This window comes from Pseudoalteromonas sp. OF5H-5 (assembly GCF_021530695.1).
Classification (GTDB): Bacteria; Pseudomonadota; Gammaproteobacteria; order Enterobacterales; family Alteromonadaceae; genus Pseudoalteromonas.
Genome location: NZ_JAKGBF010000006.1, coordinates 1 through 115,081, shown reverse-complemented (window position 1 = coordinate 115,081; position 115,081 = coordinate 1). Strand labels below are relative to the sequence as shown.

Here is a 115,081-nt window from a genome sequence, read left to right as displayed (position 1 = left end):
AGCGTAAACCGCTCTCTTGACCACCGCCAGCAATAAATGGCGTAAACGGCGCGGTTTCTCGAATATAAACAAAACCGATGCCTTTTGGTGCATAGAGCTTATGACCGCTAAAAGGTGCGTAGTCAATAGTTGTTCTCGCTAGGTTTAAATTGCGTTTACCCAGCGCCTGAACACAGTCAACCATCCAAAAAATATTTGAATTATGCTTTCTTATTACGTTTTCTAATTGGTTCAGGTCTTGATATACACCGGTTTCATTATTGACAGCCATAGTGCAAATCATTAGCGCATTAGGTACTTCATTTGCGATAAACGCTAAATCCAGATTACCTGCACCATCAACCGGAATGGCTTTGACATCGGCATTAATTTCTAAAATTTGATTCCAATGTTTAAGTGACTCTGGTACTGCTTTGTGTTCAGTTGCCCCGTAAAGTAGTGTATATTTTTTGTTTGGCTGTATCTTCTTTTTTGCTTCACAAAGGGCTGATAGTATGCCGGTTTGGATGCCCTCGGTTGCGCCACTGGTGAAAATCACTCGACCATGACCAGAACCCAGCACCGCACGTGCTTTTTGGCGAGTTTGTTCCATCAGTTGCTTAGCCTGTAGGCCTGTAATGTGGCTGCTGCTCGGGTTACCAAACATGGTTTTCATGGTAACCAATGCTGCGTCTGCTGCTTGCTCTAATACAGGGGTTGTTGCATTAGCATCTAGATATATTTGAGGTAACACCGATTCTACTGTCATGATTGTGCCTTTAGGTATAAGCAAATTACCGATATAACAAAAAGTAATAAGTAATTATTTATAGTTATAATAAGGGAGATAGGCGTGCGTTTCAACTATTGAGGATGTGTTTATTGCATTCAGGTGTATTCACTTTTAATGTAAATTTAATTTGAAAAAAGTGTATTCATCATGTTTAATTGCGTTCGCTCAAATACTAGATGAGTATGGTAACGGGTATTAATAAGGAAAGGCTCTTTGAGTAATGGATGAATAATGTTGCAACGAATAACAAAACCGACGATGTGGCCCTTATTTTTTACACTGGGTGTGTACGCTACGTTGATCTGGGTACAAGGCTTTTATCAAGCACTTGGTCAAATTATCAGTGAATCCCATATTGCGCTGACCATGGCGTTGGGATCGTTTGTGGCAGGTGGAACGGCATTAGGCGGTGGCGCCGTCGCCTTTCCTGTGATGACTAAATTATTAGACATAGACCCCGCTACGGCCAAGGTATTTTCTCTCGCGATACAAAGTTTTGGTATGACAGCGGCGACCATTACTATTTTCTGTCGCCGTATTCCGGTATATAAAAACGTTATTTTAATGGCGTTGCCAATGGCTGCGCTTGGTGTAACGCTCAGCCTATTGTATATCGCGCCTCTGGCACCAAGGCTCCTCGTTAAGTCTATTTTTAGTTTTTTGTTGCTCTGCTTTGCACTAACACTGATTTTGAGATGGTGGCGTAAGGCACATCATCAACCTAGCAGTGAGTTTATCCAACCTAAAATGCTACGCTTTATGGCCGTAGCGTTAATCGGAGGTATAGCTAGTGGATTAGTAGGGTCGGGTGCAGATATTGCACTCTTTGCCTTGTTGGTGATTGCTTATAATGCAGATGTGAAAAAGGCGACTGCAACCTCCGTCGTGGTGATGACGTTTACCTCATTGATTGGAAGTAGTATTAATGCGTGGCACCTCAATACGATCAGCAGTGAAATAAATGGCTATTTGCTAGCGGCAATACCGATTGTGGTCGTTGGTGCTCCATTAGGCGCTTATGTTTGTTCAAAAGTAAAAGTGGGGCATCTGGTCAGTTTTCTTTTAGTCTTGATTGGGCTTGAAGTGAGCTTTACCTGTTATGAGTTATATCCGACGCTGCTAGGATTGTTTTAATCTAACGCGGTTTACAAAATTGGGTAAGCCGCGAAGCGAGCAAATAACGAAGTTAGATTACGCTCGCTAAATAAAAATATCCATCTGTTACACTTTATTATCATCTTTTCGTGTATTGCAAAAAACATTACATTTTTAAAATGTAAATGATAGTTGTTATCATTACTATTGTTTTGCTAAACTTCGCCCCCTCTCTGATAAATTATTTTCTGAAATAGGTATTTGGCTTATTTCACCACTATCCAATTGCGTAGTTTGGAGTTAAAAATGCAATACTCTCGCTCTTCTGTTCTTTCCGCCTCATGCGTTGCGGTTAAGTTGGCTTTACTAGGTGCAAGCACAACGGCTTTTGCTTCTGAAGACATAGAAAAAATCAGTGTTTATGGCAAACATAATAAAATTATTTTGCAATCTGGAACTGCAACTAAGTCCAATATGGATCTTATGCAGACCCCCGCCGCGGTTGTTGTTGTTGACAAAGAGCTACTAGATTCGCAAAGCGCAGCGACTTTACAAGAAGCACTACGCAACGTAAGTGGTTTGTCTCAGGCCGGTAATAACTACGGCATTGGTGATTCACTAATGGTTCGTGGCCTAGGCGTAAACTATACCTACGATGGTATGTATGGTGGTGCTGACTTAGGGAACAGCTTTAACCCAACACGCTCCTTAACCAATATCGAAAGTATTGAAGTGTTAAAAGGTCCTGCTACAGGCCTTTATGGTATTGGTGCTGCAGGTGGTGTAGTTAACTTAGTTGAGAAAAAGCCACAGTTTGAACAAGCGCTCTCAATTAACGGTAAAGTGGGCGCATGGAATACTTATGGTTTGGGCGTTGATTTTACAGATGCAATTACTGACAAGCTTGCCTACCGTGTTGTTGCAAACCATGAGCGTAGCGACGGCTATCGAGATCTAGAATCTAATAGAGACGAAATCTATGCAAGCTTACGTTTCGACCCAAGCAGCGAGCACTCATTTTTACTTTCAGCGGCCTATATTGATGATTCGCAACAAGTAGATTCAATTGGCGATCCGGTACGGATTATTAACTGGGATAGCATTACTGGGCAACCAGGACTGGTTACAGCTGATCGCTTGCCAAATGACCCACAATATGATGCTGAGAAAGGTAAGTGGTTAGGTGTACAGCTGAATGATGAACAGCGCGCGCAACTTGCTGAGTCAATTCGTATTGGCGATGGCCTAAAGCCTTTTAATCTTGGCGATGGGAATCTGATTTCTCCTTTATCTCGTCCTAATGAAGGTGAAGAGTTACGGATAAAGCTTCGTCACGATTGGTACTTAAATCGCAACTCGAAGCTAACCCAGCAGGTATTATGGCGTAGCTATGATTCTGATTTTGTTCGCCAAACAGGTGCTTACAATTATGTTTATTGGGAGCGCAATGGTGTGATCAATGCAAACCCAAGAGCTCCGCTTGTGATTGATGATGTGCTATATCCTTATGCGGCTCGCCGTCAAGAGTATCGCCGTCAAGTTGCCAGCGAAAAAACTTGGCAGTACTTTGCTGATTTACAGTTAACTTGGGATATGGCTTCTTTGAGCGGTGAGCATTTAGTCAGCGTTAACTATGAAAATCGTGATATGCGCTTAAAAAGTTGGTCTGCATATGATGCCGATGGTAAAGGTTCAATTCCATATATCTTAGACATTCGCAGTCCAAACTGGCCAACAGGCGAATTCGAGGATTATGACCCATCGCTACGTAGTAACTACGATAAAACGCTTACGGCGTATGGCATTAGTGCACAAGAAGTGGTGTATATCACTGATGCACTAACTGCTCGTGCTGGTCTTGCATATACTAGCGTTGAACAAAAATATCAGCATTTAGGTACTGATCGTTCACCAGAAGAGAGTGAAGAGCTGGACACGGATGATGCAGGTATGACGTATAATATTGGCTTGAATTATCAAGTGACCTCTCAGCTTTCTGCTTTTGTAAATATGGCAAAAGGTCGTACTGCATACAGTGTACTGGGTAGTCTAGAAAATGAAGCTGATGCAAATCGTAAAAACAGACCTGACTCTGAATCTGAAACGTTAGATATTGGTGTGCGTTTTACTGCCTTTGATGAAGATTTATTGGGCTCATTAGTGTGGTTCGAAACTAAACGCACAAACCTAATGTATAACAATCCTGAGTATAACGAGCAGCCAGGTGACGACTACAATGTCAGCGTTCCACGCTATTTCTTCGATGATGAAGATGAGTCAAAAGGTGTAGAGCTTGACTTAAATTTAGCATTGAACGACCAAATCAGTGTGAATATGAACGCGACTTATCAAGATGCTGTTGAGATCCGTTCGAATGAACGCTCAGGTCAAATGAAAGGGGTACCGAAAAAGTTTGCCAGCACGTGGGTGAAGTATACCCAGCCAGCTAATTGGTTTGGAGGGACTCTAGAGTACAGTCTTGGAATTAACTATGAGAGTGAACGAACAATTAATTCTGTTTCTTTCGGCCTGCCTACGGCAACTATTGATGGTTATACTCGCTGGGATGCTGCAATTAAGTTCGATGCTGAGCAGTTCGATATTCAGCTAAACCTTGAAAACCTAACTGACGAGCGTTATTACAGTAAAGCATTGTTCTTAGGTGGCACGCCTGGCAACGAGCGAAATGCTAAATTGAGCTTTAACTATAGGTTCTAATTGGTTCGCAAATAAATAAGGAGGGAAGTCCCTCCTTATTCTTTCTAAGCAGTCGATGCTTAGTCGCGTTTAGATTAGTTAACCCCTGAACAGGATAAAAATCAGTTATTTAATGTAACAAGTGATACGAGTGAGAAGCTCGTGTGGTGGTGTATCTCTAACATCATTTAAGTATTCTTCGATAACAGGCACATCGGCAGGTTCGAACTCACTGTTAGGTAACCATTGTCCAAACAGGTACTCGTAAGGCGTTTCAAGAGAAGCATAGTCACCTTGGTAAAGTAGGCTAGCTGTTTTGCCCGATGGAATGGCGAATTCACAAAGCCCCTCTGGGAGAGATGCGGTTGTCTTTGGCACTAAAATTGTTGCCATTGATTTTAGTTTGCTTTCCTCGACGGTTTTTGGGTCGTCAAAATATACACCAAAGAAACGCGTATCCGCACCTAATAAGCCTTGTTGCTGCGCCAGTACGTTTAATTTTTCAAATGCTTGACCGATTTGCATGTAATCGCCATGGTGCTCAAGTCCGATTAACGTCATTTGCTCATTACTGCCTATTTCTACATTAAACATATTCGAATCCTCTTCTACCTTAATGATATAAAACTCGGCCGCACAGCCTTTTGCCTTGGCCTGTTCATGTTGGCGAAATAGGCTAGGTGGTTGCTTATATCGTTGAGAAAATGCTCGGCTAAACGCTTCAATACTTGCATAACCGGTCTGCTCAGCCACCTTTGCAATGGAGTCTTGGGTGCGAATTAACATACCTGCAGCAACATGTAGTCGCATTCTTCTTACGGTTGCATTGATGGTTTCCCCAGCGATTGAGCGATAAACACGGTGAAAGTGATAAGTCGACATATGGCATTGATCAGCAAGCGTGATCACATCAAGTTCGCGATTAATATTGTTATAGATGTAATCAATAACAATATTTAAGCGAGTAGTGTATTGGCTCAGGGTTGTTGCTTTTCTAGTCATCATTCACTTCATTGTTGGTTTATGCGGCCACTTTTACCAATTCGCCTCAAAATAGATCACTTAATTAGGCGAATTGGTATTACAACTCCGAAACTTACGTCAGAGTTGATATGGCTTATCATGGCAGAACTCGATTTGATAATGTTTGCTGATTTGTACTTTACGCAACTTATTGGTTTTCCGTAAGTGCTTTTTCCACAGCTTTTAAAATAGATGATTTGGTAGACGGTTTGGTGATGTACCCAGTGAGCCCCAAAGACGCCCACTTTCTGATTATATCTTTGTTTTTATTGCTGGTTAGCGCAATGATAGGAAGTTTTTTACAATGTGGAATATTGCGAATATTTTTGGTTGTATTGTAGCCATCAAGCTCTGGCATAAATAAGTCCATAAATACCATGGTGAATTTATGTTTTCTCAATGTTTTTATAGCACCTAACCCGCTGGTTTCACAGTCTACTTTATACCCCTCATCACGTAGGATCTTGGCTATCATCTCTCGATAAATTTCGTTGTCTTCCACCACCATTATTTTTACTTCTTCTTGCTTGGTTTCAAGCGCTTTTGGTTCGCTAACATCAACCTCACCGGTATCACCTACTGGCAATACATTTTGCGCTAATTGCGCGCACTTAGAGTTGTCTTTTTCGCTCAGCAATGCTGTAAGCTCAGCGATAGAGAATTGTTTATCTTTCAATCTTTTTGTTAATTCATGAACGCTATCTGCCAATTGGTGTTCTAGTTCATCCAGCAGTGGCGATAAGTGTTTTTGTTTTAATTCATTTAGCAAGTCATCTTGAACTTTATTAATCCCTTTTTCATTGTCGAGATTACGTCTTACCGTTTGTAGCGTCTCATCCGCTTTTTGATGATACAAAGCTGCATCATCAATCAATTGCTTTAGCTTGTCATCTATGCGACCAAAATGCTCCTCTCTGATTTTAGCAACCTCAGACGTGCCTTCCGTACGAACCAAAGCATTATGTAAGATCATACGAAATCGGTAGTTCTCATACATCGGTTTGTAGACAAAATAATCGGTAAAAATACCTTTCATACAACATCGAAAGGCCACGCCTGACTCTTTGTTTTCACACAGTAAAATATTTTCATGAGCATAGTTAAGTAAGCCATGCTTGGCGAGCAAACTATAGATTTCGACGCTTTTTGCGACTGTCTTTCGAGCAATAACAATGACATCTGGTGGAGACTCAGTTAGCACTTCAGCTACTTCTTTATGACTAGTGAGAGTACGGTATTCATTGACTTGAGAAGCAACAATATCAACAACGCCAGTCATTTCTGCAGGATCGTCGCAAATAATAATCACTTTTGGATGTCGTTGTGCGTGTTCAACGTCTTTTTTATGCATAGATTCCCTCTAACTATGAGAGTATATCAAAGCCTATTAAATTTAATTATTTACTAGAATGAGACTTTTGCAATGCGGATTCAGAGACAGTTTGCAAAAACTCCGACGGGGTACAAGGTGGGTAGTAATAATAGCCTTGAACCGATTCTACTTCGTAACTTTGTACAACGACTAGGTCCTCAATCTCTTCGACACCCTCAGCGACGACCTCTAGTCCAAGTTGGTGAGCCATCTCACAGGTGCTCGCGATAATGACGCGTTTGTTTGGTTGCGTTGAACAGCCATCAACAAAGCATCTATCGATTTTGAGTTCATCAAACGGTAACTCGTTGAGCTGCTTAATAGAAGAATACCCTGTACCAAAGTCGTCAATAGACAGCTTAAAGCCTTTAAGTTTTAAACGCAGCAACACATCAAGCGCACGCTTGATGTTATCTAACAAGTGACTCTCAGTTAACTCTAGAGTGATTTGAGAGGTGGGGGTGCAATACTCTTCGCAAATAGACTCGAGTTTTTCTGGGAGTTTTATGTCTTCTAGCTCTTTCACGCTCAAATTAATGCTGAATTGAAGCGCTTTAAGAATATCTCGATTATAGCTAAGCAAGGACAAGGTTTGTTTCAACAGGCTATAGGATAGCAGGTGAATTAATTCGTTCTCTTCCATTGTCGCGATAAACTGTGAAGGAGGCACAGTGCCATCGGTACTATGATGCCATCTTGCAAGCACTTCTGCGCCAATGATTGCACCGGATGAACTTGCGACTTTAGGTTGAAAATACGCACAAAACTCTTCTCGCAATAATCCCTCATAGATCTCATCTTTACTATAGTTTTGTAGAGCGTGTTGGGACTTTGTGGATGTATTTTGAGACTGAAGCTGACTGTAAAGTTCTTTTAGCTTAGTTGCAGAAAGTGGCTTTTCTAAACTAGATATAATGGTGAGGCCATGAAGCTCTGCCAGTGCAGCGGTATTTTTGATAAATAGACCTTTTTCACCACTTAGCAAAGCGATAGGTGCTTGGATACTTAGTTCGGCAAATTTCCGTAATATCTCTACGCCATCCATTTGCGGCATGTTGATATCAAGTAAAATAAGGGAAGCTTGATGGAGTTCTTGACTTTCTAATGCAGACAGCCCGCTGTTAAACCCTTTAAAGGCGCACGGTGTCTGGTTAGAAATCAACAATTGCAATTGTGTGAGAATAAGCTCGCTATCATCAATCGCAATAATAAGGTGCTTTTTATTTATCATACATACTAGACCTGAATTTTTAGCACGTGTTACGTGAGATCTTCCACATTAAGTATAGAAGCGATTTCAGCTTGTGCATTATCAAAAAGCATCAAACATTGATTCAATAAATTTTCAATTTTTATCTGCTTACCTTCACCTGCTGCATGTTCAAGTTCTGCCATTTTTTCAGAGAGTTGTGTTGCGCCGACAGCCTTCGCCGAGGTTTTCCCTTGATGTGCAATATTCTTGACACTTTCAGGATGTTCTAGGTCTACCCCTTGTAACAGTTTTTTCGTGTCGTCGACAAAGCTTCTTAAGAAAATACTCTGTAACTCTTTATCTGTACCTACATATTCACTGAGTATCACCAAGTCGATATGTCTGGTTGGCGCATCTAGTTCCTCCATCAATGAGGAAGCATTCTCCGCTCCTTGGCTGTTTGTTGGAATGTTGCTCGAAAACCATTTTTTTAGCTTTTTGTTTAATTTCTGCAAGACAATGGGCTTTGCAATGTAATCGTCCATCCCAGCGTTAAAGCAAATATCTTTCTCACCGTCTAACGCATTAGCCGTTGCCGCAATGATAGGAATGTGCTCTAGATTGCGTTCACGTTCATGCTCGCGACGTTGTTTTGCGAATTCATAGCCATCCATCACAGGCATATGGCAGTCCGAAATAATAAGCGAAAAGTGATACTGTTCGAGTAGCTGCAAGGCAACTTTACCATTGTCGGCAATAATGCATTGATAGCCTAGCAGAGCTAGCTGTCTTTTGAATAAATCCTGATTATAAACATTGTCCTCGACGACTAAGATAAGCTTGTTAAGTGCTTGGGCATCATTAATTGTGGGTAGTGCCTTAGATTTAGTCTCGCTGTCGTCACTTGTTGATTCACTGTCAATTAGCCCTTCTAAGGTGGCGATGTGTGAAACGACTTTATAAGCGTAATAAGGATATAGCGCGAGGTTTGAGACGTTGATATTGTTTGCATGCGGAAGCTTGTCCTGATTATTGTCTAGTAAAATATACTTGCACTCGCTTTCCGCGATGAAAACTTCTTTTCCTTCTGTAGTGAGTTGTTGGAAGGCTTCTGCAGTGATAACGAGATAATCAAATTGTTGACTATCAATCAGTTGTGCGTTAAACAGTTCTCGAGGGAATATTTCACATTGGGCTTCATAGATGCGCAGTTGATTTTGCAGGTCTTTTTCAAATTTGTCCTCGTCGCCCACCACAGCAATTTTTAGTCTGTCTAAGGTTAAGCTAATATCACGGGTTTGTTTTGGCACTTCACAGTATGGCAGAGTAACAATAAAGTTACTGCCAAAACCCTCGAGGCTTCTACAGTCAATTTCCCCTTCCATCATGGCTACAAGTTTGTGGGTAATGGAAAGGCCCAGTCCGGTGCCGCCATATTGGCGTTGAATACTGCTATCTGCTTGAACAAATGGTTTAAAAAGGTTTTCTACTTGTTCTTCGGACATACCTTTACCATTGTCTTTCACGCTAATTTCCATATAACCATCATCGGGAGAGCGCCCAATAGTCACTTCTACAAAGCCAGCGGCGGTTGCAGTAGTTTTGGTGAATTTTAACGCGTTACCGATTAGGTTTAATAAAATTTGGCGCAGTCTAACTGGATCTCCTAATTGCCAGTTAGGTAACTGTGGCGAAAGATAAAAGGCAAGCTTGAGCTTTTTAGAGTCCGCTTGATATGCAAGGAGCTCCGCGAGTTCTCTAATAATTTCTTGCCAGCTAAATGGCGTAGATTCAAGTTGCATTTTCCCCGCTTCGATTTTTGAAAAGTCTAATATGTCGTTAATTATTCGAAGTAGTACTAATGCTGAGCTTTTTGCGACTTTGGTGAGGTGAGATTGCTCGTGATCAAGGTTAGACTGGGCGAGAATGTCCAGCATGCCCACCACGCCATTCATCGGCGTTCTTATCTCGTGACTCATTGTTGCGAGGAAGCGAGACTTTGCTTCACTTGCTTGCTCTGCTTTTATGCGAGCTTGCTCAAGCTCTGCAGAAAAGTTAATGCTTTTAGTAATATCATTCTGATAGATGAGGGTGTATTTCCCAGAATCTGTGGTGATATTTTTCACTAACACGTTGAACCAGTACAGGGTATCTTCACTAACATACTGGCACGTCGTTAGTGCTTGATACTGCTCTTTGTCTTTTGCCTCTTCTAACATGGACAGTAATTCGCTGTTGTCTGTCATTGGCAGTTGGGTAATAAATGCTATAACGTCAGAACCTTTGTTGAGAGAGCTTCCCATGAATTGGTATTCGTTGTGATTAGTTCTTTTAATGTGTTCGTTAAACTGATTTAGCATAGCTATATGCTGGTTTTCATCAATTAGCAGGATAAATGCTGGAAATGAATCAATGGCTTCTTGAAGCAGCTTTTCTGTAGATTTTTGGACTTTGAGTAAATGCTGAGCTGACATTCTTTCCACATCCGCTTCATGCATTTTTTCTAGGGCCGCTTTTCTCGCGGCAACGAGTTCTTTTTGTATTCTCTTTTGGCGATTGTTTTCATTAACTTGATTCGTTACATCTTTTACAACCCCGACAACAAACTGCGAATTTTCACTTGAGTAGTATTTTAAATTGAGAATGACATTTAGGTATCTAGTTGAAGATTCGTCTCTTATTGTCAATTGAAGTTCACTAGATTGATCGTGAGTTATGGAACGTAAGTTTGATTGCAACTTCTTCCTATTGTCACTATCGAGTAATTTTATAATTGGTTTTAAATTATGGTACTCAAGTTCGGGAGTTAAGTTAAACAGCGTCCTAAAGCCTTCAGAGGTATGTGCTACGTGTTGTCCAACAGGCACCTCAAAACTACCGATAGCGGCAAGCTTCTCAGATGAGTTCAATAAAGTTTGACGCTTTTGAATCGCGTCTTTTGCAGCTTGCTTGTCTAATTTTGCTTTTTGTTGGGCGCGATAGCTAATTGCTAAACCAAATAAGCAAAATGCAACTAATGACAACACCTGCCAGATAAACTTAATTTCTATGGTGTAGAAGAGATCTTGATTAAACGCTTCACGTGAATAAGCATAAGCACCCACTTGAAGTTCTTGATCCCAGATTTTTGCACTTAGAAAGTCGGTTTGGTCAATATTATTAGTAAGCAGTAATTGACTTAGTGGAGTATGCGTGCCGCTAATTTTAATCGCCTCGACTTCCTGCATAGTGTAGTAACCCGATGCGTTTTCTAGGCGGGTATCAAGGCTGAGTTCTAGGCTGCCAAGTAAGACATCCAGCTGAACTTCGTACCAATACAGTGTTTCCGTCAGCCCCTTATCGGACAGCCCAAGACCCGCCATAATCAATATTCGATGGCCATCATTACCCTTTATAATTTGTGTAACTACCCCTCCACGGTGCAAACTTTCTTGATATTGAGAATAAAACGACGCGATCTGGCTTTTGTCTACATACTGAGTGTTATTAAGATTATTAACGGCTAGCGTTTGCAACTGAGACGGTTTAGCGAGATCGGCATTGGTGCTAATACTGGCATACCTAAGGCTTTCAACATGTGGCTTGTACCATAGCGTTTTAAGGTGGTTTATACGCTCCAATGAGTGGTTGTTCAGCTGCCTAAGAGTTTGTACTTCAGAGAGGTATAATAGCTGCTTTTGACTTGCAAAATGTTCCACAAATAGCACGGCAAGTACTGACGAAAATATCACAATGAGCTGTGCGGTTTGTGTTCTAAGTGGTGCCGTTTTATATATTTTTAATTCGGTAAACGCTCTAATCAATAGGCAAATTAAAATGATATAAAGCAGCGCAATGATCAAAGAGATAATGAGTGAGGTTTGAGCTCGCTCTTGTGAATTTTGCATAGATGCGGCAGCAGAGTCCTTCATATATTCAAGTAAATTCAGGCTGCCACTAGCGAGCAAGTTCAAATAGGCAGTACTGTTATCCCACCACACATAGTGTGGTAAGTTGATTTCAGCTCCACGGCTAAAGCGGTTTAGGGCTGAGGTGACATAGTCATACTCTCTAGACGCCGTAGCGGCATTGTATAGCTGTACGGTATTTTGATTATCTTTGAGGCTGTCCATCAGTGTGACATGAGTGGCGTAGTATTGTAGCGCGCTTCTCATTGCACTTAATCTAGTGGCCTCTTCATCTGCCGTTAAGTATCGGCTGATCTTAGCTCTGAGTCTGCCCCCTAACTCAATTGCTCTGATAAGTGTGTGAATATTCTGGTACTGTGTTTTATCCTCATTGCTACCAAAATTATGGATGAAGGACTGCTCAGTTTGTATGGTTCGGACTGTATCGATTAAGTGATTAATCAAAATTGTGTAGCGAAGAAATAGTTGCTCGTGGTTGATATTTGCCTGTCTATTGAGCTTTCTCAGTGTTTGTATATCGTCTTTTATGGTCAATTGAAACTGATCGAAGTTATTAATGCTCGTGAGTTTTTCAGCAGTGAGTCTTATTATTTTTTCGTCCGTTTCCTGATAATATGCAAGTAGTCGCGCGTCGTGTTCTTCTTCGGACTTAAACCCCGTGGACATGCCGCGTTCACGTTGCAGACTAAAGATCACTTCAATCGCTTTATCTAGGGCGGAAAGGTTGTTGTAGTATAAAGTCAGACTCTAGTGAACCACACGATTTTTATTAAACTCGTTAATTTCGAGGTAAAAACCACTTAAGCAGACTAGGGAAAAAAGGGTTAGGGAGATTATTTTAAAATACTTGCTCACATTTGCCACCTGCGTTATCTCACAAAACAAACTATAGTAGAAATATAAACACTGTCTAATTAAGTAAGTAGATTATGAAAACCCCTGAGGTACCTAAAAACGAACCAGCTAGGTTACATGCGCTTAGGGAGCTTGCGATACTCGATACAAAACCAACACTTGAATTGGACCGAATTACTCAATTTACTGCCCATGTTTTTGATGCTCCAATTGCATTGGTAAGTCTTGTTGACAAGGACAGACAATGGTTTAAATCTCGCTTTGGATTGGATGCTGAGCAAACGTCTCGCGATGTTTCATTTTGTGGTCATGCAATATTAGAAGACACGGTATTTGTGGTTCATGATACGCTCGAAGATCCTCGCTTTATGGATAACCCTTTGGTGTTAAATGCCCCTCATATCCGATTTTATGCTGGTGCTCCTATCATATTGTCCAGCGGTTTTCGCGTTGGGACCGTATGTGTTATCGATATAGAACCCCGAGAGTTGAGTGAAGCTGATTGTGAAATATTAAAGCAAATCGCAACCGACGTTGTAACTCAGTTAGAAAAAATCTAATTGTACTTTACCGCAAGTAAAAGCGATGGGTGTCAAAATTTTCTATAAAGTCGGCCGTTACAGCCGCAAATGTTAGTGCATTTAGCTCGTGGAAACGTTACAATTGAGACTGTATATCATTGCCATTTAGGGCAATGTTTAAACGATAACTAACCTGAGGTTTGGATAAGGAATGAGGTAACTCATTGTTTCTAAAGTAACATTAAATTACTACCTTATCTAGCCAGAGAGTTTTGATGATAACTAGGCGAATTTGCGCACCAATAGCTGGCTATTGGAAGTGAATTCAACGTAGTTAGCGCTAAAATTGGCTGCTAGAAAGGCATTAATTATCCTAAGCTCAGGTTAACTACGTATATTTCTAAATTTATTTCTGTATTTTTGAATCACGGCTTTTTCCTACACGGTATAAAAGATAAGGTGAGGTGCATTTAGTCAAATGGCTCCATCTTATGCTGTGGTTGTACGTAGCATCTTATATTAAATTAGGTACACGACTCATTTCATGACAGATATCACTACGCATCAAGCTTCTCGCCGAAGATTATTGATTGCGCTTGCAATCACTTGCTCTTTTATGATCATTCAAGTTATTGGTGCTTATTACGCTAATTCTCTCGCTGTGTTAGCTGATGCTGGACACTTGTTTGTGCACAATAGTTCTTTATTTATCGCGTTGATAGCGTCAAGTGTGGCAGTTTATCTTGCTAAAACATATAACGATGGTTACAAGCGTGCTGAATATACCGGTGGACTTATCAATGGCATTCTCTACCTTTCAATTGCGGTAATTATCTTGCTCGAAGGGAGTGAGCGATTGTCTCATCATGCGGGCGGTCATGACCTAGAGGTGAATAGCTATTTAATGTCTATGATTGCTGCAATTGGGTTTTTGTTTCATGGGGCCTCCGCTTGGGTGCTGTACAAAGGCCGTAAAGACAGTATTAACGTCTATGCTGTTTTCTTGCACTCATTTTTTGATTTACTGTCCACCATATCGACATTTATCGCAGGTGTGATTATACACCTCACAGGCTGGGAGGTGGTTGATATTCTCTCGAGCATGCTGATTTCTGTCTTTGTATTGTTCACAGGAATTAAGGTGATAATTGCTTGTCTTAAAGGACTTGCTACACCCCCAGAAGTTTTGCCCACGGTTCAAGAAGTTGAGAGAACGATTGTGTCTACGGAGCATGTTGAAAGCGCCCATAATATTACGGTTAGCAAAATTGATGGGGCGGTTGTCGTTGGTGCACATGTGGTATTAAAGCATCACTGTACTATCGAATCTCATGATTCAGCGTGTCGCGTGGAAGTGGAAGAAGCGTTGAAAAAGTCCTTTAATGTGCTGAGTAGTGTGCTACAAATAGAGAGCCATGACTGCCCTCATCATTAGGGAAAATAAACCCAATGTGTGATATATTTTTTAGTTATTTGTTGCACTACCTTGGCAGGTTTTAAAATATTTTTTATTGTTATACATAGGCAGTATCAAAAACCGGTGGTGTAACATTTGAATCAAAATCAAGCGCTCATCATAACTTTAGTCTTAGGTGTACTTGGCGGGCTGGCCAATCTGTTGCCAATTTGGTTTTTGGATAGTTCTGAATTCCTTTTTGGCCAGCTGTTTGTATTATTTATCCTGCTGCTATGCGGATGGCGCTATGCCATCATCGCTGTGATTATAGGTGCCGGTTTTATTTGGTATCGATGGGAGCATGCTTGGCCTTCTGTGGTTTTTTTCTTCGAAGTGTTGTGGCTTCACTTTGTCTGCGTCCGTTTCGCCAAGCCATTTTTTGTTCGGGGTATCGTTTATTGGATTTTGTTGGGGTTACCTGCATTATTTATTTTTGGCTATTTTGCCCTCGAACTGCCGTTACTCGTTATATTCACTGCACTGGCTAAGTACCTAATCAACGCTGGTATTTGCCTCGCTGTGGTCGACTTGCTGAGCTTTTTCTTTACTCGCAGCAAGTGGCAAGGGATGCCGCTCAATCAAATTCTGAATTCTACCGTCAACCTTGTTATCGTTTTAGTTGTATTAATGACAACCGTCGTGCTGACAAACAATTACTATAAAAGAATTGAAGCAGAGATAAAAACACAGCTTGAAGAAGCCTCCGGTTCTATAGTCGCTCAAATTGATGACTACCTTGATGCATACCGTCGCGCGATGGTGATATCCGCAACGGATGTATCCTTAGGGATTGATGCTGATTATGTTATTGAGCGGTTGCTAAAAACTCATGCTAATTTTAGAACCGCAATTGTTGCGGACAAAGATGCTAATGTTACCCACCTTTATCCGCAGCATTTTGCTGAGACGATGAAGGGAACAAACGCCAATGTGTCAGATAGAGACTATTTTATTAAAGCACCTGAACACCCTGAAGGATTTGTGTCGGGCATATTCCAAGGGCGTGGCTTTGATGAAGCGCCAATCGTGGCAATTTCAGCGCCAATCTTTATCGCTGAAGAGTTTAAAGGAATAGTGGAAGGGTCTTTAATATTTGGCTCATTTGAACGCTTTATTCCAAAAATTCTTGCTGAAGATGCTAACTTGATTGTGCTGGATAAACACAAAAGGGTCGTCTACAGCTCGTTAAAAACCGAATTTAAAACCTTGGATATGCCAAGTGATGTAGTGTTACAAGCCTTATTTGATAAGGAATCCTCAACTTTTGAAGACTCGACTGAGCAGATTTTATTTAAACAAACTGCGGTATCTAAGCAATATGAATGGTCAGTTATCACTATGCTCGATCGTAAATATCTTAACCTAGTTGCTGCAGAAGCTTGGTCAGATGCATTGGGACTTGCGCTTGCGATTATTATATTGAGTTCTATTTTTGTCCGTCAGCTCACTCGATTGTTGGTGCGTCCAATTGTGGCGCTCAGTCATGATATTCGTGCTTACGAACCTTCAACTTTAATCGAAAATTCGGCGAATGCAGATAGCAGCTTTTTAGAAATAATTGAGTTGCAGCAGCAGTTCAATCAGCTGGCTTTTAAGCTAACACTGAGTTTTACAAAACAAAACCAAGCCAGCCTAGAAAACGAAAGACTTAACCGTAAGCTTACCGACTTCAATCGTGAGTTAGAGCAACAAGTTGCTGAGAAAACGGAAGAGCTAACCAAAGCCGTAGAAGCCGCTAACGCTGCTAATCATTCCAAGAGCCGGTTCCTCGCCAATATGAGTCATGAAATTAGAACGCCGTTAAATGGAATTATCGGTATGTCGGATAGCTTGATCAGAGAGCAAAGTCTTAGCAATGAGATGGCAGACCAAATAACAATTATACGGCAGTCGGCAAAGAACCTGATGCTTATCCTCAATGATATTTTGGATTATTCTAAAATTGAGGCGGGGGCTTTGAAAATAGAACGCCGGGCAGTGAATTTACAAGAAATGCTCGACAGTCTGGTCAGCATTTTCAAAATTTCTAACGTCAGATATGGTGTTGAGTTTAAGTACGAGAAGGGGGCTGAACTCCCTACATACCTTGAGTTAGATGAACTACGCGTGTCACAAGTGGTAAATAATTTACTCAGCAATGCTGGAAAGTTTACCAACAAAGGCCACATAACACTTTCCGTCCATTATGAGAGTGGGATGTTAAAGTTTACTGTTGCTGACACTGGAATTGGCATTTCAAAAGCGCAACAGGAAACGTTGTTCCATGAGTTTACTCAGGCAGACCTTTCAACCACAAGAAAGTTTGGTGGTACCGGACTTGGCTTAGCTATTTCTAAAAAACTAGTCGAAGCGATGCATGGCGAGATAAGCATTCACAGTGAACTTGGGCTCGGTAGTAAATTCTATGTAGATATTCCAGCTTCAAAAGGGCAGGGGGTTAAGAGAGAGCAACAAGAAGTAGGGGCTCCTGATTTTAATGGCCTCGATGTTCTATTGGTAGAAGACAATAAAATTAACCAAGTGGTTGTTGGTAAGTTGCTAGAGAAAACGCACTGCTTGTTAGATAAAGTGGACGACGGAGTCGAAGCTTTAGTTGCAATGAAGGCGAAAAACTATGCCTTGGTTTTAATGGATTGCCAAATGCCGAATATGGACGGCTTTGCTTGTACCAAAGCAATCAGAAACGAGCCAAATATATACGGCAATCCACATATTATTGCGATAACAGCGAACGCCTACGAAGAAGATAAACAAAAATGTATCCAGGCAGGCATGGATGATTTTATTGCTAAACCCATTGATATTAACGAACTTTATCAAAAGCTTAGTGAATGGCAGCGCTCAGAACTGCCTGATAGTGAAACGCAAGATAAGGGCTAACGCTTAGGCTAGCCCACTCAATCCGCGATCAAGCTCGTGAGCGTTCATGCTGTTCGTAAAATGCGAGCAAATCGTCAATCGCCATAGGCTTTGCGAAGTGGTAGCCTTGCATATATTCACAGCCTACGTCTCTTAGATAATTAAGCTGAGATTCTGTCTCGACACCTTCTGCAATACACTTCATGTTTAAGCTTTGCGCCAATAAATAAATGGTTCTAATGATAGATTTATTCGCGGGTTTTGCGCTCATATTGCGTACAAACCCTTGGTCAATCTTTATAATATCAAGAGGGAACTCATTCAGATACGTGAGTGAAGAAAAGCCAGTGCCGAAGTCGTCGAGTAGCAATATAAAATCAGCCCGCTTCATTTCGTTGATAGTTGCTCGTGCCTTAACCATATCAGACATAAAAATTGACTCGGTGATTTCAAGTCTTAAGCAACGATTAGTAAGACCATGCGCTTTTAAAATCTCAGTGAACTGGTGTGCGATATCTGAGCGTAAAATATGTACCGCGCTTAAATTAAGAGATAAATAAAAGTCTGGTTCTTGTGTAAACAATGGACGCAATTCTATTAAGGCTCTGATAAGCGCTTGCTCAGTCAAGGTTTCGATCAAGCCGCTTTCTTCAGCGATTGGAATAAAATCGCATGGAGGAATTAGCATGTCATTATTGCGCCAACGCATGAGTAACTCAACGCCTGCAAGCTGACCCGTTGTGGTATTGATGATAGGCTGATAGTGATTGAAAAACTCACCGTCTTTAACTGCCGTTTTCATTGCGGTTTCTAACCGAAGCTTTTTACTGATCTCTTCATTCATTGTCTCAGTAAAGAACTTGAATGCATTTCTTCCCGATTGCTTTGCATGGATCATGGCGATATCCGCGTTACGGATTAAGGATTCTGAGTCCGGTGCATCAAACGGGTAAACTGCAACGCCAATACTGGCAGATACACTCATGGTGATCCCATCAATTTCGATACGTTCGGGTATGTGCTTCACTAAGCGGGAGACTACCTCGCTCACATATTCGATGCTAGGGAAGGACTTAATTAGCACAAGAAACTCATCGCCACTCTGCCTTGCTAAGATACAATTATTGTTAATTTGCTCTTTGATCCGCTTAGTTATCGCGACCAGTAGTTTATCGCCAATATGATGTCCATAGGCATCATTAATTGGTTTAAATTTATCTAAGTCAATAAAGAGTAGGGCACAGCTTTGCTGTGTGTTGTTTGCGTTAAACAGCGCAAATTCAATGTGCTGTAGCATTAAGCTGCGATTCGGCAGCTCCGTCAAAGCGTCGAAATTGGCGAGATATCTAAGTTCATTCTCGGCTTTTTTCTGCTCAGTCAAATCGGTAACAACGACCACGAAGTATTGGAGATTCACATTGTCCTTGGAAACCGCGCTAATGCTTAGTTGAACTGGATGCACTTTATCCCAGCCGTCTGTAACTTGAACTTCCTGTCTTAGATATTGATTTGGTCCAAGAGATTTTAAATTTGCAATTAAACCGTGGAACTTCTTTTGCCCGATGGCATTAACAAAACGCTCAGTCGTTAAGTCGTTTAACGCTTCGTTTTCCTGCAGTTGAAATGCTCTACAGAAGCTACTATTGACCGAAATGGGCTGTAAGTTAGGGTCTAAGATCACAATCCAATCGTTCACTTGGCTGAAGGCCTCACCCAGCATATTTGCGCGCATCTGGTTCGCTTTTTGCGTGGTTACATTGGTATAAATACCGTGTAGTTCAGTGGCTTTGCCTTGTGCGTCAAACTCTGCGACTTGGCCAAAGTCGTGAAACCAGTGCCAATTATTATCAGTGCAGCGCAGTCGATAAGATAGAGAAAGCTGCTCTTTGGTCGGGTTAGAAATAAATTTCTTCCAAGCACGCTCGACAACTTCTCTATCATCTGGATGAATGGCGTTATAGTGTTCTTGCAACGTCATAGTATCACTCTCAAAGCCAAGCGCTTCGGCGCGCTGCTGTGTGATTTGGCGTGCAACGACATCTGCTGACCAAACGCCGCTTTTGGTTGATTTCAACGCCAGCTTCGTTTGCCTTCCTGCATGCGTAACGGCTTTAAGTGCGGTTTCAAGCTGACGTTGTTTCTGTTTGTGCTTAATAACGACGAGCGATATTAGCGCGAATGCACTTAGACTGTATAAGATTAATGCAACAGGCGAGCGCCATGGAGAGTGAGCAACATGAAAGCGCAAGTTGAGTGCATTGCTCAGGTCATCACCGTCAAGCGAATGCGGTGCAACGATTAACTGATAATCACCAGGGAGTAATTGATTTAGAAATACTTTGTTTCGTTTTAAGTTTGAAAACGTAAGTGCACTTGGACCATGCAAAGAAGCTTGGTATTGAATATGATGATTGGCATTGAAGTCAAAATCAGAAAACAGTAGCTCAATGCCCATGTCATCAAACTTAAAATCAAATGCTTGCAATATTGCATCAGGTGCTAAGTAGGTTTGATCCCTGCTTAAAATATCCATTTGAGTGACCAGTAGTGGGCGGCGCTTAACCGCGCCATCTGAAAACTGTTCCGGATCGAAAGTGATAGAGCCGTTGACTGTACCGAACATCAGCTTGCCAGATTCAAGTGCTGCTGCTGCCCCTCCGTTAAACTCAAGCGTCGGCAGGCCTTGATTCGTTCCAAAGGTTTCCAATACTTTATTTATTGGATCGAATTTAAACATGCCGCGTTGACTGCTGGCCCAAATCATTCCATCTCTATCTAACTGGAGATTGTAGATAGCATTACTCATCAAACCTTGTTCAGTCGTTAGCTTGTATTCTTCGGCGTAAGTATCTTTATTGATCCCGACTAGACCTTCGGTTGAGGTCGCCAACCATAGTGTTCCAGATCTATCTACTACCCAACTATTAACGGCGGAGACCAAGTGCTTATCCGATTTGTTGTAAATTGTTGTTAGGGTATCTGTTGACTCATTATATTTGACCAAACTGATGTCCGTACTTATCCAATATTCATCGTTAGTCGTATCCAAAGGCGGTAGGATCAAAAAGCTCTGTGCCGCTGCCAGCTGCTTTGACAGTCCTTCTAATGCCCGCACTGTACTAGTGGCAGCATCATATTCATAAAACCCGTTGCTATTGATAAATGGAAACTTACTTTCTGAGTACTTAGCAATACCCCAGCTATATGGTTCAAGTTTGTCACCATTTTCAAGCGTAATTGGGTTTAGCTGTTTGGTGTCGGTGTTAAATAGTGCGGTCTCTTGAGTTGTTTGTATAAGAAATGTATTTTTGTCGAAATATGAAGAATTAAAAATAGAGAATACAGCATCTGCTCCGTACAGCGCTTTTGGGTCTCTATTTTGCAGGTAACTGGATTTCAATTGCTGGGTGCTCAAATCAAACTCATTAATGCCGTTATCCGTACCGAGGAGTACCGTGTTATTGTTGGTAGGGTGAATCGACCAGATATTGTTATTGGCAAACCTGTCTTGGGTGTTTATAAATGTTGTAAAGCGCAGCGAGCTTGAAGGCCATAAATATGCACCATCATTATACGTGCCCATCCATAGGTTATTGTTTCTATCTGCGTAAAGGTTAGTGATACTGGGGTTGGTGAGACGATATTGCCCTTCGGTTAAGGAAAGCACCTTTGAACTGGTTTTTTTTCTTCTATCAATAAGCAACAATCCATGTTCGGTAGCAATAAACTCGCCATAGGGAGTGATTTGATGTCCCCAAATATTTTTCTCAGGAACGAGCTCATAGCTTTTTGAAGCAACAAGTGTTTGATTACTGACTGGAATTACAAATAAGCCTTCTACAGTACCAACGAGTAACCCCAACGATGGGTCGCGTTTGAGTAATTTAACATCATGACTGAGTTCTGACTTTGAATCTGTGTAATTTATTTGCTCTACATTGCCGGTCGCAAGAGAATAGGTGAATAGACCTTCCGTTGTACCAATAATCACAAAATTACCGATAACGTTTATGGCGCGAATGTAGCTACTTGGTGCGAAGTGAGTGAGTAATTCTGACTTTAACGTATCGCGATCTAATGTGTAGAGGTCACTTTCAATGGAGAAGATGATATTTTCTCGATGAGCAATGGCTGTAGCGATGGGTTTTGGAGCTGCGTTGTTGTCTTGACGTTTACCGTCGTAGATTTGTTGAACTGTGTAGTCATTAACATTCAGTAAAAACGCACCGCTGATACCAGTAGAGATCAGTAACTCGTCATTCGAGATATTGAATAACCCAACTATTTCTTGCTCATCAAGACCCTGAGAGGCTGCAATACTAACGATTTGATTGCCGTCATAGCGGTTTAAGCCTTGAAGAGTACCGATCCAAATAAAGCCATGTTTATCTTGTGTGATGGCGGTGATTGCTGATTGACTTAACCCCTCCTCAACAGAGAAACGAGAAGTATATTGACCGAAGTTATGGGCGTGGCTAGGCGCGACTATGCAACACAAAGATAATAATATAAAAAAACACAATAGCGCTTGCTTCATTAAAAGACCTTTCTCTATCCAATCTCATTTAGTCCTTTAACAACATGTTACCAAATCAAACTAAGCTGATCCGCGCTAATAAAACTGTTAGCGGTGACGCGAAGTCTAGCGGAAATGCTAGATTGAAATCAACTTAAACCTTGGTTTTTATGCAATATATTTAACAATTTATACATGTTTAAGGTTTGTCATTTGTAGCAAACAAAACAATCTTCTTGGGTGAAAGTGCACCCAAACTCTCATGTTTAAAGTGAAACTCATCTGGTTAAATTAAGCGTAGCAGTTTTACTGGATTTTTCTTAATTTTATAGAAATAAACGTCGGCTTGAGTACGACGTTTTACGAAGTGTGAATAACGAAGTCTTTGCTGCAGCTTACAAAGAAAAATAATTCGCATTTATAGCTAAGGTATGTGTTGATAATTGTTATCGTTTAGATTAGACTTGTTTTCAGTTAATGAGTTTGAGATTGGTTTTCATTTATGTACGTGTGCATTTGCCATGGTGTTACAGATAAAAAGATTGCAGAGACGATAGACGATGGTGCTCGTTCAATGCGTGATCTTAGCCAGACATTATCTGTTGGTAAGCAGTGTGGAAAGTGCTGTAACTGTGCGAAGAAAATTCTAAATGAAAAGCTGATTGCGATTGTTGATGTCACTGATCAGGTTGCGTAACAGTACATTATCACGCAACCTCAATTAAATACTTATAGTTGAGACTGTAAGTAGTTTTCTATTCCCATCACCTTAATTAGATGTTGCTGAGTTTCAAGCCAGTCAATTTGCTCTTCTTGCTCGTTTTGGATTTTATCTAACGCTTCACGGCTGATGTAATCTTGCTTTTCTTCACACAATTTAATTGCTGCTTGGAGGTCGACCAAAGACGCTTGCTCAAATGCCATATTGCAATCAATCATCTCAGCGCTGTTTTCACCAATTTTTAAACGACCTAAATCTTGTAAGTTAGGAAGGCCTTCCAAGAACAAAATTCGCTCGATAAGGCGGTCAGCGTTTTTCATTTTTTGTATTGAGACTTTATAATCCGCTTTGTCTAACTGGCTAAAACCGAAGTCTTTAAACATACGTGCGTGCAAAAAGTATTGGTTGATACCTACCAACTCATTGGCCAAAACTTTATTAAGCGCTCCGATTACTTCTCTATCACCTTTCATTTGTCGAGTCCTTAATATTAAAGCTGAGATTGGATATAATTCGGAGCACCGATAAGATCAATCAGGCGAATTTGCTGCTCTAGCCAGTAAACATGATCTTCTTCTGTATCAAACAACAGCTTTTCAAGCGTTTCTCGAGATTGGTAATCTTGCTCTTCTTCACAGATTTTGATTGCTTCTTTAACGCATTCGACAACTTCAAGCTCTAGTTTTAGGTCGTTTTCCATCATGGACTTAACATCTTGGCCGATGAGTAGATCACGACGTTTTGTCATGTTAGGTACCCCTTCCAAGAAAAGAATGCGTTTGATCAACCAATCTGCATGCGTGGTTTCTTCTTCACGTTCGTGCTCAAGGCGTTGGTATAGTTTGCTCAACCCCCAATCTTCGTACATACGTGAATGGATGAAATATTGATCGATAGCTGCAAGCTCATTGGCTAATAGCTTATTGAATGCGTCGATGACTTTTTGTTTACCTTGCATGCTGTTACCTCAAACTGTGAATATGCGGCTAGTCTAACGGATTTATGTGATGTGTCAATGAAAAATCTTTATAAAACATAGTGTTATATATTGATTATAATTCGCATTTAAGTTGATGTTTTGGCCTAACAATGCAAATTATTGTTATTTCATTTTGAGTAGGATCAGTAATGACAGCAAAAAATAAGACTTAAAGCTTAGCGCTACTATTGACAGAACAAGTGCAGGTGGTAAATTGACAACGATCTTTTGTTTTAAAGAGAAATGTAGATTTGAATAAGCTAGTTTTGATTTTTGTGATGCTTCTACTTGCGGTGCAATCTGTGAGTGTATTCGCGTCTGAATCTAGCTTCCATCAAATCGAAGTGTCTCACCTCCAACATACTCACGATCATGCTGAAGATGTGCAAGCAGACCCCAGCGACCATCATACAAAAGACTGCCACCACTGTGGCCATTGCAGTGGGACGCATTTGAATTTAGTGATTTTAAAATCTTTTATCCCCTTTGAAATGCGACCAAATAGCGAAATTTATCCTCAATCAGATACTAAAGTGCGTGCTTTTGTAGAGCAAGCACATCGTCCACCGATCGCTTAAGTCGCGGTTATCATTGAAGGCGTGAACTCAATTTAACTTCACTAACCTGTGTTTAGGTTAATGCGTAAATTGATAAACCCAACTTAGCGCAAATTCGTGTTAGTGAGCAAACAACTAGACCTGTTTTCTATGCTTATGTGTTTTGCTTTCAGTGATATTGCCCACTCCGTTTATACCAATTGTATTAAGTAAATGAGCTACTTTAACACCGGTTGGTATTACTCCTTCTTAGCTGATGACGTTGATTACAGATAAATCACGTCTGCTTGAGAAGCGCATTCTTGTTTACGAATTGGCACTGTAAAAGCAATGCTTGGTGCAATTCGCTACACAAGCTAACGGTTTTGAACGTCAACTTACGTTCTTGAGTAAAAGAGTATCGAATGACAAACTTTAAAATTTTCTCCATCTATTTCGCGGTGAACGCGCTTTTTAGCTCGCTGGCATATGCCGGCGACGGTCATGAAGAACATGAAGAGGAAGAAAATGCCATCGTACTAACGCAACAGCAGATGCGTTTTGCTGGAATTCAGACCAAAGAAGTCAAGCTGGAAAGCCATGAGCGTTTTTATTTTGCACCTGGGGAAGTAAAAGCCAATGGCTATACCAGCTATTTAGTATCGCCAAGAGCCGATTCAATCGTGTTAAAGCGACACACTACGCTTGGCTCTATGGTTAATGTTAACGACCCACTTATCACCTTATTCTCGGAGGCAATGGCGCAGGCCCAAGCGCAGTATTTGGTCGCTTCAACAGAATGGGATAGAGTTAAACGGTTAAGTAAAGAAACCATCAGTGAGCGTGAACGCGTTCAAGCAAGTGCCGATTTTAGTTCGGCTTATTCAAAGTTGTTAGCACTTGGAGTAACAGAAAAAGAGATTAAAGAAATAGCCACTAAGCCCGCCAGTGAACTTGGCCAATATACGCTCGTTGCTGAGCGCGAGGGGGTGGTGACTCAAGATGCCTTTACTCAGGGCCAGCATGTTGCTTCTGGCACAACTTTAATGGCAATCACTGATGAAAGCGAGCTATGGGTGGAAGCCCGTTTACAACCGAACTCTCAACTTTCGTTAGCGGTTAACTCTAAAGCATTGATTGGCATAGAAGATCAGCAATATGCGGCTCGAGTTATCCAAGAAGCGCATACAATCGACCCCATTACTCGAACCAGACAGATCCGCCTATTGGTTGAAAATAGTGACGACAAGCTACACGCAGGGATGTTTGTTAACGTCAACTTTATCATACCGTCAAAAGAGCCAACCATTGCGTTACCTGCAGACGCGCTAAGTCGTGGGCCTGACGGCGATTGGGTGGTGTACATCGAAGAAGCACCCGGCGAGTTCCATCCCAAAGAAGTGACTTTAGGTGAAGACTTTGGCGCTCAGGTTGAAGTTATCGGTTTGGCTGTGGGTGAGCGCGTGGCCGTAACCGGGGCGTTCTTTATTGCCTCAGAGCAAGCCAAATCAGGCTTCGATCCGCATAACCATTAAGGGGAGCCTCATCATGTTTAATCGAATTATCGATTGGTCTGTAAACAATCGGCTTCTAATTATTCTTTTTTTACTCGTTATCACGGCAACTGCTAGCGTGACTATTCCAAAACTCAACTTAGATGCGTTTCCCGATGTAACGAATGTGCAGGTTGCGGTGAATACTGAGGCGCCGGGACTGGCAGCGGAAGAAGTTGAGCAGTTAATCACCTATCCCATTGAGGCTGTGATGTATGCCTTGCCTGATGTGCAGCAAGTGCGTTCAATTTCTAAAACTGGTCTATCTGGCGTTACGGTAGTATTTAAGGAAGGCACCGATATCTATTTTGCCAGACAGTTGGTATTTGAGCGCCTCCAAGCTGCAAAGGAGTTGATCCCAAGTGGTGTGGGTACGCCGGAAATGGGGCCAAATACCTCAGGGCTTGGTCAAGTATTTCAATATATGCTGATGAGCGAGCCGAACTCTGAATATGATGCAATGGCCTTACGTAGTCTCAATGACTGGGTGGTCAAGCTGCTAATAATGCCAATTGACGGAGTAACTGATGTATTGGCCTTTGGCGGCGATGTGCGCCAGTATCAAGTCAATATCGACCCAAATAAGCTATTGGCTTATGCGCTCACTCAGCAAGATGTGGTGAGTGCCATCGAGCGTAATAACCAAAATGTCGGCGGCTGGTATTTAGAGCGCGGTCAAGAGCAGTTGGTGATCCGCGGAACTGGCTGGTTTCAAAGTGGGGAGAAGGGGATCCAGGAGATTGCCAACGTGCCCGTCAAAACCATTGATGGCACGGTCGTGACTGTGGCTCAGGTTGCTACTGTATCGATTGGTGGAGAAATCCGTCAAGGCGCTGTCACGATGTCTAGAAAAAGCGCCTCTGGTGGAGTGGAACAGCTCGGTGAAGTCGTAACAGGCATAGTGCTAAAGCGAATGGGAGCAAACACCAAAGCAACCATTGATAGCATTAATAACCGCGTGGAACTTATTAATAAAGCACTACCCGAAGGGGTAAGGTTTGAGCCGTTTTACGATCAGTCTGATTTAATCAGCAAAGCAGTACAAACTGTCGTTGAAGCCTTGGCACTGGCATTTATTTTTATCGTTGTGGTGCTCGCGCTGTTTTTAATGAATCTGAGAGCGACTTTTCTGGTGCTCATTTCAATTCCTATTTCAATTGCCATTGCACTTGTGGTTATGGCGTGGCTTGGCGTATCGGCCAACTTAATGTCGCTAGGTGGTATCGCAGTCGCGATAGGGATGTTAGTTGACGGCTCAGTGGTGATGGTAGAAAACATCTTTAAACACCTAACAAGGCAAAAGGAAAGTGATGACTTCTCTGTAGGACTCATTGTTGAGCTCGCAGGAAAGGAAGTGGCAAGGCCAATCTTTTTTGCTGCCAGTATAATCTTAGTAGTGTTCACCCCGTTATTTAGTTTTGAAGGGGTTGAAGCTAAGTTATTTCAACCCATGGCAATCAGTATTATTTTGGCTGTTGTTGCGGCGATATTTGTTGCCCTTATCATTGTCCCAGCGCTTGCGACCTACTTATTTAAACATGGCGTTAAAGCGCGAGAGAGTATAATTCTCGTCGCGCTAGAAAAAGGCTACCGCTGGACGTTAAATCGAGTGTTGCATAGGCAAAAGTTGTTGATGGCAATCGTCATATTATTGATGGCGGCGGCCGGTTTTACGTTCACTAAAATTGGTACCGAGTTTGTCCCAGAGCTTGAAGAAGGCACCATCAACCTAAGGGTAACGCTAGCGCCTTCCGCCAGTCTTGAAACCGCGCTTAATGTTGCGCCTGAGCTGGAAAAAATGCTGCTCACTTTTCCTGAAGTAAACTACGCGCTAAGCAGAATTGGTCGAGCGGAGATAGGGGGCGATCCTGAACCGGTAAATAACATTGAAATCTATATTGGCCTTGCGCCAGTAGCACAGTGGCAAAGCGCAAATAATCGCTACGAATTACAAGCTTTGATGGAACAAAAACTATCGGCTTATCCCGGCTTACTGTTTAATTTTTCACAGCCTATTGCGACGCGTGTCGATGAATTACTCTCAGGTGTTAAAGCGCAGTTGGCGATTAAGTTGTTTGGCCCTGACTTAGCTGTGCTTGCAAAAAAAGGCAAGGAAATTGAAGCGGCCGTGGTGCAAGTTGAAGGGACTGAAGGTGTACAACTTGAGCAAATAGCAGGTGAGTCACAGCTGATCATCACCCCAAAACGTCAAGCGTTATCGCGCTACGGTTTAGCTGTCGGAGACGTAATGGCATTAGTGCAAGATGGCGTTGGTGGCAGTAAAGCGGGGCAGGTCATCAACGGTAACGAACGCTATGATATTTATGTCCGCTTGGCACCCAAGTACCGTCAAAGCAAACAGACTATTGAAGAAATACGTTTACAATCAAGTTCAGGGGCGTGGATCCGGTTGGCTGATGTTGCGAATGTTGAATATCAATCTGGTCCTCCGCAAGTAAGACGAGATGACGTTCAACGTCGAGTGGTGATCCAAGCTAATGTGCAAGGTCGTGATATGGGCAGTGTAGTAAGTGATATTCGCGCGGCTATTGATAGTAAAGTTGACTTACCAACAGGTTATGGTGTTGAAATCGGTGGTCAATTTGAAAACCAGCAACGAGCACAAAAACGCTTGGCAATCGTGGTGCCGTTATCTTTGGCGCTAATAGCACTCTTGCTTTACTTTGCATTTGGTTCAATGGCTCAGGCTGCGCTTATTTTAGTGAATGTGCCGCTTGCGGTCATTGGTGGGGTATTTTCTTTATATATCTCAGGACAATATCTCTCGGTCCCAAGCTCGGTTGGGTTTATCACCTTATTCGGTGTCGCGGTACTCAATGGTGTGGTCATGGTTGAGAGCATAAACCAGCGATTGGCTGCGGGAGAATCGCTTCATTCGGGTGTCTTTGAGGGAGCAATTTCAAGGCTTAGACCCGTGCTTATGACTGCGATAACCTCAGCGCTGGGACTTATTCCCATGCTGCTATCGACAGGAGTGGGCGCTGAAATTCAAAGGCCGCTTGCCAGTGTAATTGTTGGTGGATTATTAACGTCAACCTTGCTGACGTTGTTTGTATTGCCAGCACTTTATCCACTATTCTCAAAGCAAATTAAAAATTCGTAATGCCCGTGGGGGCCATTGAAAGTGGCCCCTTATTCGGATCAATAAATAGGATTGAGTATGTCTCACGCACATCATCACCATCATGGAAATAAGCTCGGTTGGGCCGTATTTGTTAATATTCTACTGAGTGTCGCGCAGGTCGTTGGTGGCATTCTTTCTGGTAGTCTCTCTTTGGTTGCTGATGCGCTACATAATTTAAGTGACGCCGGTGCGCTTATTATCGCGTTAGTCGCGCAAAAAGTTGCAAGAAAGCCGGCCTCACTTGAACTCACTTATGGCTATCAACGTGCTGAAATAATTGGGGCGTTAATTAATAGTGCGACACTCATCGTTGTTGGGGTTTATCTGTTATTCGAGGCGATTTCTCGATTTTTAAATCCAGAGCCAATTGATGGCTGGATAGTGGTGTGGCTCGCGGCCTTGGCGTTAGTTATCGATGTTATCACAGCACTTATTACTTATTCTGCAGGTGCAAAAACCAGCCTAAATATTCGTGCGGCATTTATTCACAATGTTTCTGATGCTGCGGCTTCCGTTGCAGTGATCGTGGCTGGAACATTAATCATCTTATATCAATGGTATGTGGTGGATCTTATCGCCACTGTATTGATCTCCGCATACGTGATTTACCATGGCGTTGAACTGAGCAAAAGTAGTATTAGAATTCTCATGCAGGCGACGCCAGATAATGTGAATATTCAAGAGGTTAAGGAATACCTTGAGACTCAAGAGAATGTTAAGACAGTAAGCCATATTCATGTTTGGCAGCTCAATGAGCATGAATATATTTTAGAGGCGCAAGTTGTCATTACGTCCTTGAGCGACCAAAGCACGCTAGCGCGGTTAAAAGAGAGTTTACAGTCGCGGTTTGGATTGTCGCATACCACACTTGAATTAACCGAGGACTCTTTGGTAACACATCAGTGTGTAGAAATTAAATAAACACAAATGAAAATAGTTTGCATTAATGTTTGTGTGATCATATAGTGCCCCAATAGCTCATACTGGTTTGCTTGCACAAGTAAGCTAGTTCGGTATAAGGGTAAAATATGAAAAATCGCATGGACCTTAGTGCAAATCGCTTAGCAAGCGGAGCTTGCGCGTTATCTTCAGTGTTGTCACCTTGGCAAGCTAAAATACTCTCTGGTAATCAAGCATATCAAGCGCAAATATTTCTGCGTGCCCGTGATGAATATCAGGTTGCATTGACACTCGCGACAGGTATTTTAGATGAGTTTTTATTATGCCAAAAGGACAGCGTCGTGATGAGTGCCATAGAGCACAGTTTACCAGCCGTCGTAGTATCCGCACATAATCTAGCTGATACCTTTATTGCGCTTGACCAACCAAATAGAGCGTGCCAGCAACTTATCTCAATCCATCTGAAGATACATGCAACCTACCTCGAATATAACAATGAACTTGCGCCTACCGTCTTACATCATTTGCATAAAACTCGACAAGAGCTGATCCATTTTGCAACACGCTATCCTCATTTACCTGAGCTTATTCATCAAATTAACGAAGCGATGCTGGTAACGCACCAGCATTCTCGCGTTTTACATTAACATTTGGAGGTCGAATGGCTTATACCTTACCTGAATTACCGTACGCATATGATGCACTGGAACCACATATCGACGCGAAAACGATGGAGATCCATCATACTTTGCATCATCAGACATATATAAATAAAGCAAACGCAGCATTAGAGGGGACGGAGTTCGAGGGTAAAGACACCGAAACGTTGCTGAGAAACATTAAAACGTTACCTGAAACCTTACAAAAAGCAGTGCAAGAACATGTCGGCGGGCACAATAACCATAGTTTGTTCTGGCAAATTATGACTCCGAATTATGCGCCTTTGTGTGATGGGCCGTTAAAACAAGCGATAGAAAGTGAATTCGGCGGTTTTGATAGCTTTAAAACTGAATTTACAAACGCTGCTGTCAGCCGATTTGGCAGTGGCTGGGCATGGTTAGTTGTAGATGAAAATGGCAAGTTAGCGGTGACGAGTAGTCTTAACCAAGATAGTCCCTACATGGAGCAGCACACCCCAATATTGGGTTTAGATGTGTGGGAACATGCCTATTACCTCAAATATCAGAATCGTCGACCAGAATACATCGCCGCTTTTTACAACGTCATTAATTGGTCTGAAGTCGAGCGCAGATATAATCAAGCAATAGGTTAGTACTTTTTCCTCAGTTATTTAACCTGAGGTTTGGGTAAGTAATGAGCTAACATATAGTTTTAAAATTTATCTTGAATGACTTTCTGTCTAGCCAGAGAGTTTTAGGGATAACACCGCTTCCGCGTCCTGCTCTCGCTAAGGTACCTACTTCCTGTAGGCAAGGCGAATTTACGCATTAATAGCGGGCTATTGGAAGTGAATTCAACGCAGTTAGCGCTAAAACTGGCTGCTAGAAAGGCATTAGTTATCCGAAGCTCAGGTTAGAAAGCCCCTAGCGGGCTTTTTTCATGAATACTCCAAATATGGTTGAGTACCAAAAATGGCTAGTTTGCTATAGTGATAGCTATTAGACTGAGTGAAAACGAAGTACGAGCGAAAGTCATGTATACACCAGAAGTTTGTTCTCAAGCTAGAAATAGTCGCGATGCTAGATTTGATGGGTTGTTTTTTGTTGCGGTCAAGAGCACCGGCATTTATTGTCGGCCAATATGTCCAGCACCTGCTGCAAAAGAAAAAAATGTTGAGTATTTTCAATTTGCCCACAATGCAGCGCAAGCTGGCTTTAGACCTTGTATTCGCTGCCGCCCTGACAGCGCACCGGGTAGTTATGCATGGCTTGGCACGGAAACAACCGCAGTCAGAGCCAAAAAGTTAATCGACGAGGGGGCCTTGATACGTCATTCGACAGAAGACTTAGCCGATAGGTTAGGCATTTCGGTCCGTTATTTAAATAAAGTATTCAATCAATATTTTGGCACCAGCCCCAAACAATATGCACTTTATAAGCAATGTGACTTAGCTAAGCAGCTATTACAGCAAAGTGACCTTCCTGTCACGCAAGTCGCGTTTGCCGCCGGGTTTAATTCATTGCGACGCTTTAATGATGCATTCCAGAAACTGTATCAGTTATCACCAAGTCAACTCAGAAGAGACGCAGGTAGTGGCTCAGCCATTGCGATTTACTTGTCTTATCGACCACCGTACAACTGGGATAAAATGCAGCAGTTTTTAGCAATGAGAATTGTGCCAGGTATCGAGTGGTTAACAGAAAACGGTTATGGGCGAACCGTGATGATAGAAGGGGAAACAGGGCGCTTCACCGCGACTATCGAGCCTGAAAAACATCGCTTTAAAGTGGTTATCGCGCTCTGTGATTTATCCTTGTTAGTTCCGATGATTGCGCAGATCAGGCGTGTGTTAGATTTGGATGCGGATACCTGTTTTATTGAGTCTCACCTTCATGAAGCCGCACCTGATTTGCCGCTACAAGAGGGACTCAGATTACCTGGGATCTGGAGTGAGTTTGAAGCGGGAATGAGAGCTATTTTAGGTCAACAAATCAGTGTTCAAGCGGCGAGAAACTTACTTGCTTTATTGGTTGAAACACTTGGTGAGGTAGCTGAAGATGGCATGCGTTACTTCCCTAAGCCTAAGGCCGTATTAGATAGTGATCTCGCCTTTTTCAAAATGCCTGAGCGGAGAAAAGCGGCTATTAAAGCTTTCGCTGAGCAATATGTTGGTTCGGAACATGTTGAACTTGATGACTGGTTAAATATTAAAGGGATAGGCCCTTGGACTGTCGACTATGCAAAAATGCGCGGATTGAGTCACCCAGACATTTACTTGGGTGGTGATTTGGGTGTCAAAAAGGCAATGGAAAAATCCTTAAAAACAATAGATATCGAAAAGTGTGCTCCTTTTCGTTCTTATTTAACTTTTCAACTATGGCAACAATTATGATTGAAACTACATTAGCCTCGCCCACTGGAGAGTGGATAATACAAGCATCCAATAATGGTTTACGATATGTTGGTTTTTTTCCAAAGATGCGTTATGAGCAAGGGGAAAATCGGCATACAGAAATGGCAAAAAAACAGTTAACAGAATACTTTGCTGGCAAACGCCAACGCTTTGATGTGGTACTTGATGTGGATGGTACGCACTTTCAAAAGCAAGTCTGGCAGGTGTTGGCACAAGTACCATTTGGTGAAACGCATAGCTATGGTTGGATAGCGGAGCGCTTAGGGAACAAAAATGCCGTCCGTGCTGTTGGCGCTGCCAACGGCAAAAATCCAATTAGTATCATAGTGCCTTGTCATCGCATTATTGGTGCAAATGGCAAACTAACAGGATATGCTGGTGGACTTGAAGCGAAAGAGTGGTTGTTGCAACACGAGGGAGTAAGCTTTAAAAAATAGAGTATACTAGTGGTTAATCGTTGTTATTTCGATTTACTACATGTTTGGAGTGAATGTTGAGACTGCTATTTATTGCTTTTTGCGTTTTTACTTCGTGGACCTGTATGGCAACAGAGGTTCGCTTTTGTTATGAAGATAAACATGCTCCACCCTTTATCCATGGTGCAGGGCAAACTGTGCCATCGGCAAATCCAGGCGTCACGATCCAGATAGTGCAACAGCTTGACGAGCACGTAAAAGAGGTGAACTTCACTTACACTCGAAAGCCATGGAGCCGTTGCTTGCATGAGCTGGAAAATGGCAAAGTTGATGCTGTGGTGGCAAGTCACCGAGCATCCAGAGAAGAGCAAATGGCGTATCCAAAGAATCCCGATGGCACTATTGCACAGCAATATGCAATTAATCGGATCAGCACTTGTTTACTCAAAAGCAAAACTAACAAAGCAACATTAAATCTGAGCAAAGAAATAGAACTCGCAGTACCTCGTGGGTATGCTATTCGAGAAAGTATGCCCAAGCATTTTTCCATATTCGAAACCGACTCGTTGGAGCATGCTATTGCACTGGTTGAAAATGAATTACTAGATGCGACCATTGGCCTTTGCCAAATCGGTAATATGCCAATCACATTATCGCCTCCCTTTAACCACTTGGAAGCGGTTTTTCCACCGATAGAAACGTCGTTTGGTTTTATGGCATTTTCTGAGCAGTTTTATCAGCAGCACCCTGAATTAAGCTGGAAAGTGTGGCGTGCAAGTCAGCTTATTAACCTCGACACCTTATATAGTGAGTATTTGCGTTCACAACCCAGCCAAATGGATAAGCAATAGATCTTTTAATCGTTAGCCAGTAAACTAGCGCGAATTTTTATTTCGAAATATCTATTATGGCCCAGCTTTATTTTTACTATTCGGCAATGAATGCCGGTAAATCTACAACTTTATTGCAGTCGGCATTTAACTACCGAGAGCGAGGCATGCGCCCGTTTATTATCACTGCTGCAATTGATAACCGTGCTGGCGTGGGCAAAGTAGCGTCGCGTATCGGCTTAGAAGCTGAGGCGCAAGTTTTTGAAAGCCAAACAGATGTGAAAGCACTGCTGATGTCTGCCCACACCGAGAGTAAAATTGACTGCGTATTGGTAGATGAGTGCCAGTTTCTAACAAAAGCTCAAGTCGCAGAGCTGACGGATATCGTCGATGAGCTGCGGATCCCGGTATTATGCTATGGTCTGAGAACTGACTTTCGTGGTGAGCTGTTTGAGGGCTCACAATATTTACTGGCGTGGGCAGATAAATTGATTGAGCTAAAAACCATCTGTCACTGTGGTCGTAAAGCAAACCGAGTGCTTCGCACCGATGAGCATGGCAAGGCCATTGCGGATGGCGATCAAGTTGTGATTGGTGGTAACGATAGATATGTTTCTCTTTGTAGAAAACACTATAAGGATGCGCTAAACGCATAAGTATATTTAAACCTGATGTACTGCGAAGAGTGGCTTCTTAACAGTACAGATCCCGTTCTATCGTCACTCAGTATTTTTTCCTACCATAACGCTAAATTTATACTATTTTCTGGTTCGAATAATTTGGTAAACCTGTGGATTTGTACCATCCTTAAGAAATAGGAGTAAGGGTGTCATTTTAATGAGTCAGCAGCAGCCATTATCATTCTTAAACGTTTCAGAGCCTGATGAACAAAACCTAGACGAGTCTGCATCTCCTTGGGTGGTGTTGATTGTCGATGATGAACCTGAAGTTCACGATGTGACTAAACTTGTGTTAACGGCTTATCGGTTTGAATTAAAACCGCTCGAGTTGCTTCATGCCTATAGCAAAAAAGAAGCGATTGATATCTTAAGCAATCGAGATGACGTTGCATTAATTTTACTCGACGTCATCATGGAAAGTGAAGAAGCGGGCTTAGAATGTGCGCAATACATACGTGAAGAACTTGGCTATCATAACGTAAGAATAGTACTGCGCACTGGCCAGCCCGGCAGTGTGCCGGAACATGAAGTCATGCTACGCTATGATATTAATGACTATAAAAATAAAACTGACCTCACAAAATCTCGTCTTTTCACTATGTTAACCAGCTCGCTACGCTCTTACCGAGATTTAAATCGACTTGAGTTGTTGACCGATGAACTAACCAAACTTAACGAAGGGTTGGAAGAAAAGGTCAAGCAGCGCACTCATGAACTTGAATCGTCAAATGATGCCTTAAGAGAGGCATATAACCGTATTGCTGAGCAGCAGCAAGCCTTGATCCAATCAGAAAAGCTCGCATCGGTAGGGCAGTTTGCTGCAGGTGTCGCCCATGAAATTAATAATCCGCTTGCGTACTTAAAAAGTAACTTAGAGTTTGTACAAAGTTCGTTGGTTAAGTTGTATCGAGCTTGGCAATTTTTGGCAAATAATTCGCAACTCTCTCCTGAATGTGCAAAATCGCTGAGTGAATTGGAAAAAGAGTATCAACTAAACTGGGCCTTGAGTGAAAGTGATGATGTGATGGCAGAAATGCACTCGGGACTCGACAGAATTCAATTGATTGTTAAAGAGCTGAGTGTGTTTTTTGAAAGCAATCAAACCCAGTTTCAGCAAGTAGAATTCTATTCTCAAATTATGGACTCTGTGATGATTAATTTGGAGTTGGATGGTACAAACTTGAGCCTGATTGAATTTGAAAAAGGAGAACGGTTTGAATTGCACTGTGCCCCTGCACTTCTAGAACACGGTATTTATTGCCTCATAAAGAACGCCTTAGAAAGTACGGGTAGAATGCGAAAGGCCATTAAAATAAACACGAAAGTTGAGGATCAAACACTCTCTATCGATATCTTCGATTGTGGTGAGGGGATTGCGGATAAGCTGGTACATCGAGTATTTGATCCGTTTTATACCACTAAAGCCTCAGAAAAGCATGTGGGACTTGGGTTAACTATTGCATCGAATATCATTAAATCTCACGGTGGTGAACTGCTCATAAAATCTACTATCGGTAAAGGCACCAGAGCGACTATAAATTTGCCACTTATTTGAGTTCCACTCTGGTTAATGCACTCTCCAATTATTAAATCTGAACTTAAAGAAATCAGTTAGTTCGCTATCTATCCAATCCTTAGGTTATCTCTTCAGTCGATATATTAAGATGCAGAAATGTGGCGACTGACACTTATAGCGCTATAACTTTAGGTGAAGAAGTGTCCGCTGCGGACACTTTTTCCGTCCGCGGACACATTTCATCCTCTTCTAAAATGAAATAAATAAATATAATCAACAACTTAAGTTTTGGCACAAAGTTAGCCTCTTTTACTGCATACAAACTAATAAAGAAGATACGTTATGTGGTTAAGTACTGCTTTTTTAATTTCACCCTTGATGATGTTGGCTGTAGCAACGGTCGTGGCGGTATTTGACTCGTTAATTCGAGGAGAATCATTATGATTAAAGACACAAGCGGACAAGATGAAGTGCTCCAAACTAGTAAATCCAAAAAGAAGCTTGGTCTTGTAATAGCGGGTGTTGTAATTATTGCAGCACTTACCGCACAGGTCGTGTTTGGTGGGCCAAATGCTAGTAGCTCCGTGGCCAAAGATAGAGTGCAAATTGCAGCCGTGACTTTCGGTGAGTTTACCCGCGATATTGCCGCCACAGGTTTTGTCGTTGCTGCAAATGCACCACAAATTTATAGTCCGGAGCAGGGTTATGTCTCTTTACAGGTCAAAGCGGGTGATAGCGTGACTCAAGGTGAAGTACTAGCCACGGTTAAAAGTCCAACTTTAACCAACCAGCTCCAACAAGAAGAAGCGGAGCTGCAAAGACTGAGGGGTGAGCTTGAAGGGAAAAAGTTAGATGTTAGACGTCAAAACTTGGCGTTAAATCGCTCCTTAGATCTCGCTCGCGTCGAACTATTAGCGGCAGATAGAGAAGACCGACGTGCTCAGTTGTCTATCCAAAAAAACCTCATCAGCCAAATTGATTTAGAAGAAGCGCAAGACGACCTAGCGCGGGCAAAATTAAACTTCAATCATGCAGAGCAAGAAGTTGCACTAGGCAAAGATACCTTGGCCTTTGAACTTAAATCTGTTGAGAATCAGCTTGAGCGGCAACGTTTAATCGTTGAAGAATTAAAACGTCAAGTTGCAAGCTTAGATGTGATTGCGCCGGTTTCAGGCATAGTCGGTAATTTATTAGTCGATCAAAATGCGCTGGTTAATGCCAATCAGGGGTTGATGAAACTCGTTGACTTAAGTGCTTATGAAGCCGAGCTTCAAGTACCTGAAAGTTATGCGGCAGAGCTTGGACTCGGGATGGCCGTCGAGCTCAGGATTGGCAACCAAAATATTTCTGGCGTGTTATCTGCGATTTCTCCAGAAGTAAATAACCGTGAAGTCACCACTCGAGTACGTTTTTCGGACGAAAACATTGATGGCATTAGACAAAATCAACGTTTGTCTGCTCGAATTTTACTAGAACACAAAGAAAACACCTTAATGGTTAAACGTGGTGCTTTTATGAGTGAAGGTGGGCACATCGCTTACAAACTAAGTGGTGATATCGCTGAGCGAATTGAGATCACTACCGGTACCTCAAGCATCAGTGAAGTTGAAGTGCTTAATGGCTTAAAGCAAGGCGATCAAATCATCATCAGTAGTTACGACGCATTCGAACGTGCGCCCAGCATCTTATTAAGATAAGAAGGAAAATAATAATGTTAATTATGAATAATATCGGCAAAGTATACCAAACTGATATGGTGCAAACACACGCACTCAGAGATTTTAACCTGCAAGTAAATGAAGGAGAGTTTATCGCGGTAACAGGCCCTTCAGGCTCAGGTAAAACAACCTTCTTAAATATTGCTGGGATGCTAGAAGGGTACTCTAGTGGTCAATATATGCTAGATGGAATTGATGTTGGTAAGCTTAATGACAACCAAAGAGCTGATCTGCGAAACCAAAAAATCGGCTTTATTTTTCAAGGTTTTAACCTTATCCCAGATTTAAACTTGTACGAAAATGTTGAAGTGCCACTACGTTATCGTGGTATCAAGGCGGCTGAGCGCAAGCGCAGAATTGAAAACTGTCTAGAGCAAGTTGGCCTTGCTGGCCGTGCAAAACATTTGCCACAACAGTTGTCCGGTGGACAGCAGCAGCGTGTGGCGATTGCAAGAGCGCTTGCTGGTGAGCCACGCTTTTTACTCGCCGATGAACCAACGGGGAATTTAGATAGTTTAATGGCGCGTCAGGTGATGGAGTTACTAGAACAAATTAACCGTGACGGCGCAACGATAGTAATGGTTACCCACGACCCGGAGCTCGCTAGGCGTACACCAAGAAACATCCAAATTGTAGATGGACAGGTTGCGGATTTTACTTTGTATCAAGGTAAAGGTGCGGCTTCACAAGCGTTGAAATCTCAGGTGGGAGCTTAAGTTATGTTTGCGCATTACCTTGATTTAGCTTGGCGTAGCCTAAAAGCCACGCCGCTTGCGACTAGTCTAATGACGCTGGCTATCGCCATTGGTATTGGCGTCACTATGGTGAGTTTATCCGTGTATCACATGATGTCCGCCGATCCAATTCCAAGCAAAAGTGGCAAACTCTATGCTGTACAGCTACAAGTGATGGATGAGGGGCAAACCTATCATTCAGCTGATGATATTCCCTTTCAGTTGACATTTTTAGATGCGAAAAACCTGTATCAAACGCTAAACGTCGACAAAAAAGTCGCGATGTTTAAATCCGGTTTTGCGGTTCATGTAAGCAACCCCGAAGTGAGGCCCATGCTGCAAACGACACGGCTAATCACCCGAGAGTTTTTTGCCATGTTTGAGTTGAGTTTTTTGTATGGTGGAGTGTGGAGCCAAAGCCAAGCCGACAATGCTGCACCAGTGGTTGTAATTGACGAAACTATCGCACAAAAGTTATTTGGCCGCAGCGATGTGGTTGGAGAAAGTATTTATTTGGCGCAGCGAAGATATCAAGTAGTAGGGGTAACTAAGGAGTGGCAGCCAAACGTCAAAATGTATGACTTAAACAATGGCGCGTTTGCTGATGCCGAGCGTATCTTCATTCCCTTCAGTCATGCTGCAGCTTATGAGATTGACACTTGGGGTAATACGAATGGCTGGAAGAGGGAAGAGATTAACAACTTCACGGACAAAATGAATTCAGAAATGCTTTGGACTCAGTTTTGGGTTGAATTAGAGAACGAAAAAGAACAACAAGCGTTAGCAACACAACTGGATAATTACATCCAAACCCAACAAGATTTGGGAAGATTTAACCGTAAAACACGAGAGTTTTCACTTCGAAATGTCACTGAATGGCTGGAGTACAATAATGTGGTTAGTGAAGATAACAAAGTCATGATTGGTTTAAGTTTTATGTTCCTTGCCGTTTGCTTAGCCAATATTCTCGGATTGTTACTAGCGAAATTTCTTAAACGTGCCCCTGATGTTGGCGTAAGAAGAGCGCTTGGTGCAAGTAAAACGCAAGTGTTTTACCAACACTTAGTTGAAGTGGCGTTGCTTGGTTTTATGGGGGGAGTGATAGGGATAGTTTTTGCTCAGCTTGGCTTATGGGGGATCCGCAGAACTAGCCATGTATACGAAAGTCTTGCAACGATGGATGTCTCTATGCTGTTAGCAGCGCCGAGCATCGCTATTGTGACTTGTATTCTTGCAGGGCTTTACCCAGCTTGGATAGTGTGTAAAACATCACCGGCTACTTATCTAAAAGTGCAATAAGGAGAGTCCCATGTTGGAATTAAAACCAATTATCAATGCGTTATTGCGCTCTAAAGTTGGTGCCGTACTTGCCATCCTACAACTTGCCTTGACGTTGGCAATTGTCAGCAATTCGCTGTCCATTATTAGTGAGCGCGTCAGCTATCTCAACAAGCCAACTGGCTACCCAGAAGAGTCGATAATCACCTTCAGTGTCATGTCGTTTGACGACAAGGTAGATGCAAACCAACAGCTTATCGTTGATGAGAGAATACTAAAAAGTATCCCAGGTGTTATAGAAGCCGTAGGAGTGAGTTCAGTTCCGCTTTCAGGAGGAGGTAGCAATTCGGGATTCAGCTTAACCCCAGAAGACGATGGTAAACATACAAACTCGGGGCATTTATACGCCAATGAACAAGTGATCCGTACCTTGGGCGTAAAATTGATAGAAGGCCGTGATTTCACATCTGGTGATGTCCTGATCTCAAGTGAATACGCTAAGCAACCAGATGTTGTTATTGCCAGTAAGGCGTTTACGGACGAGATATTTGGTGAGGGTAAAGGATTGGGCGAAACGATTTATTATGGTGGCGGCCCGTTAAAAGTCGTGGGGATTGTTGAGCGTATGACTAATGCTTGGCCGCGTTTTAGAAATGCTGATCGCTTAATTATTTTTCCCATGGTAAATGCGAATGGATTTCAAGATTTCTTAGTTCGCACAGATCCGAGTTTGCGTGGCGAAGTAATGAAAAAAATAGAGTCGGTGCTGCTTCAAGAAAATCCAAATAGAGTGATCACCAATATGAAAGGACTTGATGAAGTAAAGGAAAGGTACAACTCTAAAGACATATTGATGCTAAGAATGTTGCTAGTGCTAATCACAGCATTAGTCGTCGTGACGGCGCTGGGAATATTTGGTCTTACTCAGTTTAATATCAGTAAACGTACTAAACAGATTGGTACTCGCAGAGCTTTGGGGGCGCGTAAGTCTGCAATTGTTCGTTACTTTGTGGTAGAAAACCTCATTGTTTGTGCAATTGGCTTAATACTTGGCACAGTGGCTACGGTTTTCCTAGGACAAAAGCTAATGTCTTTGTATTCAGTGCCACCGCTAGAAGTAAGCTATATTTTGATAACGGCGCTTGGGCTTATCGTGCTCTGTATCGCGTCAGTTATTTTTCCTGCTAAAAAGGCGGCGAACATTTCACCGAGTATCGCAACAAGAAGTGTATAACCCTTATACCAACTAGGTTGTGTGAGCAACCTAGTTGGTATTACTTTAACTTACCTTGTATTAGTTGTGCTAGTATAGGTAAGTGGCAATATGTAATAACAAGAATAAAATCATATGGATAAAATCTTAATTGTGGATGATAACCCTGCGGTGCTTGATGCACTGTCATTGTTACTAGAGCTGCATGATTATCAAGTGGTTACCACGTGCTCACCGTTAGAAGCAATTAAAGTGGTGTCGTTTCAGCAGATTGCACTAGTTATCCAAGATATGAACTTTAGTGCAGACACCACATCAGGAGAGGAGGGGGCTGCGCTATTTCACCAATTGAAAGCATTAAATGCAAAACTCCCTATTATCTTATTAACGGCTTGGACTGAGCTCACCACGGCGGTTGAACTGGTAAAAGCAGGAGCGGCAGACTATCTAGCTAAGCCGTGGGACGACCAAAAGTTACTCACCACGATTGCAAACCTCGTCGCGCTTGGTGAGGCACATAAGCAAGTTGCAAACTTTGAACGGGCTGAACAAGAACGCCAACAGTTTAATCAAGGTGCGGATTTATGCGGGTTTGTATATAAATCGGTGGCGATGCAGCGAGTCATAGATATGGCGCTGCAAGTCGCTAAATCTGATGTGTCAGTGTTAATAACCGGTCCAAATGGTAGCGGTAAAGAAAAAATCGCAGAGATCATTCAAGCGAACTCACCACTAAAAAACCAACCGTTTGTCAAAGTGAATGCAGGCGCGCTCCCAAATGACTTAATCGAAGCTGAGTTATTTGGTGCTGAGAGCGGTGCTTATACCGGCGCGAATAAGCAGCGTATTGGTCGCTTTGAAGCTGCTGATAAAGGCACGTTATTTTTGGATGAGATTGGTAATTTACCTCTTCCTGGGCAAACAAAATTGCTACGTGTTTTGCAAAGTGGCGAGTTTGAGAGGTTGGGTTCAGTCGAGACAAAAAAAGTCTCGGTTCGTGTCATCTCAGCGACGAACGCGGATCTGCTAGCGGATATTCGAGGGGGGAAATTTCGTGAGGATCTATATTATCGCTTAAATGTCATCGAGCTAAACTTACCCGCGTTGTCACAGCGAGTGGATGATATTTTACCTTTGGTCGCGCATTTTTTACCTGCAAGGGGGCTTACTTCGGATGCCCAGCAAGCATTATGTGAACACCCTTGGCCTGGTAACGTACGGGAGCTTGAAAATGCCTGTAAACGGGCGGCTGTATTGAACCCTGATGGCGAGCTCAGTGCGAAGGATTTTGGTCTTGACGTGCAGGCAAATACAGCACAAGTTAGCGTATCACATACCATACGAGAACCCAGTAAAGAAGAATTGGAGCAGGCGCTCAAGACTCATCTTGGTGTGATTGCGAAAGTGGCGCGACACTTTAACATGAGTAGACAAGCGCTTTATCGTCGCTTGCAAAAGTTTGGCATTGAATATTAAGGACAATAATGACGACATCGCAGCAACATGCATTGATCATAGCTATCAGTATTATGATTGGCCTTATTCCTTTATGGTTTTTACTCGATGATCACAGCGGTTTCATTGTAATAGTACTGGGCTCCGTCAGTGTTGCGCTTGTGCTGTATAAACTATTAATGCGTGAAAACAAAGCGGGGTGGGAGGCGTTAGAAGTCGGCTTGATGAACTTTAAGGATGGCGAATTTTCTACGTCAATCACCTATAACGCTAACAATGAGCTCGGTAGGTTGTGTCAATTATTCAATGAAACGGCAAAACAGTTAAGAGATGAAAAACAATGGATTTATCAGCGTGAGCTGATGCTAGATAAAGTGCTTGAGTCGTCACCTCAGGTACTTGTCCTTGTCGACTCACAGGATGTGGTGGTATTTGCTAACAATAGTGCAAAAACGTTTTTTAACTGTGAGCACCGCCTTGAGGGTGAGCGTTTTAGTAAATTGTTATCCGAAGTCCCCGATGAACTTCAGCAAGCAGCAAGCAACCAACTTGATGGCTTGTTCTCAATACAAAGTAGCATTGGAGAGTCGCAAATGTGGCATCTCGCCAACGGTGAGTTATTACTCAACAACCACTTTCACAAATTATATATTTTTAAGCAATTCACTCGAGAGTTGAGCCGCCAAGAAGTGCAAGTTTGGAAGAAAGTGATCCGCATCATTAGTCATGAGTTAAACAACTCGTTAGGGCCTATTTCATCTATGCTGCACAGCGGACAGATCTTGGCTGAACGCGTGGATGAACCTAGGCTAAGTCGAGTATTTGCGACGATAGAAGAGCGCATTGTGCACCTTAGCGAGTTTGTTCAGGGTTATGGTAAGTTCGCCAAACTTCCTCTGCCAAACATTGAACCTGTGAATTTGCAGGTTTTGTGTGCGCGACTGCAAAGCCATTGGTCATTCCAGTATCAGCTTAATCAAACGCAATTACAGGCGGACACGACACAGTTAGAACAGTTACTTATTAATTTGATAAAGAATGCGACCGAGTCTGGCTCAGAGATAGAGGAAATCTGTGTTCAATCTGAGCAGCGCAGCGACGAAGCTTATATTTGGGTGCTCGATAGAGGCGAAGGCATGAGTGACACTGTGATGGCCAACGCCTTAATTCCATTTTACTCTACCAAAGCGTCAGGAACAGGGCTTGGTTTAGCGCTGTGCAGAGAAATTGTGGAAGCACACAACGGTAAGATCAGCCTCTATAATCGCGAAGGTAAAGGTTTGTGCGTCGAAATTCGGTTACCGAACAAATTACCCTGAGTTTAACTCAGGATAATAATATTAAGGCTGAACTCATCAATTATTTTGGTGGATCAATCGAATGATTAATGCTGGCGTTAACCCTAAACCACCCTGCAATTGAATAGCGCTTTTCGTTGGCAACCAGTACTTCATGAGGGAATTCATCACTTAAAAAGGTAACTAGCGTGCCATAACTGGGCAGCACCGTATTGAGTATTTCGTCGTGATTATCGGGATTGAAAACGACTAGTTCGCCGCCATTGTCTGGTGCCCAAGACTGATTTAAGTACAATACCGTGGTCAAAATTCGGTTGGTCTTTCCCTTAAAGGCGTCCAAATGCTTTTTGTAAAACGCCCCTGGAGGATAAATGGCAAAGTGGCTTTCATAACTAAAGAGTCCCATAAACAGCCGTCTGTTTAAATAGGCTTTTAGCTCGCCCATGTAGTTGAGCCAAACAGATTCCAACTCATTGCTGCTATCTAGCCAGTGAATTTTATCTCTGCGAATTTTCTTATTTTGCTCGTGAGAGGCTAAACGACCAATTCCAGCTTGCTTAAAATCATCACTGCTTAGCTCTGCTATTCTCAATTCCAACTTGGATAAAATGTCGGGACTGACGAAATTTGGCAAAATACTAATGCCTGTGGTTTGTAAGTCCTGAGCTAATTTCTCGAACGGAAATTCTAAGTCTAAATCTAACAATAGCGGTGCCTCTAAAAAAGGTCTTTTTACCCCTTTATTTGGTACCGATCCAGCGAGTTAATTTTACCTTGTCGATAAGCGAATTTTGTTAATGATGTTTTCGCTGGCGGCTTCGATTAAATCAAGCACATGTTCAAAACCTTGTTCACCACCATAATAAGGATCAGGCACTTCATGCTCACTCATGTCACCAAACGCTAAAAACAGCTGAACTTTATGCGCCAAGCCGGTAGGACAAATAGAGAGTAGATCGCGGTAATTTGAGTTGTCTGCGCACAAAAGTAAGTCGTAATCTTCAAAATCGCTGGGTTTTACTTGCTGCGCTGATATGCCTGAAAAGTCATACCCTCTTGCGCTGCCTGCCGTGACACTGCGTGGATCTGGAGGGTTACCTTGATGATAGCCAATGGTGCCAGCGGAATCGATACGGGTTGTTAACTCTGTTGCTGCGAGTTTGTGCTTTAATACCGCCTCCATAGTTGGAGAGCGGCAGATATTACCCATGCAGACGACTAAGATACTAGAAATTGCGCTCATATTGTTGTCCTTCAAGTACGCTTTTATACCAATAGTATTTATTCTCCAAGTCTACCGATTTTTTAATTCAGAGCAAAATATAAGATTCCGGCTAATACCAGTAGTATTCATTCACCCAGTCTAGCGATTTTTTTAGAGCAAAATATAAGGCGTCAGCTAATACCAACTTTATTAGGACGCCAAATTTAACTCGTTAGTTTGGAAGGTTTTCGTGAGGACCAAATACCTCATAGAATATTTGCTCGGTTTGTACACCGGCATTCATCAGTTGGGTTTTGATAAAGCGCATAAAGGCAACCGGGCCGCATAGGTAGAACTCTCCGTCTGTTAGCGGCAAAGTATCTTTGATTGCGTTGATATCCATCAGTCCGGAATGCGTATCGTCGGCTTCTGACTCCAACCAAGTAACCACATTAAAATTTCGGATATTGCTACCAAGCTCATTGATTTCTTGGTTGAAACCTAAGTCACTGTGAGTTTTATTCGCGTGTAAAAAATGTGCTTCGACTTCAGGTGAATGTTGGCTATGAACACCAAGCATGCAAAGCATAGGGGTTATTCCAACCCCAGCGCTAATGTATACCTTTGGATTGACTGTGTGTTGTCTGACAAAGTCTCCAGCTGGTGGAGTGAGCTTGAGGGTGTCGCCCGCCTTAAGTGTATGAAGATATTGCGATACGGCACCGTCGTGTTTAGTAGAGATCCTAAGGTACGAACCATTGGGCGCAGCAGACAAAGAGTATTGGCGGATCTGCTGAAACCCTACCACTTCTTTTGGTACGAAGACAGAAACAAATTGTCCAGCTTGGTAATGAGGCAAGGCTTTACCGTCGACAGGCTTGAGATAAAAGCTTTTAATATTTTCAGTATTGCTTATCACCTTTTCAATTGTAAATTCACGCGTTCCTTGCCACCCACCTTGCTGCTCAAGCGCGGTTTGGTACAGGCCATGCTCTGCGGTGATAAATAAATCGGCTAAAAACTGGTAGGCATTAAGCCAAGCTTGTTCTATTTCATCTGTGAATTGATCGCTGAACTCGGCTTTGAGCGTTGCAATTAAATGCCGGCCAACAATAGCGTATTGCTCAGGTAAAATCCCAAGGCTAACGTGCTTATGGTTGATACGTAAAATGGCGTCACTGAGCACTTCTGGTTGATCAATGTAATTGGCATAGGCCGCTAATGCTGCAAATAGTGCCAACGGCTGTTTTCCCGAAGCCTGATGGGATTGGTTGAATACCCCTTTTAACTCTGGGTGTTGATTGAACATGCTATGATAAAACTTGGCGGTGATCTCGGGACCGACCTGAGCCAATAGCGGTGCACTTTGTTTTACCAACTCAATCGTATTTTGGGTAAGCATTAATATCTCCTGTTTGAGAGTAGAGTTAACCTATTCGCCCATCGACGCGTTTTTGTATCAGCATGGGCGCGAAGGTTATGGAAAAAAGCATAAAACCAAAAACCCAAGCCACGGCACTTAACAGCCATGCATTGTGCGGGTTTATAAAATGAATAAGGAATGCGCGGATAAGACCTGATACCGCGATACAGATAAATGCCAGTGTAGTTGTCGTGCCTACCTGTAATAGCCGGCCTGTGTGGCCCAAGGTAACGCGAGTCATCATGGCTAAGATCATTAATCCCATGCCATTAATTGCCACTAAGTGAAGATGGCTGCGCAAATGCTCTGGTGCAAAGGTGTTGTTGTATGCGCTAAGTATTAAACCCACTGCGATTGCACAATATGACAGGTACAGTGACCAAAGCAGTGGTACGTTAAATAATTTACCGTTAAACCAATAAATTGCTCTTATCGAATGCAGTAGCCCAAGGAGCAGAAGTGCAGCACTTAAATAGTGAGTATTTTGCATCGTAAACTGCAGGATATAGGTGAAAACGCAGATGATGGCGAGGTAAAAGATCGCCCTGTCTAACCTTGGAGTATGTGGCTTTTGTGCTTGCTGCAATCCTCGGGCAATAAAAAACGGAATAACGCGGCCACCCACTACACCAATCAATAACATGTAAGCAATTAGCGTTGCTTGGCTTGTAGCGCTTAGCAATAAGAAGTGTTGGTTGTGAAGTAAAATCAAAAATACGATGTTGCAGCCACACAACATACTTACAGCAAAAATAAAAACACGATTGTTTCTGGATTTTGCATCAACAATTACGATCGTTAAATTGATTAGTACAATGAGCCAAAAACTCAGTTGTAGTAGCAAGGTGATGATGATTGATGAATTTGCCACAAAAAAGCTCAGCCTAGCTGCACACCAAATAATACAGAGTGACAGCAGTGCGCCACCATGTAATGTCTGTCTTTGTGTCCAATTTTTTGCAGCGGTTAGCAAAAATCCGGCGACGACAGCACCGCCAAAGCCAAATAGCATCTCGTGGGCGTGCCAATAGGTCGCTGGGTAATCATTACGCCAAACAACATTGCCATTGAGCAATAAAGCCCACACAGAAATACTCACGACAGCGAATAAGCCCGCGAGTAAAAATAGCGCTCTAAAGCCGAGCATCAACACGGGCCAAGTAGATGGTAAATACCAACACACTGCTTTTGGACTGGGCTCTTCTAGCTGGATTAAGCTCATTTACTTAACCTCCAAACCTAGGTGGTATAGACAGACAAGGCGGATGACGTAGGCAAGCTTAATCAAGGCGGCCAATACGATAGTACTAATATGTGCTGCAATTTGTGAGAAGAGGCTGAAGCTTTCAACGCTAAAAAAACTCACTTGCAGTGACAGCATAAACGCTGCGAGTGAAGTGAAAATGGCGATGTTGCTATATCTTAAAAGTTGGTATGCACGGCTCATCGTTAACTCTGCGAATGTTGATATATAGATTGCACATTGCAGGTGTCACGCCAACTTTAAAATGCTATATAAATCATTGTATTAGTATTCTATTATTGATGTTTGAGTCAAATTGACCTATCTTAATTAGTGTTTATTTGAATAAATTGAGTCTTTTTGACATGAATTCGTTAGCGCTCTCCAAATTGCTTGAGCTTAGTATGTCGTTATCACGACTTTCGTTGGCGCAAGAGGGTCGCGAGGTTAAGCAATACGCTAAGTCCTTGCTTTCAGCATTGAGTCAATCTGTTACCGCTGATGCCATCGCCATTCTTTATGGCGATCAGCATGCATTAACTATCCTAGCTTGCAATGGGTTGAGTGCGGACGCTGTTGGGCGGCAATTTTTGCTTAAAGAGCAACCTAGATTGATGTCCATTTTCGAGTCTGACGAACTAGTTAGTTTTCCTGCCAATAGCGACTTACCTGACCCTTACGATGCTCTGTTGCTCGCCGAAGAAAGTCGCTTACCAGTGCATGCCTGCATGGGATTTAAGGTCGCGCTGCAAAGTAGCATCTTATTGGTGACGTTTGATTGTCTTAAACCGGATAGCTTTGAGCACTTGTCTGAGGTTTATATGAAAACCCTACAAGCAATTGTCTCAAGTAGTGCATTACGTATGTTTGAGGCTGAGCGCCTCTATGAGCAAGCACGTGCATCTACACTTACCCAATCTCAAAAGTCCGTTAAAAAGCAAATTTTAGTAGGAGAGAGTGCGGTGATGCACTCGCTTAAATCAGAAATTGAACTGGTTGCTGGTTCTGAATTTAATGTGCTTATTCAAGGTGATACGGGAACGGGTAAAGAGTTGGTAGCAAAACACGTACATTTTAATTCCCAACGAAATGACAAACCGTTTATACAAATTAACTGTGCGGCGCTTCCTGACTCGATAGCAGAAAGTGAACTCTTTGGTCACAAAAAAGGGGCGTTTACTGGGGCCGATAAAGACCGGTTAGGCAAGTTTGCAGCCGCGGACGGCGGCACGCTGTTTTTGGATGAAGTTGGCGAACTGAGTTTGACTTTACAGAGCAAACTATTACGTGTGCTGCAAAGCGGTGAGGTGCAAGCGGTAGGTGCTGACCGCATTCATATTGTGGATGTTAGAGTGGTTGCAGCGACTAATCGTGATTTAAAAGAAGAGGTGAGGCGCGGAAAATTTAGGGCTGATCTTTATCATCGCTTGAGTGTGTATCCTTTATTTGTTCCTCCACTGCTCGAAAGGCTAGATGACATCCCGCTGCTGGTTGGGTTCTTTTTAGAGCAGCTCAGAGGCACGCTCAACGCAAAACAAGTGGTGATGGATAGGCAAGCACTCAGCCGATTAATGCATTACGACTGGCCGGGTAATGTCAGAGAGCTTGAACATTGTGTCAGTCGTGCAGCGTTAAAAGCTAAGCATCAACAGTGGCAGGCTAATATCATTGAGATCCATGACATAGACATCGCGCCTAAACACCATCAACAAATTCAGCAGGCTGAGTGCATTACCACGCAAGAGAAAGCCCCTCCTGTTGCCATGAAATTCGCCGTTGAGCTACTACAAAAAGACATGATCGTTAACGCGATGGAACGTCATGGGTTTAATTGGTCTGCAGCTGCAAGAGAGCTGGAAATGGATAGAGCAAATTTAGTTCGACTAGCAAAGCGTTTAGGGTTAGATGTTAAAAAGCAGATGAGTTAAGCAGCCGGAGCTGCTTTTATAAATCTCAATAACTTAGCAAGTTTTTTATTCTGAGTTCTGATTGAATGCAAGCCGTTCAAAAAATGAAACCCTAAATGTAATGAAAATTGTTATTAATACTCTTATAAGTTGTTTATTTTAAAAGGGTATATTAAGAAAACTGTTATTTTTATTTAATCTTGCGAAGAATAAATATTGAACTAGGGTTATAGGGCGTCACTCGACATTATTAGGGGGCCCTATGCAGGGTAATAAGCAAGTCATAACAGCGCTAAATCAAGTGCTTACGCTAGAGTTAACATCAATAAACCAGTTTTTTCTACACGCAAGAATGTACAAAAATTGGGGGCTTGAAGAGCTAAACGAGAAAGCGTATAAAAAATCTATCAAGGACATGAAGCAAGCAGATGACCTTATCGAGCGTATATTATTTCTTGAAGGGTTACCAAATCTCCAGCATTTAGAAAAGCTGCGAATAGGTGAGCATACCGAAGAGATGATGGCGTGCGACTTAGCGTTTCAACTCGATCAGCTTCCGACATTGCGCGATGCAATTGCGCTGTGTGAACATGAACAGGATTATGTTAGTCGAGAGCTACTTGAAGATATTCTTGAATATGAAGAGGGCTATGTGGATTGGCTCGAAACACAACACTCCTTAATCAAAAATACTGGCATTGAAAACTATCTGCAATCGCAGATTGAGGGGTAAGTTATGCAAGGCAATTCTACCGTTATCGACTTACTCAACAAACAACTTACGCTTGAGCTTTCTTCTATGGATCAATATTTGGCTCATGCCAAAATGTATGAAGATTGGGGACTGGAGAAGCTACACCATAAGTTATCTCACGAATATGAAGAAGAGCTTGATCACGCTAAGCGGATCACGGAGCGTATTTTGTTTTTGGAAGGCACGCCAGATACCGCTTCTCGTGCGCCGATCCACGTCGGTACCGACGTGAAAGAAATGCTAGAAAATGATTTGGCTGCGGAAATTCTGGTAAAAGATCACTTGAAAAAGGTGATAGCAGTGTGTGAGCAAGCGCAAGATTATGTTACCCGTGAAATGCTCGAAACCCTGTTAGATGACACCGAAATGGATCACATTTATTGGCTTGAACAGCATATCAATTTAATCAAACTAATTGGTTTACCAAACTACATTCAGAGCCAACTTGCTAATAGCCCTGAATGATCCCAACCACCGCGCCTATCTTTGGGTGCGGTTTCTTTGTGTGCCATGCATTGTCTTGCTAATTTATAACGAGCAAGGTATTCGCTATAAAATTAAGCAATCACAATGATTTGAACTAAAGTTTAGTTATGTATTGAGTGATTAGTAATACGATGAAAATATTATTACTGTTTTTCTGCCTCCTGAGCTCGGTTTGTCTTTCAGCAAACTCCAAGCAAGTGTTTCGTATTTATCATGACGCTGATTATTCTAATTTAAATGAGTCAGCCGAAGCGATAAAAATGGGATTTCTAACCGCATTAGATGAAGTAGATAATCAAATCCAAGGTTATAAGGTTGAATTGGTGGCCAAAGACCATCGTGGTAATAGTAATCGTAGTTTGCTTCACTTTAAGCAATTTTTAAAAGACCCGAATGCCTTACTCGTGCTTGGTGGTGTTCATTCTCCTCCTTATATTAAATTTCGTAAATTTATCAATGAGAGTGAAGCGCTGCTGTTGGTTCCTTGGGCCGCTGGTGGGCCAATTACAAGATACCCGAGTAAGGATAATTGGATTTTTAGGCTTTCTGTAGATGACACCAAAGCGGGTAAAGTACTCATCAATTATGCAAAGCAACAAGGCTGTGTTGCACCTCATTTACTCCTTGAGGATACCGCATGGGGGCGCTCCAATTACGACACATTGCTAGCGGAATATAAAACGGCCAAGCCTAACAACGCGTTGCCTGTATCTTGGTTTAACTGGGCGACACAAGAAAATGAGGCTCGGATCATGATCCATAATATTATTGAAAGTGAGCCGCAATGTATCATTTTTGTTGGCAATGCGATTGAGGGCGCAGAGTTCGTAAAAGCCATGGCGAGTATTGACGAGGCGCAGCGCCTGCCCATTATTAGTCATTGGGGGGTAACTGCGGGTAACTTTTTTAAAGTGGTTGGGGATAAGCTATCTGCTGACGTCTCATTGGCGGTCCTACAAAGCTGTTTTTCTTTTGAGAATAAACCATTAAGTATGTTTTCGGCACGAGTATTTAATCGTGCAAAACAGCTTTTCCCAACCCGGTTTGCAACGCATGGATTTGTTCAAGCAGCTCCCGGATTTATCCATGGCTATGACATTGCCAAGCTTCTTATTGCAGCAGCGGAGCAGATAAAACTGACAGATTCAGTCGCGACCAACAGAGTCTTATTAAAAAGCGCATTTGAGGATTTGCAATCGCCGATCAGCGGCCTCATAAAAACGTATCAACGGCCTTTTAGTGTCTGGAGTGATAAAAATGATTCAGCCCATGAAGCGCTAACCGTGCAAGACTTGTGTATGGGGCAATACCAGTCTAATGGCAGTATTAAACTAGTTTATAGTTACCCGGGGTCGCATTGAAAACTAAATTCACCTTAACGAGTAATCGCGCTTTTTACACCTTTTTAGGGTTAACGGCTATTGTTTCACTTCTGCTCAGTGCACTTTTTGTTGGGCTGAGATCAAATGTCATTGTCGAAGACTTAGTGAGAGAAACGAATGAAACCCAAGCTCAACTCGCAGTTAACAACTTAACTCAGTATCTTGAGAGCCGTAAGCAGATCCTCTCTGATCTTTCTCTACATCCTATTATCGTAAATGGTGCGATGGGTACAGGGCTCTCCGCTGCTAAGTTACGAGACTTTATGCGCAGTTTTCAAATTATAGGTAGAGAAGAAAAGTTAATGGTGATCAATGTATTGGGCGATGTTGTTTACGCAAACTTTGATTCTCATGAAGTGTTAGACCAAAAACCAAAGTGGCTCGATAAAGTGATCAATGCAGAGTTGGTCAGTGCGATAGATCTCACTCAGGTTGGCAATCTGCACTATTTCACAATAGCAGTACCGATTTACTATAACGGCTTTGCTGAGGGAGCACTTATTGGCGAATTTTCTACGAGTTTAGAGAGTCTGCTTAGCTCCTCATCATCCACATCTTTTCATAGCATTGGTTTAAAAGGCAGGTGGATTAATTTTTCTAACACCCAAAAAGTTGAAACTTACTTTAGTGTAAGCAGTCTCGATGTTGGCTCCACCGATTTAGTATTAGACTATCGTGTAGAGAAAAGTCAGGTCACTGACGAAGTGAAAATATTTGTGTGGGATCTTATTGGTGCTATTGCCTTTGGGCTATTCCTATCATTTGGCTTGCTCTATTTGTTTGGTAAGCAACTTCTGTTAAATCCATTCAAAAAACTAGAAGAATCGAGGACAACACTCAAACGCAGTGAAGAGCGATTTAAACTTGCAATATTTGGTAGCGATGATGGCCTTTGGGACTGGGATCTTGAGCGGAATGCGGTGTTTTATTCAGATAGATTTAAATCTTTACTAGGCTTTTCGCAAGAGACACAAGCTTTATTCTCTGCGCATATTTCTAGTTTATTTGACCGAGTCCACCCTGCAGATCTCCCCAATTTAGAAAACTCAATTAAGTTTCATATGACGGAAGAAGAGCCTTTTGGTGTCGAGTGTAGAATAAAAACGAGGCAAAACAGCTATCGCTATTTTTGGCTAAAAGGTGCCGCGGCGCTTAAAGATGGACAAGCGAAGCGGATAGTTGGCTCACTTTCGGATATTACCGATCAAAAGCTTCATCAAGAAGCGCTGAAAAAGGCCAAGGAACAAAATGATTTACTCGCTCAAGCAATAGAGTGCGCAAATGTCGGCATAACGATTGTTGACGCGACTAAGCCTGAATTGCCAATCGTATTTGCGAATAAAACATTTCAACAAATCACCGAATATGGTGATGAAGTACTGGGTGAAAATTGTCGCTTTTTGCAAGGTGAACATACCCAGCAGCAAGCGTTAGAGGAAATCAGGGAAGCAATATTAGCTCACGAATTCGTCAAAGTCGAATTGATCAATTACACCAAATCTGGAAAGGCATTTTGGAATAGTTTACAGATCTCTCCGGTGTTCAACGAACAAAATCAATTAACGGCATTCGTTGGCATCCAACAGGATATTACCGCTGCTGTTGAAGCGAAAAAAGAGCTAGAACAAGCGAAGCAAGCTGCGGAGCAGGGCGCGCAAGCTAAAAGCGAGTTTTTAGCGTCAATGAGCCATGAGATCCGCACGCCAATGAATGGTGTAATAGGCATGTTAAGTCTACTAGAAGATGAGCACCTTACTCAAACTCAACTACATAAAGTGAGTCTAGCAATGGGCAGTGCCAAGTCGTTATTAAATCTCATCAACGATATTTTAGATTTTTCTAAAATTGAGGCGGGTAAGCTTGAACTTGAGTCACTAGATTTCGATGTTAGGGCATTACTTGGCGAATTGGTTGAATCCGTTGCGTTGCAAGCGCAGAAAAAGGGACTTGAACTTATTCTAGATGTTACCCAACTTGAAAAGCCATTGGTGCAGGGGGACCCGAGCCGCATTCGACAAATAATCACCAACCTAATTAGTAATGCAATCAAGTTTACCGAGCAAGGCGAGATCATCATCCGAGCTTGGTTTAGTGAAGTGGATAATAAACTGAGATTTCATTGCTCAGTTGAAGATACCGGCATAGGGATACCAGAGGACAAAGCGGATAGGCTTTTTGCTAAATTCTCTCAAGTTGATGCCTCTACGACTAGAAAGTATGGAGGGACTGGACTGGGGCTTGCCATTGTCAGACAACTCTGTGAATTAATGGATGGCGATATCGCCGTTAGTAGTCGGTTTGGACATGGTAGCCAATTTGAATTTTTCGTGACGTTGATCCATGGCGATAATACTCAATTCGAAGCTGCAAAAATTGATTTACAAGGGATAAAAATACTCCTAGTTGACGATAACCTCTCAGCCTTGACGAGTTTGGAATCTCAATTGAGGCACTGGGGGGCGGATGTGTATAAAGCCAGCTCTGGAATACAAGCACTCTCGCTGTGTGAAGCTGAATACCAACGTGATAAAAATGTGTTTGATATCGCCTTACTGGATATGACGCTTAGAGGCATGTCGGGTGAGCAGCTCGGCGCTGCACTAAAAAATGATAAGCGATTTAAAGCAATAAAGCTTATCATGATGACGCAAATGGGTACCAAGGGGGATGGCCAGTTTTACGCGGAGTGTGGCTATTCAGGATATTTTCCAAAGCCCGTGACAACCAAAGACCTTTTTGATGCGTTAACCATTTTAGCTGAAGATGGCAAGGCGCTGGCGAATGCGAAACCACTGGTTACGAGTCACTATCTGAAACTGGTAAGAAAGGTGAACGAAACCGAATTTACGTGGCCAAAACCTTGTCGTATTCTACTGGTTGAGGATAACAAGGTGAACCAAGTTGTCGCATTAAGTATGCTCAAAAAATTGGGGATAACCCATATTGAAGTTGCCGAAAACGGACTGCTTGCCATTGAACTGCTCAAGTCACATCAAGATGAATGTCAATTTGAGCTAATCTTAATGGATTGTCAGATGCCTGAAATGGATGGCTATCGGACTACCGAGTTAATCCGAGACGGAGCCGCAGGTGAGAGTTATCAGGGAGTAAAAATATTAGCCATGACAGCCAATGCAATGTCCGGTGATAGAGAGAAGTGTTTAAATGCAGGCATGAACGATTACCTCACAAAGCCCATTTCGGAAGAGCCATTGAGCGAGAAACTACAATATTGGCTATACAAAAGCGAATATGCTTCCACAGACGATACAGAAGAAACGACTTAAGGGGGTAACTGAAGCAAATTGGCAATATTTCCTATCTATGATAATCTTTACTGTATATAAAAACAGTTGTCTGAATTTGTGTTGAGAAAAGAATTACCCGCCAAATATTACTTAAGCCACTTTAGTGAGCTTAGCGATTATTTACTTAAAGTATGTCAACCGCTATTAAGTATTGCTCAGCGTGAGCTGCTGGCTGAGCTACACCGCTTGCCTGAAGATGAATTGTGTTTGTTAGTGCGGTTTATTTCCCGCAAAACTCCTTTTCTGGATATCAATTCACTGCGCTACGAAGAGATCAGTAATATTTGTGAAGTCGCGTTTTCATTAAAAGCAAAGGGATTACTTCGTCAGGTACAACAAGACGACTTTCAAGCGCTGCTGCATTGCTTAACTAAACCATGTTTAATTGAACTTGCCGAGCGAGAGAATTTAACTACACTGCCAAATAAATCGGCAAAAAAATCGCTCTGGGTAGCGTATATCAATCAATCTGTCTGCGTTGAACATCTAAATACACAAGAATACCTATCCCAGTATCTCACGCTCTCATTTCAAGCCGATATCGACTACTTTCTATTTTTGTACTTTGGCAAGATAGGCTTTAGCTTAGCGCAATTTTCGATGCGAGATCTTGGTGTAATGAATACCAGGAGCGCTGACGCCGCTTACCATGCACATTTTGAGCAAAAAGCAGAAGCCGTGAGCGCGTTTTATTATGCAAATGCACTCAGTGAGCTCAAAAATGCCCCTGAAGATGAATTAGTGTGGCGTGCTAGACAGGCCGCAGCGCAACAATTGCCTAAGGTTGATGGGCAATATGCAGTGGCTGCACATGCAAAGTACCTGTTAACGCTTGCCAGAAAGTTAGGTCCTGAATTTTCCCATTTTAAAACCTTACTAGGTATGACTGAGCACCCTCAAGCTTGTGAGATGTTGATACGACATAATTATAAGCAAGGTGAAGTTGAGCTGGTGCGAGAGCAATTAGAGCGCATTTTGCAGGGGGAAAGCGATGAAACATTGATGATCTTCGCGGAAGACTTTTATCAGCGTAAATTTAACCAAAAACGCACTTCTGTACTTACGGATATGCTAAGAAAAAGTCAACCAGCGATCCAAATTGATGAGGCTTTTAAGGGACAAACAGAAGCTGGCGTCATTGCTTATTATAAACGGCATGGCATCGAGGCCTATCATGTTGAAAATGAAATTTGGCTGGCCTTATTTGGATTGACCTTTTGGCAAGAACTGTTTTATCACCCAAAAAGTATCGTTGCTAATGGGTTTTCTAGAACTCCGCTGGCGTTAAAAGAAAATCGCTTTTACAGCGAATTTGAGGAGGAGATTGAATGTCGCTTAGCGAGTTTTACAGATACTTCTGCTTGGATGAACTGGCTTCTACGCCAGATGAGCGAACATTACGGAGAGCCCAATCGGTTGTTTAATTGGCATGATAAGATGCTCGACTCAATAAAAATATTATTGTCTTACTTGTCAATTGAGGATGTCAAATCTGTTTTAAGGCTAATGTGTAGTGATTTTCATCTGATGAAATCTGGCTTTCCCGACCTGATGATAGTCGACGAAAAAGCGGGCTTAAGGTTTGAAGAAATCAAGGCACCTGGAGATAGTCTTAGCCGAAGTCAGCTAGTTAACATTTCTAAACTCTTGCAATACAATATTCCCACGCGACTGCAAACCGTTGAATGGCATATTTGCAAAGAGCAACCTTATGTCGTTGTCGATATTGAAACCACCGGTGGCAACAAAGAGTTTGATCGCATTACCGAGGTAGCCATGGTAAAAGTCGTTAACGGCGAGGTCGTTGCTAAATGGCAATCACTTGTTAATCCGATGCGTCGTATCCCACAAAAAATCACTGAACTGACAGGGATCACTCAGGCAATGGTGAGTGATGCTCCAAGTTTTTTTGAAATTTTGGAGCAAGTTGAGCGGTTTAGCCAAGGTGCTATTTTTGTCGCGCATAATGTGAACTTTGATTATGGCTTTATTCGGCAGGAGTTTGCTCGAGTCGGCCGAGAGTTTACTCGTGCGAAGTTATGTACTGTGCAGTTAGGCCGAAAGTTTGTGCCGGGCCTGCGCTCATATGCGCTAGGGGCATTTTGCCAAGCGATGAATGTACCTTTGGTTAATCATCACCGGGCGATGGATGATGCTTATGCTACAGCTGAAATTTTCATTGAAATCAACACCATAAGACAGGAAAAGTAGCATGTCAGCGGTTCGTTTAATGCATCAGCAGATGGGCCTATTTTGGGGCGCAGGCGTGTGGTTAGGGGCGCTTTGCGTATCTAAGCTACCTTGGCAAGCGGTTATTTCTGCAGCGGTGTTGTTGGTTATTAATTTATTTATATTTGCACTTTTTTGGTGGGATAAGCGCGCTTCAACGCTTGCTCAATCACGCATTCCTGAGCGTAATTTACTACTGTGTGGGTTACTTGGGCTCAATATTATCACACCAGTGGCAATGTATATGCTCAGGCATAAAACCATCAAACCTAGTTTTAATTTTAAGTTGTTGATGGTGCTCATAATGCAGACTATTGTATTCGGTATGCTGTTTATTTGGTTATTTATATAGGCCCTAATAAGCTAATAGAATTTTTTATTGATAAATTTTCTTTATTGACTAATTATCAGTAGGATAATTGGTATCAATGAGAGAACAATAATGAACAAACTAGAGACGTTATTAAGTCAGTATGCCATGTATCATCGCAGCAAAAGAAACATTCTGACTCACTTTTTTGGGATCCCGTTAATTGTCATTGCTGTTGTGGGTATGACTTTTATTCCGCTATTCAGTGTATCAGGAGTAGCCATTACCCTTGCCGCATTGATAGGGGTCGTTTTATGTGGCTATTACCTGATGCTATCCCCCATTTTTGGGCTCATGATGAGCGCCATCATACTGGCTTTTTATTTCTTTGTTCAAACGTTGAATCCGCTCATCGTTAATGCAGGAATAATGACGGTATTGTTTTGGGCTGGTGTTTTCTTTGTAGGTTGGGTGTTACAGTTTATAGGGCATTATTTTGAGGGAAAAAAGCCTGCGTTTGTCGATGATTTGATTGGTTTAGCAATTGGACCACTGTTTGTACTTGTGGAGCTTTTATTCGTACTGGGGCTATGTAAAGAGCTCGAAAACAAAATAGTGAATAATGCTGGAGAGTATAAAGCATAGGCAAATAGTTGGGCCGAAATGCTATTTCTGCCCAACTAACAATATCGCTTAAGTTGTCATGCGAGTTTCTAATTTAGAGCCTTTTATTATCGTGATATCTTGGCAATTCAATCTTACTCGACCACAGCGAGTTTCTAATAAAAAGGTTGCTTCTGGGTAATCTTCGCCACCTGAATCGACAAATTGCTTACGTGCGCGGTGAACCATAATGTTCATATGGTTTGTTTGTACACCGAGTGCTTTTGCTAAGTCATCGCGGTAAACCCAACCTTGAACATCCGATTCAAGGCCAGCATCTTTATCTTGGATCCGAGTTCTGGCAAGCAGCAACAGTAAGTAGTGATGACTTCTGACGCCTAAATCTAGGTGTTTATCGTCAACACTTAGTGTTAATTGGGTATCTTCTTCGTCTTGACTTACATTGAACTCTAGCGCCATTGGCTTGGCAGCTTTTTGGCATTCAAGGTGCTTAGTTACAGCGATTGTCGTGGCAGAAAAAAACATCCATTGGTCGTTCATCAGCGATACAATACTGCCATCTATTAAGGCTTGTCGATCTGAGGTATTGAGATCTTCTAAAAACCAATAGTTGAGCAATTTATCATAGTAAATGATGTGTTTAGGATCATCTTCACTAGGAAGTAGAAGTTGATTCGTTACTTCTACTACTTTTTGGTTGTTTGACTGAGAAACTAGATATTGACACTCGGTTTGCAAGTTCGCCGCCACAAACGAGTTTTGACCAGGTGCTGCAAAATCAATCTTATCATTTTCGAATAGCTGATACGGCAGGTTCTTGTCGAGCTTTTTATCGTTTATCCAGATGCCGTTTGTACTCACATCTCTGATAAACCATTTGTTTTCATTGAGTTCGATAATGGCGTGATGTCGCGATACTCCCGGCTTGTCTATCAAGGTATCTACACTATATTTATAGCGGCCTACCGTATGATAGCTTTTAAGATAGACTCGTTCGAGTTTCTGTTCGTCGATTAAATAAGCCATAGTTAGTTCCGTATAACTTTGATGAAAATTACATGCTTATACAAAATAGATATCACAATTCAGCAAGGCGTAAATTTCATCTATATCAATGTATAAGTGCCGTGAAGCATACAATTTTATTTCCTTCTACTCAATGATAAAGACCCACGAGGTGGGTCTCGTTGAGGGAAGAATTCACCAGTACTTATCGTACCGGCTTGGTCTAATTTGGAATTACAGTTTTTCTAGTTTGACGCGGAATTCCAATGCCTAAACCAATTGTTTGATATTAGGGTGATAAATCCTAGCAAACATCTTCAGTCTAATTCGTTTGCTTAGATTTAGCTATTACACGGCATTACACTGAGATTACAGGAGTTTTAGACTTCATTGACTTGAATATATTCACTGAATAAACCATATTTTAATTAGAGAGGGGTGAGGTTAGCTCTCATGTGCTCGAGTTTTCGTAATCTCTCTTACTTTTCCAGTTACCTAAAATAATTTCTTACTGCCTTTGCACTGGTTGCTCTTTTTATTTTTAGCTGTGGATTGTTCACAGCAACATAAAAACCAGACTTTCGAAGAGCTTTATAGAAGCAGGAGTATAAAATGGGCCAATACAAAGCGTTAAAAACCGTTAAGTTGGAAGGGGGATTTCAGCTTTGTGATCACTTCGATTCAGAACCTTTAAATATGGACAGTAGTGCGATTAAGGTGGTGACTGACTTTACTCGCAGGCAGCCTCAGGTGATAGCAAAAGATGTCGATATTGATCATGCTTTATACATGATGAAAAATGGCCATGTGCGCTCAAAGCTCGTTGTCGACGAAGATGATAATTTCTTGGGAGTGGTAAACTGTCGCGACCTTACGGGTAGAAAGGTCTTAAGTGTTGCACAGCGAAAGCAGGTGTCGAGAGAAGATGTGTGCGTTGAAGATGTGATGGTGAGTAAAGAAGAGCTCTACGCTGTTCCCTATGAAATGGTTGCTAAAAGTACAATAGGAGATGTGCTTGAAACCTTACAAAGTTTAGGATTGCAGCACGTTTTATTGGTTGGTTCGGAAGGGCTCAGAGGTATGATCTCAGCTAGTGACATCGCAAGAGCATTGCATATTCCAGTGAGTATTTTGCAAAAACCGACCTCATTCAAAGAAATCTTTGGGGTTGTTAGCGGTAAGGAAGACTTAGCGAGTTAGGTTTTATTATAACAGGTCGTGTTGTTTTCACCGGAAAAGTTTAGCGCTTAACAATATGACAACTTGGTAGATCCTGTTCATTCTCCTAGCTCCTAGGTGTGGTTTTTAACAAACCACACCTTCTGAAACCTTATAGGCTTTCGTTTTGTAGGTATTTAATGGCCCCTCTAATTGCTGCCACTTGACCCGCGATACAGTTTTCTGGTGTTGCGTTTTGACCATCAGGGTAAACTTCTGTTGTTGTTACAAAAGCGGCATTTGTCATACCCATACATAAACCTAGCGCAGTACCGTCATAATTAATCACACCGTGCTGTTCTAAATCAACACCGATTAACTGCCCATGGTCATCTGCATCAGCAATCTGTGTTACCGCAGCCACTTCTTCGATAATACGTTTTTGAAATTTAGCTTCCGGTTTTTGTGTATGTCCGACTAAATAGAAACCGTCAGGAATGTTCCAATTGTGATTCTCTTTACCATCTCTTGCTGCCAATGCTGGGCGGAATTCTGAGTTGTCGGAATCTGTGGTTTCGTGTAAATCAACATGACACAGAATATCCGCTGCTTTCTTATTGACAAAGTCTATTGCTGATCGAGACTCAAGCGCTGGACTATCCGCATAAAAAGAGCGATTAGGGTCAATGGCTTCTGGGTTCCAGCGGTTTATCGTTTCATAGCCCCAAGGACTCAAGCAAGGCAAGATAATGAAATTATAAGCCTGTTCATATTGTTGTGCTTCTGATTTGGCAAAAGCAAGAGCGCCATGTACACCGCTTGTTTCATAGCCATGCACGCCACCGGTAACCAGTATGGTCGGTTTGTTTTGCTGCCAGTTTTTTGTTGTTAATGCATATAGAGAATAAGTTTGGTTGGGGTAGTCAAGCTGACCATACTCGGTGACGTCAAAAGTGTGCTTGAGCGCTTCTATTTGAGTTACGACTTCTTCAGAATATGAGCGTTTTATCGATTGGTTTTCTAACCACAATGTTTTTTCTTTGGAAGTCCAAGGTACGCCGAGCGTACCTATAGCATATTGTCTTTGCATAATAACCTCGTTATAAGTTTAGGTTATCTTACTCAATGCCTCGTTTTGAAAGCAACTTTATGAGACTTACTACACGCGAATAAGGATAGGATTAAATGTACCCGAGTAGTTTAAGGCTATGTTGTTGCGCAAGATTGGGTTTGAAAGACCAGATCCTTAGTTCTCCAGTTGTAAGATAAAGTTTGGTGTAACTAAACCATAGTAATCCTTCTACGGAAATTTTTTCCACTTCTTCTGCTGGAATATAGTGCTTTTGACCTAACAAGCTGTGATAAACCACACCTTGATTGCAGATGATAACTCGGCTTTGACCACTGAATATTGCCCATAGCCCTGTAGCAATATAAAACATGATTGCCGCAGATAGCGTTAATTGGACAAACGAAATCATGCTAATTCTTTCAGACACTATTAAAGTATCTAAGATAAGCAAGCTAAGCGCGATAATAGAAAGGGAAATGAAAAATGATAAGTTCATTCCTAATTTTAACTCTTTCATTGTTGTTCCTATTTTTCTTTGATTGATTTTGAGAGTGTGCAAATTATTTCAACAAAATGAATCAATTGTGGAGGTCTAGAACTTTTCTTACTAATTCAAACTTTAAGATTGATGCTTTTTGGGGAGGCTGGTTCTTTATTCGTATGTGTTGGTGCTTGTGACCAGCATACGTAACCCATTTTAGCGATACAGACCGTAATGTTGAAGGAGTTTGGATGCTTCTTATATTGTGAAAAATAAAATGTAATAAGTTGGACTCGATAGTCCTTTTGACCTTTAACAAGCTTTGGAATGAGGTGTAAATGAACTTGCACTTTTTTAATATGACAAATGGAAAAAGTTAGCATATGTTTAAACATTAGCGTTTTTTGTTCCGTCTTGAAATATCTGTGATCTTAATTTGCAGAAAAGGGTTAAGGAAGAATTATGAAATTTGAACAGCTATTAAACCACTTTGATACTGGTGTTTGCGTCGATCAGATGCAAAAAGAAGCTCTAATTGATATCGCACTATTGTTTATTGGTGTTGACGGTGTCATCAGCGAAAGTGAAAAGCATGTTGTGCGAAAGTGGGCAAAAAGCCTACATTGGAACTCTGCAATCGCATTAGACGATTATATTGAAGACAGCCTGTCAAAGTCTGTTGTTGCGATAAAAAATAATGATATTGAAGCTTATGTGCAACACCGCATGAATAACATTATTGATGAACCGATGCGTAAACTTGCGAAAGATCTAGCCGTGCGTGTTATTGAAGCTGATGGCAATGTGAAACAGGCAGAAAAGGAGGCACTCGCCATTCTTGAGGCGGAACTATAACATTGTTTTATTTGCGAACTAAGTGGACCTAATTTGTCTAGTAAAATGCTTAGGTCCACTGATATTTAAGAGTAGTTACTGATTAGGCTTTAATGTACGCATACATTAAGTCTTGTTTCACTTTGATTTTTCATGTTTGAGAAAATTGCTGTATTAGGCGCGTTTGCTGCTCGATTTGAGTCAGCAATTCTTGACTTAAAATAAAAGATTTCTCGCCGTGCTCCGTGCCTTTCTCTGCGAGCGTAGTCACGCTGTCAACGTTTATGCTTATCTGTTTTACCACACAACTTTGTTGTTCAATGGCGGCGGCAACACTGCGATTTAAGTCGGCTAGATGCATCACATGGTTTTGAATGGTATCAAGGCTTGAACCGTTATTTTTTGCAAGATCAACACTTTGATTTGATAAGCTATTACTTTTTTGCACTGACTCAACAGCGGAGCTGGAAATATCATTTAGCTCTTTAAGTAATTGCGTGATTTCTTCTGTGGAAGTTTGTGTGCGTTGTGCAAGTGTGCGAACTTCATCTGCTACAACTGAGAATCCTCGCCCATGTTCGCCCGCTCGGGCGGCTTCAATTGCGGCATTTAACGCAAGCAAGTTGGTTTGATCGGCAATAGAGTTGATAACACTAAGGATATTTTGAATTCGATCATTACCGGAGACTAAGCGGTTCACGGCATTGTTCACTTCCATTAAATGCTCATCAAGGTAGTGAATCGAGTCGATGACATCCTTTACTGCGGCTTTACCACGCCCAGCCTGTTGTTCTGAGTTATTAGCCGCATCAGCAGCGTGGTTTACGTTTTCTGAGAGCTCGTCAATCGTTTGTGAAAATTCGTCCATGCAAACGACCATTTCTTTTGCCTCGCTTGTTTGCTGCTTTAGTAGTTCAGCAACAAATTGGCCGCTTTGTGTAGTAAGTTTTGCATTTTCACTTACTCGAACGGACACGTCGTTTACTCTGCCCACCACCGCAGAAATTTTTGCCTTCTGCATTTCAAATGCTAGTGTAATATCAGCAACCCGATCGCGAGATTGACCGTATATCACAGACATTAAATCATTATCAAAAATCGTTTTGGCTTGTGTGAGCAAAGCTTTATATTTAGAGCGAAAACGTGCGGTTAACGCAATTGTGATGAATAGTAGAGTCAAAGGTAGCAGCGTAAACCAATGGTTGTTTAATAGCGATGCTAGAGGCAAAGTTATCGCGATGAAAAGCAATAACATAAATGAGAGGCGAGTGCTGTCATAGCGACTCGTTTTTTGTTGGCTATCAAGAGTGCGATAAGCATTTTCTGCGCGTTTAATTACCTCGGGAGAAGGACAAGTTCTTACAGATTGGTATTCAACTATGTTGCCTCGCTCGTCTTTAATGGGAGTAACAAAAGCGTTTACCCAATAGTAATCCCCATTTTTTGTTGAGTTTTTAACAGGTCCCATCCAAGATTGGCCATTTTGAATGGTAGACCACATATTTCTAAAAGCCGCTTTTGGCATATCCTGATTACGAACTAAGTTGTGGGGCTGACCAAGCATTTCTTCAATGCTAAAGCCTGATATGTCACAAAAAGATTGATTTGCGTATGTAATTCGACTGTCCAGATCCGTTGTTGAAAGCAATACATTGTGCTTGCCTAACTTTATTTCCCTACCCATTATTTTTGACATTTGTTTTTTATCTCGGTAGCTAAAGACAAGGCGAAATATAAATCTAAGACTTTATAGTCAGAAGGTTTTTTTACCCGAATTGCGCTTTAATAACGTGTTTTCTGACCAAGATCAGGTTTATCTTTGGTTACCTCATTCGAGGTTAATTTGATTGTGATGCATCAATAAATTCAACCAGCTTTCATGTTATTGAGTGTAATTAAAGGTGGTATGGAATTCGCTTTAGTTACAATCATTAAGCTGAGATTGCGCTAATGTCGGCAGATTTTTCTTAGCTGATTTACGCGGTCGGTAATTTCTACTTATGTTTGTAATAAAATAGGGGGAGCCACCAGTGAAAAATGCGACACTTTACCGAATGCATACCTCATCGCACATTTGCCCTTTTGGTCTCAGAGCTAAGGATTTGCTTTCACGAGAGGGTTTTTATGTAGACGACAGAATGCTCAAGTCAAGGGAACAGACGGATGAATTTAAAGCCACTCATAACGTTGACACTACACCACAAATATTTATTAACGATGAACGTATTGGTGGCTATGAGGCGCTGCGTCGATATCTAGGTAAGCCGTCACATAAGGAAAAGAAAAACGTATACTGGCCAGTACTTTCGATATTTTTAGTCGCGCTGCTGGTCACATTCACGATACAATTTCCTGTCAATAGTCTTGTGGAATGGGTAATGCCCTTTATTGGGTTTTCCATGCTGTTACTCGCGGTACAAAAGATACGCGATGTTCATAGCTTTACAAACTCCTTTATCACTTACGATTTGTTAGCGATGCGTCACCTAAAATACGCGTATGCTTACCCCTACTTAGAGTTATATGCCGGCGTTTGCATGCTAACAACTTTGCCAGCCATTTATTATGCACCAGTGGCAATATTCATAGGGTTTATAGGCGCAATCTCAGTGTTTAAGGCCGTATATATTGATAAAAGAGTGCTCAAATGTGCATGTGTTGGTGGTGACACTGATGTGCCTTTAGGTTTTATATCATTAACCGAAAATGTGGTTATGTTTGGTGCAGGGTGGCTTATGTTGCTCAGCTATTTTAAGCTAACCTAAAGTTCGAATAAGACCTGCTAGGCACTAAAGGGCTACCAACTGGTAGCCGTCACAACTAGCAACCTAGTGGTGCGCTAAGACCGCCGACTCGACCCTCAATGTCGGTGGCTTTATAGCTTGGCAGGCTAGGTAGGATATTCAGGCCTGCTCTTTGTTCTACTTCGTCAATGGTTACTTCTGTTTTGCAGTAATCAAGGTATCTTCCAGAAGTTTGCTCCATGATAAAAGCAGAAGCCTTCACATTTGAGCCAGCTATTGTGACGACGACCTTAAAATAGCCTGACGGAATAGTGTGAGATTCATCAGCACCAGGCAAGGTAGCAAAGTAATATTCATACAAGGGACCCGTGAACACATAGGCATTTTCGCCCGTTCGCACTAAACTTCTCACTGCATTCTCTAATTTAACCCATGGACCCTGATTAAGGTTTGATGATTGTGGGGTAATGTTCGAGAGATAGTTAGTATCGCTCCAATTGGATGTATTGGAAAACGACGCCAAAGGCACTTGATGACCTCTATCTGTATGGATAGTTGCCCACGCATCGCTGTAGTCACTTGGCTCTAGCGTGTATCTACTTGCAATTTTAGGGTCTGATTTCCAAGTTCTAGAACGGCTTGGTCCGTCAATTGTGCTTGGTGTGACTTTGTATGCTACCCAGTCCGCAAACTTTGTTGCGCGATTATTGCTAAGCACATATATAGGTCGCTCAACGATATCATTACTTGATGGTGTGCCAGTTGGGCAACCGTAGTTGCTACATATGTTGGTGTTTGCATTTGCAGTCGCACTGACTGCAAGCATGAGTATTGCGAATTTCATTTTAATCTCCGTGCTTAATTGAAAGTCACGCAATACTAGGTTGGTTATTTGTCAGTATTATTACCTTAATGTAAATATATTGTGTTTTGTGATTACTACTGTTAGTTGAAAACTACTGTGAAAGAACCGATTTATAAGGCGTTATAGCTATAAATTATGTTAAGAATCCCTCATTTTCATTTTACTAATTAACTGGAAAATAGAGGTTAGGAGCAGAGCCGACATATTGGAACTGGCACAAATAATCTAAGCCTGAGTAATGCACGCCTTTTGGTCTGGTCACGTAGAGTACTGGAAGTAGAAACTACACTGTTTGAAGTTTAAAGTGAGAGGTTGTGTCGGGAGAAAGCATTTAGCAGCCTACATCAGCGATATGTTTTGGTGTTCTTATTTCGGCAAATCAATCTATTCAAGCTGAATTAGCCATCAGAGTTATTCGTTTTTGAAGGCTTTGCCTCTGGCGGGAAATTTTTCTTACATTGTTTTAAGGCGTTGACATTGAAAGGAGTCGCTAGCGATGCTCATTGAGGTGAGCTTCTAGTACGTCAAAGAAAACAAAGTTCATAAGTCTGAACAGGAATAGCGAACGAAAATTGGAAAAGTTATATTACTAAGATACTAATACAGCGTATTTTACGAATGGAAATGAATGAAGTTAACTTATTGAATAGAGTGTAGAAAAGCTGGTCGGCATAGCAGGATTTGAACCTGCGACCCCTGACACCCCATAGCTACTATAAATTATGCTTTAACAATCTGTTTTAATTATATTTATTCTAAAATGGACTGTATATAAAAACAGTTGTTTTACCTATTCTGGTGCATTTTTTATGTCAGCTAAAACAATAAGTTAAGTTTTCAATTACCACCGAGTTTTAATATGATGAGTACGATTTTGGAGCGAGTATTACTATAAATTCTAATGAGAGTTTATGTTGTAGGGTGGCGAAGGCCTGCTTCAGCTAGACCTCCGAAATTTCTTTTACTTCCAAAGTTCTTTTATAGTCACTACTATCGGGCAAGACAAAATAAGCCACATTATACTTATCACAGACTGCTTTAGTATTTCACTTTAAGTTTGTCTTGTTCTCCCGATTAAATAAAGGTCGAGGATTTTCACAATAGCAAAGCTAAGCGACATTATTGCCTGTTACTATGGTGATGCTCATTGGAAATTAGTGGTACTTTTTTGTCGCTGGGCCATCCCACAATCCAATTTCAGTTGTCTGTTGTGGTTCAGTAATTCTGAGCATGTAAGTTCGATTTATTACTATTAAGGTTGCTCAGTGCCCATGCTATATAGATTTACCTATGTGCTCACTGTTTCAATTGTACACAAGTGCATTTGTATAACTTGCACTACAGATCTTCACCATTCTCACCCACAAATACTAGTAGCTCTGCTTTTGTATTTACCTTCGTAATTTAAATTCCAACAACTAAAGCATGAGATAGTTCTTCAAATTTTCTTTTTTCTTCATCGCATAGCTTGGGGTTTGTAAAATATGAAAGCTCTCTCGCACGAACTATCATTATTTCATCACTATTAATAATGAAGGTGTTACTATACTCATAATGAATCCCTAAAACATTTTCGCTTAAAGATATATTTTTTTTGTGTGGTGAGATAATTGTTTCAAGCAAAAATCTCCCAAACTCTGTTACTATGTCTATGAACTCTTTATTTTTGATTATTGTATTGTAAATGTAAGAATCTGATGTTACATATTCAAGCTGTCTATAATGGCTGTGAATTTTTTTTAATACGTTATTGAAGAATTTTCCGTATAGTTCGTAGTTAAGTAAGTGAGATAAATCCAAAGCAATAATTCCGTGTTTAGCTATGCCATCTTTTACTCTTTTATCAATTTGTTTTTTCGCTATTTTAATGTTTTTCATTAACTGTTTATTACTGCGAGGGTATTTACACTCGATAGCAATACTCGAGTCTATAACCAGATCGGTTATTCCAACTAAATTAATACTTAGAGATGAGGTCTCTGGGCTTTTTACATATCTAGTAGCCATCGCAAGCTCATAGAAAATACTGTTATACTCTTGCTCAGAATCATTATCTGGTTGAAAACCTCCTTTCCCCAATTTTTGTAGTTCATCTGCACATACTTCAGCAATATCCAGTAATGGCTCAATGTTTGAAAATTTATTAGCTAAATCTAAAGTATATAATTGATCTTTAAAACTTAAATTATCGAAATTGTTCAGGTTTCTTTTTATATCTCCCAATTTAGTGGGAGATGGATCAAATTTTGGATTTTTCTTTTTTATTAGGTTGGTTAAATCTTCTAAAAAAGATAGGTAAGATAGCTTAACAGCCTCTGGGGTTTTATTTGATACAACTAACGACATAACTCTCTCCTTAATTATTCTAAGCGACTACCTTATTCTTATCAGTGGCTCGCTAAAGCTCTACCATACACCTCAAGACCATCTATAGGAAGTCAGTTAGGCAGTGAGTTTTTAGGGATTACTTCACTTATGTAATAACTATAAGAGTAATGCATTAGAACGCCTTAAATTTAAAAAACATAAAATTAACTTTGTTTTTTCATTTTGCTTTCGTTACAATTTTGGACGGGCCTTCTTGAGCTCAATTATTTAACTTACTTAAAGGGATATTATGAAAAAAATCATTATTGCAATAGTTGCATTTATTTTGTTTAGTTCACAATCGGAAGGTCGTATTATAGATGGTTATGTTCATTCCGTTGGTTTAACTAATGGTTTAATACAGTATGAGACCGGTTATAACTATTCTTGTGGCCCTACCTCTTTGGCTTTTATCGAAAACTTCTGGTATTACAAATCAGGTGGACATTACCCAACAAAGGTTTCAGACCCTCAACTTGCTAAGGAAGTTATAGAAAAGCTCTATTCTGACGGCTATAACGGAGTTTCTATTCCTTTAAATAGATCATCAGGTGTTTCAACGGATGAATTAAAGCAAATGGTGATTGACAATAAAAGCGGCTGGGTCGCTGTTAAAGCTAATGGAAACAATTCTCTTAGTCATAATCTGTCACTCGCCAGGCAATGGATTGACAATGGTTATCCATTAATAGTCGGTCTTAAAGCAAGTTATCCAAGTAACCCAGTTGGTAATTTTGGCCACATCGTTGTCATTTATGGCTATGATTATGGTAACCTTTATTACCATGACCCATACTATGGTGAATATGGTAAGATAAGAATTGATAATCTTTCTAGTGCTATTCAAGGTAACCTCCCGTATTTAAGGGTTGCGCCGCACTAACTACAATAAGAGCATCTTGGGCTTGGCGATAGCTACAGGCCCATCATATTAAAGAATTGTAGTTTCTTTACGTTTAATAGCTAGCTTCTATATCACCAACTCTGCCAACGGCATCTCCACCCAGTCTCTGTGGTTCTCTGTATAAACCTTGGTTGATTTCGCGTCGGTGTAGGCCATTCTTGCTTGTGAGTATAAGAAAGCGGATAGGGCGCTTACTTCATGTAACGCGGTGAATTTTGACTTTTTCTGATGCTTTTATACGCAAAATGAGCCCTAGTGTTATGTCGGTTAATAATGTATATATGTTACGAGAAATATAGTTTGGCAACTTTCAAATGTCTAAATATGATGTAGATACAGTAGAGGCGCGCTATCAGCCGGGCTCAGATGAACAAGTGCTACTAAATCGACTAGGGATTACAGACCCTGAGGAGATGGATAATGTCGAAGCACACTTGTTAAGTCTTCTATATAAAAAAGTATTTAGCGATGACGAAGCAGATTCAAACTTTAGTTTTGATTCTATACTGCACTGGCATAAGCAATGGCTTGGTCGAGTATATGATTGGGCAGGAAAAGTTCGCAGCGTAAGGTTGTCTAAGGATGGATTTGAGTTCCGTGCTCCCCCTTATATTGATCAAGGCATAGTTAGCTTTGAAGAACAGTATTTGACAAAGCTCCCTTATCTATCCAATTTTAGCCGTGAAGAGCTAGTCAGTTATCTGGCTAAGAGTCATGTTGAATTTATTTTGATACATCCTTGCCGTGAAGGAAATGGCAGGTTGAGCCGATTATTAATGAGTTATATGAGCCGAGAAGCCGGGTATGGAATACTGGACTACTCGTTGTGGGACGAGCATCGAGACTTCTACTTTAAATCAATCCAAGCGGGTGTTGGGTGCGAGTACCAACACATGAAGAGGCTTGTACGAGATATACTAGTCCGCTAACGCCAATGAAGCGTACTTCTTCTTATTATTTTTCAGCTTTCGCTCTATCGAAGATACCGATTTACCTGTTTCTATAGCTGTTGAGCTAGCAACGGAGCGCAGTATCATATTTTGAGTAACTTTAACTTTCTTAACGTTCATATCGCACCATAATCATCGCTAATGTAGCTACAAATGTAGCTACTACTAAACATAATAGTATATTAATGGTAAGGCTTTCGCAATGTGCCAGCTATTTATTGAGTTAGTAGAGTCTAGCGTTGTTAGTTGTGGTTACTTGCTTTAATAGAGATATACATACTCAGTTAGTGAGAAATTTTTTAGAAGCACTAATGAGATCCCTGCCATAAAAATCCCTGTTATACTCCTAGGCTAAGACACTCTTAAAAAATTGATATGTATGGAATTTAAAAAAGAAGGCAATGATTGTTTGCCACCGATTGCTGGCGGGTATCTCATAATTTACAAAGGTCAGGAGGAGCTATCTGTGGTCAGTGTCCCATCCCTAAATTTACTTGCCGAGCGTTATAGAGATAGCGTTACTGGCAACGATGAATCTTTCGAAGATGCCGACGGAAATTGCTTTGATATAGAAGTAACCTCTTCAAATGTTGGTGTAGATTGGCAAGTAACGGTAACAACTGAAGATGAAGAGCTAGAAAATCAAATTCACGTAGAGTATCGCCCAAATGAATTTTGAAGATAAGGCAAATGATCTCCTAGGTGTTTTTCAAGGCGGGATTGCTCACATCCAAGAGCAAAATAAGGATGACTTTCACAATAAACTTTACTTATCGAATGTTATTAGCTTGATGGAACAATTTTTGTCATCTTTATTCATTTTTGAGATCAAAGGCTGTAGCGCCTCCCTTAAAAAATTAGCGAATAGCGACAAATTTAGAAAAACCACAGTTACACTTCCTTACGCTTTAAATTCATCAATTGAGGAGCATTTAGTCAAGGCAATGAAAGGGTTTGTTTGGCACAACTTAAACGATGCAGAAATGTTTTATAAGGCTGTTCTCGGTTTTTCATTTAACAAGAGTACAAGACTTATTAATCAGATAGATTTACGACATGATATCGTGCACAGAAATGGCTTCAACAAAGAAGAACAAGAAGTTGTGGTGACTGATGAAAAATTAGAGCAGTGTATTGTGGTCGTTAAAGACTTTATTACTGATGTACACAGAAAGTACATTCAGGCAAAGAGTTAATACCGCTATATCACCAACTCTGCCAACGGTACTTCTACCCAATCTCTATGGTTCTCTGTATACACCTTGGTTGATTTAGCGTCTGTGTGCGCCATTCTCGCTTGTGGGTCTATCCCTGATTGTGAATATAAGAAAGCCGATAGAGCGCGTATTTCATGAAAAGTAGGGCGCTTGGACTTGGGTAAGTGTTTGTATAAGCCTATTTTGTCTCTAATGTCGCTGAACTGCTTGCTTAAGTAAGACGGGTTAAACTGCGTAGCGTGGGTACATTCTTGGCTGACTATGTTGTAGTTAGTAGCACGTTTGTGGACCACATAAGGCGAAAAGAACAGATCTTTTTTGCTCATATCAATAATGTCTTTTATCGCTTGGCCAATGGGTATTGCAACGTGCGCAGCTTCTTTGTTTTTAACTTTTTGACGGTGAATGTATAACGTGCCGTAAACTTTACCGCCGTTTTGCATTTGTGGTTCTTTAAACCAAACGCACCCGCAGCGATTTGGCATTGGCTTGCTCAGCTTGTATTCAATTCGTGATATTTCTAGCGCAGCATGGGTGGTTTGTAATGCCAAATCCATTGCTACTTTTATATTTAGTGGGGCAGCAGCATAAATACGTTTAAAGTCGTCGGGTGTTAACCTAACTCGCTGCTTTTCTTCTTTAGGTTTGGTTTTTTTGAGCTTGGCAGGGTTCTTTGTCATTAGCCCTTCGTCCATCGCATAGGCAAAGATTTTACCTAAAAACGAAATTTTGCGGTTTGTAACCTGGTTGCTAGCCCCGTCATGAAAGGTATACAAATACTCATTTACATGCGTTAGTTCTATGTCTTTTGGGTGCGTCTCGGCGAAGAACTTTTTAGCTCGTTCTATATCATTCATGAGTGTTTTCATGGTGTCGTGTGCGGGCTTTTCCTCGTCGATTATCCTTGTTTGGATCTTATCTAAGTAAGCTGCTAGTGCTTCTTGTTTTGGTGCAGAGCGAGTAATAAGCGCCTCTATACCTTGTTTGTTCCCGCCACGCATACGCATATTGTACTCTTGCGCTATGGCGATAGCCTCAGCACGGTTATAGCCGAGCGATACCCGCTCACCATTTATCAGCTTAAATCTAAAGCCTTTATTGGCATCGTGATAAAGGTGTGCGGGTAAGTCGCTATTTTTATAGTGTCTACGTTTAGGGCTCATCACTAGCAGCTCATTCTGATCAACTTATCAACGGCGTTTGACACGTTTTGAGACACCCCAAAACGCTGATCTTCAAACACATACATCTTTTTTCCAACGATACGCCCTTGGATCTCGCCGTTATCCATTAAGCGTCTAATAGTTTCTAGCGACGGTGCGCTACCTTCTACAAATTCGCGCGATAACCAGTCGCGTACTTTCATTAATTTGGGGGTCATAACAACTCCAGTTTTTCCTAAAGCTTTATAAAGTCATTTTCAGTTTTGGGTCATGCTGCTTCACTTTTCTTTACTAAGTTCCGCTCAAGTGGGGCGGCAAAAACAGCAATAGGGCCGTCGTCGGCTTCGTGAATCGAGAGCAAAAAGGCGCCGGGCGTATTACAGGTTGGATGCCAGCTATTGATGTTGGTGTTGCCTTGTTTGTAGTAGCTTTCTTCCTGTTCTACCGTGCAACTGTTTTCAAACTTGTCTAAACATAAACGAAAGCCACGTGATAGTGCATAGTTATGGATTTCAATAAAGGTATTCCCGTCATCCCACATTGGCCAGTCAGGGTGAGACCAATATCCGTTTTCGTCCCGTTGTACTTCAACCGGCTTTAGTGGGTTGCTTGCTGGCAGGGCATTTATTAATACACTGGTGTCTACGTTATTTTCTAATGCAAACTGGCGAATAGCCGACTCCATTTTATGTGACATATTGGCTAGCTCATACATCGCGCTCACCACCCAGCTGTGTGGCACAAATTGAGCTGCTTGTATTTCTGTTTTTGGTAAATAATCGTGTTCTTCTAACTGGCCTGCGCGCAGTGCAGCTTTGCTGATAATCTCTTTAATCATATTAGGTGTCATCGTTGCTCTCCTCTACCAAGGTTTTAGTCCAAGCGCTATTCGCTGCTTGTTCCATTTGGCTACTAAATTCGTAGCCTCTCGTTTGTCACTGGCGTCAGGCTTGTCTTTGCCTTTGTACCACGCCAATTGCAGTGCGGTGGCGGTAATAATGTCCATGTTCAATTATCTACTCCTTAACAGTTAAAAGAGGTGTGCCCTTGTGGGGGCACGTCTCTGGTGCTACATGGAGAAATAGTTACCGCTTTCTACTCTGCTAACCTGTGCAGCAGCGTAGATATAAATCCTGTTCTTGAGGTTGGTGTTGGTTGTGCTTCTATTTGATCTTGTTCGGAGTATTGATCGCACAACATTTGTATTTGTTCGTTAACCTCATTTAGCTCTTTTAGTGCTTCTGCTTTATTGATATGGATGTTTTTGTTGAGCAGTGTTTTGGTCTTGCTTACACCAGAAAAGTCTGGGTCTAGATACACCATTACCCCTACCATTTGCATCGTTGGATACGTGTTAATGCACACATGCACCCGCGGGTGAGGTGTTATGCCTAATGTTATCAATTGTAAAATGGCGCGTTTAATTTCTGTTTCTGTTTCCATGCTGTACAATCCTTAGTTACTCAAAGTATTAGCTTTGTTTGTTGGAATAGAATTTCTTGCATCTATAAAAATACTTGTTTGTAAGTATCTTTATAGATTGATACTTAAAAATTGGTTTGTCAATGTTGTTGCACTCAAAAAGTTGTGCGATACTGAGTTCCCGAGAGTAAGGAGAGGTCATGAAAGTAAGCTCTGCTGTAGCTATTTCTGTTAGTCAGTTAAAAAAAGTCAAAGGTGGGACAGGGGGAAATGGTGTTGAACCACCTGTAGCTTCCAGTCAAACTTACGTGAAAAATGACTCTGTGAGGAGTAAAGGAGAATAACAACTATGGCGGATTTGCTTTTTAAAATAGGTGACTTCGTAGTATTCATAAACTTCCTTTCCTTATTGCTATTTGTGAAAGCAAAAGTAAAGGATGACAGTGTTTTGTGGTCCCTAGCGATACTATGTATTTTGAATGGGCTTATGCATGGTTGGGGTTATTTCTTAAAAAGTAAATTTGATGTTTATGATAAGGAGTTCATGAGACACCTTTGGTACTTATCTTTCTCTGCATTTTACGTTATAGGGGCTGCATTTTTGGTCTTAATTCATAAATATATGAATGTAGTTGCAGGTACTTTTTCAAAGGTTGTTTCAGCCAGCTTTATTGCTATTACATTTCTAACAGTGATAAGGCATTTAACTCTTGTAACCTTGAATTTAGATATTTTATTTGTGAAATACATGTATTCATTTGGTATACCTTTAGTTAATGTGATTATGGCAATCTGCTCTCTTTTTGTTACAATAAGATTAATTTTATTGAAACGGAGTTTGTAGCATTGATTTGGATGTTGGCCTTATTTTCAGCTAGTTGCTTAGTTGGAGTTATCTTCTTTTTCTTCAAGCTCATAGCATTTCAACCAGTTAAAACTTGTGCTAATGCGGAAGATGATTCATTTGGAGTTGCGGAAAGCAATTTATTAAGAGATTGCTTAACTATCTTAAAAGAATCAAAGGATATTGACTCAATGCTGGCCTGTGGTGAGGACGCTGTTGCGCTAAATATTATTCACTCATCCAAAAGGGATCGGTTGCTTAATAGAGTGGCTCGACTCAAAGAAGCTAGTTGAAATCTCATTATTTTTAGGGGTAAATGAAGGAGGATATGATGATCTATACATTAACCAATTTAGTTTTAAAAAGTGTGAAAGGTGGTAGCAATACAGCCAATAACTTACCTAATGTTCCGACTGTAAATATTCAGACTAATGGTGGAGGCATAGAGCCTAAAGGGAAGGGCTCCAATTAAGCTGATACCGGGGCTTTAGAATAGTATTTATTTTTCAAAGCCCTAGCCATTTTATGCTCTATGCTAGGGTTATTCGAAATAGAAGGTTAACTTTCATTACCGACTGCTTTTTTAAATTTACTAATAATCTTGCATCTAAAAACACTGCTCAATAGCGGCTGATCTAGAAAAGTTTTTAGACTGATTTTAAAGTTTTTAACTCTAAAAACTTATTGGCAATTTTCTCGTAATCACCACTTAACTCCACAACGATGCTAGCGCCCAAAAAGTTTGCGATAAGATCTTGATGCTTGACTATGTCCAACTTTCCTAGGCCTTGTGCTTGGAATTGCTTGGATAACGCTGTGATTGTTCGCTCTAATGCTATGGGAACTACCTCTTCGATTTCGTCGCTGGTGTAGCCATTTACAGCTTCTTCATCGTGAGCTCTTAATTCCATTTTTTGAGTATCATTTTTTCCCGTGTGAATGTAACTCGGGGTGACACCAAGCGCCATTGAAATTTCGTACAATTTTTTCGGTGCTGTATCTCGCTTTTCCAATGCAGCAAAAGCTTGTTGGCTCATTCCAATCAAATCGGCCAATTGCTTCTGTGTTAGGCCTTTCGACTTTCTCAGGCGTTCAATTCTTTTTCCAATACTTTCAGTCATTGAAATCCTAGTGTGACGCTTAATGGTATTAAATTACAAGCAATTAATAGATTTATCAAACAATAAAACAGGTTTTTGGTACTCAAAAAGTTGTGTTTTTGTTTTTTGAGTAGTACATTTGATCGGGGAGGTAAATTTATGATCGCAATTCGTGAAGCAATTAAGGTTATGGGTAGTCAGAAAAAGCTTGCTGAGGCTATTGGTAACGGAATAACTCAACAGAAAATATCTTACTGGCTGACGGTTGGCAAAGTTCCAGCCGAATACGTATTGAATATTGAGAGAGTTTCCGGTGTAAGCAGACACAAACTGCGGCCAGATATTTATCCTATCGTAATTAGTGACCAGCAAAACTCAGCTGTTATTCGATGATTTCGGCTCCAAGTATATCGAGCAGTGCTTCTGTTTTCATCGAAGCAACTTGAGCTTGAGGAAGCTTATGTTTTTGCACGATGTAGTGCTGGATGGCTTCAAACCATCCGTCAAGGCGATAGCTAGCGTAGTCGTCCTGTTCTACTAGTTTTTTGCCGAACATATAAAGGCTGAACTCAGCGGCGGCACGAGCTTTAAGTGAATTGGGGTTTGGTTGTGGGTTAGTACGATTAGGGGGGGCGTATTGAGTCATTAAACAATTCCTTTTTGTTGATGTCCTTTACGTATTAAGCATAGCAGAGAGATTTGGGTTTTTGTAAACGGTTAAGTTAATAATATTGGGGTTGCAAGTGGCTGTTAGCAATAAAGAAATTGTAGTGATAGATACCGAAACACTAGATACATCGCCAAGTGCGGTGGTGTTAACTGTGTCTGCTGTACGGGTATCTTTGGATACTGGTTTGAGCCTGCCTGTTAATGACGGTGTGCTCAATGAGGTTGGTGAAAACATTCTGCATATTATGCCAAATGTGACTGAGCAGCTGCTTAGTGGGCGGACGACATCAGCCGGGACTATTGCTTGGTGGAATGGCCAGAGCAATCAAGCAAAACAAAGTGTTTTAAGTGGTAGCACTATGTCACTTGCAGATGCGCTGGCTTTACTTACGGCATTTATTGGAGACGCCCAAGTGTTTTGCCGTGGTACTGATTTTGATCCGCCTATTCTTGCGAGTTTATATAAAAGCGCGGGTTTAAAAGCGCCATGGAAGTATAACCAGGTGCGCGATGTTAGAACGTTTATTGATGCGCTCAGTGGTGGCACTAAGGGCTACCTAGAAAATTGGGAGCAGCCTAGTTGGTTGGTGCCTCATCACTCTTTACACGATTGCATTAGAGATGCAATGCAGATGGTGGAAGTGAGTAAGGGGCAATGTGTAACTGTACCAATGGATTAAGTAGTTGATTGGTACATATAGGAGGAAGGGGTATGCACCCTAATAATTTTACGGTTACCGCTGTTACAGATGAGGGCGAAACGGTGACGGCGCCATTGGTCTGTGTGGATTTTAGCTCTTTAAACCATGAAACGGAGTTGGTGAAAGTGGATATGCCGGATAAAAGCATCCGGTGGGTTGCTTGGGAAACGGTGAGAGTTAAGGGCCAAATTCCATTTGAGGACGAGGCGCAATTAAAGTTGATGGGTACGCAAATTGCGCTGCTTGAAAGTAAACGTGCAGCGCATTTGAAGCGTTTGGGCATTGTGGGTGTTTAGAGATTTAGGTTTATAGCCTGAACGTCTCGTTTAAATTTTAAACTATACCCTAGTCTCTGTAGGCCAGCTTCGGTGAGCACAATGCAGGCGCTGTCTACTTTGCTTTGACGAACAAAGCCCTCTTCAAAGTAAAAGTTTACTACTTCTTTAAGAGTGTTTCTTTCGTGGTCTTCGATTTGTTGGCTTGGTTCAGTTTGGTGCACGTTTTCGTAACTTGGGTGTATTCCGTTAGGAAATTTATCAACGAGAAGTTTTGAAAGTGGTTTTGCATGTTCTTTAAATAGTTCGTCAAATTGTGGCATGAGTATTCCTCCGTGTTGTGGAGTTTTAATAGTAGTCAATATTTTCGATTGAGGAGAAAGCGATGTTTGAAAATTTATATGAGCGTTACCCCGAACACATGCCGGGTAAAAACAAGCCGCAGGCGACACCGCCTGTAAGTAAAGAAGAAAAGCCCACCCCAAAGGGGTAGGCCGACAAACAAAAACCCGCAATCTGAACTTTGGCGAGCCGGATTTGCGGGTTTAAGTATGACGGAGGTTAGTATGACATGTTTGGTTGATTTAGCAACAGGAGTGGCGTGATGAGCATGGAGCTTATGGTTCTGGCAATGAAAACTCACGTTGGAAGCCATGCAAGAAAGTTAGTGTTGATTAAGCTTGCTGATAATGCCTGTGATAAAGGAGAGTGTTGGCCGTCTTATCAGCATATTGCTGATCAATGTGAGATGTCTAAACGTTCTGCTATGCGCCACATTGATAAGTTAGTAGAAGATGGGCTCATTAGAAAAGAAGTGCGAAAAGGTGGGATAAAGGGAAATAGGTCTAATGTGTACTTTTTGGAAAGAGAAATGCTATTAAGTAGTATGATCCAGCCAGCTACCCCTAGTGACAAATTGTCACTAGGGGTAGTGTCAGAAAGTCACCCCCCTAGTGACACCGTGACACCCCCCCCTAGTGACATTGTGTCACCCAGAAGCAGTCACTCTTTAGATCCAGTCAAAGAACCAATAAAAAATAAATCAAAAAATTTGGATTTTTCTGTTTGGCCTGAAATGCCCTCGAACCAAACATTGAACGATTGGCTGGCAATGCGAAAGCGGATGAAGGCGGATGTAACTCAAACTGTGATCAACAGGCTGGCGCCTCAATTGACGATTGCGTTTAACAAAGGGGTGAGCGTTGATGACTGTTTGGGCGAGTGCGTAGTACGAAATTGGCGTGGGTTTGAGTTTGATTGGTTGAGTGATGAGATTAAGGCTCGGGGCTTAGGGCGTTTGCGGGCTAATCAGCATCGTTCATCTGACTTTGAGCTGTCGGGCCAAATTACTAATCACTCGAGTCGCAAGGATGTGAGTTTGGCTTTGCAGGCAGGAATGCCATTTAAGGCGTTACCAGAGCGGCATCAAAACGACTTAATTGGTGAGTGGCGAGCAGGGCGTTTACGGATTGAGTTGGTTTCGTTGCTTGAAAAGCAAAATGTTTTGCTGTGAGGCCGTTATGGGTAATTATCGTTTAGACCAAATCACTTTTAAAAATGCACTTAAGACAATTTTAGGTGCGAAATACAACGCTGCTGCGGCTCAAGCTAATGCTGAAAAAGCACGTGTACTTGCTGAGGTTGGCGGTGAGCCAAGTTTGCGTGATAAAAACCGAGCAGCTGCAGCTGGTAATCGTGTTATGGCTGAGTGGGCTAAGAGTGTTGGGGTGCTTAGTGTGTCTGACTGGATTAAGAGCCAACGCTAATGATTGAAGCCGGTAACATTCTTAAATGCGCGCGTAAACAGTCTGGTTTAAAGCAAGTGGATGCTGCTATTGCTTATGGTGTGTCTGAGCGAACGTATCAACGGTGGGAGAACAATGAGATCCAACCTAAGTTTGTGGACGTGGTTGGGCTAATTGAGGGAGTGTTTAAAGTTGAGTTTAGGGATTTGGTTGGATAGTTGCAAAACTAGTTGTGAAATGTGCTATATTCGTTATAACTAAAAAAATAACCCAACATTTCACATTAACTAAATCGTCTGCGGAGACTCAATTTAATGGTTGATAGAAGTAAGTTTGAACGTCTTGATGAATCACAACAACGAATTGTTAAGTTTATTGTTGATAATCTAGACAAAGAAGTTTTAGAACAGCTAGAAAATGCGATTCATGTAGAGTATGCGCGTGATGTGTCATACGTATTAGAACACCGCCCTGACGTTGCCAATCGGGCTAAGCCACAGATGCATCGATATGCAGTGGATCAGGTCTTCGTTGATATGTTTGGTCCAGATGCTCTTCAAAGCACGGAGCCGAGAGGAGAGTATTATACTATTTATAGTAATGGTGCGATTTCGATGAGTCACTGTGAAGCACATACTGATGAAAAGAAACGCCCAGCCAAGCATAGAAAGAAGATGGCTAAGAAAAACGAAGTGATTGAACCGCTTCAGTTAACTTTTGAGCATTTTGATAACACTCAAAAAAGAGCGGTTGATAATACGATTCATATTGCTTTGTATACTCTGCATAAAAGTAAAGTCGCAAGTGATGCTACGGAGCCTGAGGGGATATATGTGGTAGTTCCTTATTCAGACTGGACGGGCTATCATTTATTCGTAAGTTTGCAATTAATTCTCGGTATGTATGGTAATGAAGAGTTGGAAGCGATGGAGGATATGGCAATGCCAGCGCTGAAAGACGTTATGATTGACCGTGAAAAAGATATATTTAAAAGGTAGATAATGAGAACGGGTATAGGTGGTTTTCAAGGCGCGCGGTTAACTCAAGCTAGAGAAGTTTTAGGTATTTCTAAAAGCGATCTTGCAACTATGGTTAGCGTATCACCTGCATCTGTTACCAACTGGGAAAGTGGTAAGTTAAAACCAGAAATTGAGAAGGTTGAGGCTTTAAGTAAATGTCTCAACCAACCAATTGAGTGGTTTATAAAGGAGTTGAGTGATGGTGCAGATAGTACGTATTTCTATAGAAGTATGGCTTCGTCATCTCGCAGAGGCAGGATGACAACAAAGGTTAGGCTTAACTGGTTGTCTGAGTTGACCGAAACTTTATCAAAGTATGTGAGTTGGCCTGAAATTAGGTTACCCGAAAATAACACTCACTTTTTGCAGCTATCTGACGAGGAAATTGAAGTATTTGCTTTGGCTACTCGTGAGGCTGCTGGTGTGAAATCTGGGCCTGTGCCTAATATGGTGTTGGCTATTGAAAACTGTGGTGCATTTGTTACTCGGGATGAAATTGGCTATCAAAAGGTTGATGGTACTTCATTTTGGTGTCCAAATACTAAGCGGCCATTTGTGTTTTTAGCTGACGATAAAAGTAACGGGTGTAGAAGTAGGTTTAATGCTGCGCATGAATTAGGGCATTTGGTATTGCACAAATTTGTGACTGATTCTGAACACAGTAAGCATCATGCAGAAATTGAACGGCAGGCGCACTTATTTGCTGGCGCTTTTTTAATGCCTGAAAGGGTGTTTTTGAATGAGGTTAAATATGTCACGGTTGAGTCTTTACTTGCGTTAAAAATGAAGTGGAAGGTTTCAATTGCTGCGATGATTATGCGTTTGCATCACCTTGAAGTTATTGATGACGACCAAAAGTTAAACCTTTATAAAAGGTTGTCGGCTAGAAAGTGGCGTACCAAAGAACCTTTTGATGAAAAAATTGAGTTTGAGATACCTCGTGTACTTCCCAGAACTGTTAATCTGATAACTGAGAACTTGATGAGTAAACTCGAGCTTGCGCATGAGTTGGTATTGTCTCCTCATGTTTCTGAAAAGCTGCTGAGTTTACCTATGGGGTATTTTGATGATACACACCATATGGAAAATGTAGTTGAGCTCAAAAGCCGTTATCGTTCTGGGAATGTTAAAAGCAAAAAAGCGGATGTGGTAAAAATTTTTTAGAGTGTTCCCCGTGAGCACGGGGAACGGTTGCTGTGTTTTGGTTGCAGTGTTATCTAAGGAATTCGGGCAGGTTAATAAGGATATAAGGAGTTATTTTGGATAATAACAATGAAATAGTTAAAAAAGTTTTTCTTATTGCTGTATTTATTTTATCAATATTCACTATTGTGTTTTTTAGTCGCTATGACATAGATCTTAGTCAGGATTTTAGCCAGTGGGTTAATGTCGCTGTCTATTTCAACAATATTGTTACTCCGATCCTGATGTTTTTATCTGTTTTTTTATTGTTTTTAACGTGGAAAAATACCCGGGAAGAGTTGGTTAATACTAGAGAAATCTTGCAGAAGCAGATGGATATGCAAGTGAATAGTAAAAAGCTCGAAGAACTCGAGTTAATGTTTGAAAAACTGAATGGTTTTGTTTTTGAACATAAGTGGATGAATGCTAGAGCTTATGCATACTTTGAAAGTCATGATGATTTTTTTAATCAATATCTCGATATGGAAGCTAATCAATCTAGCGCTTCTTTGTTGCTCAGTAAACTTGAGTTTAAAGAGATTTTTTCACAGGCTTGGGATGTCCTTCGCAATAGAAGTTTAATGGAGATATTAAAGCTTTTTAAATTAGGATCTTTAGAGCAGGTAGACTATTTTTCTCCTATTGGTCAATTTTCAGGTTATTGCTCTGAAAATGATTGTATTTTACAATATAAGCATTCCCGCATAGGTTCGGACCTAAAAAAAAGACTGTGTCTTGATGCAGTTGTCCTAAGTTGCGCACTAAGAACTATTAAGTTTAATGAACTAGTGGTAATTTTGTTTGATATACATAATTTAATTTCAGATCTTAAGACGCAAGGCGAGGAGTTGAAGTGTGAGCTTCTTTCTGTTAAATATGACTTAAATTTAATTACAGATGCTTGCTGGTACAGATTTGAATTAGATATTCATGAAAGTTTTTTTGGAAGTTTGCTCCCAGCGTATAGGGATTACGATATTAGTGAATACCTTTCTGATGCTGAGCGTGTTTATCTAAAGAATAAGGCTATTTTTAATGAGTTTAAAAGAATAGGGAAGGGCGAGCCTAGCTTGTGTTCTAGTCTTCAATTTTTACTTGATAGGTATTATGGACGACAGTATTGGATTAAAGAAGGCACTCTTAAAGGCTTTCTTTACCAAATTTATGATTACAAAGGTATTTTCAAACACAGCGAAAGGTTCTCTGAGTAATTATTAATTAGCGTTGGTATAACTGAATTCAACACTTAATTCTGGGAATATCAGGCCATCGGGTAGTGTACCGTGGCGATAAAAACTCACGCTTCATTATCCAATCGTTATTTTGTACTTCACTACCCAGCCTTGCTGCTGTAATGCCATAGCGTTTGTTAATGTCGTCTATTGTTTTCATTAGTTCAGGGTTGTCTTGCGAGGCGTTGAACATGTCTGCATGCTGGAAATTGTCGTCTTCTAGCTCTATTGCACCAATGCCTGATTTGTAATATCTAACACCCGGTTTAAATAGCTCTCTGAACACTTGTTCAACGGCGTTGGCAAATACCATGCTATCGGCGGATGCAATAGGCAGCGCTTGAATAAATGACTTTTTAAAGTAGCCGTCTTCATGGGGGGAAGAGTGTGCGAAAACGATAATGCGCTTTGCCAGCGATTGTTGTTGTCGCAGCTTTTTGGTTACTACTGAGCAGTGTGTGATTAATGAAGCTTTGAGTGCAGCGGGAGTCGTAACACGTTCACCAAAGCTGCGGGTGCTGTAAATTTCTTTTTTGCGTTGTTTTACTTCATCCCACGATAGGCATGTGTTGCCGTTTAGCTCTTCAATTGTGCGCTCTAGCACTACGCTAAACTGTTTGCGCATGTGCTTTGGGCTTTGCTTTGCTAAGTCTAACGCTGTTTCAATCCCCATCATTGAGAGCTTTTTAGATAGACGTTTACCTATACCCCAAACGTCACCTGTAGCCATACGTGAAAGTATTGTTTTACGTGATTGCTCGTTGTGAATGACGGCTACTCCTGTAGCGCCTGCAAATTTTTTTGCGGCATGGTTTGCGGCTTTTGCTAATGTGGGAGTTGGGCCAAAACCTACACCAACGGGTAACTTTGTGCTTTGCCAAACTGTGCGGCGTATGAGTTGACCATAATCGTACCAGTTATTTACGATTGAGCTGTAACCATCGAATTTAAGGAATGCTTCATCTATTGAGTATACGTAGTGCTGGTCGCAGAACTGTCCAATCACGGCCATCATCTTGTCTGATAGATCGGCATATAGCTCGTAATTAGAAGAGCGAATGATCACACCATTTTGTTCTAATATTTGCCTTAATTTGAAGTAGGGCTCAAATTTTGGAATGCCAAGGGCTCTTGCTTCTGGTGATGCAGCAACAATGCAACCATCGTTATTTGAAAGCACGACGACAGGCTTTTTACGAATTGTTGGATCAAATACCTTTTCGGCTGAGGCATAGAATGAGGTGGCATCAACTAGCGCATACATTTGGCAAGTTCTACGTTTTTCTTAAGGAGTCTAACGGTGCTGATCACAACACCTTCAAGTTGGAATGTATCTGCTTCCGATATTGCTACCGGCGCATAAATACGCGAAGCTGATAACAGCCTTCTGTTAGTTATATCTATAATCTTACACACAAACTCATTGTTATAATTTGCAACAATCACATCGTATTGTTTTGGTGAAATCGAGCGATCGACAATTAGAATGTCACCGTCGAATATTCCAACACCTTGCATTGATTCACCCGATGCTAGGCCGATGAATGTGGCGTTTGGGTTGTTGATAATGAGCTGGTCAAGTGAAAGCCCCAGCTCTTTGTATTCAGAAGCTGGGGACTCAAATCCAACAATACCCGCTTGCGCTTTAATAGGAATAACTTTCATACGCTATAAATTATACTGTACATAAATACAGTATAATTGCGATTTATTGGATGTGCAATGTTCGGGGAGGTGGTGTGTGTTGAATTAACACTTTGTATTCTTTTTGTTTTCATGGTGTGTTTAAATGAGGTTATGTTGCCTGATGGCTCTTTAATAAAGGAAATGAGATGGAAGAGGAAGAATCTAAAATTATCAGGGACATTGAAAAGTGTCGGTCAAAGTCACCTACTTATAGTGATAACCCTTACTCAGAAAACTCTGATGAATTTGATTCATTTGAAAGGCAAGTCACTCAACGTATCAAGCGAATGAAGAATGTTAAGTGTGAATCATATCCAATCGGTGAAGAGCCTGAATACATGAAGTATGTAGAGCTAAAAGGCAGTAAAGTTGTAAAGGAAAAAAAGGCTGTTCGCTCGAATAGCTATGCTGCAGCTAAAAATAAATAAGGGAGTAATGCGGTGCCATACATCCGAAAGGTAAGAGATCTTAAGGCAAAAAAGAAAAAGTTTGTGTATCAGAAAATTATGAGGTCACAAGGGTACCATGATCCAAATATTTTCGATCTAATCAAAAATACTTTCTGTTCAATGACGTTTATTGAAAAGCCAATAAGTGGTGGCGTTAAGTTTGTTGTTTCTTTTGTACATTGTATTGTTTTATTTATTACTTTACTGAGCGTTTATTCAGTCCATCTAGCTTCACAAGCGAACTTGATGAATGAAGAGAGCATTCGTATGGCATTGGCATTTGATACTACAAAATCAGGCTCTCTACGTGACGATGCAATCCAATGGATGCTAGATCAGAATATGTCCATATCGAACTTGGTTTTAAATGATTTCGAAAGGAGTAGTTTTAAAATACGAGATAATTACTTCGGTAGACATGGAGAAAGTTATATATATAACATTAAAATAGATAAAAGTGAAATTTATTTAAGCGGAGGTGAGGCGAAATTTAAAAATCTAATTATTGAAGATAGTAATGTTAATTTTTCTTCTAATGGTATTGAGTTATCACCATTGGTGATTGAAGATAGTGATGTTGATTTTACTTCAAATGGTATTAAAGTTTCACAACTAGTTATTGAAGATAGTGACGTTAATTTTTCTTCAAAGGATATTAAAGCTTCATCACTGGTTCTAAGGAATAGTCACGTGACTTTTTTTGGAACTGAACAAAGAGAAAGAAGCTATGTTTACAGTAACTGTTTATATAATTCACAAGTTACTCTAGAATACGTGTCCGGCTTTACCTTAGGTAATACTATTGGTTTTGATGTTTCTTTACGGGCAACTTCTTCATATTTAAGTGATCAACTTGAAGGTGAATGCGATAAAAGAATGGGGTGGTTGGTTATAAGAAAATCAGAAAAAGTGGTGATAAATGGTAGATTAGCTAAAAAAATCTGGGTTTTCGATTCTGATGATGTGAGTATTGATTTCCAAAGTAATAAAGATGATGTATACATGCCAAAAGTAATCTATTTCAGCGGTGTTGATAACTCGAAATTTACGATGACCGAGTTTGTTACTCTAATAGTTCATGAATCCACGATACGTGTAGACGGTAACTTGTATTACAGTTATGGTCCAAGGAACTTTCCATATCTATCAGTTAGTCCAGATGATGAATATAAACTGTCGACTGTACATTTGTTTGGTAGTTTTGCAATTATAGAAGCAGATTTAAATTATATTAACTTGGTCGCTCCACACGGAAATACATTTGTAGGTATGTTGGTTATAAAAAATAGTAGTCAAGAGCAATGCGAAAAAATTATTTCAACAGCTGGGATGCTAAGTGTTGAACTGGGAAATGTTACTTTTATTGATTATAAACCCTGTACGTACGGCAGAATGGTTAAACGTAATGCATGGAATATCGCAACTAAAAATATTGGTCATGAACTTTTTATAGAAGGCCAGAAAATAGAAGAGAGCCAGCTTAGAGCGGAAATGGAAAAGTATTTTAGAAGAAAGTCATTGTATTAACAATATTTTCAAATATATACCAGCCACAAAGTGTCGTATATGAACTGTAATTAGTCGTTAAAGTGTTGGTCAGCTTTTTAATGACGAACAACAATATGCGAATAACAGCTCTACTTTCAGAAAGTGCTATACGTGATCACTGCAAGGACTTAACAATTGCGGAAGTGAAGGACCGAAAAACTCCTTTGCTACTTCGCTACAAAGCTGACAGAACAGGAAGTTGGCTGTTAGAACTAAACCGGGAGGGCAAAACTACCCGACCAAAAATAGGCGACTGGCCTTTGGTATCTGTAGCTGGCGCTAAAAAACAACTTGAAGGTTTACTTTTAGCTGTCGCACAAAATGAAACCGCTAAATTAACCGCGTTTTTTAATATTGCGGAGCTAAGTCAATGGTATATCGAGCGTGAGCAGCGCAACGCTTCGACCTCAAAGAAATACAGAACTACATCCTTATCTTTGGTTACAAAACATATATTGCCCCGCCTTGGTGGTTTTAACGTCTGTGGACTAGATAAGGGCCTTGTGGATGAGCACTTGGTTCAATCAATGATGGAGGAGGGTTACAAGCCTAGTACTATTCGCCAAGTGTATGCACAGCTAAAACGTATTTTGCAACAAGGTGCGGATAGCGCGGTGATTCAGCCTACGGCTTTAGCCGGTGTTCCATTCAAAAACTTTCATAAATCAAAAATAAAGCCTAAGCCAAGTGCAATTAGGCCCTATCAATTGCGTGATGTCATTGAGCAAATAAAACAAGCAGATAGATTACCAAGGCTGTTTGCTTTGTGTTTGCTGTGCTTTGGTACGCGTAAAACTGAAACGAGCCTAATTGAGTATGGCTGGTTTGATACATCTGATAAGCCGCGCCTTATATTGCCAACCCAAGTGACTAAAACGAATGATGAGTTAGTAATTCCATGTTCTGAGTTTGTGATGCGAGAAGTGGCGTTGTTTCGCAAAGAACAGGGAGGTAATTGCCGCTATTTGTTTGCAAATGCCCGAGGTGAATCAGTTGGGGAATCAACCACCGACAGCTGGGTTAAATCGGTTAGTGGTGGAAAGTGGTCAGCTCATGACTTAAGAAAGTTGGCAACTGATTGCTGGATAGAAGCTGGAGTGGATTATTTAGTCGTACAGCGTTTATTAAACCACGCACTACGAGGGGTAGATCAGGCGTATATGCACTCACATCTTGAGAGCCGAAAACGTGAGGCTTTGGAGCAATGGCACAACAAGATTGATCGGCTAATAAACTCCGACACTAATCCGACACGGAATAATTTTGATAAGTGGTTGTAAGCCTGAGAGTTAAAGGGCTTGCGTTAATAAAAAGTGTTTTACACAAAGGAAAATTTAAAGGGGCAATATGCGTTTAAAAGGTGGTCAGTATATCCGTATAGCCAGAACAAGAATGGGACTAACGCAGCAGGAAGTGTTTGAGGAATATGGTGTTGCAGAGAGCACTTTGAAGCGTTGGGAAAGTGGCCGAACTGAGCCTGCGTTTAGCGATGTGATTGATATTTTTGACAGTGTATTTTGTCAGGACTTTTTTGCAGTAAGAGAGCGTTTGGAGGTGGCATTTAATGAACATCAGAACAGTTAAAGCCTATTTAAGTATTTGGGGTGCACATCATCGGTCGGAGTATTACGAGCACGGGTTTAGTAAAAAGAATGTGATACATCAATACATGACTAAAAATAGTTTAGAGGAAGAAAGTGTTGCTATAAGGTCGATTTTTGAACTAATGGATGGAAAGGTTGCTACTTTAAGACAAGAGTATATAGCAGTATTGAACGCAAAATATTGTCATTTACTCTCCTCTGAGAGGGGGGCAAGAAAATTGGGGATCACGAAAACTCAATTTGAATTTAGACAAGCTCATGCTGAACGTTCACTCGTTGAATTTTAAGTGTCATTTCTGGCCTTTGAGCTTTAGAAAAAAGGCGTATGATTGAGATATGCTTTCCGCAGTAGCAATGAGCAAGTTCTATGAATTCAACCCGCTTAATTGCGGGTTTTTTATATCTAAAGTGAAGGAATCGCTGAGATGGTTTGACTATGATGTGAAAGTTTTTGCGTGTCATACTGGACGCACGTATTTTCAGTAAGTGCCAGCATGTGATAGCCCTGTATCCCGCATGGGCCCATAGGGGAGGGATTAGGCGTCGGTTTGCGCCCGACTAAGGCATAAGTAGCACACGAATGAATATGTTATTAATGGAGGGAGTTATGAGCCAAGAGTTTATCGCCTTACTAGCGTTTGCTCTTTCACTTCTGCGAGCCACCACGGTTGTTTTGTTGGCGTGGTTTACGTTGCGCTTCTTAGATAAGCGCATGGGGTTTGTATTCGTAGATTGGTGGGAGAAAGCAGATGACAAAGCAAAAGCTTTTTATTTGGCTGCTCGTTGTTTCGCTGTTTTCCTCGCCTTCAGTATTTGCATGGCATAGCAAATACGACTGGCAAATCAAAAAGGCTGCACGCCACTACCTGCCATCGGTTCCATGGCAACTCTACAAAGCACAGCTCATTCAAGAGTCATCATTGAACTCCAATGCTATCAGCCCAGTTGGTGCTGAGGGTATAGCTCAGTTTATGCCTGGCACGTGGGAAGAGGTATCCCGTCAAATAGGCGTGATTGGTTCACCGTATGACGCGGAGATAGCCATACCAGCAGGTGCTTATTACATGGCTCGGTTGAGACGTATATGGAAGTGGCCCAGATCTGAGGAAGACAGGCACAACTTAGCGATGGCCTGCTATAACGCAGGCTGCGGGAATATCCTAAAAGCCCAGCAGCTTTGTGGAAATCCATCTCGCTATGAGCCGATCATGGCATGTTTACCAGCAGTGACCGGAAAACATGCTGATGAAACGTTAGGTTATGCGCCACGCATTCGGCGCATCTTTGAGCGGCTACTTTATGAATAGGTTGATTATTTGGGCCTTTGGCTTACTGCTTACTGCCAGTCTTATAGGCTGGCAGGCTTTTTCTATTAAAGTACTTCGAGCAGAAGTTAAGTTGGCCAACGAACGGGCCGAACAGTTGCTAGTTAACCGTGATGAGCTAGCTGCATCATTAGCTGATTCTGAGCGTGATAAAAAAGCGCTGTGGGCAGAGTTTGAGGAAAATGTTGCCGTTCTGGCGTCACGAGATGCGGAGTTGAAAAAGAACCTGCAAAAGTTGGCGGAGTTGTCGGAAACACTAAGAGGACTGAGAAAACATGATGAAGAGTATAAAAAGTGGTCTGATGCTCGTGTCCCTGATGCTGTTATTCGGCTGCTCCGCAACACCAGAGCAACAGGTGATCGTGAAGACGGAGTACCGTAAGCAGGTCGTACCTAAGCACTTGGCACAGGACTGCCCGTTGCCGCCGGTGCCGGCAGAAGGGTCATCAAACGAAGCGTTAGCTGAATATATGGTCAGAATGGAATCAGCACTGAAGGACTGTAACATCGATAAGAAGAGCATAAGACAATGGCAGAAAGCACAACCGCAAACACAGTAACCAACACTTCTGCTGTTATTGCCATTACTAGCGGCGTGTCTAATAGCGAGTTCGCACAATCATTGTTGAGTGCGAGCTTTGACCAGATTATCCAAGGGCACTTTTATTGGCAGTTGTCCGATGTTATTACGCTGGTTTGTACTGCCATCGTGATAACCAACTTTGTAATTGCTCGCATCGATAAAGTGAGGCTGAAGAAACAACAACAGGCAACGGGCCTATAGGGGGATCAGGTCTATGGGCGCTTTCTGATATGGACAAACACAGCGCAATGAAGATCAAAAGCGAATGGAAAAGCACTTGGATTCCATAGATAAGAAACGTGATATGTTGCTGAGCTCAAGCTAGCTGGGGACCCTAGAACATTGATTCTGAACCACGGGTCACTGACTCGCGGGGAATGGCTAATTTTCGGGTTTTCTATGTTCGTCAGCAGCACCTTGATAATTATCAAGTTTGGCAAGGGGTTGGGGGTGAAGGTACTGACTAAAATCTGATCCTTTCTGACGGTTAAGATCGTCACTAGATCATTATGCAAGAGGTGATGTCGAAGTGTGGGTGACGTTACAAAAATTGATGACGCTTATCTGTGGAACATAACCCGAATTTCTCAGGCGTTTGGGGTATCCCGTGACACGGTACGAAAGCGATTAAATACTGCTGGGGTTGCTCCAGTGAAAAAAGTGAAGGGTGTACCCCTTTATCCGCTCCTTGATGTTGGACCAGCTTTATTTGCTGGTGAAGCCAATGTAGTGCCAACGACATATAAGCCGGATGAGTTGCATCCCAAAGACAGAAAAGACTATTACCAGTCGGAAAACGAACGGCTGAAATTTGAAGAAAAAACCAAACAGCTTATCCCTGTGGAAGAAGTCCGAGCCGATCAGGTTAGAACCCTAAAAGCTAATGTGGCATTTTTTGAAGGCTTGCCTGACAAGATGGAGCGCACCCGGCTGTTCAACCCAGAGCAGTTGGATGTGCTGGAGCGAGTTACTGATACATTCCGCGACCAATTATACAACGAACTGATGGATGTGGCGGATGAGTAATTATGCCAAAGCCTCAAGGGTTCGCCGTGAATCCGCCGCTTTAGTGCGAGCTCCCAAGCGCGAACCGATTTCACAAAGTGCCTCACGGTTGTTGTATGTGGAGCAAGGCGGGGCTATGGTGCCTTGGGATGGCTCGCTGATCCCCTACATGCACGAACCCATGAATTGCCTGCAATCGCGACAATATGATGGTGTGGTGTTTGTTGGCCCAGCTCGAACAGGTAAAACAGTAAGCTTGCTTGATGCGTGGATCATGCACACTGTAGTCAATGACCCCGCGGATATGTTGGTGGTGCAGATTTCTGAGGAAAAGGCGCGGGAGTACAGCAAAAAACGCTTGAGCCGCAGCTTTGAATCCAGCCAGGAAGTGCGGGCGGCATTATCGCCGCGTGCCCATGATAACAATGTGCATGACAAGATTTTCAAAGCCGGGCACTACCTTAAGATCGGCTGGCCGAGTAAAAACATTTTTGCTTCATCCGACTGGAAACGGGTGGCGCTCACGGATTATGACCGAATGGAACAGGATGTGGGCGGCGAGGGCTCCGGCTGGGTGTTAGCGGGTAAACGTACCCAAACTTTTATGAGCAGTGGCATGGTGCTGGCGGAGAGTTCGCCGGGCTATGACATTCTTGATCCAATGTATCGGCCAGAAAGCCCGCATGAAGCGCCGCCAACCAAAGGCATTCTTTCCTTGTTTAACCAAGGGGATCGCCGCTTGAGGTATTGGCAATGCACGGATTGCGGGGAATGGTTTGAGGCAGATTTTGAATTGTTGGTGTATGACACCAACGAACCCGACCCGACCAAGGCGAGCCGGGAAGTATATCTGGGCTGCCCGCATTGCGGGGTTATGCACCAAGAAAAATTCAAACATGATTTTAACCGCAATGGGGTGTGGCTGCCTCAAGGGCTTTGGCTTGACCAAAACCGAGAAATTCACGGTGAAGCCAGAGTGAGCCGCATTGCCAGCTTTTGGCAGAAAGGCCCAAGTGCCGCATTCCAAACGTGGAACCAATTGGTTTACAAGTATCTGGCGGCCATGAATGACTATGAACGCACAGGGAGTCTTGAAAACCTCAAGGCCACAACCAACACCGACCAAGGCAAGCCGTTCACACCACCAAGAAACACGGACAGAAACGCCAATGACCTGATGGACAGGCGCAGCGATCTGGGCGTGAAAGTGGTACCGGACTGGGTGCGCTTTTTGACCGCAGCCATTGACGTGCAGGGCGGTAAGAAAACGCCTCGCTTTGAAGTGCAAGTGGTGGGCTGGGGGGCTGAGCTGGAACACATTGTGATTGACCGCTATGCCCTAGCCAAGAGCAAGCGCGAAGATCCCGACACGGCCAGCGGCTATGCCAAGATTGACCCAGCCAGTTATCTGGAAGATTGGGGCGTGATCACAGACAAGGTGATCAACAAAACCTACCAAATTGATGATGAATCAGGCCGGCACATGCCTATCTTACTCACTGCATGTGATTCCGGCGGTGAAGAGGGGGTGACAGATAACGCTTACAACTATTTTCGTAATTTGAAAAAGTTAGGGCTGTCCCGGCGATTTATGTTGGTCAAAGGGGCCAGCCGTATATCGGCCCCGTTATTGAAAAAGAGTTACCCGGATAACACCAAACGTAATGACCGTAAGGCCAGCGCGGCGGGTGATGTACCTGTGTGGCTTCTAAATACGGACAAAATCAAAGACGTGGTGGCAAATGCTTTGGGTCGTGAGGAACCAGGCCGCCGTTATGTGCATTTCCCTGACTGGCTGCCAGAGAGCTTTTTTGATGAGCTGAGCTGTGAAGCTCGTGGCCCAGATGGAAAGTGGCGCAAACCGTCTAATTCAGCCCGAAACGAAGCCTTTGATCTGTTGGTGTATTGCTGGGCCATTATCTTTGATCGCAAAGCAGATAGGATCAGTTGGGACAATCCACCGCCGTGGGCCAAGCCGATTGAAGAAAACAGCGAGATATTAACGGGAGCAGGGGAAGCAACAGAGCAACCTAAGCGCCGCAGGAGGCGCAGAACCTAGAGAGGAACGCAATGGCATTTACTCAAGATGATTTGGATGCGCTCGATGAAGCCATTGCCAGCGGAGAACTGACTGTAAAAATCAACGGACGAGAGGTGACATATCGCAGTATGACCGAGCTGTTACACGCAAAACGTTACATTGGTCGCGTCATGGCGAAACGGGCAGGCCGCCGCCGCAGTCCATTAACGGGAATTGTTACTGTTGGCGATCGGGGAATTCGATGAAAGAAAGCATCATTTTGGGGCTGGATGGGGAACCGCTATCCACACCGACAGTCCCGTATGAGGGGGCAACAAGAGCACCACGCTCAATTGGTTGGCAAGCCACAGCAGCGGGGCCAAATCGTGCATTAGCATCGGCTATAAAGCCACTGAGGAATCGCAGCCGCGCGGCTTACCGAAACAGCCCGTTATTGCGAAGTGCCATCAACAAAAACACTACTAATGAGGTAGGTCGTGGTTTTTGGTTGCTCAGTACTTGTCGGAATGATGAATTTAGACTAGCCGCCAATGAATTGTGGAAACTGAGCTGCACGCAGCTTGATCCCGAAGGTATCAAGAACTTTGGCGCGTTGGTAGATTTGTGCGTGCGAGCAAGGCGCATGAGCGGTGAGGTATTTATTCGCCGTTTACGCCGTCGTTTATCTTCTGGTTTGGCGGTACCCATTCAGGTGGATGTGATGGAGTCCGACCTTTGCCCAGTGGAATTTAATCGTAAGCTTAAGAGCGGCAACCGAGTGGTGCAGGGGGTAGAGTTTCAAGGCAAAGTGCGTGTGGCGTACTGGTTTTATAAGCATCACCCGCAAGATGGGGTGGATGTGGTCAGCTTGGCCGACTTGGAGCGAATCCCGGCTCATGACGTGATCCACCATTTCAAGCAGCTTCGGCCCGGTCAAGTTCGTGGCGAACCTGATCCAGCGGCGGTGCTGCTAAAAGATCGCACGTTCCATGATTATGATGATGCCGAGCTGGTGCGCAAGAGAGAGCGAAGCAATTTCACAGGCTTTTTGTATCGAGAATCGTTCGATGAAGACGACTTTGAGTATGACCCTATGACGGGTAAGCCAATGTTTGACGATGGCGAACCCGTGGAATCAGTGGAGCGAGTGACCACGGGCACCATGTTGCGCGGGGTGGCAGGTGAAAAACTCCAACTGTTTGATGGGGACAATACGGGCAGCGGTTACAGTGATTTTGTGCGTTGGCAAGCCTTGCAAATGGCCGCAGGGCAGGAAATTCCTTACCCGTTATTAACCGGGGACTGGGCTGGCCTGAATGACAGGCTAGTGCGGGCACTCCTCAACGAGTACCGCAGAGGCATTGGCTTTGATCAAGTCAATCTCAGTGGCTTCCAAGTTGCCTTTAAGATCTGGCAATGGTGGTTAGCGGATGCGGTGCTGGTGGGCAAGCTCGATGCGCCCGGTTATGCCGATAACCCTTATTACTATCTGGCGTTAGACATTCGCCCAGATGCGTTTAAATGGCTTCATCCTGAGCAGGACGTTAATGCTCGACAAAAAGCGGTATCAAATCAACTATCTAATATTGACGCAGAGGCCGCAGAGTATGGACGGGACCTTGACGAGAACATGCGTCGAAATGCCAAGGCATTGAAGCGCTGGGAAACAATCTGCAAGGAAGAAGGTGTTGAGAAGCCCGGCAATTTAGCCGGGCTTTTTAATGCCCCAGAAGAAGCCGAGACACCACAAGATAAGGAGGACAGCAGCGCATGAAAAAGCACCTAGCTCTTGAGTACCTGCTAAGTACTGCTTGGGCGCTTGATGAACGATTGTTGAGCATCATGGGCCAGTTAGCGGCTCGAGACGTGGACAGTCTGGACTTATCCGAACTGAAAACCACCGCTGAGAACTTGCCGCAGTATCAAGCCGTCATGGCAAAAGATGGCAAAGCCTTGGGGCAATGCTTGGAGTTGCGAGAAGGTGGGGTGGCGGTGCTGCACGTCAATGGCGTGATCAGCCGCTATGCCACATGGTTTCAGGCCATTTGTGGCGGTGCATCTACCCAGCTGGTGGCGAAAGAGTTTAACGAAGCCCTGAACAACCCCAGCGTGAAAGCTATTGTGCTCAATATTGACAGTCCTGGTGGTCAAGCGGATGGCATTCACGAACTGGCGGAAATGATACATGCTGCTCGTGGTGATAAGCCTATTGTGGCTTATGTCGGAGGAACCGGGGCCAGTGCCGCTTATTGGGTGGCCAGTGCCGCTGATGAGCTGGTGATTGATGCCACGGCTATGGTGGGTTCAATTGGTGTAGTTGCCACCTTGACCCGCTACAAAGACACGGATGAAGGCGTGGAACGGTTGGAATTTGTGTCCAGCCAATCCCCGAAAAAGCGCCTTGATCCCGCCAGTAAAGAAGGTCGCGCCGATTGGCAAGGCCGCCTTGATCAGATGGCGGATGTATTTATTGACCGAGTGGCCCGCAATATGGGCGCAACCCGTGAAACGGTATTGTCCGATTTTGGGCAGGGTGGCGTTTTGATTGGTCAGAACGCTGTGGATCAGGGTATGGCCCACCGACTTGGCAGCCTTGAAGGCGTGATCAGTCAATTAGCAGAGAGAAAACACAAAATGACAGACAAGAAAACAAAAGCGGTGACGTTGCCAGCCGCGACCGAAGCCAGCGCCGATGTGCTGATCGGAGCGATTAAAGAGCAGCGCCCGGATGTGCTTAAAGCCTTACAGCCAAAAGTGGAGCCGGAGGCTACCGCCTTGGAACATGCGGGTGACATTGCCGCAGCTTGTGCCAGTGCCGGCTTTCCTGAACTGGCGGCCAACTTGCTCAAGCCGGATGTAACTAAAGCCAGCGCAGAAAGGCAGATCGCCGCAGCCTGTGGCTTGAAGGATGTGTGCTCAGCGGCAGGCATTGAAGGCAGCGCCACCGCCTTGCTAGCTCACCTCGATGATCCGGTGAAACTGGCAGGCAAAGCTATCCACGAAGCGCAAGCGGCAGGGGATGACAGCAGCAAGATTGAAGGGCAGGTGGTTGGCAAAGAAAAGCAGACCGCCAAAATTGACGGTAACGCCATCATGGCAAAACGTAAGGCAAAGGCAGGTAAGTAATGATTGAAGAAAAAGCGCACGTAGGCAGCCACATCCTGAGTGAGGTGGGCGGATTGAGCCGTGATGAAGCCCTATTAAGTGGTGGTAACTACCTCACGGCAACGGTATTGGGTGAAGTTACGGCCAGCGGTGAGATGGTTCAGTTTGACCCGGCAGGCAGTGACGGCAGCGAAGTGGCCGCCGCTATCTTGTATCGTGCAGTGGATGCCAGCGCAGCAACCAAAAAAGTCGTGGTGAATGCTCGACTGACTGCTGTGCGAGCGTCATCACTGGTGTGGCCGGACGGCATCACCGAAGAAGAGAAAACCGTAGCCATTAAGCAGCTGAACGCGAACCACATCATTGTGCGTTAAGCGCCCTGCTGGCTAACCACCCTTAAATGCGACTAGTGAATCACTGGCCGTGTTGCTTTTACCGTTCGGAGAAAAAGAATGGACGAAATTCAAGAACTATTTACGGTTGAAAACCTTACCGAGTCAATCAACCGTACTGAACAAACGCCGGGCCGCATTGGTGAGCTGGGTTTGTTTGAAGAAAAGCGCATTGACACAACCAGTGTCAATATCGTGGAAAAGAACAACTCGATCATCTTAGTGCCTGCTAAGTCTCGCGGTAGTGAAGGCACATCATTGAAAGATAACAAGCGCAAGGGCGAGAACTTCCCACTGGTTCACTTGCCAATGTCTGGGGCCGTTCTGGCAGATTCTGTGCAGAACGTTAAGCCTTTCGGCGGGGAAACCCGTGAAGGTATGGTGCAAGCCAAGATTGATGAAGAACTGGACAGAATGCGCGGCTCCATTGATGTCACCATTGAGTGGCAGCGCATGGGCGCACTGGCGGGCAAGATCTTGGATCATGATGGCACGGTGCTGGTTGACCTGTTCCAAAAGTTTGATATGAGCCGCTTTGTGAAAACACTGGATTTCACCAAAGACTTGCGCACCCAGCTAACAGCGGCCAAGCGTGAATCTAAGAAAGCGCAGGGCGCAATTAAAGCACCTCGTTATCGCGTTTTAGCTGGCCCAGAGCTAATGGATGAATTGCTGAAAAATGACGATTTCAAGCGAGCGTACGAACGCTATGACAGCGGCAGCGCCCTGCGTGATGATGTAACTAGCGGCATCTCATTTGGCTCCTTCATTTGGGAAGAATACGAAGGTCAAGTGGGCGATCAGGAGTTCATTTTACCAAACGAAGGGTTACTGGTTCCAGAAGGGGTGCGTGGTATGTATAACACCTACTTTGGCCCCGCGGATTATGAAGAAACCGTGAACACTTTAGGCTTACCCTACTACGCCAAGGCTGAGCCAATGAAATTTGGCAAAGGTCACGAATTAGAAGCGCAATCCAACACAATCAGCATCAACACGGCTCCCCGTGCGGTTGTGGGCATCAAAGTCGGCACTAAGAACCCGTAATGCGTGATCCGTTCCAAAAGGCCAGCCGCCGGGTTTTGAAGCGGTTGGCAAACGCTACGATTATAGTAAATGGATTAGCTATAAGAGTTTTAGTTCAAAACAAAATCGAGTCGGGTGATTTAAAGCTGGGTGGGTTAATTGAAAACCAAGATTTAAAACTAACAGCGATACAAAACGAGATCTCTAATGTTGAACTTCGTGAACACCTTAACATAGCTAAAGACAGTGGTGAATCCTTAGTAGCCTGTGTAATGCGCCCACCAAAATCAGATGGTACAGGGCTTTCTAGCTTGCCACTTACATTAGACTTGGACAATGAACAATCATCAAAGCCTGCTATTCGATATTGATGTTAATGAGCTTGAGCGCATCCAGGCAGTCCTTGGTGCCACTACAGAACAAGTACGTGGCGCTTACGTTCGTGCGCTAAAGCGCACCAGTGTCACCATGAAGTCACGTAGTTTAAAACTTATGCGTGACGGCATGGATGCTAAAAGCCTCAAAGCGATCCGCAGGCGGATGCAAGCTTATCAGTCCGCGTTTGGTGTTGGTCGCAATGATGGCCGCATGGATGAGTTAAAGCTCTGGTATGGTCTGAATGATGTGGACGTATCGAAACTTAAAGGTCGAATGACGCGCATTGGTACCAAGCGCAATCCTGCTGGTGCGTCTTTCACATCGAGCAAGCTTGGTAGGCAGGACTATACAGATGGTTTTGTGGCCAAGATTAATAAACGTAAGTCGATATTCTCACGCAAAGGTGAGCGCCGATTCCCTGTCCGGGAATCAAAAATGAATGTCTCTGATGAGCTACATGTGAAATTAGAAGACGAGATCTTTGATGAACTTCCGGAGGTTTTCATTGCTCATTTTTCCACGGATTTGAAAGGTCGGGTTAAGGCGAGTGATGTGATAGGCCAACGGCAACGAAGTTGGAATAGTTACAGATGAGCAAAGGCATACATTTAGACGATTACCACAAAGAAGTCAGACGATGGCTATCGAATATCCAGTGGCTAAAGTCAGTGGAATATTATCCGGAATCTAGCGGAGCGATAGAGACACCGTGTGCCTTTTTCGCTGTGTCAGGTTGGCAGCCAGATGATCATCAACCAGGTAACGGCCAGCTGTCGTTGATTCTACATTGCGAGATATTAATCGCATTTAGCGTTAAGTACAGCACGCACCAGCTTGATGTTCGTAATGCGGCTATGGTGCTCAGTATTGAGGTGGATAATAACAATTTTGATATCTCTGGGGTTAAGCCTGCACGGGTTATCAGCGCTAGTCCTGACGCATTGCATCCTGAGCTTGATGATTATGCGGTCTGGTCCGTTCAGTTTGTGCAGTCAGCGACGGTGGGTGCGAGTGAATTTGAACCAGAAGAATACCGTGCAGCAATTCGTTTGGCAGTGGATCCGGTTAATATCGATGATCCTGCTGAATACAAGCCATTGGAGGCCTTAAATGCGCCAGCTGATTGAGCAAATTATGCGGGAGATGTTGAATCCGTATCTCGAGCGAATCGAAGATCTTTCATCTGAAGCTGAGGACCTGCGTCGACGAACTCAAAGCATGATCCGCTTGGGCCGTGTCATTGAGGTTGACGAATCAGGCTGGTTAATCAAAGTAAAACACGGCGAGCTGACTACTCCGTTTATCCGTTGGTTTTCGGTAGCGGCAGGTGAAGTAAGAGAGTATCGCTGTCCCTCGGTCGATGAGCAGTGTGTTCTTCTTAATTTTGGTGCTGGCAATAACGGTACCCAAACAGTAGCCCTGATAGGGCTGTTTAGTGACAAATACCCCTCACCAAGTTCTGACCCTAATGAGATTCTCAGGGTTTATCCGGATGGCACTAAGGTCAGCTACAACGTGGAAACGCATAAGCTTGATGTCGTTATCGAGGGAGAGGCTTCGGTAAGGGTTGCTAAGTCAGCCACGGTTGACATCGGTGAAAATGCAACGGTTAAGGCTGGCGGGAAAGTGAAAGTTGACGGCAGCAAGATCCATTTAAATGGTGGTTCGCCATGTGTGACGACCGCGCATATTTGCCATTTTACTGGTAATCCGCATGGTGATGGCTCATCAACAGTTACAGCAGGTAAATGATATGGCGTTAAGTTCCGGTGCTCTTGAAGGGCTAATAATTCAGAAACTACAAGCGGCAGGGTTCAAAACATCAGGTGAGCATGCGCAAGTGGGGGTTATCGCCAAGGCGATAGCTGAGGCTATGGTAGAGCATGTTACGAGTGCCGCAGAGGTGTCTGTTACGGGAGGCTCTTCGGCAGGGAGTTACCAGGTTAAATGATAGGTATTGATCGCAAAACAGGCCGACAGATTAGCGGCTTTGACCAGTTAGTCAGTCGAGTCACTCAGGTGATGACAACACCGGTAGGTGGTCGAGCCAAGCGGCCAAAGTTTGGCTCCCGGGTGCGAGATACGCTTGCCGCAAATATGTCAGACAGCATGTTGGTGCGAACACAAGCGGCAGCCATCGAGGCGTTTTATAACCAAGTTAATGGGTTGCAGGATTTTGCGCCGACAAGTTGTGTGGCTGTACGCCATGCCAGTGGTTTGCATTTGTATTTTGAGGGTCGGTGGCAAGGTCGACCGGTTAAGTTTGGAGTGCCAATAGAAAATGTTTCCGCATCAGAATCCGCTACCTAAATCGGACATCATTAAGACGCCGCCATTTGAAACACTGCTGAGCAAGGTTAAATCAGGACTGCTTGATTATATAGCGGAGCGTTCGCCTGAAGATGTCGCTGAGGTTAAGCAAACGCTGGCTAATGAAGCGGAGCTATTAACCAAGTTTGTCGAGGGATTTACTGTTATTCTGCAGAACCAGATCCGGCAGTTTAACAGCCAGGCACAACAGATGTTCGGTATGTATGCGACCGATAATGCCATGGTCGACTTAATAGCGAGTCAGCTAGGTGTACAGCGACAAGTTTTATCTCCTGGTAATCCGGATGCGTTTCCGCCCGTTCCGCCAATGATGGAAAGTAATGAGTCGGTTTTAACACGTTACTATCTCGCAGCGTATGCACTGGCAAGCACCGGAACACGTTCCGGTTACCGTTTTCATGCAATGACGCTAGGCGGCAGGCCGATTGTTAAGGTTGAGAGTCCTGAACCAAAGACAGTCATTGTTAAGTATGAATTTCTAGAGCATGAGCGAGCGGGTGAAACGAAAGACGCTCAAGCTCGTCAAGTGGAGCCTGGTGTGGTTGATTGCTATATCTTGTCGCATGCAGGTAATGGCTACCCCTCTATTGAGTTAATTGATGCCACACAGGCGTATTTAGAGCGTGACGATATTGCACAAGAAACCGACTTGATCACTGTGAAGCCGCCAACAATAAGAACGTGGCGCTGTGATGCGCATTTATATATCAGACCAGGCCCCGACGCTGAGGTAGTTAAGGCTGCTGCAGAAATGGCAGTCCGAGATTATGCAGCAGAGCAGCATCGGCTTGGCGGCAGGATTGAGCCATCGATGCTGTATAACGTGATAATGACGTCAACTGGTGCGCATCGAGGCGAAATAACTGAGCCAGCGCAACCGCTGCGCTGCGCGTATAGCGAGGCACCTTACCTTGAGTCAGTCCAAATCATCGTCAGCACTGAAAGCGTTGACAACATATAGTGTATTGCCAGACAACAGCAGTCATTTGGAGCGCGGTTTAGAACTATCTCTAAGCAGGCAGTTGTATGCTGTTGACAGTATTTATCCAAACTTATTGAACGCTTGGCGTACTCCGTTGAATGTGGTGCCTTATTTGGCGGCAGAGAAACAGCTGCCTGTTTGGGATACTGCAGACTCAGAGCATGTGAAGCGAAATCTTGCTGGTAATGCTTGGCAAGTTCGCAAGTTATCTGGTACTCGCGCTGGGCTGAAAATGGCGCTGGCATCGTTTGAGTTTGAAAATGAGATCAAGCCTTGGTACCAGCAAACCCCTGTTGGTGAGCCCTACAGTTTGGAGATTGTCGCCTGGGAGCGTGGTAATAAACCCGTTAACGTTGAGAACGTACACAAACTCAAAGCCTACTTAAAAGAAGTTCAGTCTGAGCGGGACAAAATCGAACTGTCATTAATGTTCGGAGTTGAGACCAGTATGGGTATGGCTGGTGCTAGAGCACCGGTGACGAACTACAGCGAAACGGATTGCAATGCTCGGTTGTGGCCAATGCCAGAGGCACACATCAGTGTATCGGTCGCCGGTGCAATAACGAACCAAATCAATGTTTGCCCTATCCGTGTCAGCGCAAAAATACCGGTTGTCAGAACGTATGGCCAATTGAATATGGTTGGCTACGTGAATGGCAGCATCAACTATACAGTAATTAATGCAAGAGCGGACTTATGAGTGAGAGTTTAAAGTTAGTCATAACCAGATCAGGTTTAGACGAATGCATCAGTGCAAAAGAAAAGGGATTGAAAGCCGAACTTAAATACGTGTCAGCTGGTGACCGGGCATATACTCCCAACCCGGATCAGCGAGCGTTGCAGAACGAGCTGCAGCGTGTTGAGTTTGGCGAATATAAAGACTTGGGGGTTGGCCAGTTACAGGCCGTTGCTAAATTTTCAGGGCCGCAAGAGTACGCAGTGCGTGAGCTCGGTTTTTGGTTAGCATCTGGTACTTTGCTTGGAGTTATTTCGGCACCTAATACCACGCTGAACTACAAAGCAAAAGATGGTCACTGCATTCAGCCATTCACTCTCGATCTTAGTGCGCTGCCAAGCGAAACAGTAACGGTTATTGTTGGCACTGAGAACCTCAATATTCTGATTGAAGAAGAGTTCACTCGCGTGGCAATTGCGCAAGTGGATAGCATGCATCGTCAGATGCAGCAGCAGTTCAAGCTTGATGAGTTGCAGCATATGTTGCTCGGAACTAGCGAGGATACTGATCATAAGTTACGTGAAGCTACTGAGCTGGCGAAAACTCTGAGTTTGCAGGTTAAGTCATTGGAAAACAAATTTAGCCAAATAGTTGCAGATGCCGGCAGTGTAGGTGATGTTCAAACCATTCCAATCGGTGGTGTTTTGCCTTACTTTGGGCATGATCTTCCTTCAGGTTTTCTTTGGTGTAATGGCGCTGTTTATGACCCAGAGCGATACCCACTTTTGAAAGCAGCATTAAGAGATAATTATGGAGAAAATAAGGTACCAAGTACATTAGGGCGTCGATTGGTTGGCTTCAGTGATAATAACCCATTAGGTTTTAAAAATGAGTATCAGAATCTTTATGTTCAACGTGAATCATTGGCGATTACTAATGTAGCAGATGGAATGAAACAGATCGTTACTGACGTTCGTGGTGTTGAGAATCCACCGTACATTGTTTCACACTTTATTATCAGAGCAGAGTAATGTTTATTAACCGAATTAACCGCCACTTTTAAAAACGGCACAACGCAAATAAACAGCGTATAAGGGGTAATGATTCATGAGTACACAAGATATAGGTGCATTAATTCAGTCAGTTAATAACATGACTAATACTGTTGCATCTAAGGTTAGTGAAATCGACGAAAAGGTAGAGGAAGCTACATCCAGCGTTCCTAGCACAATTAAAGCAATGAGTATTGGAAGGTTTTATGTTGATTGTGCTAATGGTAATGATGCTAATAATGGGCTTTCATTAGATAGGGCGTTTAGAAATATTAGTGCAATTAATGGTAAAACTATTCCTGGAGGTTCGTATACAGTTTACCTTTCTGTTGGTGAGCATTATTTAGATTCGCTATCTATTTCTGGTGATGTTCGATTTGTTTCGCTTACAAACTCAAGTCAATATCGTGTGGCAGATGTAATATCTTCTGGTGGTGAAATTGACTTGTCAGTGCATACTAAGATAACTGTTAGAAAATCGTCTGACGAAATTGCGGTGCTTGATAGCAGTGGTAAACTGGGGTTTTACAACTGTTTGATTTCACATGACTTAAGTGAGGGAGATTACGCTGCATCAGGCCGAACCGTTGGTTATGTTAGAGCAGCAGTTCTTCATGCGCCATCTGTTGAATTTTCGATCTCAGGTTATGAGTCGGATGATTATGATGTGCCTTTGTTTGCTATCTCTGGTTATGGTGGTAATACGTTGTCATCTGCCGGGTGGGAGAAATTGGCTGTTAGAGGAAAAATAAATAAAGTTATTGGCGGTAATACTTCTGCCAAGGGTATATTGGCTATAGCAAATAACACGTTTATAAACCGAGCGGTCAAAGCTGATGGTGTTACGCCGGCATCTTTGTATGATGCTGGTGATTTTAGAGGAGTGATTGGATCATGATTAAATTTACTCATGATGGTGCTGTGGTAGAGGCGCCTTTAACTGAGGATTCGATATTAGATTTAAAAAGGCTATTTCCCGCTGAAGTGGTTGATAATGCTGTAAGTGTTTCTAGATTAAATCTTACTCATAATTTGAGAAGAGAGGCTTATAAAAATGAGTCTGACCCGCTATACATGGAGTGGCAGTACGACAATACACCGGAGTCGGAACAGGCATGGCGAGATAAAGTGGACGAAATAAAGAATCGGTATCCGTTACCATCTGAATCTTAAAACCGCCTAAAAGGGGCGGTTTTTTTATATCTAATACCCGGCTATGCGCCGGGTTTTTTATTGCTTGGAGGTCACATGGCAACCCCAAAACAGCCACTTCGCCAAACCTATGAAGTAACGAACCCTTTCCAGTGTCCGAACACTAAGTGCTGGCACGATAAAGGCGCAACTGTATATTTGCTTCCCAGTGAAGCTGAATTTTTAATTCTGGGCGGTAAGGTCAAGTTGCCGACCAAAAAGACAACTAAAGGAGCTGACTAATGCCTGAGATTGCATCATTTGTGCATAACGGTATCAGCGTCGAGCGCCATCCTGCACCACCACCAATGGGGCCGCTGGGTGGCATTGTGTTGGGTTTGGTCGGTACCGCACCTGACGCCGATGCGTTTTTACCAAAAAACAGTCCTATTCGCATTGCCAACCCTGGTGATGCGGCCAAGCTGGACACGGTAGGAACGGAGCGAGGTACGCTGTGGCGTACGTGTTACGAAATTTTCCGTCTTGTGTCTGTGCCTATTTATGCCGTCATTGTAGATGAGGGTGTAGATGCTGCGGCAACCACTAACAATGTAATTGGTAAGGTGGATGCGGCGACAGGTCAGCGAACCGGTGTTGAGTCTCTGGCTGATTGCATGGAGACACCAACGCATATCTGTGTCCCAGGTTTTAATACCAAGCCTGTTGCGGATGCGTTAGCGGCCATGGGTAAGCGTTTGTTTGCTGTACCAGTTGGTGATGGTCCTAACACGAACGATCAGACAGCGGTCGACTATTCATTGAGCTTGGGCGGTGAGGGCTCGGGGTATGACGCTTTTTACCTGCTTGATCCTCAGGTGTCCGTTTATAGCCAGGCGGCCAAGGGTAATGTTTATTTCTCTGCAGCTGCCATTGCGTTGAGCTGTTTTGCACGGGTGAAAGCGTGGGAGAGTCCAGCTAAAGGCGGCATGGGCGCATTGATTAGTGGCACTTCGCGTACCATCGATTACAACATTATGGACAAATCAACAAATGGTGGTTTGTTGAACAAGCATGGTGTTAGCTATTTTGCACGCACATCGATGGGTGGTTTCTCATTGATTGGTAACCGCACAGTTACTGGCCGCTTTGTATCTCAGGTAGGGCTTGAGTACGCCATTATTCGTAAGCTAGCCAAAACGGCTCAGCGAGCGATGGCTAGAAACCTGAGCAAGTCATTCATGGATCAGGAAATTACTAAGCTGAATGTTTGGCTGAAATCCCTGCAGGCTGACGAAACCATCATGGGTGCTCAGGTTTACCTTCACCCCACGTTAAACAATGTGGATAACTATCGCAATGGCGAATGGCATATTGCGATCAAGTATCACGGCTACGCGCCGAACGAGCACATGGTGTATCACCTGATCGAGGACACCGGTATCGTCGAAGCGTTTTTAGAGGAGGTCCTATAACATGGCAGGACAACGTTCACGTATTACCCGCCAGGGGATTATTAATGGTAATCCTCTGGTAAAAGAATTGGACGAATTTACGCCGCCTGAAATCAAAAAAGCCATGCAGGAGACGCGAGGTGGTGCGTTTATCCCTGGCGAAATTTGGGTCGGGCTTGAGAAGATGAATGGCAAATGGAAGGTCAAAGGTGCCAACCAGGAGCTGCTTTCGGCCTATGGTTTAGCTGCAGGTGAATTGTGTCAGGTCGACGTGAAAGAATCACATCAGGATGAAGATGGCAATAAGTTTGCCATTGTGTATTCGCTGTCTGGTGAAATTACGTCCATTACAGAGTCTGCCAGCAAGATGGGCGAGCTGCCTGATCATCAGTTTGAGATGGCGGTCAGCGCGTACAAGAAAACCGAAGATGGCAAAGTTATCTATAACATCGACCGCAATGCGCAAATCTTGGATTTGGGTAACGGTGATTTAATGGCAGAGCATCGTCGCAATATTGGCATGCCTTAATAGCAATTTCCCTGTGTAGCTACAGTTGGCCCACTTCGGTGGGCCTTTTTTATTTGGGAGCAGAGTTATGTTTAAAGCAAAAACACACGATTTGGTTTGGCCTATTGAAGATGCTAGCGGCAAACCATGCAAGACAGTAAAGGTTGTCACTCTGACCATGGGTCAGCATCGAGAGATGAGTGATCACAAGGGTGATGATACGGCTCTACTGAGAGCGTGTATTTGTGAGAGCACGGGACTTGGTAAAAGTGAGCTGAAAAAACTAGTCACGCCAGATTATAACTCGATCCAGAGTTTAGTTTTGGAGTTGATGCAGTCACCAGCCAGTAAGTTGATTGATGGCAAGTTCAACAAAGATGAGCCAACGCTGCTAGTACCGTTCCAAGGTGACGATGGCCGAGAAGTGACTGGCTACAAGTTGCGTCCGCCGACAGTAGCCACTACTGACTTGATGGATTCACACAATGATGAATGGGAGCGCACGCTATTCATTTCAGCCAGTTGCACCGGGTTTAGTCATATCGAGCTGGAGCGCATGAGTCTGCCAGATTGGAATCAGCTGCAGGAGCGGTTGATTGATTTTTTGCAAAAATCGGCGGATTACTTTCGCCAAAAGACGTCGAAGTCCTGACCGATGTTATTCCTTTGGTGTATCACGTTGCACCTGGGGAGATAAAAAACTGGCGTATTGATGAGGCGATGCGTCGGTACCACCTGGCAGCAGCCAAGCTTGGAATTAATAAGAGGTAGCTGTGGACAATAACAAGACGTCTATCGTTCTTTCGGCAATCGACAAGTTTAGCCAGCCGGTTAATACGGCGGTTAAAAGTGTTGGTAAGCTACAAAGCAAAGTTGCTGAAACTAGCTCTACGCTGAGTGAGCTGAATAAGAAGCAGCAGCTTGTCGCCAGATTCAAAGGTTTAGAGTCCCGAGCCGAGAATACTCGCGCTGCATTATCAAAAGCTCGTACTGAGGTCGCTAGGCTGAAAAACTCTGAAGCTCAGGCTTCGGACATTGTGCGCAGGCATACACGATCGCTCAAACTGGCTGAACAAGCGGTGCTTGAAGCTGCTCATTCTTATGGCGCAGAGTCAGAGCAGGTAGCGGCGGCACGCAGAGAAGTTACTAGACTCACAAAGGCTAAGAGACAGGCTGAGCAGGCGTATAAGCGTGAAAAGTCGGCACTTAAAACCGCTGAGCAAGCATCCAGCCGGCTAACCACCGAATATGGTCAGCAGTCACAAAAGCTGGGCTCATTGCGCAATGATTTAACCTCTGCAGGTCTAAAGCTCAATTCGCTTGGCGCTGAGCAGCTGCGCCTTGCTCGCCAAACAGACAAGGCTAACCAGGCGTTAGAGCAGCAGGAAGCCAAGTTAAAGCGGATCCAGTCTCTGAATGGGCGTATTGCTGAGCGTAATGCACAAAAAGGAGAGCTGGTTGGTCAGGCCATGGAAACGGCAGCAATGGTTGCGCCAATGGTGTTGGCTGGAAAGCGCGCTGTCGAGTATGAGAGTACTTTCGCTGACGTTAAGAAAGTCGTTAATTTCAAGGATGAAAAGGAAGAGGCGGAATACCGCACTAAGATGATGAAGCTTGCTGGCGACTTAGGTATGCGCCAGGAAGGGATTGCTCAGATAGTTACAGCCGCAGGTCAAAGCGGCATAGAGAAAACCGAATTGCTCAAGTTTGCTGAGTCAGCAACAAAGATGTCAGTAGCTTGGGATGTTTCTGCAGAAGAAGCAGGCTCTACACTGGCTACGTGGCGTGCGGCGATGGGGTTAACTCAGGAGAAAGCGTTAGATCTGGCCGATTCCACAAACTATCTTAGCAACAATATGAACGCTAAAGCTAAAGACATTGCTGCTGTTATGGTGCGGCAAGGTTCTACGGCCATGGGTGCTGGTCTGAATTACAACCAGACAGCAGCATTGTCTGCCAGCTTGATTGCAGGAGGAGCCACTGAAGAGGTGGCAGCTACTGCACTAAAAAATATTACTGGACGTTTGACAGCTGGTTATGCAGCGACAAATGGTCAGAAAGAGGCCATGGGCAAGCTGGGCTTTAATGCCGATGAGTTGGCCAGCATGATGCAGGAAGATGCACAGGGTACTTTAGTTCAAGTAATGCGTCAGCTGCAGGATGTGGATGCGGCTGAACGTGGCGCTGTTATTTCTCAGTTGTTTGGTGAAGAGGTTAAAGGTGCGGTGGCTAAATTGGTCACCACGCTGGATGACGATAAAAATGGCTTGATAGCGGCGTTTGGCCGGGTAGAGAAACAGGCTAACCGAGCAGGCAGCGTCAATGATGAGTATGCAAACCGAGCCAAGACTCGTAGTCATACGTTGTCGCAGCTGTCTGCCAAATTTGATCGCATGATGGTTGTACTAGGTGATCGTCTCCTGCCAGTTATCGATGCGGTCGTTCCACCATTGATGACGGTGGTTGATGGGATCAGTAATTTTGCTGAAGCCAATCCAAGGTTGGCCAGTGGGCTGTTGGCAGTGGCGGGTGCTATTGCGGTCGTCAAAGCTGGAGCTATTGCTTTTAAGCTGGCTAGGCTGGCTATGGGAAATGGTCTCGATCGTTTGCGTTTGGGTCGAGAGCAATTATCTGGAGTTACTAGCAACACGGCTCTTAATGCAAGAAAGGCCACTAACGAGCTATCACGATTTAATCGAGAGCTAAATAGTGTGGGTTCTCGCCGTGGTCGTTCCGGTGGTTATGAGTCTAATCGACGTCGACGCGGTCGTTCTTCTGGCAGGCGTTCCGGTGGGCGTTTCGGTCGTTTGGTTGGTGGCATCACTGATTTGTTTGGTGGCGCTTCATTGCCGGCGCAATCTCTAGCTGGCAATGATGATTATCGACCAGCTCGCCGAGCTAGGGGTGGCAAGTGGGGTCGTATGGCTGCCCTTTTAGGTGGCGGTACGGCTTTGTCTGTGATGTCGGCAAATGCCAATGCTGGCGAGCTTGCCATGACCGGTGCAGCCGTAGCTGGTACTGCTGGTGATCTATTTAATGCGTTGCCTATAGGCGGGGCGTTACTTGGTGGTGCGGGTAAGTTATTCCGGCCTCTGGATATTGCATTATCCGGAGCGGCGCTGACCTCTGCAATCGCAAATGGTGACGGTAAGCAGGTAGGTGGTACGGCAGGCGACATGATTGGCGGCCTTGGAGGTGCAGCAGCTGGTGCGATGGCAGGAGCGGCTATAGGTTCAGTGGTGCCAGTGATTGGCACGGCTGTGGGTGGTGTTATCGGTTCGGTAGTTGGCGGTATTGGTGGTGGTGAGCTTGGCCAGTGGCTAGGCGAGAACATTGGCGGCTGGTTTAGTGAAGACAAAACGGATAAACCTGCTCCAGCATCGGTGGCAGAGCAATCAAAGCAACTGGTGAACAGTAACCGTCAGATCAGCTTTGCACCTGTCATACAGATACAGCCTAGCGGTAATCCTGAGTATGACAAAGGCGTTGCAAATCAGCTGTTAGAAAGGATGAAGGCTGAGCTGGTGCCAGTGATGTTTGGCGGTTCTGATGTGGGCGTTCGTGCTGATGCTAGTTTATCTGATAGGAGAGATACATGAGGCAGATGATGTCGCTCGGTGACTTCGTTTTTTCGCTAAGTGAGGGCACGCCTTACTCTGGTTTGCAACGTTCAAGTGACGGGGGATGGGTTACCGTCCCTCGTTATGGCCAGAAACCAATTAGTCAGAACACGGGCCAGCAGCTTGAGAAAATCAGTATCAGCGGCACATGGTTCCGAGCTGACGGCATGGCCAATTTGGATGCGCTGCGAGCTATGCAATTAAGGCGAGAGCCATTAGTTTTGACTGATGGTTATGGTCGTAACCTTGGCTTATGGACGCTTAAACAGCTGCAAGAGAAGCAGGACCGTATTATTGATGACGGTACGGCTATTGTTATCGATTTTACTATTGAGCTAGAGGAGTATGCCGGTGACAGTAATACGCAGTCGTGATGGTGATACCGTTGCTATTGTCTTGTTTCAGGCGCTGGGTAGAGCTGATGATGAAGCTGAAGAAGCGTTGTATGAGCTTAATCCTGGACTTGAGCTGTATGGTCCTGTTTTGCCAGCTGGCGTAGAGATACGTCTTCCAGCATTGGCGGGATCAGAGCCTAAGAGAGTGGTGAATATATGGGATTAGGCTTTAGACCTCAGGTACGGGTGAGTGGCCCGGGTGAGGCGATTATTAATAACAGGCTGGTATCGTGGGAGCGTGTTGACGCTGCCGGCATTCAGTCCGACCAGGTAACGCTAACAGTTGATACGGCTGGCCAGACCGGCACCCCTAAAGAGGGGGCAGTGCTGCGCTGGTTCGAGGGATACGAGGGAAGCTTGGTAGACAAAGGCGAGTTTAAGATTACGCGCATTGTTCCTCGGGTGTTTCCGCCTACAGTTACTATTGTGGCTACTGCCGCACCGTTTCAAGTTGATGATTCAACAGGTTTTAAGGAGCGGCGTACGCGCACATTCACTGACACTACACTGGCGGATCTATTTAGAGAAGTGGTATCTACGCATGGTTTTAGCCCTCGTGTTGCTACTGAGTTCGAAGGTATACAGTTAAGCCACGTTGACCAGTTGGATGAAACGGATGGTGCGTTTCTTTCACGCCTGGCACGTGAGCGTGATGCTGTAGCCAAGCCTGTCAATGACCTGTATGTGCTTGCTAAGCGTGGGCAGGTTAAGACCATAACTGGGCAAGATATCCCTCCTGTATCGGTAGCGTTGCCATCAAATAATGATCCAACAGATCAAGGGCAGTTTATTAATTGTCAGCTTGAGCGACCCAGCCGCACGGTTGTCTCTGGTGTTAAAGCAAATTGGACTGATGTAGCGACCGGCCAAGAACATGAGGTTAGCGATGGTCAAGCGCCATTTAAGAAGTTGCGCCAGTCTTATGAAGAGGCGGCTGTGGCATTGAAGGCGTGCCGTGACGAGCTTACTCGAGTAAAACGCCAAGGTTCGTGCGTTCGCATGGACTTGCCTGGTGATCCTAATTTGGTCGCAGAAGGCCTAATGTCGTTGATCGATTCGTTTCCGCCTGAAATGGCTGGAGACTGGTCAATTGATAAAGTTACCGCGCGTGGTGACGCCTCTGGAGGTTATCGATGCGCGGTAATAGCTACAGAACCAAGTAAATAATTCAGTCGAAACATATCAATATTTTTGGTGTAGGGAGTGCTCAAAAATAACAAAAGCATTAAAAAATTTTATAAGTATATTTGAGGAACAAGAAAGTTGATTTACCACCTTGTTACCACGGAATTACCACAAGAGATAAAATAGAAACTGTAGAAATTGATATAACTTATTGATTAGGGTAAGGAAAAGCTGGTCGGCATAGCAGGATTTGAACCTGCGACCCCTGACACCCCATGACAGTGCGCTACCAAGCTGCGCTATATGCCGACTTGTGCTTTACTATACGGATTTTTTTTTGAAAGGCAATAAGTGGTTGGTTTGTTTGGACATTAAATGAACTCAAGGGCGTATTTTTGTGTTCTTCGTCATTAATCCTGAATTTTATAAGAAGAAAGCGCACTAAAAATAAGCTCTAGTGCGCTGTATTGGTCTATTTAGTCCAAATGCCTTTTGGTAGTGTTTTTTCTACTTCAGGGTTGGTACTAGGATCAAACTCTGGGGTTACGCCAGCTTTAAGCTGCTTTTTATAATCGTTGGCAAGCCATAGCACGACTTTGCGAAGCATAAAGAGTGCAACCACGTTTACTACAGCCATTAAGCCCATTGAAATATCAGCGAGTGTCCAAACCAGTCCAAGTTCGCTTACCGCACCAAACATTACCATACCTAATACACAAGCTCTAAATACCATCATGCCTTTCTTTGAATGGTGATCTAAAAACAGTAGGTTGGTTTCTGCATAACTATAGTTGGCAACAATGGAAGTAAAAGCAAAAAATAGAATAGCCACTGCAACGAAAATTGCGCCCCATTCTCCTACATGATGAACCAATGCAGATTGTGTTAATTCAATGCCAGTTAAACCTGAGTTTGGCTCGAGCTGACCAGATAAAAGAATAAGCGAAGCGGTCGCGGTACAGATCACTATGGTATCTACAAATACACCTAGCATTTGTACATAACCCTGTGATGCTGGATGGTTTGGATTTGGTGTTGCACTAGCAGCAGCGTTTGCAGCGCTACCCATACCCGCTTCATTTGAGAATAAGCCGCGCTTGATCCCTTGAAGCATCGCTTGCATTACGGCGTAGCCAATAGCACCAGCACCCGCTTGTTCAATACCCATTGCACTTTTTACTATTAACATAAATATATCTGGCAGCTGCGCAAAGTTCACAGCACAGACGTAAAGTGCAAGTATAAGATAAGCAACGGCCATAAAAGGCACGACAAGTTCGGCAAAGCGTGCAATAGTTTTTAAACCACCGAAGATGATAATCCCTGAAGCTGCTACTAACGCAATACCCATCACATATTTAGGCACATCAAAGGCAACGTTAAATGCTGCAGCAATGGAGTTGGCTTGCACCGCATTAAAGACGAAACCAAATGCAAGGATAAGGCAAAGTGAGAATAACACCCCCATCCACTTACGTTTTAAACCTAGCTCCATATAATAAGCTGGGCCACCACGGAAGTTTCCGTCATCATCTTTTGTCTTATATAGCTGCGCTAAGCAACTTTCAGCAAAACTGGTCGCCATACCAATCAAGGCAATGAGCCACATCCATAATATAGCACCAGGACCGCCCAAATAGAGCGCGACACCAACACCTGCCATATTACCGGTACCAACCCGTGCGGCGAGTGAAGTACAGAATGCTTGAAAAGAGGAGATACCATCTTCAGCACCTTCGCGGCTTTGCATCATTACCTTCACCATATATGGGAATTGAGTGAATTGAATAAAGCCAAGCCTAATTGTGAAGAATACACCTGCAGCTATTAAGAGGTAGATAAGTAGATGGCCCCATAAAAGACCACTTATCGAGTTTAAGATATCAGCCATGTATTTAGCCTTTTTCTAAGAACGAGTAAATAATGGGGCGGTAATCTACCACAAAGAAAAGCAAAAGCCGAAATTCCTATGGGTTATCCACAGAAAATGTGGATAAGTTGTTAGGATTCGGTGGGCTAAAAAGCATTTGAAAAATAAATAGAAAAAACCGAAAAAAAGGGTTGCACTAAAATCGGATCGCCCTATAATGCGACCCCACTGACACGGGGCGCTACGCTGAAAAGCAAAGCAGCAACGAGTTAGCGTTAAGTAAAACTTAAGTTCGAAACTTCTTCTCAAGAAATTCAAAATTAAGTATTGACAAAAAATCGGGAATGCTTAAAATGCACATCCCTCGAAGCAGCGAAATGTTTCGAAATGCTCTTTAAAAATATGAAGCAATCATCTGTGTGGGCACTCGTACAGATTGAGTTCTAACAGCAGATTCTAGTTCGCTAGATGACGCAAACAAATTTAGAGTCTCAATTGTAACTGAGTGACTATATAGTCAATTCGTTTTGATTTTACTTTTTTGAAAAGTAGAAACAAACAATCAGAATTCATTGAGCAAGTTTGAAGTTTACTTCAAACGAAAAAACTTTTAATTGAAGAGTTTGATCATGGCTCAGATTGAACGCTGGCGGCAGGCCTAACACATGCAAGTCGAGCGGTAACATTTCTAGCTTGCTAGAAGATGACGAGCGGCGGACGGGTGAGTA

118 protein-coding genes, 1 tRNA gene and 1 rRNA gene (1 of these 120 cut by a window edge) are annotated in these 115,081 nt (G+C 42.9%); 88 read left to right on the top strand and 32 right to left on the bottom strand.

From position 1 onward, the window contains the following. On the bottom strand, positions 1-748 hold the 5' portion of the coding sequence (locus L1271_RS10890; RefSeq protein ID WP_010607496.1) for an aminotransferase class V-fold PLP-dependent enzyme. 1,520 nt of this gene lie to the left of the window's left edge; only the first 748 of its 2,268 coding nucleotides appear in the window; the start codon lies at positions 746-748; its stop codon lies beyond the left edge, outside the window. Between the two features lie 255 nt (positions 749-1,003). Here L1271_RS10890 and L1271_RS10885 point away from each other — a divergent pair, with 255 nt between their 5' ends. Beyond that, a complete protein-coding gene (locus tag L1271_RS10885; RefSeq protein ID WP_102058578.1) occupies positions 1,004-1,906 on the top strand; it encodes a sulfite exporter TauE/SafE family protein in 903 nt (300 codons plus the stop codon). Positions 1,907-2,173: 267 nt separating this feature from the next. Then, complete coding sequence (locus L1271_RS10880) at positions 2,174-4,585, top strand: TonB-dependent receptor (RefSeq protein ID WP_010607498.1); 2,412 nt, start codon at positions 2,174-2,176, stop codon at positions 4,583-4,585. 105 nt (positions 4,586-4,690) lie between these two features. On the opposite strand, the gene L1271_RS10875 is transcribed toward L1271_RS10880, so the two are convergent. From L1271_RS10875 to L1271_RS10860, 4 genes are all read right to left on the bottom strand, one after another. Next, positions 4,691-5,569, bottom strand: a complete 879-nt coding sequence (locus L1271_RS10875) for an AraC family transcriptional regulator (RefSeq protein WP_233525275.1) — start codon at positions 5,567-5,569, stop codon at positions 4,691-4,693. Positions 5,570-5,735: 166 nt separating this feature from the next. Then, positions 5,736-6,938, bottom strand: coding sequence for a response regulator (locus L1271_RS10870; RefSeq protein WP_010607500.1), 1,203 nt, complete (start codon positions 6,936-6,938; stop codon positions 5,736-5,738). A 46-nt stretch (positions 6,939-6,984) separates the two neighbouring features. Continuing rightward, entirely contained in the window at positions 6,985-8,190 is a 1,206-nt protein-coding gene (locus tag L1271_RS10865) for an EAL domain-containing response regulator (RefSeq protein WP_235367845.1), read from the bottom strand. A gap of 29 nt (positions 8,191-8,219) precedes the next feature. After that, positions 8,220-12,755, bottom strand: coding sequence for an ATP-binding protein (locus L1271_RS10860; RefSeq protein ID WP_235367844.1), 4,536 nt, complete (start codon positions 12,753-12,755; stop codon positions 8,220-8,222). A gap of 233 nt (positions 12,756-12,988) precedes the next feature. Here L1271_RS10860 and L1271_RS10855 point away from each other — a divergent pair, with 233 nt between their 5' ends. From L1271_RS10855 to L1271_RS10845, 3 genes are all read left to right on the top strand, one after another. Continuing rightward, positions 12,989-13,474 (top strand): GAF domain-containing protein, encoded by a 486-nt coding sequence (locus L1271_RS10855; RefSeq protein WP_102058581.1) that lies wholly within the window; start codon positions 12,989-12,991, stop codon positions 13,472-13,474. A gap of 505 nt (positions 13,475-13,979) precedes the next feature. Then, positions 13,980-14,870 carry a cation diffusion facilitator family transporter gene (locus tag L1271_RS10850; RefSeq protein WP_010375246.1) on the top strand — a complete coding sequence of 297 codons (891 nt, stop codon included), beginning with the start codon at positions 13,980-13,982 and terminating at the stop codon, positions 14,868-14,870. A gap of 117 nt (positions 14,871-14,987) precedes the next feature. Further along, positions 14,988-17,771: an ATP-binding protein gene (locus tag L1271_RS10845; RefSeq protein WP_235367843.1), complete on the top strand. Its 2,784-nt coding sequence runs from the start codon at positions 14,988-14,990 to the stop codon at positions 17,769-17,771. Between the two features lie 28 nt (positions 17,772-17,799). Here L1271_RS10845 and L1271_RS10840 read toward each other — a convergent pair whose 3' ends face one another. After that, entirely contained in the window at positions 17,800-22,287 is a 4,488-nt protein-coding gene (locus tag L1271_RS10840) for an EAL domain-containing protein (RefSeq protein WP_235367842.1), read from the bottom strand. 481 nt (positions 22,288-22,768) lie between these two features. Between L1271_RS10840 and L1271_RS10835 the strand changes: the two genes are divergently transcribed. Then, complete coding sequence (locus L1271_RS10835) at positions 22,769-22,963, top strand: (2Fe-2S)-binding protein (protein WP_010607506.1); 195 nt, start codon at positions 22,769-22,771, stop codon at positions 22,961-22,963. A gap of 32 nt (positions 22,964-22,995) precedes the next feature. Here the strand turns inward: L1271_RS10835 and bfr (L1271_RS10830) are convergent, their stop codons facing one another. Together bfr (L1271_RS10830) and bfr (L1271_RS10825) are read right to left on the bottom strand one after the other, a co-directional pair. Beyond that, a complete protein-coding gene (gene bfr / locus L1271_RS10830) occupies positions 22,996-23,460 on the bottom strand; it encodes a bacterioferritin (RefSeq protein WP_102058584.1) in 465 nt (154 codons plus the stop codon). A gap of 17 nt (positions 23,461-23,477) precedes the next feature. Further along, complete coding sequence (gene bfr / locus L1271_RS10825) at positions 23,478-23,945, bottom strand: bacterioferritin (protein WP_010607507.1); 468 nt, start codon at positions 23,943-23,945, stop codon at positions 23,478-23,480. A 272-nt stretch (positions 23,946-24,217) separates the two neighbouring features. Here bfr (L1271_RS10825) and L1271_RS10820 point away from each other — a divergent pair, with 272 nt between their 5' ends. From L1271_RS10820 to L1271_RS10740, 17 genes are all read left to right on the top strand, one after another. Then, positions 24,218-24,544: a DUF2946 family protein gene (locus L1271_RS10820; RefSeq protein WP_010607508.1), complete on the top strand. Its 327-nt coding sequence runs from the start codon at positions 24,218-24,220 to the stop codon at positions 24,542-24,544. Positions 24,545-24,927: 383 nt separating this feature from the next. Next, a complete protein-coding gene (locus L1271_RS10815) occupies positions 24,928-26,037 on the top strand; it encodes an efflux RND transporter periplasmic adaptor subunit (protein ID WP_010607509.1) in 1,110 nt (369 codons plus the stop codon). 13 nt (positions 26,038-26,050) lie between these two features. Further along, positions 26,051-29,179, top strand: a complete 3,129-nt coding sequence (locus tag L1271_RS10810) for an efflux RND transporter permease subunit (protein ID WP_235367841.1) — start codon at positions 26,051-26,053, stop codon at positions 29,177-29,179. 57 nt (positions 29,180-29,236) lie between these two features. Next, entirely contained in the window at positions 29,237-30,121 is an 885-nt protein-coding gene (locus tag L1271_RS10805; RefSeq protein WP_010607511.1) for a cation diffusion facilitator family transporter, read from the top strand. 107 nt (positions 30,122-30,228) lie between these two features. Beyond that, the gene (locus L1271_RS10800; RefSeq protein WP_010607512.1) at positions 30,229-30,747 is read left to right on the top strand and encodes a hypothetical protein; all 519 of its coding nucleotides are present in this window, start codon (positions 30,229-30,231) and stop codon (positions 30,745-30,747) included. A 14-nt stretch (positions 30,748-30,761) separates the two neighbouring features. Further along, positions 30,762-31,373, top strand: coding sequence for a superoxide dismutase (locus tag L1271_RS10795; RefSeq protein WP_010607513.1), 612 nt, complete (start codon positions 30,762-30,764; stop codon positions 31,371-31,373). Between the two features lie 381 nt (positions 31,374-31,754). Further along, the gene (locus L1271_RS10790) at positions 31,755-33,113 is read left to right on the top strand and encodes an AlkA N-terminal domain-containing protein (RefSeq protein WP_235367840.1); all 1,359 of its coding nucleotides are present in this window, start codon (positions 31,755-31,757) and stop codon (positions 33,111-33,113) included. Beyond that, positions 33,110-33,571: a methylated-DNA--[protein]-cysteine S-methyltransferase gene (locus L1271_RS10785; protein ID WP_102058589.1), complete on the top strand. Its 462-nt coding sequence runs from the start codon at positions 33,110-33,112 to the stop codon at positions 33,569-33,571. The genes L1271_RS10790 and L1271_RS10785 overlap by 4 nt, the downstream gene beginning before the upstream one ends. A gap of 104 nt (positions 33,572-33,675) precedes the next feature. Beyond that, positions 33,676-34,401, top strand: coding sequence for a transporter substrate-binding domain-containing protein (locus tag L1271_RS10780; protein WP_227387831.1), 726 nt, complete (start codon positions 33,676-33,678; stop codon positions 34,399-34,401). Between the two features lie 56 nt (positions 34,402-34,457). After that, positions 34,458-35,036 (top strand): thymidine kinase, encoded by a 579-nt coding sequence (locus L1271_RS10775; RefSeq protein WP_010607517.1) that lies wholly within the window; start codon positions 34,458-34,460, stop codon positions 35,034-35,036. A 181-nt stretch (positions 35,037-35,217) separates the two neighbouring features. Further along, on the top strand, positions 35,218-36,615 hold the full coding sequence (locus L1271_RS10770) for an ATP-binding protein (RefSeq protein WP_235367839.1): 1,398 nt from the start codon (positions 35,218-35,220) through the stop codon (positions 36,613-36,615). Positions 36,616-37,016: 401 nt separating this feature from the next. Then, positions 37,017-38,273, top strand: coding sequence for an efflux RND transporter periplasmic adaptor subunit (locus L1271_RS10765; RefSeq protein WP_010607520.1), 1,257 nt, complete (start codon positions 37,017-37,019; stop codon positions 38,271-38,273). 14 nt (positions 38,274-38,287) lie between these two features. After that, the gene (locus L1271_RS10760) at positions 38,288-39,010 is read left to right on the top strand and encodes an ABC transporter ATP-binding protein (RefSeq protein WP_010607521.1); all 723 of its coding nucleotides are present in this window, start codon (positions 38,288-38,290) and stop codon (positions 39,008-39,010) included. 3 nt (positions 39,011-39,013) lie between these two features. Further along, a complete protein-coding gene (locus L1271_RS10755; RefSeq protein ID WP_102058592.1) occupies positions 39,014-40,327 on the top strand; it encodes an ABC transporter permease in 1,314 nt (437 codons plus the stop codon). 10 nt (positions 40,328-40,337) lie between these two features. Then, complete coding sequence (locus L1271_RS10750) at positions 40,338-41,540, top strand: ABC transporter permease (protein WP_102058593.1); 1,203 nt, start codon at positions 40,338-40,340, stop codon at positions 41,538-41,540. A 114-nt stretch (positions 41,541-41,654) separates the two neighbouring features. Beyond that, a complete protein-coding gene (locus tag L1271_RS10745; RefSeq protein ID WP_235367838.1) occupies positions 41,655-42,995 on the top strand; it encodes a sigma-54-dependent transcriptional regulator in 1,341 nt (446 codons plus the stop codon). Positions 42,996-43,003: 8 nt separating this feature from the next. Further along, positions 43,004-44,293, top strand: coding sequence for a sensor histidine kinase (locus L1271_RS10740; protein ID WP_235367837.1), 1,290 nt, complete (start codon positions 43,004-43,006; stop codon positions 44,291-44,293). 40 nt (positions 44,294-44,333) lie between these two features. Here L1271_RS10740 and L1271_RS10735 read toward each other — a convergent pair whose 3' ends face one another. The 5 genes from L1271_RS10735 to L1271_RS10715 form a co-directional block, all read right to left on the bottom strand. Further along, positions 44,334-44,978, bottom strand: coding sequence for a 2OG-Fe(II) oxygenase (locus tag L1271_RS10735; RefSeq protein WP_102058629.1), 645 nt, complete (start codon positions 44,976-44,978; stop codon positions 44,334-44,336). 63 nt (positions 44,979-45,041) lie between these two features. Then, positions 45,042-45,515, bottom strand: coding sequence for a low molecular weight protein-tyrosine-phosphatase (locus tag L1271_RS10730; RefSeq protein WP_102058596.1), 474 nt, complete (start codon positions 45,513-45,515; stop codon positions 45,042-45,044). A gap of 193 nt (positions 45,516-45,708) precedes the next feature. Further along, on the bottom strand, positions 45,709-46,878 hold the full coding sequence (gene hmpA / locus L1271_RS10725; protein WP_235367836.1) for an NO-inducible flavohemoprotein: 1,170 nt from the start codon (positions 46,876-46,878) through the stop codon (positions 45,709-45,711). Between the two features lie 25 nt (positions 46,879-46,903). After that, entirely contained in the window at positions 46,904-48,121 is a 1,218-nt protein-coding gene (locus L1271_RS10720; RefSeq protein WP_235367835.1) for an NnrS family protein, read from the bottom strand. Further along, positions 48,122-48,346, bottom strand: coding sequence for a hypothetical protein (locus L1271_RS10715; protein WP_010374807.1), 225 nt, complete (start codon positions 48,344-48,346; stop codon positions 48,122-48,124). A 161-nt stretch (positions 48,347-48,507) separates the two neighbouring features. Here L1271_RS10715 and norR point away from each other — a divergent pair, with 161 nt between their 5' ends. The 8 genes from norR to L1271_RS10675 all read left to right on the top strand — a co-directional run bounded on the left by norR (position 48,508) and on the right by L1271_RS10675 (position 59,163). Continuing rightward, positions 48,508-50,070: a nitric oxide reductase transcriptional regulator NorR gene (gene norR, locus L1271_RS10710; protein ID WP_328266129.1), complete on the top strand. Its 1,563-nt coding sequence runs from the start codon at positions 48,508-48,510 to the stop codon at positions 50,068-50,070. A gap of 241 nt (positions 50,071-50,311) precedes the next feature. Further along, positions 50,312-50,782 carry a bacterioferritin gene (gene bfr / locus L1271_RS10705; RefSeq protein WP_235367833.1) on the top strand — a complete coding sequence of 157 codons (471 nt, stop codon included), beginning with the start codon at positions 50,312-50,314 and terminating at the stop codon, positions 50,780-50,782. Between the two features lie 3 nt (positions 50,783-50,785). Next, complete coding sequence (gene bfr, locus L1271_RS10700) at positions 50,786-51,268, top strand: bacterioferritin (RefSeq protein ID WP_039491612.1); 483 nt, start codon at positions 50,786-50,788, stop codon at positions 51,266-51,268. 152 nt (positions 51,269-51,420) lie between these two features. Continuing rightward, entirely contained in the window at positions 51,421-52,650 is a 1,230-nt protein-coding gene (locus tag L1271_RS10695) for an ABC transporter substrate-binding protein (protein ID WP_235367832.1), read from the top strand. Then, on the top strand, positions 52,647-55,958 hold the full coding sequence (locus L1271_RS10690) for a response regulator (RefSeq protein ID WP_235367831.1): 3,312 nt from the start codon (positions 52,647-52,649) through the stop codon (positions 55,956-55,958). Before L1271_RS10695 ends, L1271_RS10690 begins: the two co-directional genes overlap by 4 nt. A 78-nt stretch (positions 55,959-56,036) precedes the next feature. After that, complete coding sequence (locus L1271_RS10685; RefSeq protein ID WP_235367830.1) at positions 56,037-58,190, top strand: exonuclease domain-containing protein; 2,154 nt, start codon at positions 56,037-56,039, stop codon at positions 58,188-58,190. Between the two features lies 1 nt (position 58,191). After that, positions 58,192-58,560 (top strand): DUF1294 domain-containing protein, encoded by a 369-nt coding sequence (locus L1271_RS10680; protein WP_010607536.1) that lies wholly within the window; start codon positions 58,192-58,194, stop codon positions 58,558-58,560. Between the two features lie 90 nt (positions 58,561-58,650). Further along, on the top strand, positions 58,651-59,163 hold the full coding sequence (locus L1271_RS10675) for an Mpo1 family 2-hydroxy fatty acid dioxygenase (RefSeq protein WP_235367829.1): 513 nt from the start codon (positions 58,651-58,653) through the stop codon (positions 59,161-59,163). 48 nt (positions 59,164-59,211) lie between these two features. Here the strand turns inward: L1271_RS10675 and L1271_RS10670 are convergent, their stop codons facing one another. Continuing rightward, positions 59,212-60,168: an FHA domain-containing protein gene (locus L1271_RS10670; RefSeq protein ID WP_010374789.1), complete on the bottom strand. Its 957-nt coding sequence runs from the start codon at positions 60,166-60,168 to the stop codon at positions 59,212-59,214. A 591-nt stretch (positions 60,169-60,759) separates the two neighbouring features. Here L1271_RS10670 and L1271_RS10665 point away from each other — a divergent pair. Then, positions 60,760-61,347: a CBS domain-containing protein gene (locus tag L1271_RS10665; RefSeq protein WP_235367828.1), complete on the top strand. Its 588-nt coding sequence runs from the start codon at positions 60,760-60,762 to the stop codon at positions 61,345-61,347. A gap of 130 nt (positions 61,348-61,477) precedes the next feature. Here the strand turns inward: L1271_RS10665 and L1271_RS10660 are convergent, their stop codons facing one another. Both L1271_RS10660 and L1271_RS10655 read right to left on the bottom strand, forming a co-directional pair. After that, complete coding sequence (locus L1271_RS10660) at positions 61,478-62,395, bottom strand: M14 family metallopeptidase (RefSeq protein ID WP_174170724.1); 918 nt, start codon at positions 62,393-62,395, stop codon at positions 61,478-61,480. A 91-nt stretch (positions 62,396-62,486) separates the two neighbouring features. After that, entirely contained in the window at positions 62,487-62,894 is a 408-nt protein-coding gene (locus L1271_RS10655) for a hypothetical protein (protein WP_010607541.1), read from the bottom strand. Positions 62,895-63,320: 426 nt separating this feature from the next. Here L1271_RS10655 and L1271_RS10650 point away from each other — a divergent pair, with 426 nt between their 5' ends. Further along, on the top strand, positions 63,321-63,713 hold the full coding sequence (locus L1271_RS10650; RefSeq protein ID WP_010607543.1) for a hypothetical protein: 393 nt from the start codon (positions 63,321-63,323) through the stop codon (positions 63,711-63,713). A gap of 130 nt (positions 63,714-63,843) precedes the next feature. Here L1271_RS10650 and L1271_RS10645 read toward each other — a convergent pair whose 3' ends face one another. Then, positions 63,844-65,388: a methyl-accepting chemotaxis protein gene (locus tag L1271_RS10645; protein WP_235367827.1), complete on the bottom strand. Its 1,545-nt coding sequence runs from the start codon at positions 65,386-65,388 to the stop codon at positions 63,844-63,846. A gap of 358 nt (positions 65,389-65,746) precedes the next feature. Here L1271_RS10645 and L1271_RS10640 point away from each other — a divergent pair, with 358 nt between their 5' ends. After that, positions 65,747-66,457 (top strand): MauE/DoxX family redox-associated membrane protein, encoded by a 711-nt coding sequence (locus tag L1271_RS10640; RefSeq protein ID WP_235367926.1) that lies wholly within the window; start codon positions 65,747-65,749, stop codon positions 66,455-66,457. A 55-nt stretch (positions 66,458-66,512) separates the two neighbouring features. Here the strand turns inward: L1271_RS10640 and L1271_RS10635 are convergent, their stop codons facing one another. Both L1271_RS10635 and L1271_RS10630 read right to left on the bottom strand, forming a co-directional pair. Then, positions 66,513-67,280 (bottom strand): DNA/RNA non-specific endonuclease, encoded by a 768-nt coding sequence (locus L1271_RS10635; protein ID WP_010607546.1) that lies wholly within the window; start codon positions 67,278-67,280, stop codon positions 66,513-66,515. 1,425 nt (positions 67,281-68,705) lie between these two features. After that, a complete protein-coding gene (locus L1271_RS10630) occupies positions 68,706-69,647 on the bottom strand; it encodes a hypothetical protein (protein WP_235367826.1) in 942 nt (313 codons plus the stop codon). Positions 69,648-69,918: 271 nt separating this feature from the next. Between L1271_RS10630 and L1271_RS10625 the strand changes: the two genes are divergently transcribed. Both L1271_RS10625 and L1271_RS10620 read left to right on the top strand, forming a co-directional pair. Continuing rightward, a complete protein-coding gene (locus L1271_RS10625; RefSeq protein ID WP_235367825.1) occupies positions 69,919-70,551 on the top strand; it encodes a C39 family peptidase in 633 nt (210 codons plus the stop codon). Between the two features lie 335 nt (positions 70,552-70,886). Further along, positions 70,887-71,501, top strand: a complete 615-nt coding sequence (locus L1271_RS10620; protein ID WP_235367824.1) for a Fic/DOC family protein — start codon at positions 70,887-70,889, stop codon at positions 71,499-71,501. Here the strand turns inward: L1271_RS10620 and L1271_RS10615 are convergent. Continuing rightward, positions 71,490-71,642, bottom strand: coding sequence for a hypothetical protein (locus L1271_RS10615; RefSeq protein WP_235367823.1), 153 nt, complete (start codon positions 71,640-71,642; stop codon positions 71,490-71,492). The genes L1271_RS10620 and L1271_RS10615 overlap by 12 nt on opposite strands. Positions 71,643-71,988: 346 nt before the next feature. Between L1271_RS10615 and L1271_RS10610 the strand changes: the two genes are divergently transcribed. Together L1271_RS10610 and L1271_RS10605 are read left to right on the top strand one after the other, a co-directional pair. Further along, positions 71,989-72,201 (top strand): hypothetical protein, encoded by a 213-nt coding sequence (locus tag L1271_RS10610; protein WP_235367822.1) that lies wholly within the window; start codon positions 71,989-71,991, stop codon positions 72,199-72,201. Continuing rightward, positions 72,191-72,718: a hypothetical protein gene (locus L1271_RS10605; protein WP_235367821.1), complete on the top strand. Its 528-nt coding sequence runs from the start codon at positions 72,191-72,193 to the stop codon at positions 72,716-72,718. Before L1271_RS10610 ends, L1271_RS10605 begins: the two co-directional genes overlap by 11 nt. Positions 72,719-72,723: 5 nt before the next feature. Here the strand turns inward: L1271_RS10605 and L1271_RS10600 are convergent, their stop codons facing one another. The 5 genes from L1271_RS10600 to L1271_RS10580 all read right to left on the bottom strand — a co-directional run bounded on the left by L1271_RS10600 (position 72,724) and on the right by L1271_RS10580 (position 75,345). After that, positions 72,724-73,902, bottom strand: a complete 1,179-nt coding sequence (locus L1271_RS10600) for a tyrosine-type recombinase/integrase (RefSeq protein WP_235367820.1) — start codon at positions 73,900-73,902, stop codon at positions 72,724-72,726. A gap of 2 nt (positions 73,903-73,904) precedes the next feature. Next, positions 73,905-74,120, bottom strand: coding sequence for a hypothetical protein (locus tag L1271_RS10595; protein WP_138581919.1), 216 nt, complete (start codon positions 74,118-74,120; stop codon positions 73,905-73,907). Positions 74,121-74,170: 50 nt separating this feature from the next. Next, a complete protein-coding gene (locus L1271_RS10590; protein WP_235367819.1) occupies positions 74,171-74,752 on the bottom strand; it encodes a hypothetical protein in 582 nt (193 codons plus the stop codon). Positions 74,753-74,764: 12 nt separating this feature from the next. Beyond that, positions 74,765-74,908, bottom strand: a complete 144-nt coding sequence (locus tag L1271_RS10585; protein ID WP_235367818.1) for a hypothetical protein — start codon at positions 74,906-74,908, stop codon at positions 74,765-74,767. 89 nt (positions 74,909-74,997) lie between these two features. After that, positions 74,998-75,345: a hypothetical protein gene (locus L1271_RS10580; protein WP_235367817.1), complete on the bottom strand. Its 348-nt coding sequence runs from the start codon at positions 75,343-75,345 to the stop codon at positions 74,998-75,000. 179 nt (positions 75,346-75,524) lie between these two features. Between L1271_RS10580 and L1271_RS10575 the strand changes: the two genes are divergently transcribed. Genes L1271_RS10575 through L1271_RS10560 form a run of 4 tightly spaced genes read left to right on the top strand, consistent with a single transcriptional unit; the run spans position 75,525 to position 76,640 of the window. After that, positions 75,525-75,668, top strand: coding sequence for a hypothetical protein (locus tag L1271_RS10575; protein WP_235367816.1), 144 nt, complete (start codon positions 75,525-75,527; stop codon positions 75,666-75,668). 5 nt (positions 75,669-75,673) lie between these two features. Further along, positions 75,674-76,168 carry a hypothetical protein gene (locus L1271_RS10570; protein ID WP_235367815.1) on the top strand — a complete coding sequence of 165 codons (495 nt, stop codon included), beginning with the start codon at positions 75,674-75,676 and terminating at the stop codon, positions 76,166-76,168. Between the two features lie 2 nt (positions 76,169-76,170). Continuing rightward, positions 76,171-76,461 carry a hypothetical protein gene (locus L1271_RS10565; protein ID WP_235367814.1) on the top strand — a complete coding sequence of 97 codons (291 nt, stop codon included), beginning with the start codon at positions 76,171-76,173 and terminating at the stop codon, positions 76,459-76,461. Positions 76,462-76,496: 35 nt separating this feature from the next. Next, on the top strand, positions 76,497-76,640 hold the full coding sequence (locus L1271_RS10560) for a hypothetical protein (RefSeq protein ID WP_235367813.1): 144 nt from the start codon (positions 76,497-76,499) through the stop codon (positions 76,638-76,640). 175 nt (positions 76,641-76,815) lie between these two features. Here the strand turns inward: L1271_RS10560 and L1271_RS10555 are convergent, their stop codons facing one another. Further along, complete coding sequence (locus L1271_RS10555) at positions 76,816-77,289, bottom strand: helix-turn-helix transcriptional regulator (RefSeq protein ID WP_235367812.1); 474 nt, start codon at positions 77,287-77,289, stop codon at positions 76,816-76,818. A gap of 138 nt (positions 77,290-77,427) precedes the next feature. Between L1271_RS10555 and L1271_RS10550 the strand changes: the two genes are divergently transcribed. Further along, positions 77,428-77,661: a transcriptional regulator gene (locus L1271_RS10550; RefSeq protein WP_235367811.1), complete on the top strand. Its 234-nt coding sequence runs from the start codon at positions 77,428-77,430 to the stop codon at positions 77,659-77,661. Here L1271_RS10550 and L1271_RS10545 read toward each other — a convergent pair. Then, positions 77,651-77,914: a hypothetical protein gene (locus tag L1271_RS10545; protein WP_235367810.1), complete on the bottom strand. Its 264-nt coding sequence runs from the start codon at positions 77,912-77,914 to the stop codon at positions 77,651-77,653. The genes L1271_RS10550 and L1271_RS10545 overlap by 11 nt on opposite strands. Positions 77,915-78,011: 97 nt before the next feature. Here L1271_RS10545 and L1271_RS10540 point away from each other — a divergent pair, with 97 nt between their 5' ends. Together L1271_RS10540 and L1271_RS10535 are read left to right on the top strand one after the other, a co-directional pair. After that, a complete protein-coding gene (locus tag L1271_RS10540; RefSeq protein WP_235367809.1) occupies positions 78,012-78,617 on the top strand; it encodes a 3'-5' exonuclease in 606 nt (201 codons plus the stop codon). Between the two features lie 32 nt (positions 78,618-78,649). Further along, positions 78,650-78,934 carry a hypothetical protein gene (locus tag L1271_RS10535; protein WP_138581931.1) on the top strand — a complete coding sequence of 95 codons (285 nt, stop codon included), beginning with the start codon at positions 78,650-78,652 and terminating at the stop codon, positions 78,932-78,934. On the opposite strand, the gene L1271_RS10530 is transcribed toward L1271_RS10535, so the two are convergent. Next, the gene (locus L1271_RS10530) at positions 78,931-79,236 is read right to left on the bottom strand and encodes a hypothetical protein (RefSeq protein WP_235367808.1); all 306 of its coding nucleotides are present in this window, start codon (positions 79,234-79,236) and stop codon (positions 78,931-78,933) included. The genes L1271_RS10535 and L1271_RS10530 overlap by 4 nt on opposite strands. A 281-nt stretch (positions 79,237-79,517) precedes the next feature. Between L1271_RS10530 and L1271_RS10525 the strand changes: the two genes are divergently transcribed. The 6 genes from L1271_RS10525 to L1271_RS10500 all read left to right on the top strand — a co-directional run bounded on the left by L1271_RS10525 (position 79,518) and on the right by L1271_RS10500 (position 84,070). Next, a complete protein-coding gene (locus L1271_RS10525) occupies positions 79,518-80,426 on the top strand; it encodes a helix-turn-helix domain-containing protein (protein WP_235367807.1) in 909 nt (302 codons plus the stop codon). A gap of 7 nt (positions 80,427-80,433) precedes the next feature. After that, positions 80,434-80,679, top strand: coding sequence for a hypothetical protein (locus tag L1271_RS10520; RefSeq protein ID WP_235367806.1), 246 nt, complete (start codon positions 80,434-80,436; stop codon positions 80,677-80,679). Then, on the top strand, positions 80,679-80,876 hold the full coding sequence (locus L1271_RS10515) for a helix-turn-helix transcriptional regulator (protein WP_138581935.1): 198 nt from the start codon (positions 80,679-80,681) through the stop codon (positions 80,874-80,876). Before L1271_RS10520 ends, L1271_RS10515 begins: the two co-directional genes overlap by 1 nt. A gap of 96 nt (positions 80,877-80,972) precedes the next feature. After that, positions 80,973-81,656 carry a hypothetical protein gene (locus L1271_RS10510; protein ID WP_235367805.1) on the top strand — a complete coding sequence of 228 codons (684 nt, stop codon included), beginning with the start codon at positions 80,973-80,975 and terminating at the stop codon, positions 81,654-81,656. A gap of 3 nt (positions 81,657-81,659) precedes the next feature. Beyond that, positions 81,660-82,841, top strand: a complete 1,182-nt coding sequence (locus L1271_RS10505; protein ID WP_235367804.1) for a helix-turn-helix domain-containing protein — start codon at positions 81,660-81,662, stop codon at positions 82,839-82,841. 95 nt (positions 82,842-82,936) lie between these two features. Continuing rightward, complete coding sequence (locus tag L1271_RS10500) at positions 82,937-84,070, top strand: hypothetical protein (protein WP_235367803.1); 1,134 nt, start codon at positions 82,937-82,939, stop codon at positions 84,068-84,070. A gap of 28 nt (positions 84,071-84,098) precedes the next feature. Here the strand turns inward: L1271_RS10500 and L1271_RS10495 are convergent, their stop codons facing one another. Both L1271_RS10495 and L1271_RS10490 read right to left on the bottom strand, forming a co-directional pair. Further along, positions 84,099-85,355: a Y-family DNA polymerase gene (locus L1271_RS10495; protein WP_235367802.1), complete on the bottom strand. Its 1,257-nt coding sequence runs from the start codon at positions 85,353-85,355 to the stop codon at positions 84,099-84,101. After that, on the bottom strand, positions 85,343-85,756 hold the full coding sequence (locus tag L1271_RS10490) for a LexA family protein (RefSeq protein WP_235367801.1): 414 nt from the start codon (positions 85,754-85,756) through the stop codon (positions 85,343-85,345). The genes L1271_RS10495 and L1271_RS10490 overlap by 13 nt, the downstream gene beginning before the upstream one ends. A gap of 167 nt (positions 85,757-85,923) precedes the next feature. Here L1271_RS10490 and L1271_RS10485 point away from each other — a divergent pair, with 167 nt between their 5' ends. The 36 genes from L1271_RS10485 to L1271_RS10310 all read left to right on the top strand — a co-directional run bounded on the left by L1271_RS10485 (position 85,924) and on the right by L1271_RS10310 (position 112,525). Then, a complete protein-coding gene (locus L1271_RS10485) occupies positions 85,924-86,205 on the top strand; it encodes a hypothetical protein (RefSeq protein WP_235367800.1) in 282 nt (93 codons plus the stop codon). 12 nt (positions 86,206-86,217) lie between these two features. Next, entirely contained in the window at positions 86,218-87,753 is a 1,536-nt protein-coding gene (locus tag L1271_RS10480) for a hypothetical protein (RefSeq protein WP_235367799.1), read from the top strand. Positions 87,754-87,848: 95 nt separating this feature from the next. Then, a complete protein-coding gene (locus L1271_RS10475; RefSeq protein ID WP_235367798.1) occupies positions 87,849-89,054 on the top strand; it encodes a tyrosine-type recombinase/integrase in 1,206 nt (401 codons plus the stop codon). 67 nt (positions 89,055-89,121) lie between these two features. Beyond that, a complete protein-coding gene (locus L1271_RS10470) occupies positions 89,122-89,358 on the top strand; it encodes a helix-turn-helix domain-containing protein (protein ID WP_235367797.1) in 237 nt (78 codons plus the stop codon). Then, complete coding sequence (locus L1271_RS10465) at positions 89,339-89,665, top strand: hypothetical protein (protein ID WP_235367796.1); 327 nt, start codon at positions 89,339-89,341, stop codon at positions 89,663-89,665. Before L1271_RS10470 ends, L1271_RS10465 begins: the two co-directional genes overlap by 20 nt. A gap of 320 nt (positions 89,666-89,985) precedes the next feature. After that, positions 89,986-90,204 carry a hypothetical protein gene (locus L1271_RS10460; protein WP_235367795.1) on the top strand — a complete coding sequence of 73 codons (219 nt, stop codon included), beginning with the start codon at positions 89,986-89,988 and terminating at the stop codon, positions 90,202-90,204. Further along, complete coding sequence (locus tag L1271_RS10455) at positions 90,128-90,685, top strand: transglycosylase SLT domain-containing protein (protein ID WP_235367794.1); 558 nt, start codon at positions 90,128-90,130, stop codon at positions 90,683-90,685. Before L1271_RS10460 ends, L1271_RS10455 begins: the two co-directional genes overlap by 77 nt. Beyond that, entirely contained in the window at positions 90,678-91,085 is a 408-nt protein-coding gene (locus L1271_RS10450; RefSeq protein WP_235367793.1) for a hypothetical protein, read from the top strand. The genes L1271_RS10455 and L1271_RS10450 overlap by 8 nt, the downstream gene beginning before the upstream one ends. Beyond that, the gene (lysC, locus tag L1271_RS10445; protein WP_328283743.1) at positions 90,979-91,263 is read left to right on the top strand and encodes an Rz1-like lysis system protein LysC; all 285 of its coding nucleotides are present in this window, start codon (positions 90,979-90,981) and stop codon (positions 91,261-91,263) included. Before L1271_RS10450 ends, lysC begins: the two co-directional genes overlap by 107 nt. Next, entirely contained in the window at positions 91,233-91,487 is a 255-nt protein-coding gene (locus tag L1271_RS10440; protein ID WP_235367792.1) for a hypothetical protein, read from the top strand. The genes lysC and L1271_RS10440 overlap by 31 nt, the downstream gene beginning before the upstream one ends. A gap of 330 nt (positions 91,488-91,817) precedes the next feature. Then, positions 91,818-92,312: a DUF1441 family protein gene (locus L1271_RS10435; protein WP_235367791.1), complete on the top strand. Its 495-nt coding sequence runs from the start codon at positions 91,818-91,820 to the stop codon at positions 92,310-92,312. Continuing rightward, on the top strand, positions 92,305-94,350 hold the full coding sequence (locus L1271_RS10430) for a phage terminase large subunit family protein (RefSeq protein WP_235367790.1): 2,046 nt from the start codon (positions 92,305-92,307) through the stop codon (positions 94,348-94,350). The genes L1271_RS10435 and L1271_RS10430 overlap by 8 nt, the downstream gene beginning before the upstream one ends. Before the next feature lie 11 nt (positions 94,351-94,361). Continuing rightward, complete coding sequence (locus L1271_RS10425) at positions 94,362-94,577, top strand: phage head-tail joining protein (RefSeq protein ID WP_235367789.1); 216 nt, start codon at positions 94,362-94,364, stop codon at positions 94,575-94,577. A gap of 14 nt (positions 94,578-94,591) precedes the next feature. Continuing rightward, positions 94,592-96,085, top strand: coding sequence for a phage portal protein (locus tag L1271_RS10420; RefSeq protein WP_235367788.1), 1,494 nt, complete (start codon positions 94,592-94,594; stop codon positions 96,083-96,085). Continuing rightward, positions 96,082-97,437, top strand: a complete 1,356-nt coding sequence (locus tag L1271_RS10415; protein ID WP_235367787.1) for a S49 family peptidase — start codon at positions 96,082-96,084, stop codon at positions 97,435-97,437. Before L1271_RS10420 ends, L1271_RS10415 begins: the two co-directional genes overlap by 4 nt. Then, the gene (locus tag L1271_RS10410; protein ID WP_268831080.1) at positions 97,437-97,790 is read left to right on the top strand and encodes a head decoration protein; all 354 of its coding nucleotides are present in this window, start codon (positions 97,437-97,439) and stop codon (positions 97,788-97,790) included. Before L1271_RS10415 ends, L1271_RS10410 begins: the two co-directional genes overlap by 1 nt. Before the next feature lie 78 nt (positions 97,791-97,868). Further along, the gene (locus L1271_RS10405) at positions 97,869-98,855 is read left to right on the top strand and encodes a major capsid protein (protein WP_235367785.1); all 987 of its coding nucleotides are present in this window, start codon (positions 97,869-97,871) and stop codon (positions 98,853-98,855) included. After that, positions 98,855-99,205, top strand: coding sequence for a hypothetical protein (locus L1271_RS10400; protein WP_235367784.1), 351 nt, complete (start codon positions 98,855-98,857; stop codon positions 99,203-99,205). Before L1271_RS10405 ends, L1271_RS10400 begins: the two co-directional genes overlap by 1 nt. Further along, positions 99,171-99,806, top strand: coding sequence for a hypothetical protein (locus L1271_RS10395; protein ID WP_235367783.1), 636 nt, complete (start codon positions 99,171-99,173; stop codon positions 99,804-99,806). The genes L1271_RS10400 and L1271_RS10395 overlap by 35 nt, the downstream gene beginning before the upstream one ends. Next, the gene (locus L1271_RS10390) at positions 99,803-100,339 is read left to right on the top strand and encodes a hypothetical protein (RefSeq protein ID WP_235367782.1); all 537 of its coding nucleotides are present in this window, start codon (positions 99,803-99,805) and stop codon (positions 100,337-100,339) included. The genes L1271_RS10395 and L1271_RS10390 overlap by 4 nt, the downstream gene beginning before the upstream one ends. Continuing rightward, positions 100,323-100,964, top strand: a complete 642-nt coding sequence (locus L1271_RS10385) for a phage baseplate assembly protein V (RefSeq protein ID WP_235367781.1) — start codon at positions 100,323-100,325, stop codon at positions 100,962-100,964. The genes L1271_RS10390 and L1271_RS10385 overlap by 17 nt, the downstream gene beginning before the upstream one ends. Position 100,965: 1 nt before the next feature. Next, positions 100,966-101,163: a hypothetical protein gene (locus L1271_RS10380; protein WP_235367780.1), complete on the top strand. Its 198-nt coding sequence runs from the start codon at positions 100,966-100,968 to the stop codon at positions 101,161-101,163. Then, positions 101,160-101,522: a phage baseplate protein gene (locus tag L1271_RS10375; RefSeq protein ID WP_235367779.1), complete on the top strand. Its 363-nt coding sequence runs from the start codon at positions 101,160-101,162 to the stop codon at positions 101,520-101,522. The genes L1271_RS10380 and L1271_RS10375 overlap by 4 nt, the downstream gene beginning before the upstream one ends. Next, entirely contained in the window at positions 101,494-102,504 is a 1,011-nt protein-coding gene (locus L1271_RS10370) for a baseplate J/gp47 family protein (RefSeq protein WP_235367778.1), read from the top strand. Before L1271_RS10375 ends, L1271_RS10370 begins: the two co-directional genes overlap by 29 nt. Continuing rightward, the gene (locus L1271_RS10365) at positions 102,455-103,225 is read left to right on the top strand and encodes a phage tail protein I (RefSeq protein WP_235367777.1); all 771 of its coding nucleotides are present in this window, start codon (positions 102,455-102,457) and stop codon (positions 103,223-103,225) included. Before L1271_RS10370 ends, L1271_RS10365 begins: the two co-directional genes overlap by 50 nt. Next, a complete protein-coding gene (locus L1271_RS10360; protein ID WP_235367776.1) occupies positions 103,222-104,232 on the top strand; it encodes a phage tail protein in 1,011 nt (336 codons plus the stop codon). The genes L1271_RS10365 and L1271_RS10360 overlap by 4 nt, the downstream gene beginning before the upstream one ends. 76 nt (positions 104,233-104,308) lie before the next feature. Continuing rightward, positions 104,309-105,151, top strand: a complete 843-nt coding sequence (locus tag L1271_RS10355) for a hypothetical protein (RefSeq protein WP_235367775.1) — start codon at positions 104,309-104,311, stop codon at positions 105,149-105,151. Then, complete coding sequence (locus L1271_RS10350) at positions 105,148-105,426, top strand: hypothetical protein (protein WP_235367774.1); 279 nt, start codon at positions 105,148-105,150, stop codon at positions 105,424-105,426. The genes L1271_RS10355 and L1271_RS10350 overlap by 4 nt, the downstream gene beginning before the upstream one ends. Positions 105,427-105,501: 75 nt before the next feature. Continuing rightward, complete coding sequence (locus L1271_RS10345) at positions 105,502-105,687, top strand: hypothetical protein (RefSeq protein WP_235367773.1); 186 nt, start codon at positions 105,502-105,504, stop codon at positions 105,685-105,687. Further along, entirely contained in the window at positions 105,687-106,856 is a 1,170-nt protein-coding gene (locus L1271_RS10340) for a phage tail protein (protein ID WP_235367772.1), read from the top strand. The genes L1271_RS10345 and L1271_RS10340 overlap by 1 nt, the downstream gene beginning before the upstream one ends. Before the next feature lies 1 nt (position 106,857). Further along, on the top strand, positions 106,858-107,364 hold the full coding sequence (locus L1271_RS10335; RefSeq protein WP_235367771.1) for a phage major tail tube protein: 507 nt from the start codon (positions 106,858-106,860) through the stop codon (positions 107,362-107,364). A gap of 175 nt (positions 107,365-107,539) precedes the next feature. Next, positions 107,540-107,995 (top strand): phage tail assembly protein, encoded by a 456-nt coding sequence (locus tag L1271_RS10330; protein ID WP_235367770.1) that lies wholly within the window; start codon positions 107,540-107,542, stop codon positions 107,993-107,995. A gap of 121 nt (positions 107,996-108,116) precedes the next feature. Continuing rightward, entirely contained in the window at positions 108,117-110,942 is a 2,826-nt protein-coding gene (locus tag L1271_RS10325; RefSeq protein ID WP_235367769.1) for a phage tail tape measure protein, read from the top strand. Continuing rightward, positions 110,939-111,337, top strand: coding sequence for a phage tail protein (locus tag L1271_RS10320; RefSeq protein ID WP_235367768.1), 399 nt, complete (start codon positions 110,939-110,941; stop codon positions 111,335-111,337). Before L1271_RS10325 ends, L1271_RS10320 begins: the two co-directional genes overlap by 4 nt. Next, positions 111,315-111,524, top strand: a complete 210-nt coding sequence (locus L1271_RS10315) for a tail protein X (protein ID WP_235367767.1) — start codon at positions 111,315-111,317, stop codon at positions 111,522-111,524. The genes L1271_RS10320 and L1271_RS10315 overlap by 23 nt, the downstream gene beginning before the upstream one ends. Then, positions 111,515-112,525, top strand: coding sequence for a contractile injection system protein, VgrG/Pvc8 family (locus tag L1271_RS10310; protein WP_235367766.1), 1,011 nt, complete (start codon positions 111,515-111,517; stop codon positions 112,523-112,525). The genes L1271_RS10315 and L1271_RS10310 overlap by 10 nt, the downstream gene beginning before the upstream one ends. A gap of 190 nt (positions 112,526-112,715) precedes the next feature. Here the strand turns inward: L1271_RS10310 and L1271_RS10305 are convergent. Next, positions 112,716-112,792 (bottom strand) — tRNA-Pro (locus tag L1271_RS10305). Between the two features lie 163 nt (positions 112,793-112,955). After that, positions 112,956-114,374 (bottom strand): alanine/glycine:cation symporter family protein, encoded by a 1,419-nt coding sequence (locus tag L1271_RS10300; RefSeq protein WP_010607547.1) that lies wholly within the window; start codon positions 114,372-114,374, stop codon positions 112,956-112,958. Positions 114,375-114,964: 590 nt separating this feature from the next. Here L1271_RS10300 and L1271_RS10295 point away from each other — a divergent pair. Continuing rightward, positions 114,965-115,081, top strand: a 16S ribosomal RNA gene (locus L1271_RS10295); the annotation flags it as partial.

What these genes read in the sequence shown, in the direction of transcription:
- L1271_RS10885 (WP_102058578.1), top strand. Translation starts at nt 1,004, where the DNA reads ATGTTGCAACGAATAACAAAACCGACGATGTGGCCCTTATTTTTTACA.
- L1271_RS10880 (WP_010607498.1), top strand. Translation starts at nt 2,174, where the DNA reads ATGCAATACTCTCGCTCTTCTGTTCTTTCCGCCTCATGCGTTGCGGTT.
- L1271_RS10875 (WP_233525275.1), bottom strand. Translation starts at nt 5,569, where the DNA reads ATGATGACTAGAAAAGCAACAACCCTGAGCCAATACACTACTCGCTTA.
- L1271_RS10870 (WP_010607500.1), bottom strand. Translation starts at nt 6,938, where the DNA reads ATGCATAAAAAAGACGTTGAACACGCACAACGACATCCAAAAGTGATT.
- L1271_RS10865 (WP_235367845.1), bottom strand. Translation starts at nt 8,190, where the DNA reads ATGATAAATAAAAAGCACCTTATTATTGCGATTGATGATAGCGAGCTT.
- L1271_RS10855 (WP_102058581.1), top strand. Translation starts at nt 12,989, where the DNA reads ATGAAAACCCCTGAGGTACCTAAAAACGAACCAGCTAGGTTACATGCG.
- L1271_RS10850 (WP_010375246.1), top strand. Translation starts at nt 13,980, where the DNA reads ATGACAGATATCACTACGCATCAAGCTTCTCGCCGAAGATTATTGATT.
- L1271_RS10840 (WP_235367842.1), bottom strand. Translation starts at nt 22,287, where the DNA reads ATGAAGCAAGCGCTATTGTGTTTTTTTATATTATTATCTTTGTGTTGC.
- L1271_RS10835 (WP_010607506.1), top strand. Translation starts at nt 22,769, where the DNA reads ATGTACGTGTGCATTTGCCATGGTGTTACAGATAAAAAGATTGCAGAG.
- bfr (WP_102058584.1), bottom strand. Translation starts at nt 23,460, where the DNA reads ATGAAAGGTGATAGAGAAGTAATCGGAGCGCTTAATAAAGTTTTGGCC.
- bfr (WP_010607507.1), bottom strand. Translation starts at nt 23,945, where the DNA reads ATGCAAGGTAAACAAAAAGTCATCGACGCATTCAATAAGCTATTAGCC.
- L1271_RS10815 (WP_010607509.1), top strand. Translation starts at nt 24,928, where the DNA reads ATGACAAACTTTAAAATTTTCTCCATCTATTTCGCGGTGAACGCGCTT.
- L1271_RS10810 (WP_235367841.1), top strand. Translation starts at nt 26,051, where the DNA reads ATGTTTAATCGAATTATCGATTGGTCTGTAAACAATCGGCTTCTAATT.
- L1271_RS10805 (WP_010607511.1), top strand. Translation starts at nt 29,237, where the DNA reads ATGTCTCACGCACATCATCACCATCATGGAAATAAGCTCGGTTGGGCC.
- L1271_RS10800 (WP_010607512.1), top strand. Translation starts at nt 30,229, where the DNA reads ATGAAAAATCGCATGGACCTTAGTGCAAATCGCTTAGCAAGCGGAGCT.
- L1271_RS10795 (WP_010607513.1), top strand. Translation starts at nt 30,762, where the DNA reads ATGGCTTATACCTTACCTGAATTACCGTACGCATATGATGCACTGGAA.
- L1271_RS10790 (WP_235367840.1), top strand. Translation starts at nt 31,755, where the DNA reads ATGTATACACCAGAAGTTTGTTCTCAAGCTAGAAATAGTCGCGATGCT.
- L1271_RS10785 (WP_102058589.1), top strand. Translation starts at nt 33,110, where the DNA reads ATGATTGAAACTACATTAGCCTCGCCCACTGGAGAGTGGATAATACAA.
- L1271_RS10780 (WP_227387831.1), top strand. Translation starts at nt 33,676, where the DNA reads ATGGCAACAGAGGTTCGCTTTTGTTATGAAGATAAACATGCTCCACCC.
- L1271_RS10775 (WP_010607517.1), top strand. Translation starts at nt 34,458, where the DNA reads ATGGCCCAGCTTTATTTTTACTATTCGGCAATGAATGCCGGTAAATCT.
- L1271_RS10770 (WP_235367839.1), top strand. Translation starts at nt 35,218, where the DNA reads ATGAGTCAGCAGCAGCCATTATCATTCTTAAACGTTTCAGAGCCTGAT.
- L1271_RS10765 (WP_010607520.1), top strand. Translation starts at nt 37,017, where the DNA reads ATGATTAAAGACACAAGCGGACAAGATGAAGTGCTCCAAACTAGTAAA.
- L1271_RS10760 (WP_010607521.1), top strand. Translation starts at nt 38,288, where the DNA reads ATGTTAATTATGAATAATATCGGCAAAGTATACCAAACTGATATGGTG.
- L1271_RS10755 (WP_102058592.1), top strand. Translation starts at nt 39,014, where the DNA reads ATGTTTGCGCATTACCTTGATTTAGCTTGGCGTAGCCTAAAAGCCACG.
- L1271_RS10750 (WP_102058593.1), top strand. Translation starts at nt 40,338, where the DNA reads ATGTTGGAATTAAAACCAATTATCAATGCGTTATTGCGCTCTAAAGTT.
- L1271_RS10745 (WP_235367838.1), top strand. Translation starts at nt 41,655, where the DNA reads ATGGATAAAATCTTAATTGTGGATGATAACCCTGCGGTGCTTGATGCA.
- L1271_RS10740 (WP_235367837.1), top strand. Translation starts at nt 43,004, where the DNA reads ATGACGACATCGCAGCAACATGCATTGATCATAGCTATCAGTATTATG.
- L1271_RS10730 (WP_102058596.1), bottom strand. Translation starts at nt 45,515, where the DNA reads ATGAGCGCAATTTCTAGTATCTTAGTCGTCTGCATGGGTAATATCTGC.
- hmpA (WP_235367836.1), bottom strand. Translation starts at nt 46,878, where the DNA reads ATGCTTACCCAAAATACGATTGAGTTGGTAAAACAAAGTGCACCGCTA.
- L1271_RS10720 (WP_235367835.1), bottom strand. Translation starts at nt 48,121, where the DNA reads ATGAGCTTAATCCAGCTAGAAGAGCCCAGTCCAAAAGCAGTGTGTTGG.
- L1271_RS10715 (WP_010374807.1), bottom strand. Translation starts at nt 48,346, where the DNA reads ATGAGCCGTGCATACCAACTTTTAAGATATAGCAACATCGCCATTTTC.
- norR (WP_328266129.1), top strand. Translation starts at nt 48,508, where the DNA reads ATGAATTCGTTAGCGCTCTCCAAATTGCTTGAGCTTAGTATGTCGTTA.
- bfr (WP_235367833.1), top strand. Translation starts at nt 50,312, where the DNA reads ATGCAGGGTAATAAGCAAGTCATAACAGCGCTAAATCAAGTGCTTACG.
- bfr (WP_039491612.1), top strand. Translation starts at nt 50,786, where the DNA reads ATGCAAGGCAATTCTACCGTTATCGACTTACTCAACAAACAACTTACG.
- L1271_RS10695 (WP_235367832.1), top strand. Translation starts at nt 51,421, where the DNA reads ATGAAAATATTATTACTGTTTTTCTGCCTCCTGAGCTCGGTTTGTCTT.
- L1271_RS10680 (WP_010607536.1), top strand. Translation starts at nt 58,192, where the DNA reads ATGTCAGCGGTTCGTTTAATGCATCAGCAGATGGGCCTATTTTGGGGC.
- L1271_RS10675 (WP_235367829.1), top strand. Translation starts at nt 58,651, where the DNA reads ATGAACAAACTAGAGACGTTATTAAGTCAGTATGCCATGTATCATCGC.
- L1271_RS10670 (WP_010374789.1), bottom strand. Translation starts at nt 60,168, where the DNA reads ATGGCTTATTTAATCGACGAACAGAAACTCGAACGAGTCTATCTTAAA.
- L1271_RS10665 (WP_235367828.1), top strand. Translation starts at nt 60,760, where the DNA reads ATGGGCCAATACAAAGCGTTAAAAACCGTTAAGTTGGAAGGGGGATTT.
- L1271_RS10660 (WP_174170724.1), bottom strand. Translation starts at nt 62,395, where the DNA reads ATGCAAAGACAATATGCTATAGGTACGCTCGGCGTACCTTGGACTTCC.
- L1271_RS10655 (WP_010607541.1), bottom strand. Translation starts at nt 62,894, where the DNA reads ATGAAAGAGTTAAAATTAGGAATGAACTTATCATTTTTCATTTCCCTT.
- L1271_RS10650 (WP_010607543.1), top strand. Translation starts at nt 63,321, where the DNA reads ATGAAATTTGAACAGCTATTAAACCACTTTGATACTGGTGTTTGCGTC.
- L1271_RS10645 (WP_235367827.1), bottom strand. Translation starts at nt 65,388, where the DNA reads ATGTCAAAAATAATGGGTAGGGAAATAAAGTTAGGCAAGCACAATGTA.
- L1271_RS10640 (WP_235367926.1), top strand. Translation starts at nt 65,747, where the DNA reads ATGCATACCTCATCGCACATTTGCCCTTTTGGTCTCAGAGCTAAGGAT.
- L1271_RS10635 (WP_010607546.1), bottom strand. Translation starts at nt 67,280, where the DNA reads ATGAAATTCGCAATACTCATGCTTGCAGTCAGTGCGACTGCAAATGCA.
- L1271_RS10630 (WP_235367826.1), bottom strand. Translation starts at nt 69,647, where the DNA reads ATGTCGTTAGTTGTATCAAATAAAACCCCAGAGGCTGTTAAGCTATCT.
- L1271_RS10625 (WP_235367825.1), top strand. Translation starts at nt 69,919, where the DNA reads ATGAAAAAAATCATTATTGCAATAGTTGCATTTATTTTGTTTAGTTCA.
- L1271_RS10620 (WP_235367824.1), top strand. Translation starts at nt 70,887, where the DNA reads ATGTCTAAATATGATGTAGATACAGTAGAGGCGCGCTATCAGCCGGGC.
- L1271_RS10615 (WP_235367823.1), bottom strand. Translation starts at nt 71,642, where the DNA reads ATGAACGTTAAGAAAGTTAAAGTTACTCAAAATATGATACTGCGCTCC.
- L1271_RS10605 (WP_235367821.1), top strand. Translation starts at nt 72,191, where the DNA reads ATGAATTTTGAAGATAAGGCAAATGATCTCCTAGGTGTTTTTCAAGGC.
- L1271_RS10600 (WP_235367820.1), bottom strand. Translation starts at nt 73,902, where the DNA reads ATGAGCCCTAAACGTAGACACTATAAAAATAGCGACTTACCCGCACAC.
- L1271_RS10595 (WP_138581919.1), bottom strand. Translation starts at nt 74,120, where the DNA reads ATGACCCCCAAATTAATGAAAGTACGCGACTGGTTATCGCGCGAATTT.
- L1271_RS10590 (WP_235367819.1), bottom strand. Translation starts at nt 74,752, where the DNA reads ATGACACCTAATATGATTAAAGAGATTATCAGCAAAGCTGCACTGCGC.
- L1271_RS10585 (WP_235367818.1), bottom strand. Translation starts at nt 74,908, where the DNA reads ATGGACATTATTACCGCCACCGCACTGCAATTGGCGTGGTACAAAGGC.
- L1271_RS10580 (WP_235367817.1), bottom strand. Translation starts at nt 75,345, where the DNA reads ATGGAAACAGAAACAGAAATTAAACGCGCCATTTTACAATTGATAACA.
- L1271_RS10575 (WP_235367816.1), top strand. Translation starts at nt 75,525, where the DNA reads ATGAAAGTAAGCTCTGCTGTAGCTATTTCTGTTAGTCAGTTAAAAAAA.
- L1271_RS10570 (WP_235367815.1), top strand. Translation starts at nt 75,674, where the DNA reads ATGGCGGATTTGCTTTTTAAAATAGGTGACTTCGTAGTATTCATAAAC.
- L1271_RS10560 (WP_235367813.1), top strand. Translation starts at nt 76,497, where the DNA reads ATGATGATCTATACATTAACCAATTTAGTTTTAAAAAGTGTGAAAGGT.
- L1271_RS10555 (WP_235367812.1), bottom strand. Translation starts at nt 77,289, where the DNA reads ATGACTGAAAGTATTGGAAAAAGAATTGAACGCCTGAGAAAGTCGAAA.
- L1271_RS10550 (WP_235367811.1), top strand. Translation starts at nt 77,428, where the DNA reads ATGATCGCAATTCGTGAAGCAATTAAGGTTATGGGTAGTCAGAAAAAG.
- L1271_RS10545 (WP_235367810.1), bottom strand. Translation starts at nt 77,914, where the DNA reads ATGACTCAATACGCCCCCCCTAATCGTACTAACCCACAACCAAACCCC.
- L1271_RS10535 (WP_138581931.1), top strand. Translation starts at nt 78,650, where the DNA reads ATGCACCCTAATAATTTTACGGTTACCGCTGTTACAGATGAGGGCGAA.
- L1271_RS10530 (WP_235367808.1), bottom strand. Translation starts at nt 79,236, where the DNA reads ATGCCACAATTTGACGAACTATTTAAAGAACATGCAAAACCACTTTCA.
- L1271_RS10525 (WP_235367807.1), top strand. Translation starts at nt 79,518, where the DNA reads ATGAGCATGGAGCTTATGGTTCTGGCAATGAAAACTCACGTTGGAAGC.
- L1271_RS10520 (WP_235367806.1), top strand. Translation starts at nt 80,434, where the DNA reads ATGGGTAATTATCGTTTAGACCAAATCACTTTTAAAAATGCACTTAAG.
- L1271_RS10515 (WP_138581935.1), top strand. Translation starts at nt 80,679, where the DNA reads ATGATTGAAGCCGGTAACATTCTTAAATGCGCGCGTAAACAGTCTGGT.
- L1271_RS10510 (WP_235367805.1), top strand. Translation starts at nt 80,973, where the DNA reads ATGGTTGATAGAAGTAAGTTTGAACGTCTTGATGAATCACAACAACGA.
- L1271_RS10505 (WP_235367804.1), top strand. Translation starts at nt 81,660, where the DNA reads ATGAGAACGGGTATAGGTGGTTTTCAAGGCGCGCGGTTAACTCAAGCT.
- L1271_RS10495 (WP_235367802.1), bottom strand. Translation starts at nt 85,355, where the DNA reads ATGTATGCGCTAGTTGATGCCACCTCATTCTATGCCTCAGCCGAAAAG.
- L1271_RS10490 (WP_235367801.1), bottom strand. Translation starts at nt 85,756, where the DNA reads ATGAAAGTTATTCCTATTAAAGCGCAAGCGGGTATTGTTGGATTTGAG.
- L1271_RS10485 (WP_235367800.1), top strand. Translation starts at nt 85,924, where the DNA reads ATGGAAGAGGAAGAATCTAAAATTATCAGGGACATTGAAAAGTGTCGG.
- L1271_RS10475 (WP_235367798.1), top strand. Translation starts at nt 87,849, where the DNA reads ATGCGAATAACAGCTCTACTTTCAGAAAGTGCTATACGTGATCACTGC.
- L1271_RS10470 (WP_235367797.1), top strand. Translation starts at nt 89,122, where the DNA reads ATGCGTTTAAAAGGTGGTCAGTATATCCGTATAGCCAGAACAAGAATG.
- L1271_RS10465 (WP_235367796.1), top strand. Translation starts at nt 89,339, where the DNA reads ATGAACATCAGAACAGTTAAAGCCTATTTAAGTATTTGGGGTGCACAT.
- L1271_RS10460 (WP_235367795.1), top strand. Translation starts at nt 89,986, where the DNA reads ATGAGCCAAGAGTTTATCGCCTTACTAGCGTTTGCTCTTTCACTTCTG.
- L1271_RS10455 (WP_235367794.1), top strand. Translation starts at nt 90,128, where the DNA reads ATGACAAAGCAAAAGCTTTTTATTTGGCTGCTCGTTGTTTCGCTGTTT.
- L1271_RS10450 (WP_235367793.1), top strand. Translation starts at nt 90,678, where the DNA reads ATGAATAGGTTGATTATTTGGGCCTTTGGCTTACTGCTTACTGCCAGT.
- lysC (WP_328283743.1), top strand. Translation starts at nt 90,979, where the DNA reads ATGATGAAGAGTATAAAAAGTGGTCTGATGCTCGTGTCCCTGATGCTG.
- L1271_RS10440 (WP_235367792.1), top strand. Translation starts at nt 91,233, where the DNA reads ATGGCAGAAAGCACAACCGCAAACACAGTAACCAACACTTCTGCTGTT.
- L1271_RS10430 (WP_235367790.1), top strand. Translation starts at nt 92,305, where the DNA reads ATGAGTAATTATGCCAAAGCCTCAAGGGTTCGCCGTGAATCCGCCGCT.
- L1271_RS10425 (WP_235367789.1), top strand. Translation starts at nt 94,362, where the DNA reads ATGGCATTTACTCAAGATGATTTGGATGCGCTCGATGAAGCCATTGCC.
- L1271_RS10415 (WP_235367787.1), top strand. Translation starts at nt 96,082, where the DNA reads ATGAAAAAGCACCTAGCTCTTGAGTACCTGCTAAGTACTGCTTGGGCG.
- L1271_RS10410 (WP_268831080.1), top strand. Translation starts at nt 97,437, where the DNA reads ATGATTGAAGAAAAAGCGCACGTAGGCAGCCACATCCTGAGTGAGGTG.
- L1271_RS10405 (WP_235367785.1), top strand. Translation starts at nt 97,869, where the DNA reads ATGGACGAAATTCAAGAACTATTTACGGTTGAAAACCTTACCGAGTCA.
- L1271_RS10400 (WP_235367784.1), top strand. Translation starts at nt 98,855, where the DNA reads ATGCGTGATCCGTTCCAAAAGGCCAGCCGCCGGGTTTTGAAGCGGTTG.
- L1271_RS10395 (WP_235367783.1), top strand. Translation starts at nt 99,171, where the DNA reads ATGAACAATCATCAAAGCCTGCTATTCGATATTGATGTTAATGAGCTT.
- L1271_RS10390 (WP_235367782.1), top strand. Translation starts at nt 99,803, where the DNA reads ATGAGCAAAGGCATACATTTAGACGATTACCACAAAGAAGTCAGACGA.
- L1271_RS10385 (WP_235367781.1), top strand. Translation starts at nt 100,323, where the DNA reads ATGCGCCAGCTGATTGAGCAAATTATGCGGGAGATGTTGAATCCGTAT.
- L1271_RS10380 (WP_235367780.1), top strand. Translation starts at nt 100,966, where the DNA reads ATGGCGTTAAGTTCCGGTGCTCTTGAAGGGCTAATAATTCAGAAACTA.
- L1271_RS10375 (WP_235367779.1), top strand. Translation starts at nt 101,160, where the DNA reads ATGATAGGTATTGATCGCAAAACAGGCCGACAGATTAGCGGCTTTGAC.
- L1271_RS10370 (WP_235367778.1), top strand. Translation starts at nt 101,494, where the DNA reads ATGTTTCCGCATCAGAATCCGCTACCTAAATCGGACATCATTAAGACG.
- L1271_RS10360 (WP_235367776.1), top strand. Translation starts at nt 103,222, where the DNA reads ATGAGTGAGAGTTTAAAGTTAGTCATAACCAGATCAGGTTTAGACGAA.
- L1271_RS10355 (WP_235367775.1), top strand. Translation starts at nt 104,309, where the DNA reads ATGAGTACACAAGATATAGGTGCATTAATTCAGTCAGTTAATAACATG.
- L1271_RS10350 (WP_235367774.1), top strand. Translation starts at nt 105,148, where the DNA reads ATGATTAAATTTACTCATGATGGTGCTGTGGTAGAGGCGCCTTTAACT.
- L1271_RS10345 (WP_235367773.1), top strand. Translation starts at nt 105,502, where the DNA reads ATGGCAACCCCAAAACAGCCACTTCGCCAAACCTATGAAGTAACGAAC.
- L1271_RS10340 (WP_235367772.1), top strand. Translation starts at nt 105,687, where the DNA reads ATGCCTGAGATTGCATCATTTGTGCATAACGGTATCAGCGTCGAGCGC.
- L1271_RS10335 (WP_235367771.1), top strand. Translation starts at nt 106,858, where the DNA reads ATGGCAGGACAACGTTCACGTATTACCCGCCAGGGGATTATTAATGGT.
- L1271_RS10330 (WP_235367770.1), top strand. Translation starts at nt 107,540, where the DNA reads ATGAGTGATCACAAGGGTGATGATACGGCTCTACTGAGAGCGTGTATT.
- L1271_RS10320 (WP_235367768.1), top strand. Translation starts at nt 110,939, where the DNA reads ATGAGGCAGATGATGTCGCTCGGTGACTTCGTTTTTTCGCTAAGTGAG.
- L1271_RS10310 (WP_235367766.1), top strand. Translation starts at nt 111,515, where the DNA reads ATGGGATTAGGCTTTAGACCTCAGGTACGGGTGAGTGGCCCGGGTGAG.
- L1271_RS10300 (WP_010607547.1), bottom strand. Translation starts at nt 114,374, where the DNA reads ATGGCTGATATCTTAAACTCGATAAGTGGTCTTTTATGGGGCCATCTA.